The 115,343-nt window shown below is 45.8% G+C and carries 101 protein-coding genes, 4 tRNA genes, 2 rRNA genes, 1 other RNA gene and 1 riboswitch; of the genes, 23 read left to right on the top strand and 85 right to left on the bottom strand.

Annotated features, from left to right (window positions below):
- The first annotated feature begins 175 nt into the window (after window positions 1–175).
- Window positions 176–670 carry a M48 metallopeptidase family protein gene (locus EXY25_RS00540; RefSeq protein ID WP_114338478.1) on the top strand — a complete coding sequence of 165 codons (495 nt, stop codon included), beginning with the start codon at window positions 176–178 and terminating at the stop codon, window positions 668–670.
- Between the two features lie 12 nt (window positions 671–682).
- Here the strand turns inward: EXY25_RS00540 and EXY25_RS00535 are convergent, their stop codons facing one another.
- From EXY25_RS00535 to EXY25_RS00520, 4 genes are all read right to left on the bottom strand, one after another.
- A complete protein-coding gene (locus tag EXY25_RS00535) occupies window positions 683–2,896 on the bottom strand; it encodes an EAL domain-containing protein (RefSeq protein WP_165419207.1) in 2,214 nt (737 codons plus the stop codon).
- A 143-nt stretch (window positions 2,897–3,039) separates the two neighbouring features.
- Window positions 3,040–5,265 carry a cation:dicarboxylate symporter family transporter gene (locus EXY25_RS00530; RefSeq protein ID WP_130565334.1) on the bottom strand — a complete coding sequence of 742 codons (2,226 nt, stop codon included), beginning with the start codon at window positions 5,263–5,265 and terminating at the stop codon, window positions 3,040–3,042.
- Window positions 5,266–5,401: 136 nt separating this feature from the next.
- Window positions 5,402–8,488 (bottom strand): AAA family ATPase, encoded by a 3,087-nt coding sequence (locus EXY25_RS00525; protein ID WP_130565333.1) that lies wholly within the window; start codon window positions 8,486–8,488, stop codon window positions 5,402–5,404.
- Window positions 8,485–9,648 carry an exonuclease SbcCD subunit D gene (locus tag EXY25_RS00520; RefSeq protein WP_130565332.1) on the bottom strand — a complete coding sequence of 388 codons (1,164 nt, stop codon included), beginning with the start codon at window positions 9,646–9,648 and terminating at the stop codon, window positions 8,485–8,487. The genes EXY25_RS00525 and EXY25_RS00520 overlap by 4 nt, the downstream gene beginning before the upstream one ends.
- Window positions 9,649–9,903: 255 nt before the next feature.
- Between EXY25_RS00520 and EXY25_RS00515 the strand changes: the two genes are divergently transcribed.
- Window positions 9,904–10,761, top strand: a complete 858-nt coding sequence (locus EXY25_RS00515; RefSeq protein ID WP_130565331.1) for a PA4780 family RIO1-like protein kinase — start codon at window positions 9,904–9,906, stop codon at window positions 10,759–10,761.
- 67 nt (window positions 10,762–10,828) lie between these two features.
- Here EXY25_RS00515 and EXY25_RS00510 read toward each other — a convergent pair whose 3' ends face one another.
- The 21 genes from EXY25_RS00510 to EXY25_RS00410 form a co-directional block, all read right to left on the bottom strand.
- Complete coding sequence (locus EXY25_RS00510) at window positions 10,829–11,344, bottom strand: YehS family protein (protein WP_130565330.1); 516 nt, start codon at window positions 11,342–11,344, stop codon at window positions 10,829–10,831.
- A gap of 137 nt (window positions 11,345–11,481) precedes the next feature.
- A complete protein-coding gene (locus tag EXY25_RS00505; protein ID WP_130565329.1) occupies window positions 11,482–12,030 on the bottom strand; it encodes a PEP-CTERM sorting domain-containing protein in 549 nt (182 codons plus the stop codon).
- A 255-nt stretch (window positions 12,031–12,285) separates the two neighbouring features.
- Complete coding sequence (locus EXY25_RS00500; protein ID WP_130565328.1) at window positions 12,286–13,020, bottom strand: VpsP family polysaccharide biosynthesis protein; 735 nt, start codon at window positions 13,018–13,020, stop codon at window positions 12,286–12,288.
- Window positions 13,004–13,663 carry a tyrosine-protein phosphatase gene (locus EXY25_RS00495; protein ID WP_130565327.1) on the bottom strand — a complete coding sequence of 220 codons (660 nt, stop codon included), beginning with the start codon at window positions 13,661–13,663 and terminating at the stop codon, window positions 13,004–13,006. The genes EXY25_RS00500 and EXY25_RS00495 overlap by 17 nt, the downstream gene beginning before the upstream one ends.
- 50 nt (window positions 13,664–13,713) lie before the next feature.
- Complete coding sequence (locus EXY25_RS00490; RefSeq protein WP_130565326.1) at window positions 13,714–15,942, bottom strand: GumC family protein; 2,229 nt, start codon at window positions 15,940–15,942, stop codon at window positions 13,714–13,716.
- A gap of 27 nt (window positions 15,943–15,969) precedes the next feature.
- Window positions 15,970–16,518, bottom strand: a complete 549-nt coding sequence (locus EXY25_RS00485) for a polysaccharide biosynthesis/export family protein (RefSeq protein WP_246019465.1) — start codon at window positions 16,516–16,518, stop codon at window positions 15,970–15,972.
- A gap of 21 nt (window positions 16,519–16,539) precedes the next feature.
- Window positions 16,540–17,745, bottom strand: a complete 1,206-nt coding sequence (locus tag EXY25_RS00480) for an outer membrane beta-barrel protein (protein ID WP_130565324.1) — start codon at window positions 17,743–17,745, stop codon at window positions 16,540–16,542.
- Between the two features lie 11 nt (window positions 17,746–17,756).
- A complete protein-coding gene (locus tag EXY25_RS00475) occupies window positions 17,757–19,157 on the bottom strand; it encodes an undecaprenyl-phosphate glucose phosphotransferase (RefSeq protein ID WP_130565323.1) in 1,401 nt (466 codons plus the stop codon).
- A gap of 487 nt (window positions 19,158–19,644) precedes the next feature.
- The gene (locus EXY25_RS00470) at window positions 19,645–21,747 is read right to left on the bottom strand and encodes a sialidase family protein (RefSeq protein ID WP_130565322.1); all 2,103 of its coding nucleotides are present in this window, start codon (window positions 21,745–21,747) and stop codon (window positions 19,645–19,647) included.
- 66 nt (window positions 21,748–21,813) lie between these two features.
- Window positions 21,814–22,875: an acyltransferase family protein gene (locus EXY25_RS00465; RefSeq protein WP_281275280.1), complete on the bottom strand. Its 1,062-nt coding sequence runs from the start codon at window positions 22,873–22,875 to the stop codon at window positions 21,814–21,816.
- On the bottom strand, window positions 22,865–23,848 hold the full coding sequence (locus EXY25_RS00460; protein WP_130565320.1) for a hypothetical protein: 984 nt from the start codon (window positions 23,846–23,848) through the stop codon (window positions 22,865–22,867). Before EXY25_RS00460 ends, EXY25_RS00465 begins: the two co-directional genes overlap by 11 nt.
- A gap of 8 nt (window positions 23,849–23,856) precedes the next feature.
- Window positions 23,857–25,029: a glycosyltransferase family 2 protein gene (locus EXY25_RS00455; protein ID WP_130565319.1), complete on the bottom strand. Its 1,173-nt coding sequence runs from the start codon at window positions 25,027–25,029 to the stop codon at window positions 23,857–23,859.
- 20 nt (window positions 25,030–25,049) lie between these two features.
- Window positions 25,050–26,255, bottom strand: coding sequence for a glycosyltransferase family 4 protein (locus tag EXY25_RS00450; protein ID WP_130565318.1), 1,206 nt, complete (start codon window positions 26,253–26,255; stop codon window positions 25,050–25,052).
- Window positions 26,252–27,538 (bottom strand): O-antigen ligase family protein, encoded by a 1,287-nt coding sequence (locus EXY25_RS00445; protein ID WP_130565317.1) that lies wholly within the window; start codon window positions 27,536–27,538, stop codon window positions 26,252–26,254. Before EXY25_RS00445 ends, EXY25_RS00450 begins: the two co-directional genes overlap by 4 nt.
- Window positions 27,538–28,389, bottom strand: a complete 852-nt coding sequence (locus EXY25_RS00440) for a glycosyltransferase family 2 protein (protein ID WP_130565316.1) — start codon at window positions 28,387–28,389, stop codon at window positions 27,538–27,540. Before EXY25_RS00440 ends, EXY25_RS00445 begins: the two co-directional genes overlap by 1 nt.
- A gap of 35 nt (window positions 28,390–28,424) precedes the next feature.
- Entirely contained in the window at window positions 28,425–29,390 is a 966-nt protein-coding gene (locus EXY25_RS00435; protein WP_130565315.1) for a glycosyltransferase family 2 protein, read from the bottom strand.
- Window positions 29,387–30,403: a polysaccharide pyruvyl transferase family protein gene (locus EXY25_RS00430; RefSeq protein ID WP_130565314.1), complete on the bottom strand. Its 1,017-nt coding sequence runs from the start codon at window positions 30,401–30,403 to the stop codon at window positions 29,387–29,389. The genes EXY25_RS00435 and EXY25_RS00430 overlap by 4 nt, the downstream gene beginning before the upstream one ends.
- A gap of 39 nt (window positions 30,404–30,442) precedes the next feature.
- Window positions 30,443–31,987, bottom strand: a complete 1,545-nt coding sequence (locus EXY25_RS00425; protein ID WP_130565313.1) for an oligosaccharide flippase family protein — start codon at window positions 31,985–31,987, stop codon at window positions 30,443–30,445.
- Window positions 31,988–32,020: 33 nt separating this feature from the next.
- The gene (locus EXY25_RS00420) at window positions 32,021–32,830 is read right to left on the bottom strand and encodes a glycosyltransferase family A protein (RefSeq protein WP_165419206.1); all 810 of its coding nucleotides are present in this window, start codon (window positions 32,828–32,830) and stop codon (window positions 32,021–32,023) included.
- A 48-nt stretch (window positions 32,831–32,878) separates the two neighbouring features.
- Window positions 32,879–34,300, bottom strand: a complete 1,422-nt coding sequence (locus EXY25_RS00415; RefSeq protein WP_130565311.1) for a DUF2264 domain-containing protein — start codon at window positions 34,298–34,300, stop codon at window positions 32,879–32,881.
- Entirely contained in the window at window positions 34,297–35,058 is a 762-nt protein-coding gene (locus tag EXY25_RS00410) for a WecB/TagA/CpsF family glycosyltransferase (RefSeq protein WP_130565310.1), read from the bottom strand. Before EXY25_RS00410 ends, EXY25_RS00415 begins: the two co-directional genes overlap by 4 nt.
- 724 nt (window positions 35,059–35,782) lie before the next feature.
- Here EXY25_RS00410 and EXY25_RS00405 point away from each other — a divergent pair.
- Together EXY25_RS00405 and EXY25_RS00400 are read left to right on the top strand one after the other, a co-directional pair.
- Window positions 35,783–36,343 (top strand): hypothetical protein, encoded by a 561-nt coding sequence (locus EXY25_RS00405; protein WP_130565309.1) that lies wholly within the window; start codon window positions 35,783–35,785, stop codon window positions 36,341–36,343.
- 153 nt (window positions 36,344–36,496) lie between these two features.
- Complete coding sequence (locus tag EXY25_RS00400) at window positions 36,497–37,771, top strand: O-antigen ligase family protein (protein ID WP_165419205.1); 1,275 nt, start codon at window positions 36,497–36,499, stop codon at window positions 37,769–37,771.
- Window positions 37,772–37,972: 201 nt separating this feature from the next.
- Here EXY25_RS00400 and EXY25_RS00395 read toward each other — a convergent pair.
- From EXY25_RS00395 to EXY25_RS00290, 22 genes are all read right to left on the bottom strand, one after another.
- A tRNA-Ser gene (locus EXY25_RS00395) sits at window positions 37,973–38,060 on the bottom strand.
- Window positions 38,061–38,212: 152 nt separating this feature from the next.
- Complete coding sequence (locus EXY25_RS00390; protein WP_114338452.1) at window positions 38,213–39,034, bottom strand: hypothetical protein; 822 nt, start codon at window positions 39,032–39,034, stop codon at window positions 38,213–38,215.
- Window positions 39,034–40,281, bottom strand: coding sequence for a M48 family metallopeptidase (locus tag EXY25_RS00385; RefSeq protein WP_130565307.1), 1,248 nt, complete (start codon window positions 40,279–40,281; stop codon window positions 39,034–39,036). The genes EXY25_RS00390 and EXY25_RS00385 overlap by 1 nt, the downstream gene beginning before the upstream one ends.
- A gap of 101 nt (window positions 40,282–40,382) precedes the next feature.
- The gene (gene nadA / locus EXY25_RS00380; RefSeq protein WP_130565306.1) at window positions 40,383–41,435 is read right to left on the bottom strand and encodes a quinolinate synthase NadA; all 1,053 of its coding nucleotides are present in this window, start codon (window positions 41,433–41,435) and stop codon (window positions 40,383–40,385) included.
- A gap of 122 nt (window positions 41,436–41,557) precedes the next feature.
- Window positions 41,558–41,633, bottom strand: a tRNA-Lys gene (locus EXY25_RS00375).
- Window positions 41,634–41,662: 29 nt separating this feature from the next.
- A tRNA-Lys gene (locus EXY25_RS00370) sits at window positions 41,663–41,738 on the bottom strand.
- A 90-nt stretch (window positions 41,739–41,828) separates the two neighbouring features.
- Window positions 41,829–41,904, bottom strand: a tRNA-Lys gene (locus EXY25_RS00365).
- A gap of 120 nt (window positions 41,905–42,024) precedes the next feature.
- Window positions 42,025–42,762, bottom strand: coding sequence for a tol-pal system protein YbgF (ybgF, locus tag EXY25_RS00360; protein ID WP_114338449.1), 738 nt, complete (start codon window positions 42,760–42,762; stop codon window positions 42,025–42,027).
- Between the two features lie 12 nt (window positions 42,763–42,774).
- Entirely contained in the window at window positions 42,775–43,317 is a 543-nt protein-coding gene (gene pal, locus EXY25_RS00355) for a peptidoglycan-associated lipoprotein Pal (RefSeq protein ID WP_130565305.1), read from the bottom strand.
- 33 nt (window positions 43,318–43,350) lie between these two features.
- Window positions 43,351–44,700 (bottom strand): Tol-Pal system beta propeller repeat protein TolB, encoded by a 1,350-nt coding sequence (gene tolB / locus EXY25_RS00350; protein ID WP_130565304.1) that lies wholly within the window; start codon window positions 44,698–44,700, stop codon window positions 43,351–43,353.
- A 13-nt stretch (window positions 44,701–44,713) separates the two neighbouring features.
- Window positions 44,714–45,673: a cell envelope integrity protein TolA gene (gene tolA / locus EXY25_RS00345; RefSeq protein ID WP_130565303.1), complete on the bottom strand. Its 960-nt coding sequence runs from the start codon at window positions 45,671–45,673 to the stop codon at window positions 44,714–44,716.
- Window positions 45,674–45,679: 6 nt separating this feature from the next.
- Complete coding sequence (tolR, locus tag EXY25_RS00340; protein WP_114338445.1) at window positions 45,680–46,105, bottom strand: protein TolR; 426 nt, start codon at window positions 46,103–46,105, stop codon at window positions 45,680–45,682.
- A gap of 6 nt (window positions 46,106–46,111) precedes the next feature.
- On the bottom strand, window positions 46,112–46,804 hold the full coding sequence (gene tolQ, locus EXY25_RS00335) for a protein TolQ (RefSeq protein WP_114338444.1): 693 nt from the start codon (window positions 46,802–46,804) through the stop codon (window positions 46,112–46,114).
- A complete protein-coding gene (gene ybgC / locus EXY25_RS00330; protein WP_114338443.1) occupies window positions 46,794–47,204 on the bottom strand; it encodes a tol-pal system-associated acyl-CoA thioesterase in 411 nt (136 codons plus the stop codon). The genes tolQ and ybgC overlap by 11 nt, the downstream gene beginning before the upstream one ends.
- 718 nt (window positions 47,205–47,922) lie before the next feature.
- Window positions 47,923–48,930, bottom strand: a complete 1,008-nt coding sequence (gene ruvB / locus EXY25_RS00325; RefSeq protein ID WP_114338442.1) for a Holliday junction branch migration DNA helicase RuvB — start codon at window positions 48,928–48,930, stop codon at window positions 47,923–47,925.
- 9 nt (window positions 48,931–48,939) lie between these two features.
- The gene (gene ruvA, locus EXY25_RS00320; protein WP_130565302.1) at window positions 48,940–49,563 is read right to left on the bottom strand and encodes a Holliday junction branch migration protein RuvA; all 624 of its coding nucleotides are present in this window, start codon (window positions 49,561–49,563) and stop codon (window positions 48,940–48,942) included.
- 98 nt (window positions 49,564–49,661) lie between these two features.
- Window positions 49,662–50,183, bottom strand: coding sequence for a crossover junction endodeoxyribonuclease RuvC (ruvC, locus tag EXY25_RS00315; protein WP_114338440.1), 522 nt, complete (start codon window positions 50,181–50,183; stop codon window positions 49,662–49,664).
- 5 nt (window positions 50,184–50,188) lie between these two features.
- Window positions 50,189–50,935 (bottom strand): YebC/PmpR family DNA-binding transcriptional regulator, encoded by a 747-nt coding sequence (locus EXY25_RS00310; RefSeq protein WP_114338439.1) that lies wholly within the window; start codon window positions 50,933–50,935, stop codon window positions 50,189–50,191.
- Window positions 50,936–51,008: 73 nt separating this feature from the next.
- Window positions 51,009–51,458: a dihydroneopterin triphosphate diphosphatase gene (gene nudB, locus EXY25_RS00305; RefSeq protein WP_130565301.1), complete on the bottom strand. Its 450-nt coding sequence runs from the start codon at window positions 51,456–51,458 to the stop codon at window positions 51,009–51,011.
- A complete protein-coding gene (gene aspS, locus EXY25_RS00300; RefSeq protein ID WP_130565300.1) occupies window positions 51,458–53,227 on the bottom strand; it encodes an aspartate--tRNA ligase in 1,770 nt (589 codons plus the stop codon). Before aspS ends, nudB begins: the two co-directional genes overlap by 1 nt.
- 94 nt (window positions 53,228–53,321) lie before the next feature.
- Window positions 53,322–53,549, bottom strand: a complete 228-nt coding sequence (locus EXY25_RS00295) for an FmdB family zinc ribbon protein (RefSeq protein ID WP_114338436.1) — start codon at window positions 53,547–53,549, stop codon at window positions 53,322–53,324.
- A 104-nt stretch (window positions 53,550–53,653) separates the two neighbouring features.
- Window positions 53,654–56,458: a transporter substrate-binding domain-containing protein gene (locus EXY25_RS00290; protein WP_130565299.1), complete on the bottom strand. Its 2,805-nt coding sequence runs from the start codon at window positions 56,456–56,458 to the stop codon at window positions 53,654–53,656.
- A gap of 323 nt (window positions 56,459–56,781) precedes the next feature.
- On the opposite strand from EXY25_RS00290, the gene cmoA reads away from it, so the two are divergent.
- From cmoA to EXY25_RS00270, 4 genes are all read left to right on the top strand, one after another.
- Window positions 56,782–57,510 (top strand): carboxy-S-adenosyl-L-methionine synthase CmoA, encoded by a 729-nt coding sequence (gene cmoA / locus EXY25_RS00285; protein WP_130565298.1) that lies wholly within the window; start codon window positions 56,782–56,784, stop codon window positions 57,508–57,510.
- A gap of 2 nt (window positions 57,511–57,512) precedes the next feature.
- Window positions 57,513–58,505, top strand: coding sequence for a tRNA 5-methoxyuridine(34)/uridine 5-oxyacetic acid(34) synthase CmoB (gene cmoB, locus EXY25_RS00280; RefSeq protein WP_130565297.1), 993 nt, complete (start codon window positions 57,513–57,515; stop codon window positions 58,503–58,505).
- The gene (locus tag EXY25_RS00275) at window positions 58,502–60,313 is read left to right on the top strand and encodes a gluzincin family metallopeptidase (protein WP_130565296.1); all 1,812 of its coding nucleotides are present in this window, start codon (window positions 58,502–58,504) and stop codon (window positions 60,311–60,313) included. The genes cmoB and EXY25_RS00275 overlap by 4 nt, the downstream gene beginning before the upstream one ends.
- A 113-nt stretch (window positions 60,314–60,426) precedes the next feature.
- The gene (locus EXY25_RS00270) at window positions 60,427–61,320 is read left to right on the top strand and encodes a LysR family transcriptional regulator (protein ID WP_130565295.1); all 894 of its coding nucleotides are present in this window, start codon (window positions 60,427–60,429) and stop codon (window positions 61,318–61,320) included.
- A 68-nt stretch (window positions 61,321–61,388) separates the two neighbouring features.
- Here EXY25_RS00270 and EXY25_RS00265 read toward each other — a convergent pair whose 3' ends face one another.
- The 8 genes from EXY25_RS00265 to cysC all read right to left on the bottom strand — a co-directional run bounded on the left by EXY25_RS00265 (window position 61,389) and on the right by cysC (window position 70,184).
- The gene (locus tag EXY25_RS00265) at window positions 61,389–62,396 is read right to left on the bottom strand and encodes an NAD-dependent epimerase (protein ID WP_207232110.1); all 1,008 of its coding nucleotides are present in this window, start codon (window positions 62,394–62,396) and stop codon (window positions 61,389–61,391) included.
- Window positions 62,397–62,506: 110 nt separating this feature from the next.
- Window positions 62,507–63,523: a UDP-glucose 4-epimerase GalE gene (gene galE / locus EXY25_RS00260; RefSeq protein WP_130565293.1), complete on the bottom strand. Its 1,017-nt coding sequence runs from the start codon at window positions 63,521–63,523 to the stop codon at window positions 62,507–62,509.
- A gap of 73 nt (window positions 63,524–63,596) precedes the next feature.
- A complete protein-coding gene (galU, locus tag EXY25_RS00255) occupies window positions 63,597–64,490 on the bottom strand; it encodes a UTP--glucose-1-phosphate uridylyltransferase GalU (protein WP_114338428.1) in 894 nt (297 codons plus the stop codon).
- Window positions 64,491–64,635: 145 nt separating this feature from the next.
- Window positions 64,636–66,363: an SLC13 family permease gene (locus EXY25_RS00250; protein WP_130565292.1), complete on the bottom strand. Its 1,728-nt coding sequence runs from the start codon at window positions 66,361–66,363 to the stop codon at window positions 64,636–64,638.
- Between the two features lie 5 nt (window positions 66,364–66,368).
- A complete protein-coding gene (cysN, locus tag EXY25_RS00245) occupies window positions 66,369–67,787 on the bottom strand; it encodes a sulfate adenylyltransferase subunit CysN (RefSeq protein ID WP_130565291.1) in 1,419 nt (472 codons plus the stop codon).
- A 39-nt stretch (window positions 67,788–67,826) separates the two neighbouring features.
- Window positions 67,827–68,735 carry a sulfate adenylyltransferase subunit CysD gene (cysD, locus tag EXY25_RS00240; RefSeq protein ID WP_130565290.1) on the bottom strand — a complete coding sequence of 303 codons (909 nt, stop codon included), beginning with the start codon at window positions 68,733–68,735 and terminating at the stop codon, window positions 67,827–67,829.
- Window positions 68,736–68,759: 24 nt separating this feature from the next.
- Entirely contained in the window at window positions 68,760–69,563 is an 804-nt protein-coding gene (gene cysQ, locus EXY25_RS00235; protein WP_130565289.1) for a 3'(2'),5'-bisphosphate nucleotidase CysQ, read from the bottom strand.
- An 18-nt stretch (window positions 69,564–69,581) separates the two neighbouring features.
- The gene (cysC, locus tag EXY25_RS00230) at window positions 69,582–70,184 is read right to left on the bottom strand and encodes an adenylyl-sulfate kinase (RefSeq protein WP_114338423.1); all 603 of its coding nucleotides are present in this window, start codon (window positions 70,182–70,184) and stop codon (window positions 69,582–69,584) included.
- A gap of 358 nt (window positions 70,185–70,542) precedes the next feature.
- On the opposite strand from cysC, the gene gltX reads away from it, so the two are divergent.
- Together gltX and EXY25_RS18980 are read left to right on the top strand one after the other, a co-directional pair.
- Window positions 70,543–72,030, top strand: a complete 1,488-nt coding sequence (gene gltX / locus EXY25_RS00225; protein ID WP_130565288.1) for a glutamate--tRNA ligase — start codon at window positions 70,543–70,545, stop codon at window positions 72,028–72,030.
- Window positions 72,031–72,264: 234 nt separating this feature from the next.
- On the top strand, window positions 72,265–72,594 hold the full coding sequence (locus EXY25_RS18980) for a ComEA family DNA-binding protein (protein ID WP_130565287.1): 330 nt from the start codon (window positions 72,265–72,267) through the stop codon (window positions 72,592–72,594).
- A 73-nt stretch (window positions 72,595–72,667) separates the two neighbouring features.
- On the opposite strand, the gene recR is transcribed toward EXY25_RS18980, so the two are convergent.
- The gene (gene recR, locus EXY25_RS00215) at window positions 72,668–73,270 is read right to left on the bottom strand and encodes a recombination mediator RecR (RefSeq protein WP_114338420.1); all 603 of its coding nucleotides are present in this window, start codon (window positions 73,268–73,270) and stop codon (window positions 72,668–72,670) included.
- Window positions 73,271–73,415: 145 nt separating this feature from the next.
- Here recR and EXY25_RS00210 point away from each other — a divergent pair, with 145 nt between their 5' ends.
- Entirely contained in the window at window positions 73,416–73,952 is a 537-nt protein-coding gene (locus tag EXY25_RS00210; protein ID WP_130565286.1) for a glutathione peroxidase, read from the top strand.
- A gap of 47 nt (window positions 73,953–73,999) precedes the next feature.
- Here EXY25_RS00210 and EXY25_RS00205 read toward each other — a convergent pair whose 3' ends face one another.
- The 8 genes from EXY25_RS00205 to EXY25_RS00170 all read right to left on the bottom strand — a co-directional run bounded on the left by EXY25_RS00205 (window position 74,000) and on the right by EXY25_RS00170 (window position 84,201).
- Entirely contained in the window at window positions 74,000–77,605 is a 3,606-nt protein-coding gene (locus tag EXY25_RS00205; protein ID WP_130565285.1) for a putative Ig domain-containing protein, read from the bottom strand.
- Window positions 77,606–77,846: 241 nt separating this feature from the next.
- Window positions 77,847–78,173 carry a YbaB/EbfC family nucleoid-associated protein gene (locus tag EXY25_RS00200; protein ID WP_114338417.1) on the bottom strand — a complete coding sequence of 109 codons (327 nt, stop codon included), beginning with the start codon at window positions 78,171–78,173 and terminating at the stop codon, window positions 77,847–77,849.
- Window positions 78,174–78,248: 75 nt separating this feature from the next.
- Window positions 78,249–80,636: a DNA polymerase III subunit gamma/tau gene (gene dnaX / locus EXY25_RS00195; RefSeq protein ID WP_130565284.1), complete on the bottom strand. Its 2,388-nt coding sequence runs from the start codon at window positions 80,634–80,636 to the stop codon at window positions 78,249–78,251.
- A gap of 5 nt (window positions 80,637–80,641) precedes the next feature.
- Entirely contained in the window at window positions 80,642–81,187 is a 546-nt protein-coding gene (apt, locus tag EXY25_RS00190) for an adenine phosphoribosyltransferase (RefSeq protein ID WP_130565283.1), read from the bottom strand.
- 97 nt (window positions 81,188–81,284) lie between these two features.
- Window positions 81,285–81,650 carry a response regulator gene (locus EXY25_RS00185; RefSeq protein WP_114338414.1) on the bottom strand — a complete coding sequence of 122 codons (366 nt, stop codon included), beginning with the start codon at window positions 81,648–81,650 and terminating at the stop codon, window positions 81,285–81,287.
- A gap of 472 nt (window positions 81,651–82,122) precedes the next feature.
- Window positions 82,123–82,878, bottom strand: coding sequence for an HvfC family RiPP maturation protein (locus EXY25_RS00180; RefSeq protein WP_130565282.1), 756 nt, complete (start codon window positions 82,876–82,878; stop codon window positions 82,123–82,125).
- On the bottom strand, window positions 82,875–83,723 hold the full coding sequence (locus tag EXY25_RS00175; protein ID WP_130565281.1) for an HvfB family MNIO-type RiPP peptide maturase: 849 nt from the start codon (window positions 83,721–83,723) through the stop codon (window positions 82,875–82,877). Before EXY25_RS00175 ends, EXY25_RS00180 begins: the two co-directional genes overlap by 4 nt.
- Window positions 83,724–83,814: 91 nt before the next feature.
- On the bottom strand, window positions 83,815–84,201 hold the full coding sequence (locus tag EXY25_RS00170; protein WP_114338411.1) for an HvfA family oxazolone/thioamide-modified RiPP metallophore: 387 nt from the start codon (window positions 84,199–84,201) through the stop codon (window positions 83,815–83,817).
- Window positions 84,202–84,432: 231 nt separating this feature from the next.
- Between EXY25_RS00170 and EXY25_RS00165 the strand changes: the two genes are divergently transcribed.
- Window positions 84,433–85,392, top strand: coding sequence for a tRNA dihydrouridine synthase (locus tag EXY25_RS00165; RefSeq protein ID WP_130565280.1), 960 nt, complete (start codon window positions 84,433–84,435; stop codon window positions 85,390–85,392).
- An 80-nt stretch (window positions 85,393–85,472) separates the two neighbouring features.
- The gene (locus EXY25_RS00160; protein WP_130565279.1) at window positions 85,473–85,865 is read left to right on the top strand and encodes a TraR/DksA C4-type zinc finger protein; all 393 of its coding nucleotides are present in this window, start codon (window positions 85,473–85,475) and stop codon (window positions 85,863–85,865) included.
- Window positions 85,866–85,914: 49 nt separating this feature from the next.
- On the opposite strand, the gene EXY25_RS00155 is transcribed toward EXY25_RS00160, so the two are convergent.
- Window positions 85,915–87,699 carry a DUF885 domain-containing protein gene (locus tag EXY25_RS00155; RefSeq protein WP_130565278.1) on the bottom strand — a complete coding sequence of 595 codons (1,785 nt, stop codon included), beginning with the start codon at window positions 87,697–87,699 and terminating at the stop codon, window positions 85,915–85,917.
- A 77-nt stretch (window positions 87,700–87,776) separates the two neighbouring features.
- Here EXY25_RS00155 and EXY25_RS00150 point away from each other — a divergent pair, with 77 nt between their 5' ends.
- Entirely contained in the window at window positions 87,777–88,310 is a 534-nt protein-coding gene (locus tag EXY25_RS00150; protein WP_130565277.1) for a GGDEF domain-containing protein, read from the top strand.
- A gap of 37 nt (window positions 88,311–88,347) precedes the next feature.
- Here the strand turns inward: EXY25_RS00150 and EXY25_RS00145 are convergent, their stop codons facing one another.
- From EXY25_RS00145 to EXY25_RS00110, 8 genes are all read right to left on the bottom strand, one after another.
- The gene (locus EXY25_RS00145) at window positions 88,348–89,631 is read right to left on the bottom strand and encodes a tetratricopeptide repeat protein (protein WP_130565276.1); all 1,284 of its coding nucleotides are present in this window, start codon (window positions 89,629–89,631) and stop codon (window positions 88,348–88,350) included.
- Complete coding sequence (locus EXY25_RS00140; RefSeq protein WP_130565275.1) at window positions 89,631–90,248, bottom strand: energy transducer TonB; 618 nt, start codon at window positions 90,246–90,248, stop codon at window positions 89,631–89,633. The genes EXY25_RS00145 and EXY25_RS00140 overlap by 1 nt, the downstream gene beginning before the upstream one ends.
- A 2-nt stretch (window positions 90,249–90,250) precedes the next feature.
- Complete coding sequence (locus EXY25_RS00135) at window positions 90,251–90,652, bottom strand: ExbD/TolR family protein (RefSeq protein ID WP_114338404.1); 402 nt, start codon at window positions 90,650–90,652, stop codon at window positions 90,251–90,253.
- A gap of 14 nt (window positions 90,653–90,666) precedes the next feature.
- Window positions 90,667–91,191 (bottom strand): MotA/TolQ/ExbB proton channel family protein, encoded by a 525-nt coding sequence (locus tag EXY25_RS00130; RefSeq protein WP_114338621.1) that lies wholly within the window; start codon window positions 91,189–91,191, stop codon window positions 90,667–90,669.
- Window positions 91,192–91,193: 2 nt separating this feature from the next.
- Window positions 91,194–92,546, bottom strand: a complete 1,353-nt coding sequence (locus tag EXY25_RS00125; RefSeq protein ID WP_130565274.1) for a MotA/TolQ/ExbB proton channel family protein — start codon at window positions 92,544–92,546, stop codon at window positions 91,194–91,196.
- A complete protein-coding gene (locus EXY25_RS00120) occupies window positions 92,543–93,322 on the bottom strand; it encodes a DUF3450 domain-containing protein (RefSeq protein ID WP_130565273.1) in 780 nt (259 codons plus the stop codon). The genes EXY25_RS00125 and EXY25_RS00120 overlap by 4 nt, the downstream gene beginning before the upstream one ends.
- Before the next feature lie 238 nt (window positions 93,323–93,560).
- Entirely contained in the window at window positions 93,561–94,211 is a 651-nt protein-coding gene (locus tag EXY25_RS00115) for a TIGR02466 family protein (RefSeq protein ID WP_130565272.1), read from the bottom strand.
- A 108-nt stretch (window positions 94,212–94,319) separates the two neighbouring features.
- Entirely contained in the window at window positions 94,320–97,148 is a 2,829-nt protein-coding gene (locus tag EXY25_RS00110) for a TonB-dependent receptor (protein ID WP_130565271.1), read from the bottom strand.
- 479 nt (window positions 97,149–97,627) lie between these two features.
- Between EXY25_RS00110 and EXY25_RS00105 the strand changes: the two genes are divergently transcribed.
- The 6 genes from EXY25_RS00105 to EXY25_RS00080 all read left to right on the top strand — a co-directional run bounded on the left by EXY25_RS00105 (window position 97,628) and on the right by EXY25_RS00080 (window position 102,376).
- Window positions 97,628–98,401 carry a TSUP family transporter gene (locus tag EXY25_RS00105; RefSeq protein WP_130565270.1) on the top strand — a complete coding sequence of 258 codons (774 nt, stop codon included), beginning with the start codon at window positions 97,628–97,630 and terminating at the stop codon, window positions 98,399–98,401.
- A complete protein-coding gene (priC, locus tag EXY25_RS00100) occupies window positions 98,395–98,940 on the top strand; it encodes a primosomal replication protein PriC (protein WP_114338398.1) in 546 nt (181 codons plus the stop codon). The genes EXY25_RS00105 and priC overlap by 7 nt, the downstream gene beginning before the upstream one ends.
- 16 nt (window positions 98,941–98,956) lie before the next feature.
- A complete protein-coding gene (locus tag EXY25_RS00095; protein ID WP_130565269.1) occupies window positions 98,957–99,604 on the top strand; it encodes a DUF2057 family protein in 648 nt (215 codons plus the stop codon).
- A gap of 137 nt (window positions 99,605–99,741) precedes the next feature.
- Window positions 99,742–100,011 (top strand): late competence development ComFB family protein, encoded by a 270-nt coding sequence (locus EXY25_RS00090; protein ID WP_114338396.1) that lies wholly within the window; start codon window positions 99,742–99,744, stop codon window positions 100,009–100,011.
- 86 nt (window positions 100,012–100,097) lie between these two features.
- Window positions 100,098–100,916, top strand: coding sequence for a YccT family protein (locus tag EXY25_RS00085; RefSeq protein ID WP_130565268.1), 819 nt, complete (start codon window positions 100,098–100,100; stop codon window positions 100,914–100,916).
- 290 nt (window positions 100,917–101,206) lie between these two features.
- On the top strand, window positions 101,207–102,376 hold the full coding sequence (locus EXY25_RS00080) for a porin (RefSeq protein WP_130565267.1): 1,170 nt from the start codon (window positions 101,207–101,209) through the stop codon (window positions 102,374–102,376).
- Between the two features lie 135 nt (window positions 102,377–102,511).
- Here the strand turns inward: EXY25_RS00080 and EXY25_RS00075 are convergent, their stop codons facing one another.
- Both EXY25_RS00075 and EXY25_RS00070 read right to left on the bottom strand, forming a co-directional pair.
- A complete protein-coding gene (locus EXY25_RS00075) occupies window positions 102,512–103,162 on the bottom strand; it encodes a hypothetical protein (RefSeq protein ID WP_130565266.1) in 651 nt (216 codons plus the stop codon).
- 49 nt (window positions 103,163–103,211) lie between these two features.
- Window positions 103,212–105,092, bottom strand: coding sequence for an aspartate:alanine exchanger family transporter (locus EXY25_RS00070; protein ID WP_246019464.1), 1,881 nt, complete (start codon window positions 105,090–105,092; stop codon window positions 103,212–103,214).
- 429 nt (window positions 105,093–105,521) lie between these two features.
- Between EXY25_RS00070 and gad the strand changes: the two genes are divergently transcribed.
- Both gad and EXY25_RS00060 read left to right on the top strand, forming a co-directional pair.
- Entirely contained in the window at window positions 105,522–106,904 is a 1,383-nt protein-coding gene (gene gad, locus EXY25_RS00065) for a glutamate decarboxylase (protein WP_130565265.1), read from the top strand.
- A 180-nt stretch (window positions 106,905–107,084) separates the two neighbouring features.
- Window positions 107,085–107,657: a YtfJ family protein gene (locus EXY25_RS00060; RefSeq protein WP_130565264.1), complete on the top strand. Its 573-nt coding sequence runs from the start codon at window positions 107,085–107,087 to the stop codon at window positions 107,655–107,657.
- A 35-nt stretch (window positions 107,658–107,692) separates the two neighbouring features.
- Here the strand turns inward: EXY25_RS00060 and ffs are convergent.
- Both ffs and EXY25_RS00050 read right to left on the bottom strand, forming a co-directional pair.
- Window positions 107,693–107,789, bottom strand: an RNA gene (ffs, locus tag EXY25_RS00055) — signal recognition particle sRNA small type.
- 75 nt (window positions 107,790–107,864) lie between these two features.
- Entirely contained in the window at window positions 107,865–109,733 is a 1,869-nt protein-coding gene (locus EXY25_RS00050; RefSeq protein ID WP_130565263.1) for an AsmA family protein, read from the bottom strand.
- 167 nt (window positions 109,734–109,900) lie between these two features.
- On the opposite strand from EXY25_RS00050, the gene EXY25_RS00045 reads away from it, so the two are divergent.
- Entirely contained in the window at window positions 109,901–110,227 is a 327-nt protein-coding gene (locus tag EXY25_RS00045) for a hypothetical protein (protein ID WP_114338388.1), read from the top strand.
- A 52-nt stretch (window positions 110,228–110,279) separates the two neighbouring features.
- On the opposite strand, the gene bluB is transcribed toward EXY25_RS00045, so the two are convergent.
- From bluB to EXY25_RS00005, 8 genes are all read right to left on the bottom strand, one after another.
- Window positions 110,280–110,939, bottom strand: coding sequence for a 5,6-dimethylbenzimidazole synthase (gene bluB, locus EXY25_RS00040; protein WP_130565262.1), 660 nt, complete (start codon window positions 110,937–110,939; stop codon window positions 110,280–110,282).
- A gap of 5 nt (window positions 110,940–110,944) precedes the next feature.
- Window positions 110,945–111,550 (bottom strand): cob(I)yrinic acid a,c-diamide adenosyltransferase, encoded by a 606-nt coding sequence (gene cobO / locus EXY25_RS00035; protein WP_130565261.1) that lies wholly within the window; start codon window positions 111,548–111,550, stop codon window positions 110,945–110,947.
- A complete protein-coding gene (locus EXY25_RS00030) occupies window positions 111,551–112,192 on the bottom strand; it encodes a histidine phosphatase family protein (protein WP_130565260.1) in 642 nt (213 codons plus the stop codon). It abuts the gene before it with no gap.
- Window positions 112,189–112,707 carry a bifunctional adenosylcobinamide kinase/adenosylcobinamide-phosphate guanylyltransferase gene (gene cobU / locus EXY25_RS00025; RefSeq protein ID WP_130565259.1) on the bottom strand — a complete coding sequence of 173 codons (519 nt, stop codon included), beginning with the start codon at window positions 112,705–112,707 and terminating at the stop codon, window positions 112,189–112,191. The genes EXY25_RS00030 and cobU overlap by 4 nt, the downstream gene beginning before the upstream one ends.
- The gene (locus EXY25_RS00020; protein WP_130565258.1) at window positions 112,704–113,468 is read right to left on the bottom strand and encodes an adenosylcobinamide-GDP ribazoletransferase; all 765 of its coding nucleotides are present in this window, start codon (window positions 113,466–113,468) and stop codon (window positions 112,704–112,706) included. Before EXY25_RS00020 ends, cobU begins: the two co-directional genes overlap by 4 nt.
- A complete protein-coding gene (gene cobT / locus EXY25_RS00015; RefSeq protein ID WP_130565257.1) occupies window positions 113,468–114,493 on the bottom strand; it encodes a nicotinate-nucleotide--dimethylbenzimidazole phosphoribosyltransferase in 1,026 nt (341 codons plus the stop codon). The genes EXY25_RS00020 and cobT overlap by 1 nt, the downstream gene beginning before the upstream one ends.
- 88 nt (window positions 114,494–114,581) lie before the next feature.
- A riboswitch (cobalamin riboswitch) is annotated at window positions 114,582–114,729 on the bottom strand.
- A gap of 252 nt (window positions 114,730–114,981) precedes the next feature.
- A 5S ribosomal RNA gene (gene rrf, locus EXY25_RS00010) occupies window positions 114,982–115,097 on the bottom strand.
- A 142-nt stretch (window positions 115,098–115,239) separates the two neighbouring features.
- A 23S ribosomal RNA gene (locus tag EXY25_RS00005) occupies window positions 115,240–115,343 on the bottom strand; the annotation flags it as partial.

Genomic DNA, 115,343 nt, shown 5'->3' with positions numbered 1-115,343 from the left:
GCTAAACTCTGCAGCAAAACCAACTAAAGGCTTTAACGATTGGCTGAAACAGATGGGGCAAAAGTACAGTAACGCCATTGGAATGCACGATCTGTAATATGTACGTCAGCAAATTGGTGATATATTTAATTTATTCCTCGGTATCATAGCGTCAGGCTAAAACACCGGTTCTACCATGAACGAATTACGCTATCTAAACGGCTATCCGCCCGAAGTACTTGGGCAAGTCGAAAAATTGATTAAAAACGGTCAATTAGCTACGTGGATAGAAAACAAATATCCCACACTGCACGATCTAAAAACTGAAAAGTCGCTATACAACTATACGCTCGCGATTAAAAACCAGTTCCTGAAAAAATCCGCTCCACTAAGTAAAGTCATTTACGATCCCAAAATCCATCTGGTCAATCATGCTCTGGGCTTACACACGTTTGTTTCACGGCAACACGGCAAAAACCTGAAAGCCAAAAATGAGATACGGATCTCCAGCCTGTTTCGCAACGCACCGGAGCCACTGTTAAGAATGCTGGTGGTACATGAGCTAGCACATTTGAAAGAAAAGGAGCATAACAAAGCCTTTTACGCGCTTTGTTGTCATATGGAGCCCGATTACCATCAGCTGGAATTTGACGCCCGCTTATATCTGACTTATCGGGAATTTAATGAATAGAATAAATCGACGCTAACTACCCGTAACGTCCGCACTGTATTCGAACCAAAACTCCGGTTTATGATGATGATAGCCTTGGGCGTAATCCACCCCTATTGATGACAGGTAGTGCTGCGCGCTCTCAGTTTCTACAAACTCTGCCACGGTCTTCTTACCCATCTCTTTCGCCAAACGGTGCATCGTTTCCACAAACACTTGATTCAAGCGGTTGTCGCAGATGTTACGAATAAACACTCCATCAATTTTAAGGTTGTGCACCGGCAGTTGCTGTAGATAGCTGAACGATGATAGCCCGCTACCAAAGTCATCCAATGAAAACTCACAGCCAATCGCTGTCATCTGCTCAATAAAGGCGATAGCGGCGCTTAGGTGAGTGATCGCATAGGTTTCCGTTATCTCAAAGCCGATGCGTTGCGGTGCTACCTGATATTTTTCCAACATGGCATGAACAAAAGAGATGATCCCTTTATCGCCGAGGGTCACACCCGACAGGTTGATACTGTAATGACTACTACTATCGCCGATGTCCTTTGCTATCGCAGCAAATGTTGCTTCAATCACCCAGTGGTCAACCTGGCTGATTAAGCCGTATTTCTCAGCCGCAGGTATGAATTTATCAGGCGTCAGAAGAGAGCCGTGATGATCGATTAACCGCACTAGCACTTCGTAACGTGACGCTTGTGATGCATCGCTCAAAGCTCTTAGGCGCTGGCGATAAAGCTGCAAACGATTGTCATTAAGTGCTGCTCGCAGCTCGCGAACAACATTCATCTCTTGTGCATGCTGTGATAACGCGACATCGTCACTGTGGTAAAGCTGTACTCGATTACCGCCTTTCGATTTCGCAAGGCGAACAGCTTGTGCCAAGGCATTAAATACCTCCTCACTACCTAACTGTTGCCCATCTAAAACGAAAGCGCCAACGGAGGCTGACAAAGAAAGATCGGGTGCGATGTGGGTGAAGTCGAACTGTTCGATCTGCTGCCTAACCTTTTCGGCAAAGCCATGAGCCAGTTCATGATGCAATTCCGGCAACATCACAGCGAACTCATCGCTGCTAAGTCGACTTATTTTTGCCTGAGCTGGTAGCTGTCGCCGCAGGGCAAAAGAGAGCAAATTAAGGCAGCTATCTCCAGCGCTGTAACCAAAACTGTTATTCACCAATTGAAACTGGTCGATGTCGATGAGCAACACCACACCTTCCATCATCAGTTGGCCACTGTGCTGCGCAATAAACGCTGCTAACTGTCCCTCAAAAGTTGCACGATTCATGGTCCCTGTGAGCTCATCGTGGGAGGTCTTAAAGCTCAACTCTTTTTCCATAATCCGTTGTTTGTAGAGGCGCCGGCGCTGGGCCTGATAGAATAGATATACGAAACCGGTAGTCACTCCCCAAAGCAATAACGCTTGTAGAATGCTTTCCAAGTAAACTCGCGCGTTATATTCAGGAGCCAAACGAATAGCCAACTGCCAACGCGTCCCCGGAATGGGCTTGAGGAAATCAAATTGATGCACCTCTTCCCCACTCATATAGATCGACTGATCATGACTTTTTTCAAGCGAGATCTCTGTACCAAACTCAATCTTGCCGGACTGGTCACTACGCATCAAAAACAGCTGCTGATAGGGAAGTTGGTGCTGGGTTAATATCCTCTCTAATACCGCAGGGTCAAAAGCAACAAAAAGAAACAGACCGGCCTGTTTATCAACAAGTAAGGGTTGCAACAGGTCATAGTGAAAACCATTCGGGCTGCGATGCAGAAACAGGTTCTCCTGACTGCCTCGCAGCAAGGTATCATCAATCTCTTCTCTACAGTCAGGCAAAAATTCCCCTGTGAACTGTGACAACACCCCCTTTCCTGAACTGTCGACAATGGCAAATAAGCGCACATCATCGACCTCTTCACGCAGCTGCGTTAACAGCTCCATGTACTCATCTTTCGAGGTCTGATTACCGGATAGAACCAACTGGGCCAACGCTGATGCGTGGCGAAATTGAAACTGGTCAATCGTTAAGCGAAGTTGCGTGAGGTGTTCCTGATACTCAGCCAAGACACTTTTAGTGACCGAATCCATCAGGGATTTTTGATAATTATAATGAAGCTGAATGGAAGAAAGCGCGCCCCAGATAACCAATATCAATAACATGATACTGGTTAAAAAAACGATCCATTTAGACTCAGCCAGTGCTCGGCTGCGATCATTGTCCTTTATGACATTCGCCAATTTCATTGCTCCATCAACTCATTAGAAGCTAACAGAGGCAAAAGTTTTACGTCAAGCTCAATATTGAAAATCAACCACTTGCATGGCTAATAGCGTGGATAATAATGGTCTGAAATGCCAACTCAACTCCCACGCACGAAGCATTATTCATCTGGCTCGGACTTATCACCGACCCAGCCCAGAAGATCCTTAATCACCGACCAACGAGGTGGTCGATGTTTGGCACCGCCGCCAAGGATCCAAAACTCATACTGTTGGCCAATAAAATCATTAGATTGCTGGATATCCAACCAATCATCCAGATAACTCAACAAATCATTATTCGAACGATTGAGGGCATAGGCAACAGGCACCCTCTTCTTCGCGTTAGTCGGGATCCAGACGCCAAATTCTGGATAAAGCACGGTCCAGGCATAGCCAGCCTCAGCACTAACCAACAAAGCATCATAAGTGCCCTCTTTTGCTTCGAAAAATTGCTCGTAATCTTTCAGCATAACCACTTCAGCATTTGGGTAGGCTCTGTTGATATGCTTGACGATGTCCGAATGATCTAATGTGGCAATCACCAACTTGGTTTGTTTCTTCAATAATTCGGGATCGGAAAGAACACTTAACTCATGATCTCTTCCGACGACCGCCACATGAAGTTGTAGCACGGGATCTGTAAACGACATATCGGCAATACGCTCGGCTGTCATCGCCAATCCTGACATCGCAATATCATAAAATCCACGCCCTAATTCGATGGGCAGCTTATTGTAATCGAGTGGTACAAAACGGATCTCGACGCCAAGATCGCTGGCCAACTGATGCGCTAGCGAGATATCAAATCCCACCAACTCCCCATTAGCGTTGAAATAAGAGAACGGCACATTCTTCGGATGAAAACCAACACGAAGAATATTACGCTGCTTTATCTGCGCGACCGTTGTTTTAGAGAAACGACCGGTTTCATAAAGCTTTGGTAACTCTGCATACACTTTTTCAGGTACCTGCCCGACCATCTTCATCTCTGCAACTAATGAACTTTGGGTGTACTGGTCCTCAACAAATGGGGCGGTAATCAATCGATTTAACAGCAGTGTCGCAACAAAACCACCCGCAAGAATTCCTAAATAAAATAGCCCCCGCATCAAGGTGATCCGTAGCTGGTTCTGTACCATAGTGATGGTGATTAGAACCAACACGACCAAATTCAGCGCCGCTACCATGGAATTAAACCGCGAAGTAATAACATTACTGATCAAAAACAGTTGATACAGATCCGCAGGCACTTCCAGCAGATTAAGCATAAAGGGTACGGCAACCTGAACGCTGCCAAAGAGAGTAAACAGGCCAGAAATAGAGGTCATCGTCGCTAAAGAAAAGGGCGGCTCTTTATCAACAAACCAAGCAGCGAACAGAACAAACAAGATAACGGTCAACTTGCCCAAATTAGGAAAAGTAAACGCGACAGGCATGGTCACACCGATCAACTTATCGGTCTCTTCTGTCGCTAAGCCTCTGGCATGAAAAATATTTTTACACTGTTCGGTTAAGACTGGCAGTAAGATCAGGATATTACCGGTGGCAAAAGCGGTGATCAGTGAATCTCGACTGATAGTCATCACTTCTCTGTAGGTAAACGGCGTTAGCGCACTCAAGGTAAATGGTAGCAAGACAAAGGTCAGAAAAAGACACAGCACCATATAGGAGATAAGAAACACCTGTAGCGAACTGAACTCCTCCAATGTCATGGTACCGGCGGCCGCGGCAGTACTGGCAAAGACACCTATAGGCAGAATCTTCACTATCATGCCGGTCATTTTACTCAGCGCAGTCACGGAGGTTTCAGTCAGCGACATAAAGGCTTGCTTGTTTTGTATGCGAATAAGCGCCACACCAAACAGCATGCAGAAGATAACAACAGCAGGAACGTAGCCTTCCGCTAATGAATGAAAAGGATTTGAAGGTATATACAGCTTCATGTAGTCGGGGCTTGGAGGCACTTCCAGCACACTGGCCGAGAAAAACGAGGCATTTAGCTGTTCAGGGAAAGAAAGCGGCAATAATAAAATCACCAATAAACCCAGAACCCATAAAAGAACCAATACAATACTCGTTTTACTGAATAGTAGTTTGGCATGGCCAGTGGTTAACGAGCCAACCCCGTATAACAACGACATAACCATATAAGGCAACACAGTGGCTTGCAGTAGAAAAATAACAGCGCTCCCCAGCCACTGCATCCAACCCACCATTTCACCAAAAAACAATCCGGTAAACAGACCAGCAATTAGGCCAATAAAGATCCAACTGGAGCCACCTTTCAGCTTTATTTTTGGTTTCCGTAACTTGAAGTGAAACTTGGGTTTGCGGAGCCGCCCCATAAATCAGATCATCCTTAAATAGATAGATATCGCAGAGTAATTATACTGGCTACTCACTGCTGTGTGACTGAAACTATTGAAAAACATTAAGATCAGGTGTTACTCCCGTTAATCTTAACCGCTTCAGCGCATCTTTTTAGGCGATAAGTTGGACACTACTGCCTTTTGGCGTTGCAACTACATCAAGCCGCATCGCCATCTGCTCTTTCAGTTCACTGACATGACTGATGATACCAATCATACGTCCACTGTGTTGCAGATCCACCAAAGTACGTACAGCCAGATCCAATGACTCGGGATCAAGACTACCAAAGCCTTCGTCGATAAACAGGGTGTCTAACTTAATCCCCCCGGAATAGCTCTGTACCACATCAGACACACCCAAAGCTAAGGCAAGCGCAGCCAGAAAGCTCTCGCCGCCAGACAGTGTCGCTACCGAACGAGTCTTGCCCGAATAAGCATCTTCTACCTCCAACTCAAGTCCTGAGGCGCGATTGCCTTTACTACGGTCTTCTTTTCGCAGCAACAAATAGCGGCCTTTGCTCATCAGTTGCAGGCGGTGTGATGCCTGAATGAGCACATCATCCAATAAAACACTCAAAACAAAACGCTGCAGGCTGATCTTGTTACCTGTCTGACCATTAGCTACATCACTAAGCGTACCGTAAATCTCATATTGCGCTTCCAGCGCTTGGTTTGTCAGGTGAGCGGCCTGCAGGTTTTTCAGCGTATGATCGAGTGAAGTGAGGCGCGCATGCAGCGTACTTGCTCGCTGATCAGTTTCTCTGTACGTCTGCTGGCACAGGGCTAATTGTTGCGTTAATACCTCTAGTTGCGGTGTTGCCTGCCCATCTAACTCTTCCGCTAACTGCTTGACCTGTCCTTGAAGTTCACTGAAACGAAGTTGATATGTTTCGATCGTCAGCTTTATAGCTTGCAGCTCATCACTTGCTAAACGGGCTTGTTGAAAAGCGTTTTCATCTGCAAAACCTGAGTTGCTAAGCGCCGAATGCCATGCCTGCACACGCTGCTGCTGTTTCGCTCTGCTTTCATCTAGCTGTTGTTGCAAACGCTTATCTCCCTCACCGGCTTTGTCCAGCGCAGAGCGCGCCTGGTCACGTGCCAGTGTCGCTTGTTGCAGCGCCAGCTCTAATGCTTGCCATTGCTTTTCAAACCGGGTGATCTCAGCTTCCAAAGCACCGTTAGCCCGAAAATGCTCCGGTACCTCGGTTTCCAAGCGCCGCAGCTCAGCGACGGCCACGGCAACAGCTTTTTGTGCATCCGCGCTTTGTTGCTGGAGTTTAAGCTGCTCGCTTTCCAAGCCGGTCAATTGCTGATGCAATGCTTCAATCTGTCTCTGGCGCTGCGCTAATTGCTGTTGGCATTGTAGTAATCTATCAACATCAGCAGATAACTGAGCAAGCTCCTCGTCCAGCTGAACTAACGATTGCTCTGCAAATTCAGCTAGCTGCAATTCCACCGCCAGTACCTGTTGATTGAGCCCCTTCCAGACCTGCTGTAACTCGGTATATCTGTTTTCTGCCTGCTGTAACAGCCCCTGTTGGTCGTTCACCCGACGCCGCGCCTGTTCAACTTGCTCATGTGTCACTAACGCAGAACCATCATCCGTCATCGCCCGATGAGCGGGTAGCGGATGCTCTTTGCTACCACATACCGGACATGGTTCGCCAACCCCCAACTGCGCCGCTAAGAGGGCCGCCTGACCGCTGTGCCATTGCATTTCTATCGCGGCCATGTCGCGTGCTAAACGCGCTGACTCTTGTTGCAAAGTTTGCTTTTCCAGCAGCGCTTGCTTACCGCTCATCTCTGCCTGCGCTCGTTGCTGACGCAACTCATCTAATGCAACCCGGTGATCGCGCTGCTGCTTGAGCGTGGTTTGTCTGACCTGTAACTCCGGCATCCGCATGAGCTGCTGCTGCGCGGTTACATTCAGTTGTTCCAATTCGGAGAGTTGCCGTTTGCTGTCAACGAGCACCTGCTGAGCTTGAAGGTAAGTGTTTTCACTCGCTTCTGCAGCTTGCTGTGCAGAAGACCAACGCAAGCGTGCTTGACCTAAGTTAACCACTTGCGTTTGCAAACGAGCTAACTCATTTTGCTGGTTTTTCAGCTCATCAACCTGTTTGGCATTCTCTATCGCACGCTCGTAGCGAGTCGACGCCTGCTGATAAGTTGTCGTCGCCTGCGATAGGGAATGCTTTGCTTCTTCCCTAACCAGCAATAAGCTGTTTAATTCGCGTTCAGCCTCCACTACCGGCGTATAAATTGGATTGATCTGCTCCGCTTGCTCCGCCAGCAAGCATTGCTGCTTTAATCCTTCAATCTGCTCAGCCTGAACTTCGGCCTGAATAAGCTCTTGTTTTCTTTGCTGATAACGCTGAAAGCGTTCAGTTAGATTTTTACCCGCCTCAAGGGCATTCTGCGCCCCCAATTGTTGGTCAAATGCTCGCTTTTTCTTCTGTTCTGCTTCCTGCAACTGTGGTGCAAGCGCATTACGTTCAGCATTGAGAGCCTGTTCCGAGTCAACACCGGCGTTTTCCAAGATCCCTTTGATTTTATTTCGATGGGCTTCAGCATCACGGCGGATAGCACTGGCTTTGATCTTCAAGCTATCTTCTATCTTGCGATAGATCTGCGTCTGGAATAGCTGACTAAAAATAGCTTCCCGGCTCTTGGAGTCGGCGAGTAAGAGTTCACGAAATTTTCCTTGCGGCAATACCATCACCTGACGAAACTGCTCAACACTTAGTCCGGTAATGTCACGAATGGCATCATTAACTTCACCGACCTTCTTACTCACTAATAACGTCCAAGCTGTGCTTGCGTTTGCTGAGTCATCGGTACAGTGCAGCCATAAATTCGCTTCGGCCGCTTGCGTTGTCGTACCCTCGCCTCTGGCTTTTGGTCTCTCTTGTTGCGGCTTACGTTGCACCCGATACCGCTTTTCAGCCAGTTCGAACTCCAGCGTCAACTCTGTGGCTAGCTCAGGATCGGCATGGTCACAACGCATTTGCGCCGACTCACGTTCGGCGCCTGTGGTTTGCCCATAAAGCGCCACACAGATCGCATCCAAAATAGTGCTTTTACCGGCACCGGTGGGGCCATTTATCAAAAACAAAGCATTATCGCCAAACGCACTGAAATCAACGATTTCAGTGGCAGAAAACGGCCCGAACGCCTGCATCGTCAGCATTAATGGCTTCATCGGTTTGCCTCGTCTTGATGCAACTGCTTAATCACTGTTTGTAAGGCTTGATCCTGTTCGCCTGTCAGTTCGTTGCCGTGCACTTGCTGAAAGAAATCACGAAACATCGACAGCTCACTTTGCCGCAATTTTTCTCGCTGCAAGGCTTGCTCATTGTCACTGCGCGCCTGCAACATCCGTTTCTCTAAATGCAGCACATTTGGATAAACCGCACGTAGCTTACCCATGGGATCAAGAATGGCGTGGGTATCAGTCAACCGCACCATCAGATAGTCGTCACTATGGGGATCGGTTTTTCCTTGCGCAATTAACACGTTCAGCTCCCCTTCAATGATCCGCATATCACGCAAGGGCTGTAACGGTATAAGCTCAACGTGAGCAGCACCGGCCTCATCAATACTGACCAATGAAATGCTTTTATTCTGATTTTGCTCAGAAAAACTATATTTAAGTGGTGAGCCTGAATAGCGAATATGTTCAGCCCCCTGCTTTTGCGGACCATGCAGGTGACCCAGCGCGGTGTAATTGAAAGCAGAAAAGTGACTGGCTGAGACCTGTTCAGCCCCACCAATGGACAGAGGACGTTCAGATTCACACCCGGTGCCGCCAGCCACGAAACAGTGAGCAATCACAACTGATGGCAACTGTTTATCCCGTGCTGCATCAAGTTGCGCCATTAAATAGGCCATCGCTTGATCATGAGTTTTCAACTGAGCACTAGCCTCGTCGTTAAAAGCATCCCTCACCTGCTCAGGATCACAGTACGGCAAACCGAAAAACTGCACTGTGCCCGCCGTTGCGCTGTGCAGCAACACGGGTGTGGTTAACAAGCCAAGATCGCCCATGATGTGCAAACCAGACTGGCGTAACTGGTTAGCAGCAAAACGTAAACGCTGGGCACTGTCGTGATTGCCGGAAATCATCAGCACTGGCAGCTGCAATTCATGGCACAGTTTATCGAGTACCTCATCCAACAACGCCACGGCATTAGCAGGTGGTACTGAACGGTCATATATATCACCGGCCACAATCACTGCATCTACATGCTCTCGTTCGGCAATATCCACTATCTGTTGCAAAATATGACGCTGATCTTCCAACAGCGACGCATTATGAAACTGCCGCCCTAAATGCCAGTCTGAGGTATGAATAAACTTCAAAAGAGAATCGCTCCAGCAACCAAGGTTAACAACGGCGTAGGCGCATTATCTGTAGCGAGCACACAAAAACAGCACACCATCTGCATATAGAGTTTTCATTGTATTCAATAGCTAATAGCTATCCTACAGCCAATTAACGAAAGATGACTTAAAACGCCCAAAGTTAGCCGATAACATAGCAACAAATCCGCGGATACAGGCGGACACCGGCGGACAAGTTTTACATCACTTACGCAACTCCTGTATAAGGACGCTATGAAAATACCGAAACGCATACAGCCGCTGGTCGACGATGGCTTAGTCGACGAAGTGATCAGTCAGTTAATGAGCGGCAAAGAAGCCACCGTATACATTGTCCGTTGTGGCGATGAGATACGTTGTGCCAAGGTTTATAAAGAGGCGATGAAGCGCAGTTTTAAAAAAGCTGTGCAGTATCAAGAAGGCCGAAAAGTACGTAATAGCCGCCGTGCTAGAGCAATGGAAAAAGGCTCCAAATTTGGTCGCGATCAGCAAGAAGCCGCTTGGCAAAACGCCGAAGTGGATGCTTTGTATAAGCTCGCCGCTGCTGGGGTGCGTGTACCACAACCATTTGGCTGCTATGACGGCGTGTTACTCATGGAGCTGGTCACCGATGACGAGGGTGATGTGGCCCCTCGCCTGAACGATGTGGTGATGCCGGCAGAACACGCGATTGAGGATCACCGGATCGTCATGCAATACATCGTACGTATGCTTTGTGCCGGTGTCGTTCATGGTGATTTATCAGAGTTTAATGTACTGGTAGATGACTACGGTCCAGTCATCATCGACCTACCTCAAGCGGTTGACGCATCAGCAAACAATAATGCTCAGCGCATGTTTGCACGCGATGTCGACAATATGACAGCCTATTACGGTCAATTCGCACCAGAATTACTCAGCACTAAATACGCTAAAGAGATCTGGGCCCTGTATGAAAGTGGCGAGTTAACACCAGATGCTGAGCTTACTGGTGACTTCGTTGAAAGTGAAGAGATCACGGATGTGAGCTCTATCGTTGATGAAATTAAAGCAGCATTTGAAGAGATGCAGGAAAATCAGCAACGGATTAAAGACGCAGAAGAGTGCAACTAACCTACAGAAAAATGCAGTCGAGCTGTCGTCCCCGTCGTTACACCTTACACCTGCTCAGCAAAGGTGATTACTCTGCGGATTTGTCCTCTGCAACTGGCCACTCAAAGCCATTGGTCGCAGTCACCTTATCGTGATACTTCAAACGCATACCATTCAGAAAATTGCGCAAGACCTGATCTTTACATTCACGGTAATTTTTATGGCCTGGCTTGCGAAAAAACGCACTCAGCTCATGTTTGCCAATACTAAATTCAGACAGATCCATTAACGCAAGGATGTCATCATCTTTCAGATCCAGAGCAATCTTTAACTTACGAAAGATCAGATTGTTGGTTAATCGCTTTTCTGGCGCAATCTGCGCGCCTTCCCGCTTGCCACGGCGAAGATTAATAAACCCGTTGAGAAACGTCGCAAACTGCAGATCATTAAGCTTCTCGTAAGCCTTATCATCATCTTTCTTTAACCAGCTACTCACCTGTGCTCTGCTCACCTGCAACTCAGCCAACTGAAAAATCTTAATCATCTTCGAGTCGTTCAATTCAAAGGTGTAACGTAAGCGTCTAAGGATATCGTTATTGGTCAAAATCGTTCTCAAAATATGAAAAGCATAAGATAGTTATATCTTAACACTCTCGATGCCAGAAAGAGTTTTAGGAATAAGATAAACCAAAAAAAAACCAGTCAAATGACTGGTTTCATATCAGAACAAGCTAGGCGCAGTTAGCTCCTCTTGCGAAGACCTAACGCAAGACACACTAAACTCAGCATCACTAATGTTGCTGGCGCAGGAACGCTCACTACAGTGTCATATGCAAAAGTTGCGGCGTCTGTATTTTGTTCCACGCCCACAAACCCGCCCAAATACTTCTTACCGTTGTCGAAAGTAACTGATACGTCAGAACCAATAAGATTGGAACCAACCACATAAGACTCTCCGGTGCTAAAGAAGTCGACATCAAGAAACCACTTAAAGCTTTGAAAAACTTCGTTAAAGTCGATACTTAAGACTTTGTCAGAGACAGAAAAGTCTGCATCAACGTCACTCAACACTTCAAGCTTACCTGGATACTCAGGTCCGGCATCAAATACGAGGTCTGTGGCAGTAAGATCAATATCTATGTTAATGATATTAAACTCACCACCAGTCAAATTCTGTAAGACAAATGGCTTACTCCAAGTACTGCCATCGATGGTCAGATCTACCATGGGGGCGGCCTTGACACTGGCACTCAAAAAGATAAGTGCTACTACGGATAAAATTCTACGCATTATCTCTACTACTCCTTGCGAGCGTTTTCCAAACAATTATCAATATAGTATTAACTAATGGAACTATACCGGATTCCGTTGAGCTCGAATACTGTCATCATTTTTAACAGTTTAAAAAAACCAACAAAAAAAACGAGCAACATGTTGATTTAAAAAGTAAACCTGAAAACGCCCCCTTAGAAGAAGAGCATTTGCCACACAATATGGAGCAACAATTATGCAACAAGAAAGATTTTCATCTCACAACAATGACAGTTAGCTACATTCCGCAACCTGTGCAGGTAATGCCGAAGCACCTTCTAAACGACGGTGCACGATACATACGATACGTACATGACCATTCTCTTTGGCTAATTCCAGTACTTTCCATGCAGTATGTTCAGTTGCCAATCCTCGTTTAATCGCCTCAATCAGCTTTCCTTTCATAAATGCGCTCCGAACATACCAAGTCTCAAATCCTAAGCGAATCAATCCTAAGGTCACATCTTGCTTATATCCACCAAGATGCTCAGCCGTGATGATCGCTTGCTGAAAGCGATCATCATATCTAGAAAGCTTATGCTCTATCAAAGCTATCTCTAACCAGACATTCGGCCAGTTAGGTCTATAGTTAATCGACGCATCAAGCGAACTTGTCGCTTTTTTGAGGTAGGTATTGGCATGCTCCTTGTCAGAAAAAGCTTTCCATTCAAATAGCTTTGCTTGCAACAAATGGTAGTGAGCATTGTCAGGCTGAAGATTAAGCGCTCTTTTAATACTATTTTCAACAAGAACGAGTTCCTTTTGATTAATAGCGCTTTGCACGGCCCACTTATTTAACTTTCGCTCAGCATAAACACCACTCAAATTAGCAACGCCATGAAGTACCGCGACCCAACCGAGGAAAAAAAGAACCGCAATAGCTGAACCATAGAAAAGTCTCTGACGTAGTTTCTTAATCGCAGCTAATTTTTTGACCACTATATGTACTAGTTTAACTAATGATTGCACGCGGCAGTTCCTCTATCGCAGAGTGAACACCTTCGTCACCAATCCACTTCCTAGCTTCATCCAAACCGTTTGCCGTGACCGGCGGTCGACGTTTAATACTATGCGCATCAGTAGCCAATACATCAACATAACCCTTTTTACTCAAAGCGATAGCTGTTTCGTAGGGGCGTTCACCAAAATCTCCGGCGAATGAACCAAGTGTTAGCTGAAAAAAGACGTCACCTTTGGTTAGGCGAGATATCGCGTTGGGGTTCCTTATTATCTCTCGATTTCGCTCTGGGTGAGCAATCATCGGTATAACTCCGTGACGATTTAGCCACTTAAGCAAATTATCGGTTCCCGGCGGAATATGGCTATAGGGCAGTTCTAGCAACAAAACCTGGCTTCCCTTGTAATCTCCTAGCATTGGAATCTCACCTGCTGGTAACGCATGGAGAATCTGCTCCGTTAGACGAACCTCCCCAGCCAGGTGAATTTTTAGTGGTATATTTGCCTCCATCAATGCTTTAGAAAAAGCATCAAAAGTATTTTGGAGGGCACGAATAGAGTTATTGTATATTCCAGGATGGAAATGAGGAGTAAGCACTGAGGTATGTATCCCCTCAGCTACTGAGATTCTAGCCATCTCCAAAGATTCTGACATAGCGCTGGCGCCGTCATCGACGCCAGGTAACAGGTGGCAGTGGAGGTCAATCACGTGACACTTTCTTTCCTTGTCGAAACGACTTGCTCCTGATAATCAGTAGAGCCATAAACATCGCCATAATTATAATCGTAAATATCTTTACTATTTCGTTTATTAATGGCGTTTAATACCACGCCATCTACACGCACCTCTAACCTTTGTAACCGACCAATCGCTTCCAAAATCGTGGAACGCCTAACCTGATCTGCTCTAACTACATAAAGCGTTGAATCCGCTTGTTTGGCCACGACTAACGCATCAGAAACGACTCGCGAAGGCGGCGTATCAATAATGATTCGATCGTAAAGTCCACGTAACTTAGAAACGAGTTCTTCAAATCCATTTTTAGCGAGTAACTCTAGCGGATTGGGCATAGGAGAACCGGCTACCAAGATATCGATACCAGACACATCATCATGATATATGCACTGATCCAATGAATGGGTTCCCGTAAGAAGATTGGTGACGCCAGGCTGATAATTGGGAATACCAAATCGTCGGCATACACTAGGTTTGCGAATATCAGCATCAAGCAACAGAACCCTCTCGACTTGTCCCATAGCGAAAGCTGTATTGATTGCCGTGGTCGTTTTTCCCTCATTAGGCAACGTCGAGGTAACAGCAATCACCTTTGACGGTGCATCTAAGTGAGAAAGAACAAGCCCTGTACGCAGTGTTCTCCACGCTTCAGAGAAAGATTGCATATCGTTCTCAAAAAAACTATGAATGCGAACATTCCCTTTCTTTTTCACTTTGACCTTAGGAATAACACCAACAATTCTTTGGGATAGATATAGTTCAACATCCTCAGGCGAGGCTATCGTATCGCTTAGGCTATGTATCAAAAAAGCCATGATGACAGCTAAACCAAATGAAGCGATAAATGCTGCGACAATAATCAGTTTTTTATTCGGTTTGGCAGGCAATCCCGGTGGTACAGCACGATCAGTGAACCGAGCATAGGCCGTATTAAAATCACCGACAGCACTTGCTTCCTTAAGGCGGTTCATGAACGTGTTATGCAAGCGGCGATTACTTTCGACCTCGCGAGTCAGCTCACGATGCCTTGTTTCTGTCCGAGTTAATACTTGATAACGATGCTTAGCCTTGGCCAGTTCAGCTACCAATGCCACTTCATTGTCTTTAGTGGCTTGCACTTCCTGCTCAATACCCCGTATTAGCTTTTCGACCTGTCGGTGTAAGTTTGCTCTCGCCTCTTCCAACTGTGCTTGAGCAGCCTTCATCCGGCTATGCTTGGGCCCATAGCGTTTTGATAGCTCTGCGACTCGTTGTTCAGCAACACCTTCAGCACGTTTGGCTTCTTGAATCCAACGGTGTTCAGATATTTCGGGCAACGACTCCAACTCAGAGACATCATCTGGATTCCGGTTATCAAGCACCCGCATAAGCGTCTCAGTCTGCGAACGTGCTTGCCTAGCTTTGGTCAGTTGTGAAGTGATTTCGTTGAGTTCTCTAGACGCCAATGCAACAACGCCTTCCATATCAACCAAACCTTCCTCTTCACGAAAACGTTGCAGTTCACCTTCCGAAGCTCGTAGGCGAACGCTTAGGCTTTCTAGCCGCTCTCGGATCCAGTCGGACGCCTTAGTTGTAGCGATTACTTTGTCTTCCCGATGGCTGGCTATGTACTCTTCACCTAACGCGTTAGCCACCTTCGCCGCGAAATGCGGAGATTCAGCTTCAAAGCTGATATTGACTAACTGAGTCTTAGGCACCGCAGAAACAGTTAACCGACTCAGAAAAATAGCAATAGCTCTAGACTTAGCACGCCGAAGCTTTTCTGCCTCTGAAACTTCAACGACTTCTCTCTCAATTGGAAGCGCTTCCTTAATAGAATCAATGAATTGCTTAACTGCACTATCTTCTTTTGGGAGAAATTCTTTGTGGGTAAGTAATCCGAGTTCATCAATTACATTTTCAGCCAAACGACGAGATTTAAGAATTTGATATTGTGTCTGTAGATACTCTTTACGACTAGAATCAAATCCATAAACCTCCTCAATAGAAACAGCCTTAACATGTTCAGCTTCTAACAGCATCACTGCCGTTGCTTTGTATTTTGGAGTTAAAGCGAAAGTAACCGTACCGACGATTAAAGTGACCATGATAGAGAATGTGAAGATTCTCCATTTATACTGGTTAATGATTCTAAAATATGCTCTTAAATCAATTAACTCTTCATTTTGAAGCTTACCGTCAGCTGTGTTTAGCTGCATAACTGCTTAATCCTTTTTCAATCTCAATTAGAAGAAACTGTCCTTCACCAGGATGGTATCTCCCGGTTTGATCTCCGTAGAGAGATTGGCAATCTCCTTCTCTTGTCCCTGTGTATTTTCTTTCGAAAGCATGAACTTTGTCGTGGACGCTCGTTCAGTAAAACCACCAGCAATTGCAACTGCTCTTTCAAGAGTCAACCCTGGCTGATAGGGATAACCACCAGGACGTTTAACTTCCCCGTAAATATAGAAAGGACGATATGTGGTAATACTGACTAACACGCTAGGGTTGATCAGATAGTCCCCTTTCAACCCTGCGGTTATAAAAGCCTGCAGTTCAGCCGTCGTTTTGCCTACGGCCTTTAGTTCGCCTAAGTATGGGTATGTAACGACGCCCGATTTGCCCAGTGTTGTTTCAACTGATAAATCATCTTCACCAAAAACATGGATCCGAATTTCATCTCCGGCACCTAAACGGTAGCCACTTGGGTCACTGTTAGCTAGAACGTTTGACACAACGCTAAACATACTAAGCACCATCAAACACTTAGCACTGAGCAATAGGATTGACTTCATTACAGCTCTCATATGGCTTACTTAAAGTGACACTTGAACAGACATTAAGAATACATTCTTATCGTAAGTGACCGAATCAATATTCGAATCTTGATCGCTCCAAACATATTCAGCTTTGATACGTACCCACCGGCGGAAATCATAGATAGCAGCTAATGATGCCTCCCAATACTCGTCATCTCGATCCAGGCCAGTGTATGATTCATCGATGTACTGAAGCGCTACGTCAGTCGTAAAACGTTCAAGCCATTTGTGCCGCCAGCTGCCTTTCGCTGTCGTTTCCTTAACGTAGTCACCAAACGTGTCTGGATCCTTGGCGCTTCGTCCCGTCATTATAGTAAACAAAGAATATTGTTTAGGTTGCCAAGTCAGAGATACGTCCCAGGAGATACCATCAAAGTCTTCCCGACCGTCCTCATCAAAATCTTTATCCTGCCAACCAATCCGAGCCTGACCATCTGTTTTCCCGGTAATGTCCCATTTTACCCCCCCTAAAACAGTTAAAACATCACTATCTCGAGAGCTTGCACCGGGCTCTGTATTATCATATTCAATCGTTTCATATCCGACGTCAAAGAGTAAGTCTGTCTTCGGCATTATGGTCCAATAACTTGTCGCACCAAACTCAATAGAGTCAAAATCCCTATACTGAGTTACGTCATCAAAATTCCGGTATTCTTTTTTCTCATACAAGGAGCGCACATCAAATTTAAGCGTTGATGATTGTGCTCCAACGCCAATCACTCCGCCTGCTCGATAAATATCATACTTGGTGACATCATCGAAAAGCCCCTCATTCCCTTCCGATATCCCCGTACCTCGAGCATCGTGAGTACGCTGATAGCTTGCATCAAAGTCAACACGATACTTTGCTGTAAACTCATGATGAACTCCGCCTTTCAACGAGTGATCAACATAGTCATCGTCACTAGAATCTATATACCAGCCGGCATCAAAACCATACTCTAATACTGCATTGGAGACTTCTGACCCACCGGCAAGTGTGGCGCTAGGAGAAATGACGGTAAACATACTATCTTTTTCATCGGCATCGCTATTCGTCACATTGTCATCGTAGCCAACAGATGTTTCTAACACTGGAGTTAAAACTAGCCCGGACTCCATTTTATAAGGCGCGGGATCAAACTCAGCACTTTGAACGGATGGTATAAAACTGCTGATAACTGTGGCAGTTGCTAATGCAATTTTTGTTTTAGATTTCAACATACAAGGTTCCCTTAATAAGCATTACTGCCGACAAATCCTTTGAAAATGGTCAAAAATACTATTTTGATGTCCAACCAAACGGTCCATTGACGAATATAATTGAGGTCGAACTCAACTCGTTTCTCCATCTTTTCTAGAGTATCTGTCTCGCCTCTAAAACCGCTAATCTGGGCTAGTCCAGTGATACCAGGCTTAACTTTATGACGAAGCATGTAACCAGAAATTAGTGAACGATATTCTTCATTGTGAGCGACCGCATGAGGCCTCGGCCCAACAATCGACATCGAACCCTGCAACACATTGATGAATTGTGGTAACTCGTCCAAAGAAGTCCGGCGAAGAAAGGCACCGAACTTAGTAACACGTGGATCACCTTTCGTGGCTTGCTTTACATCACCGCCATTATCCATCACCCGCATAGAGCGGAACTTCCATACACGGATCTTAGAGCCGTCAATACCGTAACGATCCTGTTTGAAGAAAACCGGCCCTTTTGATGTGAACTTAATACCTAGGGCAATAAACATCATAGGAATAGCGATCAAAGTTAAAATCAACGAACCTAATACAAGATCTTCTACTCGCTTAAGCCAGGAGGAGAAACCGTTAAGAGGTGAATCAAATACACTGAGCGTCTGAACATCTCCCACGCTATGCCAGCGCGCATGTAGCATTTTATAAATGAACAGATTTGGGATGATATGAACATCAACGGTAGTATCCCCACAACGCTCCAATATCTGAAAAATCCGGTCTTCTGCTTTTAGTGGCATCGCAATGTATAACAAATCGATCTCATTGCGCCGCGCCATAGCAATTGCATCTTCGATGTTGCCGATAATTCGCGCTCGATCTTGAGATGAAAATCGGTCCATATCTCTATCATCAAAGATACCTTTCAGACGGATACCTTGTTGTGAGTTCCTCTCGATTTGGTTGGCAAGCTCCAAGCCAGATTCCGTCATACCAATAATTGCGACAGTACGAGTGTTGTGGCCTTGCTCTCGCATAAAGAAAAGAATTTGGCGATACCATAAACGCCACACACACAAAAGCACCCAGCAAAATATAATCCATGCAAAAAAGCTATTCCGCGGCATACCTATCTTGTCTTCGAAAAGAAAAAGACATAACAAACCTGCTATGGCAACAATTCCCCAACTAAAACTAACGGTACCAAGCAACTCTGAGCTCGTGGAAAAGCGCCAAGAGCGATAGAGCTCCATGCTTTCAGCGGTAAGCATAAAGCTAATAGCAGCAATAACAGCCATCAAAGTAAAAGTCGAACTTACTTCAAGTTTCAATGAATGGCATGTAAGTAAAAAGCTGCCGATAATGATGAACACATCAAAAAATCGGTACAGCGTCGAAAACTGATTTTGGTGAGATCGGATAAAACCTTCCCTAGCCATTGCCCTTCTCTCCTCTGCGAAACTTAAACAACACTATAAATTCGCTCTAAAAACAAACAACGTCCTATTTTCAGGATCTACGTCACATTTGCAACCTTTTTATAACAGTTTCTGCAAAATCGATGCCATTACTTGACTAAAAAAAACCACTTTAGAATCAAATAGATAAATAAATTAGACACTAATAAAGGCCATACATGCCATCGAAAAGAGGAAACTTAGCAAAATTGCACCAATTAGGTGCAACCAAAGTACTCAAGCACCTTCGTTAATTAGATACAGATGAAGATGAAGATATAAAAAGTAGTTATGGGAAAACAAGACTATTTGAGGGAAGTTACCGACGCATTACGACAGCAACCTAAATTTACAACCCTAAGGTTGGAGGAAGCTTAGAAAGAGACTCGTAATTAGATAAAAAAGAGCGACTACTTTGACGTAATCGCCCTTCAAAAGCCTTTACTTTCTGTCTAAAGGGAACAACTCATCACTCTGCTATGGATAGGTGAACGACGCCTCCGGCGTACTGCAGCACAGATAGAGTATCTGAGCATGGTGAAAAAGCCATATCTGCTGCACCAACTCCAAAATCACCCTCAAGTTCAGTCCATTGAATGCCACCATCTCTTGAAATAAAAACCTGACCCTTATTTTCATTTCCCCAGCCATTTGTTCCTATGGCTATCGTATTAGGATCATTAGGCGAGATAGCAATGGCCTCTGCCGTACCATAGGCATCAAAGCTTTTTAATAGCCGCCACTGCTTACCTAAGCCATCTTTTACAAATAACTCAGGCTTGGCACCTTGCGTTGCAGCAAATAGCCGACCATCAGTGTTCATTTCTAAGTCATAAATAGCTTTACCTCTGAGACCAGTAAAAATCCATGACCGACCGGCATCTTTAGTAACGTAAACACCTACACCAGGGGCGCCCCAGTAGAGATAGCCTTGATGATTAGGATCAGCAACTAACCCATTATATATTTTTACACTATCTGGTTGAGCTGATGATTCAGACCATTGATAGCCACCATTCTCAGATACAAATAGCCCTGCACCATCAATAGCAAGGTAAAGCTTTTCAGGGTTATAAGGGTCCTTGACCAGTGCCCTAGCATAACCTTTTTCCCATACTGTACCTTCTTTCACATATTCTAATGGCAGCCCTGACGTAACAACCTCCCAGGAAGCTCCGAAGTCCTCGCTTATAACAACTTGATTTTGATTTGCAGACCAAGGGCTAATACTCGCAACAATCTTCTGACCATGACTGACAACACTCCATGCATGACCTGCTATATCCCACGTATCGATAAAGCTATTTTTAATGTAAGAACGCCCAGCTTTCGGGAAAAGAGAAAGCGCCGATCGGTTAGGAGCATAGCTGACCAGTCCAATATCCATAGAGGCAGTAATCAGTTCGCCATTGTCAGTATAGATTAAGGATGAACCAGCGGTATTTGGAGCCCCGTTAATAAAATTTTCAGTCCACGTTTTACCATCATCTTGACTGCGCCAGTAACCCCAATATGTAGACAAGTAAGCTGTTCCGGAATCTGATGGGTCAATATGCACAGACATAACTCGATCAAAAGAGCCTTTTTTCCAAGTGCGTGTTGGATTTGAGCTATCAAAGTTTCTCTTCTGAACAGGATCGTTCCAATTCACACCTGCGTCATTACTTTGAAGTATGCCTGAGCGCCAACCAGCAAACCACGCGACTAAGAATTTGGTGTTGCCGCTCTGCTCGTTGAACATAGATACTCGATGAACAATTGCTCCAGAAGGTAATGCATTATCTAGAGATATCGTCTGCCAGGAATCACCGCCATCACGAGTTAACTTTAATCGCCGCTCACCAGCAATAACCATATTAGCTGGTGCCAAAAGATTTCGATCCCAATCAGCATCATAAGCATTTTCAGTTAAGCTACTTTCAACCCTCCACCCCTGATCATTTCTTATAAAAATTGTCGTAGATTCAGCAGTACCGACCAACAATTTGTTCCCCATATCTAACGGGACAACTACAGTAACCGCTTTGGCCCTTGGAGAAGTGCCGATTACGATAGACTCTTCATTATCAATAAGATAAACGTTGCCTCTAGCATCCCCCGCAAAAATTTTACTATCGTCGGCAGGATGGATCGCCATTGGACGTACACTGTTCCAACGCCAAAATTTAACCCCCGCCCCCAAACTATCTAATAACGACCAGTTAGCACCAGCATCTAATGTTTGATAGATACCTTTCGATGTCGCAGCGTAGAAATGACTAGCATCATTTGGATGAGCTAATAGAGCAGCGACTCGAAGAATATCTAGTCCATTAGTGATATGCCGCCAATTCGATTCATCTTTACCCGCCTTCCATATTCCGGCCACATCAGAAACAAGATAAATATCATCACCTTCGGCTAGTACTTGAGGGTAAGCCCCTCCTCCGGACCAAGCCTCAAAACCGTTCCATTTTGGGCATGACATTTCATTAGCATGCAATCCAGACTGTTCATTAAGACGGCTAAGACTCAAGACTGTGATAGAAACTACAGCAAATAATAATATTGAAAATATATACTTCCTATTCATAAGGGTATCCTAAATATATGAATTCAGTTTAGCCACCCAAAGAAGGTCGCGACCCCGAGAGAAATGTTATCCCCGGACTTTACCAAAAATTAGAACCTGTCCGAATGCGGGAAGAAATTTAAATATTCTTAATAAATGCTTAACAACAAAGAACCAACTTAATGGTACTAGAAAGAAAAACAAAAGATAAACTGGCGTTATATCTTTTCCGACAAAGATATTCCAAACACCCCATAAAATCATAAATGCAATATCATGACTCAAATAAATAAGATATGTTGCGCCAGAAAACGAATCAACCATTCTAATTTTTAGAACAGTCATCAAGTAAAAAGATAAATCTAGAAAAAATAGGCCAATTGCTGCTCGTTTCAGCAGATCGTACATATAGAATTCACTAAACAGGCCAAATTCAATAGCGAAAACAACGCAAATTACGACAACGTAAATACATCTTAATAACGTACTCACCTTTAAATGACCTATCTCTTGAGCTACTACCATACCCAAAGCAAAAAAGATAAAAATAGAGCCTCTAAAAACAATAGGCTCAAACGAAATCGTCAAATAGATAATAAGTAAAGCAGCAATAACAAACCAAGAAAACCTTTTAATAAGAAAGGCTAACGGAGTAGAAATGACGGAACAAACAAAGAGATCTCGAATAAAGGACAAGGTACCAGAAGCAGCTAAGTTGTTGAGTGAAAAAATGCTATTAAATAATATTTCATGTAAATTGAGCGCTCTAACATTCTCATAAGCGGGAAGAGTTCTTCCTAAAAACAAAAAAACAATGATACTGAAAACTATCATTGCAAAATTCCAAAATGCCATTGGAATAATCAATTTTTTAAAACGACGAACTACAATTTTATTCCAGCTTAACTCCAACAAAGAAAAATAAATCAAAAAGCCGCTAACAAAACTCATCGCTGTGACACTAGCACGACCAAACACATCATAAAAAACTATTTTTATTGGAAAAAAAAACGCCGGAATATGTGCATCAGAAATGTAAGGAGGAAGATGCACTATTATCATGAAATATACACATAGAATGCGGCAATATTTTATTTGACTGGATGTTGTATCATTTATAGCTATATTACAAACATATTTAGTAGCCAAACCTTAGCCTCTTAATTAAAAATGGCCATGTTTTATCAATAAATAGTTTTCGATTCTTCCAAATCAGGCTCAGTAATATCCCAACAAAAATCGCAAAGAAAGTATTCATAAGAGGCGTAGGATCGGAGACAATTTTCTGTAACAAACTTCTTGCCTGGAAATGAGATAGATATATAAAAAGCGATGCCATCGCCACTTTATTTACTATCGGTATTAAAATATTTGGCATATAAATATATGGAATCCAAATTGTTAATACCACCCCAAAAAACAAGAGTGATTCATAACCTAACATGTTGTTAAGTATGGCTTCAAAACAAACTAAACCAACTACAACCGTTGTTAACGATTTTTTTAATAGAGTATCACTAACCGCTGCTGATCCTCCGATAAAAAATATGTATATCATTAAATGAGGTAACCTATTCATTAGATTTTCAGTATCAAAGGCTGATAAAGACAACTCTCGAATAAGAAAAGATACCAAAATACCAATCAGAAAAAATATGTATGTCGTATTAAATAGGTATTCACGAATTGGTTTTATAATCAATGCAAAGGAAAAAGCTATATATATTTGAATTAAAACATCAAGAAACCAGTAGCTAAAGCCACCAGCATAATTTGGCCCAGAGAAGTTGCTTAAGAAGAAGAACCCCAACCAATGAAACTCGCCAAAATAGGTATAGAGAACAATTAAATATAGAAGTGTTGGAAGAATAATCCGAAACACAAACCTAAAATAGGGCTTCAGGTAATTTATAGTTTTAGCGGAATGGTTTTCTGAAGACGTTCTATTCAGTTTTGGTAAGGTGAACTTCACGAAATTATATCCAGACAGAGCGATCAGAAAAAAAGCCCCTCCCCCTAAGGACATAAACTTAAAGTGTCCTGCAACGATAGCAAATATAGAAAATGCTCGAAGTAAAAGAGTTATATCATATCTAGACAGCATACTATTTTTCAATTCCATATGACAAATCACCCTCTATCCGTTTTTACCCATTTCTTTTCTTTAGTCTTAGATATCTTTTTATAAAGCGTTATTTTTTTAAGAATAAAACTAAGCACACCAAACAAATCTTTGCCACTCACTAGACTCCGACCATGTATCCACCAGACTAAAACCAAAGAGAAAACCATTAGAAGATAAGGGACAAAGTTTAGTGTAAATAACAGAGAATATCCGAACAAAAATAAGACAAATGCAACACATATGTTAAGTGTTGAAATCATTAGCCACAGCACCGTCGGCGGTATCATGGCGTCGAGCATCATCAGTCCCGCCCTTAGCCTTCCTTTAACTAACGCACCAAGAAATCTTGGTATCAACTCTTTAATGGAGGCCAAATGACCATGTTCCCAACGCGTACGCTGTGTTTCGAGCGCTTCATCTGACATGGGGAAATAACTGTCTACGCCTGCTAACGGTAAATAGTCCACCATCTCTCCGCGTTCAGACAACTTGAGACCAAGCTCCAAGTCTTCAACGATGCTACCACTCGCCAATGATTGAGCAGTAATGATCGTCCACGGAAACGCCATTCCTGCGCCCTGTAACTGACAACTCAATCCAAGCATTTTCTGGCCTTCTGGACGGATTTGATTTTTCACTTTCCATGCGAATTCAGCCAGTCTAATTTTTAGAGGTGCGTTTTTGGGGGCCTTCATTAAATATAACGACTGTACAACACGCATCCTTCTCTGGCTTGCTCGAACAAGCACATCAAGAGACCCTTCTAGAAACTCACAATCAGCATCAAAGATAACAACCGTGGCCGCCGGAGATTTAGCAATATGCTGCAAGCCGAAATCAAGGGCATATCCTTTCCCTCTTTCTGTATCAGATGACCTTTCTAACACCTCAAAGCCAAAATCTCGGCCAATGTCAGCCGTATTATCCGAGCAATTATCAGCAACAATGACGATACGATCATCTATTTGAAGTTGAGACTTAAGAGACGTCAATGTATCAGCAATAATCGACGATTCATTATGAGCAGGAATAAGCACAACACATGGGTTTCGGCTACCCTCGCTATCATCACGACCAAACGAAGATCTCAGCCCAAACAGATACTGTAGCGCTAAGAATATCGACGGCACGCCAACGACGACAAAGATAACAAGCGCAAGAACTAATTCAAGATTCATATAAAGACCTCAACTCGCTATTACTGTTCCGAGAAATGTGAAACGAGCTTACGCGACTCACAATCGATATGGTGACGAGCTTGAACCGCCTGATAGCCTCTATCAGTAATCGCAACCACTTCATCACTTGACGTGCGAGAAAATTCTATAATTGTGTCAGCAATAGCATCAGGATCACCGGCATGGCATAGCCACCCCGTCTCTTTATGCTTAATGAGCTCTGGTATACCGGCGATATAAGTAGTAATAACAGGCGTTCTTGTTGCTAGAGCTTCCATAATTGCGACTGGTAGCCCTTCTGCAAAACTGGGCAGAATCATGGCAGCTGATTGTTGCAACAACGACTGGACTTTTCCAGAACTAACCCACCCCGTGATTTCAACATGCGCTGAAAGCTTAAGCTCTTCAATCAATGCTTCAACCTGTTCGCGCATCTCCCCATCACCAGCAAGTGTCAGACGAACATCTGCACCGGCATCGAGCGCTTTACGCAGTGCTTGAACCAACAATAGCTGCCCCTTCTGTTCACAGATGCGACCAATGCAAAGCAACTGTTTTGTTGATCCAGCCTGAGACTTCGTATCTTCGTCAGAAAAGAAACCTGCATCCAGGCCGCAATGGACGACCTTAATTTTTTTCCAATCAGAATAATCACACCAGCGATACAGCTGCGAACGACCAAAACTACTTATCGCCGCAACAAATTTTGAATGGGCGACCTTTTCCCGCAAATGGAGGCCAAGCGGTTTATCAAACTCCTCAGGGCCATGCACAGTGAAACTGTACGTTGGGCCACCCAATAGGTGACACAACATCGCAATCTCTGTCGAATTAGTGCCAAAATGAGCATGCACATGTTCACTTCCTTCACTTTCGCACAGCTGCTTTAACTTACATGCCTCTAAGAAGTACATAACATGGTAAAGCGCATGGCGTTCAGACATGCGGCTCATTTTCAATGCGGAAATTAGCGCACTGAAAAACGATTTAGGGCTACTAATGAACGTTGAAAAAGCCAAGGTCAGAAGGCTTTTAACTCCGTCTTGCAGCAAATAGGATGTCTTTGTCTTTTCTTCTTTGTCTAAAGGATCGACAACGTCAGCATCCCACCCACGTATCGAGACTCGCTGTATACTCACACCAGCCTCTTCTAATGCGAGAATTTCGCGGCGAATGAAGCTATGGCTAACCTTCGGATATTGGTTGACAAAATACGTTATTTTCATTCTAAATGACCAGTTTGATTGGTTGTCTTAAGAGTGTTTTCAGAAGAATCGGTAAATAATTCAGGACGATTTGCCAATGCGCAAAAAATGCCGCAAACCAACCAAAAATACCAATTAAACGACAGATAAAAGAGCATGTTGTCAGAATAACCAACGAGCATATATGAACACACTAGCCCAATAAGGACTGCCCCACCTTTGGGATCATATCTCCGATACTTGAAGAGACGGTATAGAACACAACTAAATATACAAAAATACCCTAGCACCCCCAGAAAGCCCATATCAAAGACTATCTGTACGTAAACATTATGGGCATCAAATATTTTTTCACCCTCCAGAGGAAAAAAACCTAGAAAATAGTATTTAAAAGTATCATAACCATGACCTAAAAATGGTTTATTCTCTATGTAACTCCACGATGACTCCCATACCACTTTCCTCCATGCATAGGAGTTTAAAGCTTCCCCTGACGACAATGAATCAGCATCATTACCGGAAAATATATCAACGATTCGCTCTTGAATTGATGGGATAAGCATCGCTAACCCCCCAGCAACAGCTAAATATAAGAGATATTTTTTTTCCGACATAATACCGTATACAAGTACAACCATCACAAACGCTGCCCATGCACTTCTAGTTTTTGTGAGCACCAGTAAAACCAAACCGAAAATCGCGGCATTAAGCATCCACTTGCGAAACCTTATAGACATTTTAAACTGGGTGCTTTTCAAGAAAAATAAAGACAAAGACAGCACCAGAACAAGATAAAAAGCAAAAATATTTGGATGAGAGAACGTCGAAAATATCCGCTTACCTTGAACAGAGTTTGTTCCGCCGAACACTACAAACTCGAACAGGCCGTAAAAAATTGGGATAATGGAAGACAACATAATTAACCGAAGTAAAAATTTCGCGTCATCACGACTTCTAACAAGAAAGAAAGGCAGAGAAAAAATAACAAAATAGGTGACAACAGATGCAAATGAGCGAACCGATTGCATCATGACCGGCGAAAGGATAATAGAAATAATTCCAGAGGCTAAAAATATTCCCCACGTTTTAACCAAAAACAAAGGGATCTCTCTTCGGTATTTACTAAATGCGACAACACCATAGGCAATCACTGCCAAATTCAATAGCGCCCCGATGCCAATACCACCCACCTTTGTCATATTTAGTATTGGGTCGAGCGAGCACCGTGTTATCAGCATCAAAAGCAAAAAATGCGCACTGATGAGCACTCTAGACAAATTAGCTTGTTGCATGAAGCTGGCCACTATCGAGCTCTCGCCGAAAGCATTCTTTTAACACAGCTCATAAACAGCCATACATCCCCAACAAATAGCGTTGTCAGCGTTTCAGATGCCTTAGGGATAACTTGGCGATAATCGACAAGCGTTTTGTTTAAAAGCAACTTTTCCCTAAATGTAATGCACCCCAATTTTCCACATAACCGAGAATGAGCTGTTCGAATCTTCTTCGGATCTTTTGCAGTAATACGCTCAGAATCATGACTCGCATCTTGCAAATAAGTCATCGCTCCGCAGTTCAAAAAATCACCCGATTTTTCTGCCATGCGCAACCAACAGTCCCAGTCTTGCCATGCAGGCATCTCAGGATCAAAACCTTCGATAGCAACGAATCGATTCTTCGGAGCGAAGACTTGATTTCCCACACCATTACTTTTCCGCAGGTCTTCATATGAAACCCTAGAAGCTCTTTGCTTTTGAAGCTCTTCTCCCTCAGGGTAGAATTCAATACTATCGGCATAAAGCCCAGAAATATTGGCCTGTTCATCGCTAGATAGCTGTGCCCAAAACTTCACAAACTTCTCAATACGATCCTCTGTAAACCAATCGTCATCATCCATGCCGGTAATAAATTCGCCAGTCGCGATGGCAATGGCAGCATTTCGTGCAACACAAGCGCCTTGAGACTCCTTCTGCAAAATACAGCGTAAACGGCCTTGATCTTGCTGTTCCTGCAAAAACTCCCTGGTACCATCTGTTGAGCCATCATCGACAACAATCAGCTCAACCTCTGGATGAGTTTGCGAAAAAACCGATTCAACCGCCCTATTGAGCAGCTGAAGTCTGTTTTTAGTCGTAATATAAACGGTCACTAGCACGGAACACCTCTCTTAACAAAGCCGGCAATAAAGGGCTACGTTCTGTTCTTCACCAGACCAAAACTTAACGTACGAATCAGTTTCTTTAAAAAACCAATAAAGTGATTTGCGAAGCCACTGAATGAATTCATAGAAAAAAAACTCTTTATGTAAATATGAACACCGCGGAACGAGCTAAGCTCATACACTTCATTACAGTACCCAGTTACAAATCTATCAGCATCCACTCTCATTAGTTTTTTGATTTCGTCATTAAAACCAGAGCGACTATATTGTTTCTCGTACTTTAAATTTCTCAAACAAGAAAATGCATGGCTATAAAAATAGAGCTCCTTATTGTTACTAAGGTTGTCTCCATGGTGACGCTTGATCGCTAGCGGCTCAGACAAGACTAAAACGTCATACTCACATGTGAATCTAAGCATGAAATCAAACTCTTCGGAATGCTTCATGAAGTAGTCAAACCCTCCGGCGCGTAGTGCGTCAATTCGACTAAACATCATGACTGTAGCGGTGCCAATAAAATTCTCCTCAATAAAGAATCGTTGAAATTCAGGCCCCTTCAACAGACGATCATGAACTTTACTCACCACCGTCGATTCATTGTGTTTTTTAGCCGCCTCGGTTTGCTCATCCACATAATAGTTGCAGCAAATAAGGCCAGAGGTCATACCGACACGCTTAGCAAAACTAACTTTGGTCGCCAACATTTCTGGTAGCCAGATATCATCAACGTCCAAGAATGCGATCCAGTCTCCTGATGCAGCACCTATACCTACGTTTCTAGCTGCAGAAACCCCATGGTTAACTTGAGAAACAACAACGATTGGAACGTCACTCGATGCTGTGAGTTCTTCCAAGATAGCTAGACTACTATCCGTAGAACCATCATTCACAATAACCAGTTCACTAGGAAGGTACGTTTGTGAATTGATTGATGCAACAGCTTCTCGAAGAAATTTTTCCCCGTTATAGCAAGGGATCACAGCACTAATATTCACGCCAAGCTCTCCATAGACTTAAACATATTCGAAGCAAATTCAGTATCTTTGGCGTCAAACCCTGTAGAAACAGGCGTTTTCTTTGACGCATCGCCGCATATTTGATACACATTAAAGCCGTATCGCTCGGCGAAATTTGCTGTTTTTTGACTGTACTGATAGATAATTTGAGATTTATTAAGTAAGGCGGACAACACCATACAGTGAAAACGTGTTGAAACCACGACATCCGCAGAAGCGATTGATTTCAATACGTTATCATCTATATTTTTGACCAGTTCAACACTACCACTGGAAGTCACCTTTTGCTTAATTCGCTCCATCACAGTGAGATCTTTGGAATCTTCAAAACTCACCAGCTCTGCGGAATAGCCTTGCAGATGATACCTTTCTATTAGTTCGACAACTTCTTTCTCAAACAAATCTTGTTTAAGAAGCTTATTACCGTCCTTGTTAACATCCGTAACCGAGATAGATATCAACTTCTTAGGCTCAATTTCATAATAGTCAGACAGGTCAAATCCCATAACAATATCAGGAATAAACTCAACATTTTTAGCCCCTACCTTCAATAGCAATTCATAGGAATATCGGTCTCTAACCTTCCAATGATCGACTAGCTTAACTACTTTTTTCAGAGCATAAACATATTCATCGTAATCCCTATAAGGTCCAAGATTTGAACCTAGAACAAAGTTCTTTCCACCGAGAAGCTTATTCAAACGAAGTAATTTTAGTTTCCATTTAAACATCTCCATATGGGTATCATTCTCACCCATAAATAGGCTTCCGCCAATCAAAGCGAAATCAGCTCCTAGTTTCCAACGTATTGGAACCCCACGCCCATACTTAATGAAGCCTATATCCTTTTCTATAAACGCAGGCTTTAACTGCGGACCGTAAAAATAACAATTAGAATAGTTAGCGCTATTAACTACCGTCGCAAACATCAGGTCATCACCAAGGTTGGCATTATTATAACCAGCAACAATAAGGCGTTTACTAAAAAACATTATAAAACCCCGTTCAAAAAAGGAATCAAAAAGTATAGATTACAGCCGCCATAACAGCTTTAAAACGCCATGGAACCTAACAGGAAATTTATCAAACAAATATTTCCTAAGTTCAAGCTCCGCCAAAAAATAAAAATAGATGAAACAGTAAATAGCAGAAGAAAAAAACACGTATATAACAAGCTCTAGGTAACTATCTATTTCACAATAAAAATTACAAATCAAAAATACTGAACAAAAATATACAAAAGAAACCAAAAGCCTATAAAAGAAAGGGATATAGAAACTACGCAAAGACATATTGGAAAGTCTAAATGCGTATGGAACTATGAATAAAGACTTAGATATTAAAACAGATATTGCAGTGCCAAGAGCAACACCAAGAATACCTAAGCTGGGAGCAAGTAGAATACTCAAAGCAATATTAAGCACTGATTCTGCTAGAGTTATATACGCATATTTTTTATGCTGAGCCAAGGCGTTTAAATATGGGAGCAAAGGATATGTACAAAGCGCAAACATAGAACTAGCAGAAAGAGCAGCTAATGGGTAGTATGCATCTAAATAGTCTTCTCCCATCCACAACAATATAAATGACTTACCAAAGACTATTGGCAGTGAACAAAGAAGAAATGCTAAGAATGAAGATATCCCTAAAACTAATCGTAGCCTGCTTGCTAAGTGTTCAGTTCGACCTAAGCTGTGCATCTTTGTAAAAACAGGCATGAAGATCCCCATGATGCTATCAAAGAGTTGCCCCTTATACTGTATTAACCTAGAAGCGACACCAAAATGCGTAACCATCGATACAGAGATCATACCAGCGATAACTAAACTATCTAATTGAAACCTGAATAAGTTAGCAATATTTATTACAAAAGAGTGCTTACCAAAGTCAAAGAATTCTTTTAAACATTTAGTTGAGTAAAACCTAAAAGAAACACTATTATCAGGATCTAGTGACTTGGCGCCAAAGAAAAGAAGAAATGCACCAATGACTTCAATAACTGTCGTACATACAGCAATAGAAATTATTCCATAACCACTATCTAATAAAAAATAGAATCCAAATGCTCTTGCTAAAGTCTTAACTAATTCTATCTTACTGACGATATCATATCGAAAATGAGCATTTATAACTCCTACATAACAGTTATATGGCATGGTTATAAGTAACTTAGCGCCCAACAAAAGCATCAGAAGAGAAAAAACACTGGCATCATCCACTTCATCAAAAAATAAATCTGACATACCGGAAAGGGCAAGAGTAACAATAAAGAATAAAAATGAAACTAATATAAATGAAAAGAATCCGGTACTTAAGTAGGAATTAATTTCTGTTCTAGATCCTGTTGCATAAGCTTTACTTAAAAACCTTTGACATGCAGAACTCAGACCCATATCAAGCATACCGTAGTAGCCGATAACGGTAGCGACGATCACCCAAATCCCATACCAATAATCACCTAAATTTTGAATTAGGTAAGGCATCATAAAGAATGCGACGGCCACGTTGAGAAATAGAGATATAGTTCTAAACGCTGCACCGCCCATCAACGATCTAAACATATTCTTTTCAGTCATTTGAGAACACCCTATTTGCCCAAGTTATATAAATCAATATGAAGTTCCGAAATAATCAATCCTCGTTCTTTTATTAACAAACCTAAGTCGCAATAAATTTTTGAAGATTTGCTTGGGATGTTCCCATACCTTCTTCGTAAAGAAGTAATTTTTAATAATTCCGTTTGACTTACTATGTGAGTCACTGTGGCCGATACGATATATCGCACCATCAAATGGGAGGTTTTCTAAAGGGTGACCAGAAATATCTAGTTCATTTTTAATTTTTATATGACTTCCAAACATATTTTTTACATATTCAACATCTGCATCCTCTATATTAGTTGGCAGCATCAAAAGTTCCGCTCTGATTATATGAGACGTTCCGCAATAAAGGTGAAAGTTGGAATGTTTTATTAACTCTCTTCCACCATCACTCCAGACCAAACCATCACCGATATACCAACCATTTCCACCTTGATTATCATAAACATATTGAGTTAAGTCTCGATGAATAAAGTCATCATCATCAACAAACATAAAATATTTACTATCGCCAGCATGAAGTAGCCCTGATAAGATCCGCATCCCTTTATCAAATCGAATAGCATCATAGAACTTTTCTTTATCTATCGTTCCTTTAAGATGAAATTCATTTTTTGGAAAATCAACCCAACAAACATCGAAACGCTGTGGAAGCTCCGGAAGACGAGCTCCATGATTCGCGACAAGAACGCACTTCCAATCATCTGAAGTTTGAGCTGATATAGACTTTATCGTCTGTTTTAAATTAGAAATGAGCATATCCCAATTACTTGCATTCTCTTGATGTCGAATAGGAATAATGAATGTAAGGCATGTCATAAGATGTCTCTAATTAATAGTTGATATAATTTCTATGCAATTAAATATTCACGAAAATCCAATAGGTTTTGAACATATATACTTATAAAGTTTGTTCTTAACATATTCATTCTTTGGTCGTTGAGGTCGTTGACTTAAGATCTCTTTGATACGTTCAGCTATTCCATAATTATCAGGAGACTTTGATAATGGAACTCTATCCCGAAAAATCCATGTCGCTGTGATATCGTGCGACTCGTAGTCACCAGAAAGTTGAAGCTGAATACTGTCAATGCTAAATTCAAAATCAAACCTTTCTACGGGCAATTTTTCATCTTTAGCTAAAAAGAGCTCACTATCATGATCCGCCCTTAACAGTAAAATAAGGCTTCTCAAGCCCCATAAAGAGCTACCAGTGCCGGAGTATTCATCTAAAAATCTTAAATCAGAACCAAAATAACCTTGGGTTGGTAAGCCACTTTTAATACCTTTTTTATCGATAAATAGTCGCCAAATCTGGTCGAATGCCCGCTTAGCGAGGCCTGGAGAGATTTCGTCATTATTCAGTAAAACAGAGGCGACCAATGGTGCCGGAGCTGCAGTTCGATAGCAGAGGCTACGGCCAAAGAATGGGACGCCTAAAGGAGAAAAAAAGTGTTTATACCCTTTGCAGAATTTCTTGCTACTTAACTTGATGAAGTGAGGATCAAGCTCAGGCTGTATTTCATTTAGCCAATACAGAGTGTAGTGAAATGCCCAAGCATTGTAGTAGTCAAAGTGCTGCCCTTCACCATCAGTGAACCAGCCGTCGCCAACATAAAACGACTTAATTCTTTCGTAGCTTGAGGTATCTGCTTTCCTATCAGGATCAAGCGCTTCAATCACGACCAGTATCGTGAAGCGGAACAAATGCCAATTGTTATCTACAATCTGACTCCGACTCGCAGTATCTAACCATTGCAGTATATTACTTCGCTGCTTAGGTTCGAGTCTGTCCCAGACACTCTTTCTAGAGATCCAAATAGCCAAAGCCACATCAGCGGCTTCACATATCAGTTGACCATAATCAACTGTATTACCCCAATAACCGTTGGACTCAGGATCTGTACCATTCGAAAAAGCGGTGGTAAGAACCTCATCGATGTTGATTAAGCGACCGTCTAGTCCTTCTACGATCTGACCATAATGCTCAGACACTGAAGCTAAAAAAGGTAGCATCCGAGTACAGCCTTCAATCGCATCTAGATCACGGTCATTGTAACTAAACGCCCCTTCAAAATAACATCGCGTCATAGTTTCATTTGCATGCATAAAAAATGACGTGACGAAATATCGACAAAGAAAGCTAACTCTTTCAGTGAAAGGTTGCTCGGAGCAATATACATCCTGGAGCGTTTTGTCGTAGGCGCCATTGTTCTGAGGGATATACTGCCTATACGCCTTTGCGTCTCGCCAACGCTGCAGCGAACGCATTATTCGAGCAGTAATCATTTACTATCCCCAATATCGTAATGAGAGTCATAACGAGAATATATAAATGCGCGAGATAAAAATGACACGTTACCGACAACGTAACGTTTAAACATACGCTTTGGCTCATTGACTAGGCGATACAACCATTCAAGCCCGTTATCCCTGTAAAATTTTGGTGCACGATTCACTTTACCAGCCATAAAATCGACAACCGCCCCCCCATTAATAATAGAGAGTGCTGCATTTTCTGATTTAAGAGCAACGGCTACTTTTTCTTGCTTTGGCATACCCATGGCTAACAGAACCACATCAACCTCTAGCCCTTCAAGTAAAGCTAGATAGTCAGCCTCAGGCAAAAATCCATGCTGGGTCAGCACCACATCTAACCCCATCGCTTCAATTTTGTCCTTAGCAATCACAAGTTCTTTATCTGTAGAACCCAGCATCGCAACTTTTTTCCCTTTAAAGCTGTTAGCGAGGAGCTTAGGAATAAGATCTGTACCGTTAAGGTTGTAACCGGGGTCCTTCCCGAGCATTCGATATAGCAGTTTGACACCGATGCCATCTCTCATCACTAAATCACTAGAACTTAAGGCAGATAAAAACTCTTTGTCGTGACTGCACATATTGAAAGCATGGGCATTTACGAAGCTAATCACCATGCCAACGCCTTCACCAGTTCGTTCTGAAATCAAACTTTCAGCAGCCTCACTTGACGGAAACACCGTAATGCATTCGATCAATGTCTGGTAAGTAGTTTTCAGATTCTTAAACATTATTAGTTCCAATAAAAACGCGAGTTATAAACACCAACACAACCGACAGCCGAGCTTCTCTTCCATCACTGCGCTTAGTAAAAAAGCGTACTTGTATCACTCAGGACCAAATCATGCACAAAACAGCTATTTTCGATAGCTACCAGCAATTTTCATACACAAACATAGATAACCGCTAAAATGTTTAAGTTTAGTTACAACTAAATCGCAAGAGAAAATACTACTGGGGAGGTAACTGAAGAGAAATACGGCAACAAATATTATGTGACAATCCCGTGGAAATCGACTAGACATCTGTTGCGCCCCCATAAAACTCCATGTATTCAATCTTCCCTGCAAATGACAGTCCCTAAATTCAAAGGGTTAGCGGCATCATCGCAACATTTTATTAACAGCAAGCAAACTGTGCCACCGATCACAATATTTGTCAAATTATGCCCACCATCAACCTGCAACACTCTATCATTATTAAGCAGAAAAGATCCGATACAAACCTAATTATCACACTGTTTTTATTGATAAAAACAAGAGCAAAAGCTAAAACATAAACAGATTGATTAACGCAAACGCTCCGTCATGGTGCAAAAAGCGTCTTTTTGACCATTTGAGGCGCATTTGCTTTCGTAGCGTTACTTTGTTTCGTTTTTGCTGATTCAATGTTATTGTATTAGCAGTTATGCATGGGAAGCCCCATGCAATGATGTCTTATATTGAGGAGCAGGACATGCGGAAGTCTGTCATATCGACCTGTTTAACAGTCGTACTGATGAGCACGTCTATTAGTGCTTGGGCAGTGGAAACTGCGCCGTTGGAACCCAGCGTGGCCGACACTTTAAACTTGGAACGACTTTTCTATGCAAACGATCAGGAAGAAATTTGCACAGAGGATGCTGTAGCTGTTCTAACCGCGCAGCTAAAAGCTGAGCTATTTTCGGCCAGCGACCTTCTAACGGCTGCAATCAACGTCTGCGGCTCACTCGCCAATGAGTTGGCACTTACCGCCATAAAGCATTCAAGCATGGAAGAACTAGATAGTGTGTTAGCGACCGCTTTCGATATGGCCACTCCCGATGCTTATCAGACACTCTACGATACAGCCTACAACCGAGGGCTAGACGAAGCATCATTAATTACGGCAGCAATTCTTGGCGGCGTTGACCCGACAGCACTTGCGCCTGTCACCGCGGCAGGTGACGCCTCCGATAACCTAACCCCACTATCCACCCCAGCAAATCTCGGGGTCGGTGGCGGTGGCGGTGGCGGTGGTTCTATCTCTGCCAATTAGGTTTTAAATCTAATACAATAAAGAGCTCACCAGTGAGCTCTTTATTTTTGTCAGGTCGATAACGCTGTGGTTAGCAATTACCTTGATCGTTTTGCATTTTCAACAATGCTATTCCTACTTATATGGCTACCTTTACCACTAGGGAGCAACAGGTTGTGGGCATGGTCGATCATTGAAATTCTCACTTTCTCCATTTTATTATCTGCCATTGTACTCTGTTACTTTAACTACCATCATTACGCTCAACGCTTAAAAAAATTCTATCCTCTGTGGCTTAGTCTGAGTGCACTTCCTGTTGTCGCTATCATACAAATAGTACTTAACCCCTCTGCAGCATTGCCTGTGAATGCTAGTTCATCAGCCGCTCTTTATACCGAAGATATTGCTAGGACGAAGTCAGTCGCTTTACTAGGCATCAGCTATATAGCTTTCAGTTTTTGTATTGCTTTTTTTACTCATTCACCTCGCAGACTTAGACTCATTGCCACGGCGCTAGTCTGTTCTGCAGTGTTGCAAGTCCTTTATGCTGCAACATTACTTTTTTCAGGTTTAGAGAAAACGCCTATTTTCGCTGTCGACATTACAAACAGAGCTAGCGGCTCCTTTATCTATCACAATCATTTAGCGAATTATCTACTGCTTTGCGGATCGTTTGGAATAGGCCTCATGATCAGCCAGTTCAAAAATAAGCACTATCATTCAACCAAAGCAAAAGTATACGAACTTCTACGAGCAATGACCGGTCGAAAGATGGTGCTTCGCAGCGGGCTAATTTTGATTGTTATTGGTATCGTCCTGACCCGCTCCCGCATGGGAAATGTCGCTTTCTTCACCAGTCTTCTGTTCACCAGTCTTATTGCTCTAACCACATACAAATCAAGGCCTAAGGCATTGGTATATTTCATTATATCTCTCCTTATTGTTGATATTTTAGTTGTTGGGTCATTGGTCGGACTAAAAAATGTTGAGGAGAGAATTAAACAAACCAGCATCACAGCCGAGTCACGAGATGAAGTTATCCAACAAGCACTTCCTATGATCAGTGAGAATCCACTACTTGGTTTTGGCGGGGGAAGCTTTTACACCGCTTTCAACCGTTTTCAACAGACTGACGTTGGAGGGTTTTATGATCACGCCCACAATGACTACCTCCAAATAGCTGTTGAGTATGGTTTACCAGCTTTGGGAATTGTATCCATCAGCGTCCTTTTTGCGCTAATTTTATGCGTACAGACTATGAGGACGAGACAAAGTCAAACGATGAAAGGTCTAGCTTTTGGAATATGTATGGCAATCATAGGGATGCTCATTCATTCTTTTGTCGATTTTAATCTTCAAGCACCAGCAAATGCCCTTACATTTATCACCCTACTAACTCTTGCTGTGACTGTAAGATACATGCCTCAAAAAGGATGGTCAAAGCAGTAGCCTGGACAGCAATTCCTAACAGCCTACATCTTATTCTCAGGCTTGTTTTACTTGTTGGTACTTTCCGGAACGAGTCACTGACCATCTGAAATACCAGATTGACGGGAATAAACAAGGTAAGACATAGACTGTGCCACCAGCAGGCAATTTTTTAGGGCACTAAAACGGAAAAACCGCTGAATAATCAGCGGTCTTGAATAATGGCGGTGAGGGAGGGATTCGAACCCTCGATACGTTGCCGTATACACACTTTCCAGGCGTGCTCCTTCAGCCACTCGGACACCTCACCAATTTACAAATTGTCTGCTGTTTAGCGTGTCAGCTCACTATGCGTTGCGGAATAAAAAACCATTAATCTACAACAAAACCAGCCCTTAAGGCGCGGCGTATATTAAGTAAATGCATCGACGGCGTCAACGCGGTCGATGCATAAAGTAGGGGTTAAAGGCTGATTTCTTTCGTTTCTGATGATTCTTCAACCAAGTCAACATCAGCTTCTGTCAATTCGGCATTAACCGATACAGGTGCCTCGCCCGGTAGAGGGTCAATATCATCTTGTAACGCGGCAAACGCTTCGGGTAGTGCTGAATTATTTGCCTGGGCTTTACTCGCCGCATTCACCCACAATACGTTCCCAGTAATGCCATCAAGTACGGCGACTTCGATAAACTCCCCTTCCGCTTCTTGAACTGGGACATACCCCGTTAGCAACCCCACAAGTACGCTCACAGCGACATCTTTAGCCAATGCGCCGCCAGTTTTCTCAAAGCCACTGTAACGCATTAACAATACTGCATCAGCATCGGCATAGCTGGCCACAATCGAGGCAGCCTCGCCGACTGACTCTTGAAAAGACACCGACTCTTCAAAGCTCACATGGTGCTGCTTGTACAAACGCTCACTCGCTTGCTGATACTGCTCCCGCAGCTTTCCTAAATCGACATTGAAGTTAGCCAGCTCATGACTAACCTCTTCCCTATCGACTACCACGGGTGTGTAGCCGCGATTTTGCAATGCTAATACTGCTCGCTCAATAAGCAACTTTTCAAACCTTGCTTCCTGCTCTAAGTTCCTCACCCCTTCACCGGAAAATTCCACCGTATGAAATTCAACGATAGGAGGTACTACTGCAACGCGCTCAATATTGACTTTATTATTCGCAAAATCAGGATGCGCCCTGACAGAGGTTTGCTGTTGCGCGCAGCCAGCAGCAAATAACAGTGTTAAAAGAGCAACTAAACAATGCTTTGGCACCCACTTCATTACAACACTTCCTTCGTTTTCATCAATTTTTCAATTTGATAGCGCACATACTTGGCATCACGTGACTTGGGTTTTAGCGCTAAGTAGTTTTGAAAAGCAGCGATGGCTTCCACCGGTTCGCTATAGTAAGTTACCGTCCCCAGCGTCTTATAAAGCTGCGCTTCGTTAGGATTTAGGGCGAGCGCCGCCTTGGCCTCTGTGATAGCAATCACTGAGTTCTCTTCCACAGCCGATTGATAAGGCGCAGCATCCTCATCGGTAAAATCGCGTCCTTGCCATGCAGCCCTTTCTTTACCAGCAGCTATGGGCTGTTGTGCCAACTGATAATGCAATAGTGCTGCCAATTGGTGAGCTTTCCAGCCGGGCAGCAAATCCGGTGCATAAGAGAGTGTTCTCTGCGCCATTAAGGGCAGATCACTATGCAGCATTGATTCAATCGCTAAAGCGAAAATCTTCTGCCGTATCTTCTTAAACTCTTTTTGATTTTTATCATTCGAACAGTCCGTTCGGTAATATGCCGACAGCTCCTCAATACGAAGGTCTATATGCGGGTGGGATGCAAACGTCGAATCAGCATTATTACTAGCTGGCATCACCTCTTTAATTCGCATTAGCGCCGATGGCCCGAGGCACGTTGCATATCCTGCGCGCTGCAATCTAGCTAACGCTTGCGTATCAGCGTCCAGTTCAAACTCCCGGCTGGTAGAAGCAAGAGAGCTATAGGCTCCTAGATAGCTAAGCTTGGTACCCAGTAAAAGAATATCCAGCGCACTTGCTAGCTCCAAGGACTGTTTGCTGTCGTAATACGTTTTATAAGAATGGCGCCGATTGATATGCTCAATTTCATGAGCCATCACAAACGCGAGTTGTTCCGGGCTCTTTAAGCCGGCAGCCAAACCTATATTTAGATAGATATTGCCGTTAGCGATAGCGAATGCGTTGAAGTCGGGTAAACGAGTCAAATAGATGTGATAAATATTCGCCTGCCTTTCTTCGGCAGAAAGCAGGCTAACAAGTAGCGTATCAAGGTAGGTTTGTAGCTCATTATCTGCAGCAAGCAGCACGCCGTTTTCAGAAAGTTCCTTGTGCATACCATCGGAACGTGAAATAACTTCATGCTCACCAGGTAATAAACCAAAATTATTCGGACTGCTCTGCACATCACTGACGTGATGTGCAGTTGATGTACACCCGTTAACGAATAAGGCTATTACAGCCACTGCTAGAAAAAAACGAGGGACTTCCATGTTAACACTGCTTTGTTATTTTTTTGTTAAATACTAATTAAGCAGAATATCTAGACCCAATCCGATTTACAACCACCAGCCGAACAAAAATAAGACAGAGATCAAAGCGTGCTTTGAAAATTTACCATGCGATTAAGCGGCACCAGCGCTTGCTCACGGAGCTCGTCGTCAACAAACACCTCGTGCCCTTCAGTATCACCGATAAGAGCCTCTTCGACCGCCTTAAGTCCATTCATCGCCATCCACGGACAATGAGCACAGCTGCGACAGGTTGCGCCATTACCACCGGTAGGTGCTTCAATGAACTCCTTCTCAGGTGACAGTTGCTGCATCTTGTAAAAGATCCCTTTATCTGTCGCGACAATAAATCGTGTGTTTGGTAGCGCTTGACTGGCCTTAATCAACTGCGTGGTCGAGCCAACAGCATCCGCAATATCAACCACACTCGCCGGCGATTCAGGATGCACTAGCACAGCTGCATCTGGGTACTGTTTTTTCAAATCCAACAGAGCCCGACTCTTAAATTCATCATGAACAATACAGGCCCCCTGCCACATCACCATCTCGGCACCGGTTTGTTTGGCAATATATGAGCCCAGATGGCGATCTGGTGCCCATAGTATTTTTTGCCCGTCACTATCAAGATGCTCAACCACATCTAATGCAATGCTTGATGTCACTACCCAATCAGCCTTAGCTTTAACGGCTGCAGATGTATTAGCATAAACAACCACGGTGTGATCAGGATACTGCGCTTTAAAAGCTTCAAACTCATTCTCTTCACAACCAAGATCTAAAGAGCAGGTGGCTTCAAGCGTCGGCATCAAAATACGCTTTTCTGGGCTGAGAATTTTGGCTGTTTCCCCCATAAAGCGCACACCGGCAACAATCACAGTGTCTGCGGGATGATTAGCACCAAACTTAGCCATTTCCAAAGAGTCGCCGATAAACCCACCTGACTCCTCAGCCAACGCCTGGATCTCATGATCGGTGTAGTAATGGGCTATCAGGACAGCATTCTTCTCTTTGAGCAACTGCTTAATACGTTCTTTATAGGCCAATTGCTCAGACTCACTTAACGGAACGGGCTTTGGCGGGAACGGATAGCTAGACTGCTCGAGAATATCGATCTGGCTCATTACGGAATTACTCATGGTCACTTCAATAGCTGAGATTATACGCGAAGCAACTACACGAACGCCAATGGCTCTAACGATTAAAGATATAAACAGCAGCGGTTTTAAACGAGGTATTGTGTGGAGAAGATTATCTAGAATGGTGGGTCGTGCTGGATTCGAACCAGCGACCAATTGATTAAAAGTCAACTGCTCTACCAACTGAGCTAACGACCCATTCTAAAGGCTAAAACGGTAATTTGAGATGGTGGGTCGTGCTGGATTCGAACCAGCGACCAATTGATTAAAAGTCAACTGCTCTACCAACTGAGCTAACGACCCAACTCAAATTCTCGCGATACCTTGCGGTATGTTAACAGGCAAGAGGTTGGTGTATCTGGCCTGTTCTTTTCTCAGCAGACTGAGAAATGATGGTGGGTCGTGCTGGATTCGAACCAGCGACCAATTGATTAAAAGTCAACTGCTCTACCAACTGAGCTAACGACCCATCATGCGTCTCGAGGATTAAGCTTAGCCCCCCTCGGCGACGGCGGCTAATAATACTTATTTGGCAGCCGGTTGCAATAGCTTATTTGCTGTTTTTCACACTTTTCAACGCGTTCGCTTGTTATTTGAGCGAAGAAACCTTAGTTCGAGCAATTTGTGCACTAGGAGAATCTGGATATTCCTTGATCACGCGGTTATACCAATTCTTCGCACCGGTATTATCACCGTCCAGTTGCGAGATCATTGCCATTTTCAACATCGCATCGGCACGCTTAGGTGAATTAGGATATTGGTTTACCACGGCTTCAAACTGCGCATTAGCGTCTTTACGTTGACCTTTATTAAACAACAACTGACCTAACCAATAACGTGCATTGGGGGTTAAGTCCGATGCCGGATACTGATTAATAAAATCATAAAACGCAGGTATCGCCTGATCATACTGCTTATCTTTTAAAACCAAATTAACGGCTTTTTCATACGCAGCAGTTTCAGTCAAACCCTCCGCCGGACTAACTCCACCCGCGGTGCTGTCAGGCACAGTAGGCGTTGTCACCGGGCTATTCGCCAATCGCCGGTCCAACTCTTGATACAATTCACGCTGACGTTGCAAGATCTGCTGCATCTGATGATTCTGTGTTTCCAGCATACCTCTTAGCTCATCCACCTCGGACTGCAAAGCTTGGAGGCTCTGTTGCGTCTGGAGTTGCAAACGATTACTTTGCACCAACTGCTGTTCTAACGCGGCGACCTTCTGCTCCGAAGCACCCCCCAGATCCTTAACCGGCGCAGGCTCTGCGAGAGACTGCGCCGGGATCAAGGAAACACTGAGCAGTACGCCAATAACTGCGTACTTCATAGTATTTACTTCTTAGTAGACCAGAACTGCACGGCGGTTCTTGTCGAATGCGGCTTCAGTGCGGCTGGTATCAACAGGCTTCTCTTCACCGTAAGAGACGATAGAGATTTGTGAATCAAGCACACCCAAGCCCTGCAGGTACATAGCCACGGCTTTAGCACGACGCTCGCCTAGGGCGATGTTGTACTCTGGCGTACCACGCTCATCTGCATGACCTTCGATCAATACTTTCACCTGAGTGTTAGCACGCAAGTAGGCGGCGTGTGCATCCAGGATCTGAGCAAAACGGTTTTGCACCGTTGCCTGATCAAATTCAAAGTAGATGATGTGCTGCTTACGCAGTTCTGCCTGCTGCATTTCACGCTCTTGTTCAGGCGTCAATACTGGCTCAACTACGTTGGTTTCAGTCGTAGTATCTTCAACCACCGGAGTTGTCTGCTCAGTGGTCGCAGTTTCTGACGTTGTATCTACTTCATCAGAAGTAGAAGAACAAGCCATCAAAGCAAACAGTGGCAGCGCAACAACAACACCCTTAAGCAGATCTTTGAGACGCATTCTTACGTTCCTTTCGATTAATTATTGTTAGACCTAGTACAAATATGGAGACCACGCAGGAGCTCGAACCTCACCATTCGCCGCTGGCAGCCTAGCCTTAAATCGCCCGTCGATAGAGACCATTCCTAACACTTGCCGTTCACCGTGCAACGTGCTGTAAATAATCATACTTCCATTCGGGGCAAGACTAGGTGATTCATCCAACCGGGTTTGTGTCAGTACTTGCAACGTTCCTGAAGTCAAATCCTGTTTGGCAATATGATAACGACCGTTAGTTCGATTAACCACGATCAGCTCATCACCGTTTGGCGAGATAGAACCTCCTAGGTTCATCTCACCGTCAAAAGTCAGACGCGTGACCTTGCCAGTTGCTAAATGTACGCGATAAATCTGAGGTTTACCACCCCGCTCTGAGCTAAACACTAACGATTCTCCGTCAGGTGTCCATGAAGGCTCGGTATCAATGGTTCTATGACTGGTTACTTGAGTTAACGCTTTGGTTTCAATATCCATTACATAAATGTCGGGGCTACCATCTTTCGACAAAACCATCGCCATTTTTTTTCCATCTGGCGACCAGTTAGGCGCACCATTGATGCCCGGGAAGGAGGTTAATTTAGTGCGTTTTGCGGTATAGATATCCTGGATAAATATTTCAGACTTACGTTTCTCAAAAGTGACATATGCCAACTTTTTGCCATCAGGAGACCAACTAGGAGACATAATCGGTTCTTTGCTACGAACCAAAGGCGTTTCATTGTAACCGTCATAGTCGGCGACCATTAGTTGAAACGGTACCTTGGCGTCGTGATTCACCACCACATAGGCAATACGGGTTAAAAATGCACCTCGCTCCCCAGTCAAACTCAAATAGATCCGGTCCGAAATCAAGTGAGCGTATTGCCGCATCTGTCTAGATTTCACGACTCGCTGACCTTGAGTCAAAATAAATTCTTTACTTTCAACCAGCTGCCGATCTTTCAGCATCGGCTTACCACCATTGAGTTCTTTCCCCTCAATGACATCCACCAGTTCGTAGTTAACGACAAAATTGCCATCGGCTTGCTGTTTCACACTACCAACCAGAACCGCCTCGACGCCCAATATCGCCCAAGCATTAAAATCTACTTGATTAGCTAAATAAGGTTGTTGCGGCATTTGTTGAATAGCAACAGGATTAAAACGGCCACTGCGGCGCAAATCATTAGCGACCACATCAGCGATGTCTGTTGGCGGCACCTTGCCGTCCAAACTCTTAAAAGGCACCACCGCTATCGGTCTGGCCTCAGACATTCCTTCGGTGATCACTATCTCCAAGGCAGCATAGGCACTGTTTACATAGCCAAACAACAAGAATACAGAGGCTGTGAGAAATCGATTCATTGTGAGTCCTGTATTAATTATCAATATCTAGTGAAAGGTTAATCTCTTTCAACTGTGAAAATACTTCGGGATCTTTAGAGACAGGAAGAGGCTCAGCCTTACGCACCGCGCGTATGGTTTCACTGCAAGCCACTTGCTCCCCTTCAAGACGTCGCACATCAAGTACTAAGCCGCCTGGTGCCAGTTTCAAGTAAATTCGGCAGGTCTTGCCTTGCAGACCGTCAGCGTTAAGGTTGCGCTGGATCTTCTGTCGGATCATCGCTTCATATTTCGCTCGCTCAGACAAAATCATCTGCTGCCGTTGTTCGGATATCTGAGCTTGCTCTGCGGCCATTTCAGCCATCATCATCTGCTCAAGCTCGGCGCGTTGGCGCTCTTCCTCTTTACGCTTACGTTCAGCTTCAGCTTTGCGTTTCTTCTCCGCTTCAGCCGCCTTCTGCTTTCGCTCTTCCTCTAGCTTTTTCTTCTTTGCTGCTTCTTCAGCTTTGCGACGAGCAACTTCCTGTTTTTTCCGCTCTTCTTCAACTTTCTTGGCGGCCTCTTCCGCTTTCTTGCGCTCTTGCTCTTTTGCCTTACGATCCTTCTCTTTCTTTATCGCCAATGCTTTGGCCTTTTTTGCTTCCTGCTCAGCCTTTTTGCGTTCAGCTTGTTTACGCTTTTTCTCTTCAGCCTGCTTCTTCCGCTTCGCATCTTCGGCTTTCCGCTTATCCTCTGCTGCTTTTTCCTTACGCTTTTTCTCATCTAACTTGCGTTGCTCAGCTCGCTCAGCCGCTTTCTTCTGATCATCTAATTTCTGCAGCTGCCGCTCAACTAACTTGCGATCAACGGTCACCGCTTGGATCGGCGCAGTGTTAACCTGCTGCGCCTGCTTATCGGGCTTGGTAAATTGAACACTAACAAATAGCACTAACCCCAATACCACGTGGGCAAGAACAGAAATGATGACGAAATGGTGTAGTGGACGCTCAGACACTCCGTCTTATCCCCCGCTCGGATCTGTCATTAAACCGACGGTTTCGATACCTGCGTTTTCCAAATCGGCCATCAGTGAAACGACATAGCCGTACGGTACTTTCGCGTCGCCTTTCACAACCACATGGGTAGCTGGTGCAAGTTCAACGATAGCGGCAATCCGAGCCACCAAATCATCTTTCGGTAACTCTTCTGAAGAGCCTTTATCATCAGTAAACCAATAGGTGCCATCCGACTCAATAGTGGCAATGATTGGCGGTTTAGCATCTTCAAGTAGCGGATTGGCATCCTGCTTAGGCAGGTTTACCTTCACCCCTTGCGTAATTAACGGTGCAGTTACCATAAAGATGACCAGTAATACCAACATGACATCGATATATGGCACTACGTTAATCTCAGCTTTGGGCTTCCGCCGTTTACGCTGATAACTCATGTCCTGTTACTCCTGCTCGCGGGCAACGGATTGCCGATGCAGGATACTTGAAAACTCTTCCATAAAGTTGCCATAGCTATTTTCTAAGCGTTCAACTTGGTGACTGAACTTGTTATAGGCGATGACCGCAGGGATCGCAGCAAATAATCCCATCGCTGTCGCAATCAAGGCTTCAGCAATCGCTGGAGCGACCAGTGACAAGGTCAATTGCGCTTGATTCATGCTACCTAAGGCAACAAAAGCATTCATAATTCCCCACACCGTACCGAAAAGACCGATATAAGGACTAATTGAGCCAACCGTAGCCATAAAAGGCAGGTGTTGCTCAAGTTCATCAACCTCTCTGGAGAGTGCCACACGCATCGCCCTATCCGTACCTTCTACCGCACTGACACCGGTATAAGAGCCTCCTTGGTGATAGCGCGCAAACTCCTTAAAACCAGATTTAAAGATCTGCTCCATGCCCTTCGCCTCAGCACTTCTCGCACTCACTTCCTGATAGAGCTTATTTAAGTCGACACCTGACCAAAAACGATCTTCAAAACGGTCGGCATTATCCTGAGCTTCTTTCAAAGCTTTAGCGCGTTGGAAAATCATCCCCCAGGAGAGCACGGACATCGCTAAAAGGATTAGCATGACCAATTGCACCAGTAAGCTGGCATCAAAGATCAGTTCAAGAAACGATATTTCAGTGGACACGGGGCAAAACTCCTGCGACTTGTTTTGGAATAGCGATTGGTTTGGCGCGGTTCAGGTCCACGCAAGCAACTTTAATCTCTGCCGTAGCAATTAGCCGATTGCTCTGATCAACGATGGCTTGCTTAAAAATCAAGCTCGCTCTCTTTTGTTCAGATATCTCGGCAGAAACGCTAAGCTGATCATTGAATTTGGCTGAAGACAAATTTTCCATCTGTACCGAACGAACAACAAAAGCAACACCCTCAGCCAACAGACCATCCTGTTCAATGCCGAGGGAGCGTAACCACTCAGTACGAGCTCGCTCAAAGAACTTAAGATAATTGGCGTAGAAAACCACGCCACCAGCATCAGTGTCTTCATAATAAACACGTACCGGCCAATTGAAGATCGTATCGCTCAAGGCAGCCCTGCCAAAGTCCAATCAGACAAAATAATTTTTATTTGTATTGATGGCAGCTAACTATACAGAAAGTTCCCCACGGATGATAAGCCCAAAACGTTCTGAGGAGATAATGTGATCGGACTCGACTAAAAAACAACCAAAGCAAGCAAAAAACCATCACTTTAATAAAAACAAAAGGTTACCCACAACATCATCTAAAACAGTTAAATAGAGTGTAGTAAATTGATCTCAATCAATTTACTACACTACGCTGGCACGATGCAGCGTCATGACCAACCACCCATCTTTTAACGCAAATATAAGTAACTGCATAAATATGCCTTACACCTGAATACATAACACACAGATGAAAACAAAATACAATAAAAACAAAAAGATAAAGATAAAAAAGAGAGTGCGCCGCCGCCTAAAAAACAACTTTGACATTAGTTTTTTTCATGACTAACGCTAAAATAACTCGTTTGTTTAGCTGCGCGCTCGCACCTAAAATGGTCGGCAGTTGAAGGCAACTACTTGTAGTTTTTTGATCATCATATTCTGATGATTGCGGTGAGTGTCTTCTCTCCCTGGAATCGAGGCTTTGCCTCTTTTGTATCAGTTCTGGATTTTGCCATTTTGGCGCTTCCCCGTGAATGATATAGTTCATTTAACCCGCGAGTTTCGCGGGTTTTTTTTGTCTGGATTTTATAGCCATATTCGATAGTAGTAGGCGTACTTAGCTAGCTGGACGATCCAAGCCAAAATGCAAATATGCTCTCTGGGTAGCTAACCGCCCACGCGGGGTTCGTTGCAAAAAACCTTGCTGTATCAGGTAGGGCTCCAACACATCTTCAATGGTTTCTTTTACTTCTCCGATAGCGGCGGCCAAGTTGTCCAGTCCGACGGGGCCGCCATCAAATTTGTCGATCAGTGCTAGAAGTAGTTTTCGATCCATAAAATCAAAACCGGCATCATCGACATCCAACATATCCAAAGCTTTGGCGGCAACGGCATCATCTATATTCCCCGCAGCTTTCACCTCTGCATAATCCCTTACCCGACGCAGCAAGCGATTAGATATCCTAGGTGTACCGCGGCTCCGACGTGCTATCTCCTTTGCGCCAGTCGGCACCAATTCCATTCCTAAATGAGCCGCAGAGCGCTGCACAATTTTAGTTAATTCATCCACGGTGTAGAATTCTAGACGTTGGACGATACCAAAACGATCACGCAGTGGAGAGGTCAATGAACCAGCTCGGGTTGTTGCGCCGATCAGTGTAAACGGCGGCAAATCAAGTTTAATTGAGCGTGCGGCAGGGCCTTCACCAATCATGATATCCAGTTGATAATCTTCCATTGCTGGATACAAGACCTCTTCAACGACAGGGCTTAAACGATGTATCTCATCAATAAACAACACATCATTGGGCTCTAAGTTGGTCAACAGTGCCGCGAGGTCCCCTGCTTTTTCCAACACAGGCCCAGAAGTGGTCTTTATGCTCACATTCATCTCATTGGCAACAATGTTAGCCAGTGTCGTTTTACCTAAACCGGGCGGGCCGAAAATAAGCAGGTGATCTAGGGCTTCGCCGCGTCTACGAGCAGCCTCAAGGAAAATGTTCATTTGCCCCACAACATGGGGCTGCCCTGTATAGTCGGACAAAAGCTTAGGGCGGATCGCGCGATCTACAGCTTCTTCTTCGTGAAGCGTTGTACCTTGTATCAGTCGATCAGCTTCTATCATTATTAACCCTTACAGCATGTTTCGTAATGCATCGCGGATCAGCGCTTCGCTACTCATCCCCTCAACCGCTACCTTGCCAACGGCACGGCTAGCTTGCGCCGGTTTATAGCCCAGTGCGATAAGCGCGGCAACGGCATCTTCCGTCGCGTCCACAGGACGCACGAAAGTATCTTCAACTTGTCCACTCAATGCGAATCCGTCTGCGGCAGAATCAACAGGCTGTGCATTCCAATCCTTAAGCCTGTCTTTCATTTCCACTAACAAGCGTTCTGCGGTCTTCTTGCCAACACCAGGTAACTTCATCAATGATGTGATATCGCCGTGGTGTACAACTTGGGCAAACTGTTCTGCGGACATTCCAGATAGAATGGCGAGGGCGAGTTTCGGCCCAACACCATTCGTTTTAATCAGCTCACGAAACATCGCTCTTTCATGCAAAGCACAAAAGCCAAATAGCAGCTGAGCATCTTCCCTAACCACAAAATGGGTCACCACTGTAGCTTCGGCTCCCACCTCCGGCAATTGGTAAAAGCTGGTCATAGGTAACTGGACCTCATACCCTACCCCACCAACATCTAACAGAAGATCTGGGGGTTGCTTAGAGATAATGGTTCCGCGAAGCTGTCCTATCAAAGTGATTCCTTAATTCTATAGCGAGAAGAGCAAGACAATCAGTTAACGTGAAATTAACTGAAGATACAGGCTAACTGAGCGTTAGCGATACAACAAGTCTAACGCCAACGCCCTCGCGCCTGCCCCGACACCTTGCCCGACATGGCGATTAAACTTTGTCGCGTATGGCTATGGCAAAGGGCGATAGCTAAAGCATCAGCCGCATCCGCTTGTGGGGTCGCTGGTAATGACAAGATTTGCTTCACCATGTGCTGGACTTGAGTTTTATCCGCCCCACCAGTACCAACCACAGCCTGCTTAACCTCTCTGGCAGAGTACTCGTATACAGGAATATCACGACAAGCGGCCGCCACAATGGCCGCGCCACGTGCTTGACCAAGCTTTAATGCGGAGTCAGCATTGCGAGCCATAAACACTCTCTCGATGGCAAACTCGTCAGGTTGGAACTGTTGAATCAACTCACTGACACCATCATGGATAATACGTAATCGTTCAGGCAACTCTGGCGCAGTGATGCGGATACAGCCACTCCCCAAATAACTAAACTTGGCACCCAACTGCTTAATCACACCATAACCGGTGATCCGCGAGCCGGGATCGATACCAAGAATAATACTCAAAAGGGTTAACCTAGCTGTTCCATAACATCGTCGGTAATATCAGCATTGTGATATACCTCCTGCACATCATCATCATCTTCAAGTCCATCGACCAGACGGAAAAATTTCTCAGCAGTGGCTAAATCTAGCTCAGCTTTGGTCGACGGAATCATAGTGACCTCCGCGTTAACCGCTGCTAAACCTGACGCATCCAGTGCATCTTTCACGCCACCAAAATCTTCCGGCAAAGTGTAGACATCTATCGAACCATCATCATTAGTTTCGACATCTTCTGCACCGGCATCAAGAGCTGCTTCCATCACCACATCTTCGTCGAGACCTTCAGAATAAGAGATAACCCCTTTCTTACTGAATAGATAGGCGACGGAGCCATCGGTGCCTAAATTACCGCCGGCTTTGGTAAACAGGTGGCGGATATTTGAAACCGTACGATTACGATTATCCGTCATCGTTTCCACCATCACTGCTGTGCCACCGGGGCCATACCCTTCGTAGATGATAGTTTCCAACTCTTGGCCATCGAGCTCGCCGGCACCGCGTTTAACCGCTCTCTCAACCGTATCACGGGTCATATTATTGGACAGTGCTTTGTCGATAGCGGCACGCAAACGAGGATTGCTGTCGGCGTCAGAACCACCTTCCCGCGAAGCAACGGTGATCTCACGGATCAGCTTGGTAAAAATCTTTCCCCGCTTGGCATCCTGAGCTGCCTTACGGTGTTTGATGTTCGCCCATTTACTATGACCAGCCATATCTATTCTCCACGCTTACTGCACCGTCTTGTGGCGATGCTTTTCTATACCTAACTAAGAAGCTCTGCAGACATTACTTAGTGAGCCGTTTTTGCAAAGTGATCAAGGCATCGCGGTTACTCGAAGAGCTAACTTTGCGTATCGCATGCTCGAAGTCCAGCCATACATACTCAAGATGTTCTGTCGCCGACAGCTGGATCTCAGTGGTGACCGGTACTCGAAGATAAAACCAATGCTCAAGATTGTGGGTGGTGCCCGGCGCATATCGATGACGCCATTCAGGGTGCAAAAGATAGCGAACCTGAACGTCCGCATCCTCTAACACTGAAGGCAACATCGCCACATCAATACCGGTTTCCTCTTTTAACTCTCTCGCCGCCGCACGAATCGGTAGCTCGCCCACTTCCAATGAGCCGGTAACAGATTGCCAGAAGGTTGGCAGGTCCAACCTTCGCATAAGCAGCACTCTGAAATCCTCACGGTAGATCACTACCAGGACAGATTCAGGGCGCTTGTAACTCACTATTTAGCATCTTCCTTCGCTACCAACGCAATACCCAGCTCAACCAACTGCTCCGGATTTGCTTTTCCAGGTGCATCGGTCAGTGGACATGCTGCGGTAGTAGTTTTTGGAAATGCCATCACGTCTCGGATAGTGTCGGCACCACACATCAACATGACCAAACGATCTAAACCAAACGCTAAACCCGCATGTGGTGGCGCACCATACTGCAGCGCATCCAACAAGAAACCAAACTTCTCACGGGCTTCTTCATCACTGATCCCAAGAATACGGAAAACAGTGGCCTGCATAGTTTGGTCGTGAATACGTACCGAGCCACCGCCAACTTCGCAACCATTTAATACCATGTCATACGCATCGGATAACGCACCGTAAGGGTTAGCTTCCAGTTCCGCTGCGGTTGCATTTGATGGTGCGGTGAACGGATGATGCAGCGCATGAGCACGGCCATCAGCCTCCTCGAACATTGGGAAATCAACAACCCACAACGGACGCCATTCATCGGCAACCAACCCAAGGTCTTCACCTAGTTTGATTCGCAACGCGCCCATTGCTTCGGTAACAACCACTTTATTATCTGCACCAAAGAACAGGATATCGCCACTTTCAGCGTTAGTTTGAGCAAGCAATGCTTCCATCTGTTCAGCAGAGAAGAACTTAGCAACAGGGGATTGCACCCCTTCCAGCCCTGCGGCACGATCATTAATTTTCATCCATGCCAGACCTTTGGCACCGTATATACCAACAAATTTACCCAGCTCGTCAATCTGTTTCCGGCTGAACTTATCGGCACCTGCAGGAACACGAATTGCTGCAACGCGGCCATTGTCATCATTCGCCGGGCCAGCGAACACCTTAAAATCGACCGCTTTAACCTGCTCAGCGACATCGACCAACTCTAACGGAATACGCAGATCGGGTTTATCACTACCGAAACGACGCATCGCCTCTTCGTAGGTCATCCGCGGGAAATCACCTAAATCAATATTCATCAATTTCGTGAACAACTGACGGATCATCTGCTCCGTTACCGCCATCACTTGATCCGCAGACATAAATGAGGTTTCGATATCAATCTGAGTAAACTCAGGCTGACGATCAGCACGAAGATCTTCATCACGGAAACATTTAACGATCTGATAGTAACGATCAACGCCGGACATCATCAGCAGCTGCTTAAACAACTGTGGTGACTGTGGTAAAGCGAAGAATTTGCCTTTGTGAGTGCGACTAGGCACTAAGTAATCTCGTGCGCCTTCAGGCGTTGCCGCCGTTAAGATGGGAGTTTCTACATCCATAAAGCCCGCCTCTTCCATAAAGCGGCGAACTTCATTAGTCACTTTGGCACGGAACTTAAGCTTTTCGCTCATTTCTGGCCGGCGTAGATCCAAATAGCGGAAGCGTAAGCGCTGTTCTTCACTATTCTGTTGGTTAAAGTCCAACGGCAGCGGTGCGGCGGCGTTAAGGATCTCAAGTTGCAAACCCAGTAATTCAATGCCACCACTGGCCATCTCTTTATTGATCTGCCCTTCAGGGCGTGGACGGACTTTGCCCGTCACTTTGACACAAAATTCGTTACGCAGGGTATTTGCTAGAGCGAATACATCTTCGATATCCGGATCGTAAACAACTTGAACGATACCTTCTCGATCACGCAGATCCAGAAAGATCACTCCCCCCAAATCACGACGACGATTAACCCAGCCACACAAGGTGACCTCTTGGCCAATCAGTGATTCGTTAACCTCTCCACAATAATGGCTGCGCATGTGTACTTTCCTGTTGTTCAGAATAAAGATGCGCCGCCTTGGAGGCAGCGCATAAATTGATTAAATATCATTCAAACTAAAATGTTGGCTCAAATCAGTTCGATTTCGAATGACTGTCCGAAGCCACGTTTTTCTTACTGCCACTCTTAAAGTCAGTCTCATACCAGCCACTACCTTTAAGCCGGAAACCAGCTGCAGAAATCAACTTCTTCAGCGCAGGGGCCGCACAATCGGGGCAATCCACCAAAGGCGCATCACTAATACGTTGGAGTTTCTCTAACTGATGGCCGCACGACCCACATTGGTACTCATAAATAGGCATTGCCGTTGTTCCCCCGCTTCGCCAGATAAAGATTGACGGACAGTGAGGCATTATATGCAAACGGCATCAGTTGTCACGCGACCGGCTGCTACATAACAGATAATTTAACTCAATAGGTAACCGTTCTTGTCTTGCTGCTTAATCTTATACATCAAGCTATCCGCCACCCGTAACAAGACATCAGGCGTTTCACCATCCTCCGGATAGACTGCCACACCAATACTGGCACTTAATGAACACTTGGCATCCCCTACCTTGAATGGCTTTTCAAGGGCAAAAATGAGCTTCTTCGCCAATTCAGCTGCGTGCAGACGGTGATGCAAGTTAGTTGCTAAAACAACAAACTCATCGCCACCAAAACGCGCTAACGTATCAGAGCGCCTTACTACTCCCTGAAAACGCTTTGCTACCTCTTTGAGTACCTGATCGCCAGCACCATGACCATGTTGGTCATTAATCTCTTTAAACCCATCCAGATCAATAAACATCAAAGCCATAAGATTCTTAGTTCGCGCATGGTTCTCTAGCGCCCCTAGAATCTGTTCCTCAAACTGCCGCCGATTAGCTAAGCCAGTTAGTTCATCATGGCGAGCCAAATGGCGGATCGTTTCTTCTGCGGCTCGACGACGTTCAATCTCTTTATTTAAGCGACGGTTCCACAAGACCATCAATGTCATCACCACGATAACCAAGGCACCAATCTGGACACTGATGCGCCAGACTTTCTCACTAGAAACCCCTTGTTCAATGGTCAAATCTAACCATTTAGATAGAATTTTGCGGCGCTCGTCTTCCGTCAACATCAGTAATGCTTTATTCAATATACTATTGAGCTCAGGCCAATCTTTTCTAATACCGAATTGAGAGGACTCTTGCTTTATATCGTGCAAAGTAGACAGTTTCAGATTACTCAGGCTCAATTCCCTCACCATGGAAACGGCAACAGTAAGGTTATCTAACGCTCCAAACACTTCACCGGAAGATACAGCCTGCAGCGCTTCAGCCCCCGATTCATATACTTTCAATTCGATTTCTGGATGATTTCGCCTGATCCAGGGGATCACTTGATAGCCAGCGATGACCGCCAGCGTGCGACCTCGCAACTGGCTGAGTTGAGAAACTAAAAGTTCCTCTTCACGTATCGCTATCGCCCATGGGGTTGGCCAATACCCATCTGAAAAAATCAGTGATTGTCGACGCTCCGGTGTATCGCTGATAGCGGCGACAAAGTCGACTTTATGCCGCATAGCAGCCTCAAGCACTTGCTGCCAATGCTCGAAAAGCACCACCTCAATTCGCAATCCTGTACGGCTTTCCAACCACTCAACCAGATCTGCATTAACCCCAGCGAACTCGCCAACTTCGTTAACGAACTCAAATGGCGAGTAGTCCTTAACGGCCCCCATACGGATCACAGGGTGACTAGATAACCAGCGGTTCTCCACGTCACTGAGTTCGACCGACAGTGGCAGATTCTCAAAATAGCGATCCTGAGGAGCAAGTATCCAACGTTGCTCAATCTCTGCTAAATCTGAGAGTTCAACAGCTTCAAAACCTAGCTGCACTCTTTGTTTAAGATTCTCATTGCCCTTGCCGACCAAGGCGAGCACTTCGGCGGCAAAGGTGGGGTTGTCCAAACGCCGAAATTGATTAAGTTGATTGCGTTGAATAAGGACATATTCCGTCAAGTTAGATAAGCCGAAAAAGCCAGCGATCTCACCACTAATTGCCGCTTGTATTAACTCGAAATGGTCTGAAAAATAACTAAAGCTTAACTTGGGATATTGGCTGGTAAGCTGCGGTAAATAGCTCGCTTGCTCTAAAACTCCAATGGGTAATTCGCTGACCTGGCTTAATGCATTAACACCTGAATTTTCAGGTGTATAGAACTGCACTTTGAGCGTCATTAATTGATTTGCTGGCTCTAAAGCCTGGCTATCATTCTCGGCGCTGGGTAATGCAGAAACAATATCCACCAGCTGCATGTCCATCTGGCTATCCAGCGTGTGTTTTTCCTGCACCATAAAGTTAACTTCATAACCATTACGCTCACCCCAAAGCTTCCATATATCGACCAACATGCCGCTAGGCACACCGTCCTCATCCAGCATCATGTAAGGTGGTGCGTCCGGTAAAATGGCGATCATGATGCCAGCTTGCTCACCGGATGTTCCGAACCAGCGGCGATTGATTGCTGCTCTCTCCTCGTCGGAAATCAGCTTAAAGCCATCATTGATTTTAGCCAGTAAAGCATCATTGTCTGACTGAACAGAGGGGTGAAGAGACGTGGTGTGATAAGTCAGTTTACGGTGGTTGGGAAATCGCTGCTCTAACTCTAATACCTGTTCATATTGCGATGAAACCCGATCCAAGCCCGTAAAAGCTAGTACTTCCCCACGCATCGCAGCATCATAAACACTGAACTGGCGGTCATACTCTGCGATAGCGAGGTGTGGGTAAAGACGATTCAACATCGTCACATGGTTGGCTTCTTTTACCGCACCGACTAAGTAGGGACGCAGTTGTTCCGGCTGCTTAATATCTGGCAGTGAACGGTGAACAAAAATATTGGAGTGTACGGTCGCCAGAGAATCTGCAAAGGCCAAGTAGGTCGCGCGCTGTTCATTAACAGCCATACCTGCATGGATATCTGCCGTTCCGCTACGGATCATCTCGAGGCTATCAACCCAGGACGCAGAAACGAGCACGATCTTAGTATGGGTCTTCTCGGACCATAGCCGCCAAAGATCAACCAACATCCCCCGTGGCTGACCATCTATAGCAAAGTGATAAGGATAGGTCTCTGCACTGGTCACAATAACCAGCGGCTTATCCTGTGCGGCCACAAAGGGCTGTGCCATAAAACAGAATAAGTAGATTAAAACAGCTAATAGAGTTCGCGCAAACATCGCATTCCTTTGACTTCTCAGTACGACTACCTAATGCACCGACCAACGCGTTGAATTATAAACCTTTGAATTTCTTAAGTGCCGACCACAAACATGCAGCAATAAATACGGCTATTTGCTCCCTACAAGCAGAAAATACAAAGCAACAACAAAAAGGCTATTGGCTCAGTATAACTGGAAGCGGATAATATATCTAAATAGTAAAAAGGTTAGTGCAACCAGAAGGCTGAGACACACGGGTTAGTGATAAGTGGCTCGCCGCGAAGTCGAAGAATGAGTTACAATAGCTGCTCCATACTGCTAACTCGATCGCTTTGTAATCCATGGAAAATAAAGACACTATTTTTTCTCATCCCTTAAGTAACATTGGTGACTTTCGTTTCGATGAAGGGGTTGCAGATGTCTTTTCTGACATGATCCAGCGCTCAGTGCCTGGTTATACCAACATCATCTCCACAATCGGCGAACTGGCCAAGCACTACATTCAGGAACAATCACAGGTTTACGATCTAGGCTGCTCTTTAGGGGCTGCCACCTTGGCAATGCGGCGCAATATCAGCCATCAAGGAGTCAACATGATCGCTGTTGATAACTCGCAAGCGATGATTGAGCGCTGTCAGCGTAACCTCGGCGCCTATCGTTCAGACGTGCCGGTAACCGTGGTACTTGACGATATCAGAGAGGTCGCGATCGAGAATGCTTCGATGGTGGTGATAAACTTCACGCTACAATTTTTGCCACCAGATGAAAGAGAGGCTCTGTTAACCAAGGTCTACCAGGGGCTAAAGCCCGGAGGGCTATTGGTGTTATCAGAAAAAATACGTTTTGATGACCAATCGGTCGACAACCTGCTGACCGAACTACACCACAATTTCAAGCGTGCCCATGGCTACAGCGAATTGGAAATCAGCCAAAAGCGCACAGCCTTAGAAAACGTGATGCGAACCGACACCGCTCAGTTACATACGGAACGCTTAAATGAAATCGGCTTCAAACATGTAGCCACGTGGTTTCAATGCTTTAATTTCACCTCATTACTGGCGATCAAATAGCAATGCATGCTTCTCAAGATCAACAACTGTTTGAAGATTTCTACGCTGACATTATCGGCTCACCGCTTAGCCATTGGTTACAAACCGCGCCGGCACAATTAGCCCGTTGGCAAAAAGAACAACGTCACGGCGAATTAGACAGTTGGTTACGGGTGGTCAGCAAACTGCCTGAGCTAAGTAGTGCTTCCAACGACCTCAAACACAGTGTCACCTTTGGTAGTGAAGCCGAGGCTAGCAACTCAGATAGAGCCCGTATGACCGGCTTGCTAAAGCAACTGATGCCCTGGCGCAAGGGGCCTTTCCAACTATATGGTATGGATATCGATACGGAATGGCGCTCAGATTGGAAGTGGGAGCGGCTACTTCCGCATATCAGCTCACTGACAGATCGCAACGTGTTAGATGTCGGTTGTGGCAGTGGTTATCACATGTGGCGTATGTTGGGCGAAGGTGCAGCACGGGTTATCGGCGTCGATCCCACGCAGCTATTTTTAGTACAATTTCTGGCAATTAAACACTTTGCGCCAAAAACTAACCCGATCCACCTGCTGCCATTAGGGATCCAAGAGCTGCCAGAGCTGAAAGCATTTGATACGGTGTTTAGCATGGGCGTGCTCTATCATCGCCGCTCGCCAATTGACCATCTGTTTCAGCTGAAATCACAACTCCGTCCGGGCGGTGAATTGGTGCTGGAAACATTAGTCATCGATGGCGATAAAGATCAGGTACTGGTACCGGGTGAGCGCTACGCACAAATGCCCAATGTCTGGTTTGTACCCAGCAGTGAGGCCTTAGAGCACTGGCTGGAGCGCTGCGGCATGGTAAATATTCGTACCGTTGATATAAATGTCACCACCGTTGACGAACAACGCAGTACAGATTGGATGGACCGGTTGTCGCTAAACAACTATTTAGACCGGAATGACCAAAGCAAAACAGTAGAAGGTCATCCTGCGCCAAAAAGATCAATCATCATCGCTAATCGACCGGAATGAGCTTAAGGCGCCTCTTCCCGAGCTGTCCTGCCCCCTTCCTATGGGCATTGCTACTGTTTTTCGTTTGGAGCTGTTTATCCGCATCAGCTTCGAGCGCGCAGCGTCCAGCACTGGCGGCGGAGTGGCAAAGTGCAGATCTATTGCGCCAGCGTTGCAGCCAAGCGGTCGACCTAATGATGAATGGGCCAAGGTTTACAGCCGATCACGGCGCAGATGCAGGGCGCAAGTTAGGGATCTGGATGACGCCTTTTTTCGATCTATTGGCTCAAGTCGAGCAATTGCAGCGCACACATCCCGATCCTCATTGGCGAGAAACCGCTGGTTATTGCCGCCTATCTATCAACCTAGCCATAACAGAATGGCACAATGGCAACAGTGATCATTGGTTTGCTCCATTTCTCCAGTCGAAACATGAAAGCCCGGCTGCGTCATGGCAACAGCATCAATGGCGAAAGGAGTACCCTGGGCTGTGGCAGAAAAATTACCCAGCAGCAACCAAAGAGGAGATAAACGCGGCGCGACTAAGCTTTAAACGCGCGCTCCAACAAGACTTGCCAATAACACTGCCTAAAAAATGTCTTGAAAAAACGCCCTTACGAACACAGCAGTTAAGTGAACAGCTCGCAATAACGGTCGATTTTTCCGAACCCAGTCGTTATCTCAGTTTTATGCGCTCAGCCTATCGCAGCGAATGTCGAGCCTTCGTTTATCGAGCCTATCAACAACGTGGCGGCAAAGCCGCGAGAAAACAGCTTAACCGTTTGTTGGCTGCTCGACTCTCATTGGCGACGCAAATGGGCTACGCCAGCTGGTCACACTATAGGCAACGGGATGCGCTCCTAGAACGTAAACAGGTCAGGGATTTTCTCACCACCCTAGAACGAGCCCTCACTGTCGAAGTATCCACGAAAACTAAGCAACAGTTTAAACCATGGGATCACTGGCGGCATCAAGCAATAGCAGCCAAAGAATCACCGACAAAAGAGATAATCCCAAGCGGAACTATATTTAATAAACAGATTCTGTACTGGTCCAAAGCGCTAGGGATCAGAGGCAAAAAAGTAAATCTGCCGATCTGGCAAAGTCATATGGCGGTGTGGCAACTCACCGATGAAGAGGGGCTGATCTTTGGCGAAATTTACCTTGATCTATCGAGCCCTGATCCGGGCTTAGCGACGAGTCGTTTACGTTACCCTGTAGCCGGATTTCAGTCAGGTGCCATGCTCATCAGTACCAATAGATCCCAGCCGGTTACTACGTCAAAAGTAGATAGCAGCATATTAAAAGCGATCTACGGCATACTGTTTCACCCGACACACCCTGACTTTTCTTCATCTCCCTACCCGGATCTGGAAGGGTTTGAAGAGCGATTACTTAACCAGATAACCAAGCCAAACAGTTTTACCTCCCCTCCTCCGGTGAAATTACTCAAACGTGTGCTAATCGCCAAATTGGCTTATGTATACCATCAGCATAATCTGAGCATGACCGACCTAACGTCCTTAAACATGCGCCTGCTCGGAGATAACCGCCATCTTGTTGATGCCCCGTTAACATCCTTGCCATACGCTATGTTGACGCTTGCTACAGCAGATAGCTTGAGCTATCGCGCGCTGTGGCAATATGCGTTAGCTAAACGCATCGCAAACCGCTACCAGCGAGGAGAAATCACCATTAGCGATATTATGCTGGCGTTGCATCAACTCAGAGGGGCTACGGCACAACAATCCCTAATTGATTTAGCAGCGCTCGACCAGATCGATGATCCACTCGCAAGTGGCCTCGCCAAATCCTTATTGCGCCACTGACACGGTTGCCCTTGTGCAACAAAATTGAATAGTTACAATATGATCAGCTCACATGGATGTAGGTAAAGGCATGTCACGCCCTTTTGTCTCATTGCAAAAATGGAAGTAGAGAAATGACACAATACCGTCCCCGCACTACTTTGGAACAGTGGCGTATCTTGCAAGCCGTCGTTGATGCTGGCAGTTACGCCAAAGCAGCCGAACGACTCAGCAAGAGTCAATCATCGTTAAACCACGCTGTCGCCAAGATGCAGACGCTATTAGGTGTCCAGCTATTAGAGGTCAGAGGCCGCAAGGCTTTCCTTACTAAGGCTGGAGAAGTGATGCTCCGGCGCTCGCGACAGCTGACCGAAAATATCGAATCACTCGAAAACCTGGCTGAAAACATTGATATGGGCTGGGAGCCGGAGATCCGACTCGCTGTTGAATTAATCTATCCAACAGAAGCCCTCAATCAGGTGCTGGCTTTTTTCGAGCCTGAAAGTCGCGGCTCAAGGATCAATATTCAACGCGTCGTCCTATCTGGTGGTCAAGAGGCGATTGTCTCGGGAGAGGTCGACCTAGCCATCGTCAATCATGTACCCAAAGGCTATCTTGGCCAGCCGCTCTGCAGTGGAGAGCTTTGGCTGGTCTGCCACCCAGATAATCCCCTCAACAATGAGGTGCCACTGGAATCGCAGCACCTGGAAAAATCATTGCAACTGGTGATCCGAGACACCGGAAAGCAACCAAAAGAAGAACAGGGTTGGCTGAAATCCGAACAGCGATGGACGGTCGACAATTTCTATGAGGCACTGGATCTTTTGCTACAAGGGATTGGATTTGCTTGGCTACCACCACATATTGTCACTGAGCAGGTGCAACAGGGTAAGCTCTCGCGCCTGTCTCTCTCTGGGAGCAAAAAAAAATCCGTCGTCCTTAGTCTGGTACAACCCACCCCCGACAACGTTGGTCCAGGCACACAACGACTCACGGAATTGTTTCTCAATCACCACCGCGAGAACTAACAAATTCTAAATAAAAAAAGCGGCTTACCTTGAGGAAGCCGCTCATCTTATATGCGAACAGTCATCGTTTATACTTGGTAGTAATCACGATACCAATCGACGAAATTCTGGATCCCCGTTTCAATCGGCGTCGACGGATGAAAACCTACCGATTTGTTTAAATCTTCGATATCAGCATAAGTAGCAGGCACATCGCCCGGTTGGATCGGCATATAGTTACGCTCAGCTTCCTTACCCAGCGCTTTCTCAATACAAGTAATAAAATGCTCTAACTCTACCGGTTGATGATTACCGATATTAAAGACTTTATATGGGGCACTTGAACAATGAGGCTGCGGCGCGGCGCCAGACCAGCTCGAGTTCGGTGCTGCGGGCTGATCCTGAATACGGACGATCCCTTCAACAATATCATCAACATAAGTGAAATCACGCTGCATTTTTCCGTGATTGTATACGTCGATAGGTTTCCCTTCCAAAATCGCCTTGGTGAACAAGAACAGCGCCATATCTGGACGCCCCCATGGGCCGTATACAGTAAAGAACCTCAAACCCGTGGTTGGCATACCGTAAAGGTGGCTATAGGTATGTGCCATCAATTCATTAGCTTTTTTGGTTGCTGCATACAAAGACACCGGATGATCAACATTGTTATGCGTTGCAAACGGCATGGTGGTGTTCAGCCCATAAACAGAGCTGGAAGAGGCATATACCAGATGTTCAACATCGTTATGGCGGCACCCTTCCAGAATGGTCAGTGTACCTGTGACATTGGCATCCGTATAAGCAAACGGATGCTCTAAGGAATAACGCACCCCTGCTTGGGCTGCCAAATGAATAACACGATCAAACTTCTCATTAGCAAACAGCTTGGCAATACCATCTCGATCTTCCAGTGCCACTCGGACATGACGAAAGTTCACCAACTTGTCTAACATGCGCAGACGATCAAGCTTTAAGTTCACATCGTAATAATCGTTAACGATATCTAAACCAACAACCTCGTGTCCTTCATTACATAGACGCATCGATGTATGAAAACCGATAAAGCCTGCCGCACCTGTCACAAGAAATTTCATCATTCTTTCCCATTATAAATCAGCAAAAAGCTCGGAAAACCCGAGCTATTTAATCTCAATTGTTACGACACCAAACTACACTTTCATGCGAATTCAGCAATGCCACGCGCCTATGCTTTAGCATATCCATGGGGGTTGGCTGATTGCCAGCGCCACGTGTCTACGGTCATATCCTCAACCGTTCTCGTCGCTTGCCACCCGAGTTCCGTACTGGCTAACGCAGGATCCGCCCAACACTCAGCGATATCTCCAGCCCGCCTTGGCGCCAAAGTATATGGCACCGATTTACCACTGGCAGTTTCAAACGCTTTCACCATCTGTAGTACTGAATAACCACAGCCAGTACCAAGATTATATGTAACGACGCCTGGTGACTTAGTCAGCTTATCCAAGGCACGTAAGTGCCCAACCGCCAGATCCACCACATGAATGTAATCTCTTACGCCTGTTCCGTCCTGCGTTGGGTAGTCATCACCAAACACATTCAACCGCTCAAGCTTACCAACTGCGACTTGCGAAATATAAGGCATCAGGTTGTTTGGTAAACCATTAGGATCTTCACCAATCAAGCCACTTTCGTGAGCGCCGACCGGGTTGAAGTAACGTAACAAAGCAATATTCCAACTATTATCGGAGACATATAGATCTCGCAATATTTCCTCGACCATCAGCTTACTGCGGCCATAAGGATTAGTGGCACTGGTAGGAAAGTTTTCTCGGATAGGCACCGATACCGGATCACCATAAACCGTGGCCGATGAACTGAATACCAGGTTCTTAACGCCGAACTCTGCCATCACTTCACAAAGCACTATCGTACCAGTGACGTTATTCATGTAGTAGCTGAGCGGCTTCTGAACGGACTCCCCAACAGCCTTCAATCCAGCAAAATGCACCACTGCGGAGATATCGTGTAATTGGAACACTTTTCGCAAAGCTTCACGATCCAAAATATCGACCTGATAGAAAGGCACTTTCTTACCAGTGATCTGTTCAACTCTTGCCAGAGAAACATCTGACGAATTTGATAAATTATCAACAACGACCAGATCTTGGCCTTCATTCAACAGTTCAACCACTGTGTGACTGCCAATATACCCAGCACCACCAGTTACTAATATCGTCATGGGAGATCCACTTATTTGATAGAAAAGCCGATTAGTGCGTAACGCACTAATCGAACCAACCTAAAGGGAGTTTTTACAGCTTAGCTGTAACCTCTTTCAGGTACTCGGCAAACTCTTTACCCAGCCCCTTATGACGCAGTGCGTACTCGACATTGGCTTTCATATAGCCAAGCTTACTACCGCAATCGTGGCTTTGCCCTTTCATATAATAAGCATTAACTTGCTGCTGCTTCATCAGTACAGCAATCGCATCTGTTAACTGGATTTCGTCGCCTGCACCTGCCGGGGTAAACTCAAGAATGTCCCAAATATCAGAACTTAAAACATAACGACCAACGACGGCGAGATTCGAAGGAGCATCTTCCTTAGCAGGCTTCTCAACGATAGCTGTCATCGGCGCTGATTCGCCAGGCTGCAACTCGTGCCCTTTCACGTCGGCAATACCAAACTTAGAAACATCTTCGTCAGGTACCGCCTCCATCATCACCTGGCTACAACCGGTGTCCTTGAACATACGCACCATTTCAGCCATGTTGTCGCGAGTAAGATCACTCTTAACATCATCAATAATGACATCTGGCAGCACTACGGCGAAAGGCGCATCACCAACCATAGGACGGGCGCACAAAATAGCATGGCCAAGTCCTTTAGCCGTCCCCTGACGCACGTGCATAATGGTGACATCTTTCGGACAAATACTTTGCACTTCGTCGAGCAACTGGCGCTTAACACGCTTTTCCAGCGTCGCTTCAAGTTCAAAGGAGGTATCAAAGTGGTTCTCAATTGAGTTCTTACTGCCGTGAGTCACCAAAACGATCTCTTTGATTCCTGCAGCAACACATTCATTTACAACGTATTGGATCAAAGGCTTATCGACGATCGGCAGCATCTCTTTCGGGATGGCTTTGGTGGCGGGAAGCATTCTGGTCCCCAGACCGGCAACCGGAATCACTGCTTTCCTTATCATTTACGTGTCCTTACTTACTATTAGGTGAAGTTGAGAAGATTATACGCCGAATGTGACAGATTCGTTAAGCTAAAATGTGACTTAAGTCTCATCAAATTTTAATAGTCTTCGCTAATGCGCCATATCAGTGCATCGAAGTATCAATTCAGAATGGGAACAGGCGTGGAACAAGAAAAATAACGACAAGACTGTAAACAACGGAAATAGGCAGCCCTACCCTAATAAAATCAATAAGCTGATAGCGGCCCGTATTAAAAACCATTAAGTTAGTTTGATAGCCATAAGGGCTGACAAAGCTGGCGCTAGCGCCAAATGCCACAGCTAAGGCAAAGGGCATCAAATTCACATCGAACCCCATAGACAGGCCATAGGCTAGCGGAAAGGTCAATGCAGCTGCGGCATTGTTCGTGACTAACTCGGTCATCACCAAAGTCATCAAATACACACCAACAAATGCCAACCACACCTCTTGTCCAGCAAACACACGCTCAGCATAAAGCGCCAGTAACTCAGCCAAGCCACTATTTTCAACAGCCTTGGCTAGCGTCAGCGCAGCTGTCACGATTAACCAAAGCTCAAAAGGAAAACGTCGCTTAATTTCATTGGTGTTTAACACTTTGATGGCCAACATGCCCGCTAACAAAAAGATCAATCCAGAGAGCAGCGATAGGAGATTGAGCGCAGCCAGACCAATGACAGTAACAAAGCCGGCCAAAATAGCCCACTCCTGCAACCGGGTAAGCGCCTTTGGTAACCGAATGCCACTGACGATAAAGAAGTTCTTAGCGATATTACGATGTTGAGTAAAATCAGGGCCGACAGCCAACACTAAGTTGTCACCCGCTCGTATTTTCACATCACCCAACTTACCGCTAATCTGCTCACCACCGCGACGCATCGCCACAACGGCAGCATCGAAACGGGCTCGAAAACCAGCGCGCTTAAGGGTGCGTCCAATTACCGATGCCGTTGGTGTCACCACCACTTCAATTAAGTTTTCCGAAGGGAGACCGTTACTCTCAGCAAACATATTCAAGCCATCATACTGCTTGAGTTGATAGAGTTTGCTGACGTCACCGGAAAACACCAAACGATCACCCGCTTCAATCAACACTTGGGGTGTCACAGGGCTAATCAGGTGCTCATCACGAACGATCTCCACTAGGAAAAGTGACTCCATATTACGCAAGCCATTTTCGAGCACACTCTTACCGATCAGTGGTGAGTCAGCAGCCACTTTGGCATCAATGAAATAGCGCTTGAACTCCCCCTCTTTCTGTTCATGCAAGGGGAGCCAATGACTAACACACAGGAGGGTGGCTCCACCAGCAACAACCAGAGAAAGGCCGACCCAGAAAAAATCAAAAAATTCGAATCCTGGCGCACCAGCATCGATGATTAAGCTATCGACGATCAGATTGGTTGATGTGCCAATCAAGGTCATGGTGCCACCCAGTATGGCGGCATAAGACAAAGGGATAAGCAGCTTAGAAGGCGCGTGAATGCCATTATTGCGCAGTGAAGGAATGAGTGAAGCCACTACCGCAGTGTTATTAAGAAACGCTGAAGTAATCGCGGTAAAACCTATTAAGCGCAGTAAGGTAACAAAATAGCTCGTGGAGATTAGCTTATGGGAAAGCCGTTTTAACCAACTGGTCTTTTCCAAACCCAGTGACACACTCATTAATAACAACAGAGTGACGAGGCCTGGATTAACCGCGTTATTAATGAGTTCCGCTTGATCAACAAGCGACAAACCTAACGCGGCAATCAATACGATGCCAAATAACGAAGCAGGACGGACACGGGTAAATAGCAATCCGGCAAGCAGAAAGCCAAACAAACCGAGCACCGTCCACTGCGTTAGCGTCATCGGATCTACTTCACGATGTCGAGCAGATCTTTCGCTTCCCAATGGGGGAAGTGCTTACGTACGAGCGCATTAAGCTCCAATTCAAAATCACTGAAATCAGAACGACTCTTTTCCGCACGTTTACCGGCACCAACCACCATACCAGCACCGACCGTCACATTGGTCAATCGGTCAATAATGACAAAGTTGCCACAACCTTTGACCTTCTGATAACTATCAAATGCCACCGGCTGATTCAGGTTAACCTGACACCGGCCAATCTCGTTCAAGTTGAGGCGCACGGCGTCATTGTGCTCCATGGTGTTCACGTCAATCTGATAGTCGATCTCTGAAACACTGCCCGCTGTCGTCTTAGTCGCTAACTTAAAATCATACTGTTTACGCGGCAACATCGGCTCTTCCGCCATCCAAACAATGGTGACATCAAGGGCATCTGTTACCTGTGGACGATTATTGGCATGAACCAGCATATCGCCACGACTCACGTCAATTTCATCTTCCAATGTCAGGGTAATCGCCTGACTAGCAAACGCTTCTTCCAATTCACCATCAAACGTGGTGATCGTTTTCACGCGAGACTGCTTACCAGACGGTAACGCGACCACCTCGTCACCGACACGAACAACACCACCGGCGATAGTGCCAGCAAAGCCTCTGAAATCCAGGTTGGGGCGATTGACATACTGAACTGGCAGGCGGAAATCATCGAAATTACGTGCCGCCGTAATTTCAGCACTTTCCAGCATCCCCATGAGAGTTTCACCATGATACCAAGGCGTCTGCTCACTTCGTTCGACAACATTATCGCCTTTAAGGGCCGACAGTGGCACAAACTTAATATGAGGGATCTCTAGCTTCTCTGCGAACTTAAGGTACTCGCTACGGATCTCTTCAAACACAGTCTCAGAGAATTCCATCAAATCCATCTTATTAACAGCCACGACCACCTGTTTGATCCCCAACAGAGAGACGATGAAGCTGTGACGTTTAGTTTGCGTTTGCACACCATAACGAGCATCAATCAGGATCACGGCTAAATCACAGGTCGACGCACCCGTCGCCATATTACGTGTGTACTGCTCATGACCCGGTGTGTCAGCGATAATAAACTTACGCTTATCCGTGGAGAAATAACGATACGCCACATCAATAGTGATGCCCTGCTCTCGCTCTGACTGCAAACCATCGACCAAAAGGGCTAGATCGAACTCTTCGTCAGTGGTGTTAAATTTCTTCGAATCTTTCTTAATTGACGCCATCTGATCTTCAAAGATCATCTTGGAATCGTGCAGCAAACGACCAATGAGGGTACTTTTACCATCATCGACGTTACCGCAAGTCAGAAAGCGCATTAGCTCTTTCTGTTCATGCTGTTTTAAATACCCCTGAATATCCGAGGCGATCAAATCTGATTGATGAGACATATTCTACTGTTCCGTTTTCGTCGCTATCGTTCGATCTATTTAGAAGTAACCTTCACGTTTCTTCTGTTCCATCGAAGCCGCCTGATCGTGATCGATCACCCGTCCCTGACGTTCTGACGTCTTAGTCAGCAACATCTCTTGGATGATTTCCGGCAACGTCGTAGCAGTCGATTCAACTGCCCCCGTCAACGGATAACATCCGAGGGTACGGAACCTCACCATCTTCATCTCGGGAACCTCGCCCTCTTTCAACGGCATGCGCTCGTCGTCAACCATGATCAAGGTACCATCACGTTCAACGACTGGACGTTTCTCGGCGAAGTACAAAGGCACGATCTCTATATTTTCCAAATAGATATATTGCCAGATATCTAGTTCCGTCCAGTTAGATAGGGGGAATACACGGATACTTTCGCCCTTATTAACCTTGCCGTTATAGATATCCCACAGCTCTGGTCGCTGATTTTTAGGATCCCAGCGATGATGATTATCACGGAATGAGTAAACCCGCTCTTTGGCCCGAGATTTCTCTTCATCACGTCTGGCACCGCCAAAGGCCGCATCAAACTTATAGTGATTCAAGGCTTGCTTCAGGCCTTGTGTTTTCATCACATCAGTATGCTTAGCGCTGCCATGGGTAAATGGCCCCATGCCCATATCCACGCCTTCCTGATTGATATGCACTAACAGATCCATATCGTGCTTATCCGTGAAGCGATCACGAAACTCAATCATCTCCTTAAACTTCCAGGTGGTGTCCACATGGAGTAATGGAAATGGCAATTTACCAGGATAAAACGCTTTACGAGCAAGGTGCAGCATCACCGCCGAGTCTTTGCCTACAGAATAAAGCATTACTGGGTTATCGAATTCAGCCGCCACTTCGCGGATGATATGTATACTCTCAGCTTCTAATGCCTTGAGGTGGGTCATATTGAACGGTTTCATGGTTCAGTCACTACTTTGCTAGCGTTAAAAAGCATCTGCAGAGAGCAAGGCGCTGCTCGCTGCTATGAAAAATGGATTGAGTATCGATTCTTTGTGGTTATAGCGAAGTGGCTCTCTGCTATCTGCATCAACCATCTCACCACCCGCAGCCACCAATACCGCATGTGCCGCAGCCGTATCCCATTCAGAAGTCAAACCCAAGCGAGGATAAAGGTGCGCACGTCCTTCGGCGACCAAACAGATCTTTAAAGAGCTGCCCATCGCCACCATCTCATGACTCGGCAGCTTGGTGAGAAACTCTGCGACCTCCTTGGACTGGTGACTACGAGAGCCCACCACAGCCCATGTATCACTCGGCCGTGGTGCCAATGCAGAAATGGCGGTTTCTTTACCTGACTCAATTTTGTAAGCACCGAGCTCAATACCGCCAATGTAGGCGGTACCAAGTACAGGAGCGACAACCACGCCTAACACCGGCTTACCCTGATCGATAAGGGCAATATTGACCGTGAACTCACCGTTTCGCTTGATAAACTCCTTGGTGCCATCAAGAGGATCAATTAGCCAATAGGTATTCCACTGCTGACGGGTCGGCCAATCGATATCATCAGACTCTTCAGATAACACAGGGATGTCAGGGGTAAGTAGGGACAAGCCTTGCATAATGGCTTGGTGTGATGCCAAATCTGCCGCAGTTAAAGGGCTATCATCGCCTTTAATCTGTACATCGAAGTCATCGCTTTCATAGACCTCCATGATGGCATCACCAGCAGCCTCAGCCACAGTGAGCACATCAAGCAGGAGTTCTTTATCTTGAGCTAAAGACATACTCTCTTCCTTAAGGGATTAGCGTTTTGCAGGCAGGTAGCCTTCGCTTTCCAAATAACTGAGCAGTTGTTGCGCACACTCTTCGACACTCAGCTGCGCCGTTTTAACAATCACTTCCGCTTGCTCAGGTGTCTCATATTCACTATCGATACCAGTGAAATTAGGAATATCGCCTTTGCGCGCTTTCTTATACAGACCCTTTGGATCGCGTTGTTCGCAAACATCCAGAGGTGTATCGACGAACACCTCAATAAATTCACCTACTTCAAGTAGCTGACGAACCATTTGCCGATCAGCGCGGAACGGTGAGATAAACGCTGTTAACACCATCACGCCAGCATCAACAAACAGCTTTGCCACTTCTCCGATACGGCGGATGTTTTCTACTCTATCTTTATCACTGAATCCCAGATCACCACACAGACCGTGACGAATATTGTCACCATCTAGCAGGTAGGTATGCACACCATTGTGATGGAGCAGTTCTTCCAGACAACCAGCCACTGTCGACTTACCCGAGCCACTCAACCCGGTAAACCAAAGAACCGCAGGTTTATGCGACTTGAGCTCTGCACGCTCCGCCTTGGTGACCTTGTGATGATGCCAAACGATATTATTCATTAAGAAATCCCTCTCGCCAGCCGAAAATGCTGACTTAACATAGCGCTAAATTAACCCAGCTCACATATTCCAAAAAAGACTTTTTATTTAGTTTTTATTCCATTTTGGAATATAAGACTTTTTAACCTAGTCGCCAACACAACTCGACTAGCAAATCTTACATTATTGAAGCATCAGCACCTAACAAGCCAGCCCGATAGCAAATTATATGAACTAGGTTACAGCAAGCTACAGAGAGATAAATCCGCCTTTGCGGCAACAGACTCTCGCACGCTCGCAGCCCTTGGCATACAATAGCGCCCCATATAAGTGCCTGCCGCGAGCAGGTTATCTATTTGGAAAACAATCGAGGCCTTAAATGACTCAGGTTCGCACACGCGTCGCCCCCTCACCTACTGGAGACCCCCACGTAGGTACTGCATATATCGCTCTGTTCAACTACGCCTTTGCTAAGCAGCACGGCGGCAAATTTATTCTACGAATAGAAGATACGGATCAAGCACGCAGTACCCCAGAATCTGAACAGATGATTGTTAAGGCACTTCGCTGGCTCGGACTGGACTGGGATGAAGGCCCTGACGCTGGCGGTGACTGTGGCCCTTACAGACAAAGTGAACGTGGCGATATTTACCAGCAGTATGCCCAGCAACTCATTGCTGATGGCCATGCTTTTTACTGCTTTGCCACCCCAGAAGAACTTGACCAGATGCGCAAAGAACAGCAGGAAGCAGGGTTGCGCCCCAAGTATGATGGCCGCGGACTCAATCACACCCAGCAAGAGATCGAACAGAGGCTGGCAGCCGGTGATCCCTACGTCATACGTATGAAGATCCCTGAACAAGGCAGCTTCAAGTTTAATGACCACCTACGGGGTGAAGTTGAGATCCCTTGGGAACAGATCGACATGCAAGTGCTGATGAAACAGGATGGCTTACCCACCTATTTTCTCGCCAACGTGGTTGATGATCACTTGATGGGGATCACCCATGTATTTCGCGGCGAAGAGTGGCTACCCTCGGCGCCGAAGTTACTCCAGCTGTACGCCTATCTAGGATGGGAAGCACCGGTTCTGGGTCACATGCCGTTACTGCGTAACCCGGATAAAAGTAAGCTTTCTAAACGTAAGAACCCTACCAGCATCCTCTATTACCAACGAATGGGTTATCTACCACAAGCGCTGCTCAACTATTTAGCTCGCATGGGTTGGTCAATGCCAGATGAAAGCGAAAAATTCACTCTGGAGCAGATGATTGCAAACTTCGATATCAAACGCGTTTCATTAGGTGGTCCGGTGTTTGATCCTGAGAAACTCGATTGGCTGAATGGCCTTTGGATCCGCGAAGACCTCAGTGATGATGACTTTATCAGCGAAATCCACAAATGGGCCTATAACGAAAGCTACCTCCGCCAGATGTTGCCTCATATTAAGAGCCGCGTAGAACGCTTCTCTCAAGTCGCGCCTCTCACCAATTTTATGTACAGCGGCCTGCTTGATCTGCCGGCCTCAGCTTTCGATGGCTTAGCCTTGGATGAAGAGCAATTGCGTAAGGTACTGCAATTTGTTGCTTGGAAGATGGACCAACTCAACCAATGGGATAAAGAGCATATTTTTCCGGCATTAAAGTCCTTGGCTACAGCCATGGATATAAAGATGAAAGAGTTTATGGCACCCATTTTCATCTCTATTGCCGGTACAACGGCAACCTTCTCGGTGGTTGATGCCATGGCAATACTCGGCCCCGATCTGAGCCGCGCCCGTCTTCGTCAAGCGTCACAAACGGTGGGCAGTCCGTCAAAGAAAGAAGCGAAGCGCTGGCAAAAAGAGTTTGATGCTCTAGCAATCTAAAGCTGTTTTAGAAACGGCATACTAGCACTTGAAAGGCGCATTCATTTTTGAACGCGCCTTTTATTTACAACTAATAAATCAAAGACTTAATCACATATCGTTTTGTGAGGCACTTCATGTTTTCATCTTTAAGCTTGTCGAAAAATTCTGCATTTATCGCCACTTGAGCTAGATATTGATCCTGTGCAACCGATGCACAATATTCAACTAACCAATACTCAAGGAGGAGTTATTATGCGTACTCGCATATTCCACGCTATTGCATTTTCCGCCGCTCTATTAACCACCACGAGTCTGAGTGTTATCGCAAAAGATGCTGATATCGATAGCTCTACGGCTAGCAGCAGTCAGCAAACCGTTCAGATAAACCAAGCCAGCGCCGAAGAGATCGCTGATGCTTTGGAGGGGGTGGGGATGAACAAAGCCCAAGCGATAGTCGACTATCGAAACATGTATGGCCCATTTACCTCGTTAGCGACGCTAGAAGCGGTTAAAGGGATAGGAGTAAAAACGGTCGAGGCGAACAGTGCAAAGATCGCCTTTGATGTTCCAATAAAAAAGTAACCCCAGACAAAAATAGAAAAAGGCCGCTACGCGGCCTTTTTACTCTCATAAAACATCATGAAATTGCAAATCATTACTCAACCCGCTTACGACCAGCAAATGAATGGGCTAACGTCGTGCCATCAATACTCTCTAGCTCACCACCAACCGGCACACCATGAGCAATTCGGCTCGCATGTAAACCACAGCTGTTAGCCATATCAGCAATATAGTGCGCAGTAGCCTCGCCTTCTACTGTCGGATTTGTTGCTAAAATGACCTCTTTCAGATCGCCTGCGGAAAATGCCCGCTGTAACTGATCCAGTCCGATATCAGCAGGCCCGATCCCGTCGAGGGGAGACAGGTGCCCCATTAGCACGAAATAGCGTCCATGAAACTGGCCGCTTTGCTCAACCGCAACAATATCCGCGGGGCTTTCCACAACACACAGCACACCACTGGCTTGACGCTTAGGGCTGGCACAGATATCACAAACATCTTGCTCAGTATAAGTACGACAGCGCTGACAATGGCCCACTTTATCTAACGCTTGTTGCAGAGCGTCAGCAAGTACAGCTCCGCCACGCCGGTTTCGCTCCAAAAGATGAAACGCCATACGCTGTGCACTTTTTGGCCCCACACCAGGTAAACAGCGCAGAGCTTCAATTAATTCTGTTAATAGCGGTGAAAACTTCATAAAACCAACCGTTGTAAGCAAGGAGGCTAATCTATCAGTGGCAGCTTGTTGCTGTCGAGATCCTTACAACATTCCTTTTCAGTTGATCACTGTCGTCGATAGCCACGTATACTGCAGCTATAACAAACACTCAACGAGTGCCGCAATGACAAAATGGATGGTTCTACCTTTTCTGATCAGCTCAGTAGAGCTTTATGCTGCAACCTGTGACAGCCTGTTTGACGGACAAGAACGCCGGAAGTTACATAGCAGCGCTTCTATTGAGCTATGCCCCCTCACCAGTAATAAGCCGGTACTGATCATAAATACCGCTAGCCATTGCGGTTTTACTCCTCATTTCAAAACACTAGAGGCGATACACGAGCAATATCAAGCACAGGGTCTGGTCGTCATCGGAGTACCCTCAGACGATTTTTGGCAGGAAGAAGATAAAGAAAAAGACACGGCCGAAGTATGCTACATCAATTATGGCGTTACATTTACCATGCTGGCCACCAGCAGCGTGCGAGGCGACGATGCCGATCCTATTTTTAAACAACTAGCACAACGCAGCGGCAGCGCACCAAAGTGGAATTTCTACAAATACCTGGTTGATACAGATGGAACAGTTCAGGTCTTCCCGCCAACCACTGCACCGGAGTCAGAAGAGTTTCAACAAGCTATTATCAAGCTGCTGAAATAGAAAAGGCCGCTATTCATAGCGGCCTTTTTAACGACAACGGCTAAAATTTAGTTGCAGGTCGCAACTAAAAGATTACCTTCATCCAGATTGTCATTCACTTCAAACAAGTAAACATAATCACCTGCCGCAGGAATGCTTATTTCACTCTCACTTTGTGCACCAGACGCCACTTCAAGATACGTCACTTGATCGACCGTCACACTACCGCCTGCTGCATACTCAAAGGCCCAATCAGCACTGGCAAACTTAAAGGTAAAGTCCGTAGCCATAGGCTCAGCAACTTTTACTTGATAACGGTTATCACCAACATACTCAAACTTATGAGTGTCTGGTGTGGCAGCAAAGTTATCACCGGTCACATAACTCCCCCGGATCCACATATCCTGTCCGATAGGTCCAACTTCACCGGTTGCTGCCGCGTTGCAATCAACGGGCTCGGCCAGCGGCGGAGCCTCTGGTGCAGGCGGGTCATTAGGCTCAAAAACCAATGGCGGCGCTTCATACGCAATAACGTTTTCACCATAGTTTACATATCCGGCAGCACCTTCCGTGGTATCAAACACTAAGTCACCGGCAATGGCATTTTCGTAGTTGTCATGAACAAGGAACTTAAAGCAGTCAGAGCTATCAGTGTACGCAGACACTTCATACACGCCACCGTAGTCACCCACTGTCGCAGCACGAACACCGCTGTCCATAGAAATAGTCTTCTCAAATACTTCCGTCACCGCATCACAACTATCGTCATTCCAAGCATACAGCTCATAGTCTTGGTAAAGTTCGAACACCTCGGCATCCGTTAAGTCATATGTCATCGACAATGGCAATGCAAAGTGTACGGTAACCGTTTGACGAGGTCTCGCCGCCTCTTCCGCGATAATAATCTGTTCAAGTTTGCTCTCTGCATCAGCTTCATTCAGGAAACCATGGAATACATTATCTTGGTTCCAGTCCATGCGAGAACTAAATGTACCTAACTCAGTATCAACACTATCAAGAGGAATACTTGAGTAATACAACCCTTTTTGAACAACGACCCCACCAGGCACAAGTCTGAGTTTCCAACCATTAGGCAGCTCATTTAGAGCTGTCTCAGTCACGACCCATTCATCTTCAAATCTGTTAACCAAAAACCAAGTACGCGTTTGTCCATCGGCGTCAACAAAGAAGCTTTCGCTAAAACGAAGTACGTTATAGTCGCTAAGCCCCGGGATCTGAGACTCATCTATTTCTGCGAAGGAAAAACCATCTGCCAACGCTTGAAGGACTTGAGACTCTAGTTCAACAACATCTTGAGTACCCCACTCTGGATATTCGTGTCCAACCCAAAGGCCGTTTTCACCACGCTCCCAGACACGTAAAACTTGGCCGATGTCGTCTTCAGCTTTAGTAAACGGATAGGAAGGTAACGCATAGTGATGGTACGTCGTAAAGTCAGTGGTTCGTTCGTCACTTAATGTGCGAAGAACAGTTGTCCAATCCTGGAACTTGATCTTATTCCCATCAAGGTCAAGTACCGGTGTTAAAGACTCTGGATCTAACACATAACGTGCCCCAGACAATTCCGTGATACGTTTGCCATCAACCAAACGGGTAGTTTCAGAACGTTCATCCCAGAAACTGGTGAGCTCACCACCATCCCAACGGAAATCGGCATACTCTTCCAGTTCTCTATCACCGCTTTTGGCAAATATAGGTTTGGCATTGGTCTCGACACGTGTCCCATCGGGAGATACAACTTCGGTAATAACTTCGTTGACGGAGCCATCAGCACTCCAATCTTTCTCGATGACGTGAGTCACAATGCCCGCTTGACTGGTAGTGCGAGTGCGACTTTCACTATATGTGGCTGTTTCAAGATCAGTGGGTTCGAACTCATCAAACTGAGTTAATTGAACCAAACCATCTTCACTAAACTGCTTCGATTCAACTCGATGCTGAACCATATCTAGCGCAGAAAAATCCTGCTCAGCGACTGCAGCAACTAAATCAACATCATCAAATATTCGGCCATTGTCGCGTGCGCCTTCAACGGAAGGTGAGCTCTCGTCAAAGTACTCTATGTAATCTTTAGATTGCGCGGCGTCATCATAGTTACCAACACGGTAACTTTGCCCCTTGAAATTCATTACACCATCACGGTCTTTATCGACCTGCCATGAAGAAATGCTTACAAAAGTACCATCGCTAGAGAAAGTTTCCTTCCATTGCGCCGTTTCATACGCAACTGGTTCGCCATCTTCGAGTATCAAATTGTAATGAGCATCTGCGAAGTACTTAACCGCCTCGCCCTCTACAATTCGAGCCTCACCCTTTGTGATGATCTCTGAGTACTCTTCAACCAGGTAAAGAAGCTCCGACGTATGCCAATCGACAAAACTATAACGGCGTTTTCCAGCTTTAACCGTTTGGTTATCTTCTAGTTGTTGAGCTATTTCGTCGGCCTTGGCTTTAGCCGCCTGCAGATCGTCGGTTCTCTCAATCGCAGCTTTTGCCAATTCAGATTTGAACTCATCAGCAACGGCATCATCAAGAAAGTCACCAAACAACAGCGCATCATCCGCACTTTGAGCCAACGAAGTGGAAACTGTCGCTTTCGCCGCTAGCAGTTCTTGTTTGAGCTGTTCGCTAGTCACTGTACCAGTCAAAGCAAGGTGCAGGGTATCTTCCAGTTCATCAACAGCTAAGGTAGTAAATGGCGTGACAACACCCGCTTCCGCTTGAGCCTGTGCAAAATCTAACTCAGGTAACGGAAGTCCGGATAAAACGACGGGGTTAGACGAGAAATCTTCACCAGTATCAACATCAACCGCACCGTCACCCAGCAATGCTCGTAACGGAACTTGCGTTGCTAACATCACATCATCACTGGTCAATACGAGTGAATAGCTCCCCGTATTGTCGGTCACAGCACGAGGCTCCCCCTCATCCAATTGACCATTGAGATTCCTATCAAGGAAAACCACGGCACCAGACACATAGCCATCAATAACTTTGCCGTCTAACGTAATTAAGTCTGTGACTGTAATATCAAAAGGAGGTAACGACGAAGATACCACTCCGTCAGAGGCTGAAATGACAACCGACGTAACAACACCGCTGTCGTCACTTTCAGGGACGCCAGTAATAGCCCCTGTGTTCGTATCGAACTCAGCCCAATCAGGCTTATTTTCAATAGAGAATGTTAGCGGCGCACCACCAGCATCCATCGCTACAGGTGTAAAAGAGTAATCCACTCCTTCATCGACCTGAACCACAGGTGCACCTGAAATAGCCGGAGCAACATTGTTAACCGTAATTTCAAAAGCCAGCAAGTTAGCGCTAAGCGAACCGTCAGTAACAGAGATAACAATAGAAGAGGTTGTACCAAGATCTGTGGCCGTGGGCGTGCCTGTCAAGCGACCCGTTTGCTCATCAAAAACAGCCCACGCTGGCATTCCTGTAATAGAGAATGTAAGTGGTGATGATTCTGCATCAGCAGCTGTAGGCAGAAAGCTATAACTGCTGCCCTCATCGATCGTCGTTATTGGAGAGCCTGAGATTGTCGGCGCTTGATTAACGGTAGTAGAGCCACCGCCACCTCCGCCACCACACGCAGAAAGTACAACAGCCATACCTATAGCTGCAGCCAGTTTACTCTTTGTTAGCATCATTACTGCTGATCCTTTGCACTGTTCAATGGAAATGTAAAAACCCTTAGAGCGAAATACGGAGCGTCCAACTCACTCGCAGAGGCGGGAAATTCAGCAGTAGGGTATCAAATCAACAACACTAATTTAACCATTACTTAACAAAAATTAATCAGGATCAAAAGTGAAAATAACAATCTGTGAGGCAAATCAAACAGACAAAAAAGCCGCAATGAAGCGGCTGATTTATAAAGAGCGTATTTTACTAAAAAGGCATCTTCATACCTGGAGGTAATTTCATACCACCAGTGGCTTCCGCCATCTTGCTCTTATTGGTTTCCTCGATACGACGAACGGCGTCATTGACGGCTGCAGCCACCAGATCTTCCACCATCTCTTTGTCATCTTCCATCAGGCTAGGATCAATCTCAACACGACGTACGCTATGACTACCAGTCATGGTGACCTTAACAAGACCAGCACCGGCTTCACCGGTGACTTCCATATTGGCGATCTCTTCCTGCAGCTTCTGCATTTTATCCTGCATCTGCTGCGCCTGTTTCATCAGGTTGCCTAAGCCACCTTTCATCATCGTTCTTTCCTCATTTTTATCATCATTACAGATGAACTTTTGATGCCGCCAACATACTCAGGGCGACTCAATATTTCAAGTTAATGGCTTGATAGAATCATCATCAACGCTGGCATCGAACTGCTCAACGAAAAACTGAACATTCAGATCGGCGTTGATGATCTGTTTCGTTCGCTCCAACAACTCGTTTTTTAAACGCTGCTGTATCTGCCGAGGAGTTTCATCTGCGTCCTCTTGAGCCAGGTCGATGACTAAAGAGATACGCTGCCCAGACAGATCACTTAATGCTTCGACCAACTGTGCCTGTAAGCGTTCCGTTGCCAGGTGCTTTTGTTCTGCCACTAACCCCAGACGCCAAACATCTCCCTGCTCAATTAGTACCGAGTTGATAGCAAGTTGTCGCACGATCCCACCGAGTTCGCAAAGCTCAATCAACTTGCTCCACACATCATCGGTAGGCAGTAATTTGCGTTTTGATGGCGCTTTTTTGCTTACCGAATCAGCCGTAACTGGCACTGAAGCGGCTTGATTAACAGAGTTTGTCGGTATTGAGCTTTGTCCGCCGCTATCAGCATCCGCGGTATTCTCATTCACTGCTTGCTGTTGTGACGTTATCTCTTGCTGACTTGTTTCGCTAGGCTGTGCCCTGTTTAACATCACCGGGTTGGGTGATGTTGCGCCCAACCCTTTAGGCTTTTTTCCGCTTCGCTCCAAATTCAGTTTATGGCTACGCAGAATATTTCTTGCGGCAATAGCCTTACCCGCCCCGCTCTGAACGTCGGAATGAGGTGCTGGGGCATCTTGAATTGCCACATCCTGAACAGCGGTTTGCTGTGCTGAAGTTTGCTGACTGCCCGAATAACCATGCTCAGTAGCAGTCAACATAATATGCTCCTGCTCCCTAACCAGTGCGTCTTGCATACTTAATGCGGCGGAGTCACTTGATGACCACTGTTCCTCATCACCACTCTGGTTATCTGTCTCAGCATGATTATCGGTGGCGGAATGCTCGATGACCGCAGGCGCTACCACAAGCGGCACAGTTACGCTCGCGGGTGACGCCTCTACCTCATCATGACTAACGCCAACACTTGAGCCTGCCTCAGCAGAGGTTACCGCTGGAACACTGCTACCATGGGGCTGCTGCGGAGGCTTTTCCGGCTCATCGGCAACCGCTTGCGGTTGTGGATCCAAGACAGGGAGATCTGACGGCCTGTTCAAAGGCTCTACCGGTTTCGGCGTGGTCTTGTTGGCACTAGATTCGACGATTGCTACCGGGGTTTCCCCTCCTGGCTCTGCACTGCTTGTTACCACACTATCAGCATGAGCACTCAAAGTGCTGACACTCTTGTTGGGTTCAACGCCCTGCTCAGTTCCCTTTGGGCGAAAGCTAAGGCAACGTAACAGCGTCATTTCCAAAGCCACCCGCGGATCAGGAGAAAGTGGCAACTCTCTACGTCCCTCGACCATAAAACGGTAGTAAAGCTGAACCATCTCAGGGGCTATACCACCGGCTAATTCAGGTAGTCCCTGCCATAGGGCAGACTGTGCGATGGAATCATCCATACCTATCTGTTGCAACATCGCAATACGATGCAACGCATCAGACAACTCGGAAAGCAGTTTATCGAAATCAGGAGAGTATTGAGCCAAGTGGTCAACTTGCGCCATCGCGGCGGAACCATCGCCCTTGACTATGGCGGCTAATAATTGCGTCAGCTGTTCACGTTGCACCGTACCCAACATCTGACATACCGTCAGGTAAGCCGCAGAGCCATTGCCGTGAGCAACCGCTTGGTCGGTCAAACTAAGCGCATCCCGCATGCTACCTCGAGCAGCACGGGCGATCTCAATCAGCGCATCATTGTCGAACGGGATCTGCTCAGCACTGAGTACCGAGCGTAAATGATTTGATATCTCATCCACCGACAGACTACGAAGATTAAACTGCAAGCAGCGGGATAAAATAGTGATAGGCAATTTTTGCGGATCAGTGGTGGCCAGCAAAAATTTCACATGGGGCGGCGGCTCTTCCAGAGTTTTTAACAGCGCATTGAAACTGTGTTTAGACAGCATATGCACTTCATCAATCAAGTAAACCTTGTAACGTCCCCGAGTCGGCCGATACTGCACGTTTTCCAATAACTCTCGTGTATCTTCGACTTTGGTACGCGACGCCGCATCAATTTCAATCAAGTCAACAAAGTTGCCCTGCTTTACCTCTATACAGGCGCTGCATACACCGCAAGGTGTCGGTGTCGGTCCCTGCTCACAATTCAAACTCTTTGCGAGTAGCCTTGCGATGGTGGTTTTTCCCACCCCTCGCGTACCACTAAAAAGAAAAGCATGATGCAGTCTCTGTTGTGCAATACCGTTACTTATCGCCTGAACAACATGAGGTTGGCCAACAACTTCAGCAAAGGTTTGAGGCCGCCATGTACGTGCTAACGCCTGATAGCTCATCTGTGTTAATCACCCTCAAACTGACATAGATAGTGACACTCAATTCCGTGCTCGACTAAACGTTGCTCGCCACCGATATCAGGCAAAGAGATAACAAAACTCGCACCAACAACCTCTCCCCCCATACGACGAACCAGCTTAGCCGTGGCCTCAATGGTGCCGCCTGTCGCCAGTAAGTCGTCAACTAACAGCACTTTGTCACCTGGCTCAATGGCATCAACGTGTAATTCCAACGTGTCCATACCGTATTCGAGCTCATAGGTCTCATCAATCGTCTCGCGAGGTAGCTTATTTGGTTTTCTTACCGGCACAAAGCCAACACCTAGCGCAAGAGCGACAGGAGCACCAAAGATAAAACCTCTAGCCTCGGTACCGACAACTTTGGTGATACCCGCATTTTTAAAGGGCTCAGTTAACAGAGAGATGGCAAGAGAAAACGCCTCTCCGTGCTCGATCAGTGAGGTGACATCCCTAAACTGGATCCCTGGCTTGGGGTAATCTGGAATGGTTTTAATATTGTTACGAATAGTGGCGAGGTTCTGCGGATCCATGGAAATCTGTTGTTAGGAAAACATTGGAACAAAGATTACCATAGAACGTCACTATGCAGAAAAAGTCACACGCCGGCTTGCATCACAGAAGGGAGATTTAGGCAGCCATCGAGCGGTGGCACTGCTTTATTGTTTCCAGCAATAGGTCACCGTTTATCGGTTTGGATAGGACGCCATCAACTATCTGGCGATCATATTCGCAATGGCTATCCGTGCTCAACAACAGAATAGGGGTATTACTGTAGGCAGGAAGCCGACGAATGTTTTTCGCCAACGTCATACCATCCATAATAGGCATACGTTGATCGATAACCACAGCCGCAAAGCTACGTTTTCGTGCATAAGTTAATGCACTCAAGCCATCACCGGCTTGTTCAATATAGACACCGAGCATTTGAAGCTGCAAGGCTAAGGCCTTACGCACTTTAATGTTGTCATCCACTAACAATACTGTTTGTTCCATTTGCCTCACGTCCTTATCTGGTGACTACGAGCGGCGATCGCGGGGCATTATAGAGAAAACACCTCTAATCGCTAGCCTCTATGCCGCAACAACGTAAAACAGCCATCACAAAATCGATAAATTACGTCAATACATCGGTACAGATCGACATTGACTACTTGGTATGACCTATCCCTGAACAGATAAGTTTCATCAAAAAGAAGCTAAAAATAACTAGCAAGAGGAATATAGGAAGGCACAGCAAAGGGAAAGGCTAACACCGTTGTGAAAGCCTCGACAGTGTTTAACCTACGAGCTTAAACCACGTCAAAGTGGCAGGTAAGGTAGGGATTAACAGGACAGCTAAAAAGCCCAAAAAATAGGCAAAATTAAAGGGTTCTTTAAACGGTTGCTCAGACATACGACACCATCAAATTGATCTAGATCAAAACAAAGCGCGCATGCTACTGAAAAAGCCACTCGGTCACAAGCATTAGTCAGAATGAAAATGACGAATAATTCCACGCTGCGATAACTGAGCAACTATCTGCGCAACTCCACCTGTTAACTGCTCAATATTGAACTGAGGAGCAACAGCAATTAGCTGTTCAGCTAACGTCGTAATAGTGCCACCTGGTGTTTCACTCAACATTTGCAATAACTGAGCAGTCATCGCATTAAGTTCTAGAAAACACACCTCATCCTGACGATCGCGATACACCGCTAAATAGGTTGGCTGTTCCCCCACAGCTGCAGGCTGGAACTCAACACTAATATGGTGCACAGGGTACTGGTAGCTGACCACCATTGCGGTATTAGCCAACATTAGTCGCTCAGAGGTTTCAGGGGCTGTAGCAACAAATCCGTCCGACTCAGTATCTAATGCAGCAGACACAGCAAGCTCAACCCATTCGTAATGGGCCAACTCGCGCATAAATGTCGGGTCGGCATCTCCAAGCTGATATTCATCAGCAAGAAAGGTCACGAATTCATTGGAGATATCGAGAAAAATGGGAGATCGGCAATCATGGCAAGCAAAAAACTGACGCACCAATAAGAGCCACTCATCCTCATGATAAAGCGAATGAAGCACAGGGAATGCTGAATCAATGAAGCCTTTGACATTATTAAAAAAAAGTTCCCGGTATACCTTCAGTCGACGCTCTTCGATACCGCTAGGAGGCTTGTTATCAAGTGGCTGACGAATATGCTCAGTCAACTCATATTGAATAACCTGAAATGATCTCATGCTATCAACACCTCGGGCTCAACAGTCATGCTCTGCTGGATCTGGCGGATTTTATCAACCTCTAGCAGCAACTCTTTCATCGGCGGTAAGTTAAAATCCCTTTCTAATAAAGTCGGAAGTACCCCATGAAATCGATACGCCTCCTTTAATAAATTCCAGACCGGGTCAATCACGTCCGCCCCATGGGTATCAACGATTAAATCATCGGCTTCGTTATAGTGCCCTGCGACATGGATATAGCGGATCCGTTTGCTCGGCAGTCCGCGCAAAAAAGTGACTGGATCATAGCCATGATTAACTGAATTCACATAGATGTTATTAACATCTAACAGTAACTCACAGTCCGCTTCTTCCAATACTCGATTGATAAAATCGAGCTCATTAATCTCCTGGCCGGGCGCGGCATAATAAGAGACATTTTCGAGAACCAATGGGCGCTCTAATATCTCTTGCACCTGTTTTACACGATCCGCGACATAGAGTGCGGCTTCTTCTGTGAACGGTATTGGAAGCAAGTCATAAAGATGACCGTAACCGGAGCAGTAGCTGAGATGTTCTGAATACAAAGAAATTTGGTGTGCATCCAAAAAAGCTTTGACCTGGCGAACAAACTCCAAATCCAACGGCTGAGGCGCACCAATCGACAAACTCAATCCATGACATAAAAACTGATGACGCTCAGTTAACTGACGAAATTGCTTGCCGAATTTACCACCCAATCGCATCCAGTTTTCTGGAGCGACTTCCCAAAAATCGACCTCATTGGCTGACTTAGCGAGTGCATCATCCAGCATTTCTCTGCGCAGCCCTAGGCCGGCGCCTTTAATTTCGTCAACAGGCTTCATCTTACTACCCCGAACTTCTCAATGCCCAGAAACAACTACAGCCAGCAGCTGCTGGCTGTATGCCATGGCGTTTCCACCTGCAAATTAGTAGTTACTTAGCACCACCACATTTGCCTTCGCCGCATTTACCCTCTTTGGCAGCTTTCTTTTCGCCACCACATTTACCTTCGCCGCATTTACCTTCTTTAGCGGCTTTCTTTTCGCCACCGCATTTACCTTCGCCGCACTTACCTTCTTTAGCGGCTTTCTTTTCGCCACCGCATTTACCTTCGCCACACTTACCTTCTTTGGCTGATTTCTTACCTTCACCACACTTGCCTTCGCCGCACTTACCTTCAGCGCCATCAAGTTGATAACCAGCGACCAGATCCTGCACCGCAAATGGATTTGCTTCAGCATGTGCCGGCAGAGCGGCTAATGAACCAATAACAACCGCACCCAGAGCTGCTGCAACGCTAGTCTTCTTAATCTTGTTCATAACGATTTCCTTTTTACGTATTTAACAATTTTGTTGTGGTTAATATCGAGTCGTTGCTTCAGCCACAGCCCCGATGTATTTGATAAGACCTTACCGGTCAGATTTTTATTTCACTTTTTTTCAATGATTTTGATCAACATAGTTTAGAACAAGAAAGGTAGAACCGCGTGACGCCTCTAAAACAAGCGATTAAACTGCTGCGAATTGAACAACAGAAGCCGGCTTCTACCCATGCAAATATATTTGGCCCCAATGGAAGGCGTGATGGATGACGTCATGCGCGATCTCTTGACCAGGCGGGGTAATTTCGATCTTTGCATGACGGAGTTTGTTCGGGTTTCTGATGGTCTATTACCGAATAGAGTCTTTCGCCGTTACTGCCCTGAGCTCGCATTAGGGGGCAAGACACCGAACGGTACTCCGGTGAGAATACAGCTCTTGGGTCAAGATCCCGAGCTGTTAGCAGAAAACGCCGCCAGAGCGATTTCACTAGGGTCGCAAGGGATCGACCTGAATTTTGGTTGCCCGGCCAAAACCGTGAATAAAAGCCGCGGAGGCGCAATACTTTTACAATCCACAGCACAGATTGAACGTATCGTTGCCAGCGTGAGAGCGGCTATCCCCTCCAGTAGTCAACTGTCGGTAAAAATTCGCTTAGGGTGGGAAGATTGCCAGCTAGCGGAAGATAATGCGCTGGCGATAGAAGGCGCAGGCGCTAACAGTCTCATCATTCACGGCCGAACCAAAGCACAAGGCTACCTGCCGCCTGCCGACTGGCGACGCATAGGAAAAATCCGCTCGCACCTTAAAATACCGGTAATAGCCAACGGTGACATTTGGAGCCCTGATGATTACCGCCAGTGTCGAGACGAAAGTGGTTGTGATGACATCATGTTAGGTCGTGGAGCCCTGCGTATGCCCAATTTGGCAGCACAAATAAAGGGAGCCAATAGAGGCGTTAAGATCCCCCCTGATGATTGGGAAGCAATAAAAATTGAACTGGGTTACTTCTACCGTTTGACAATGCGTTCACGCAATAGAGCCTATTTTGCCAATCGAACTAAGCAATGGTTGGCGCAATTAGGCCTCCATCACCCCAAAGCAAAAGAAGCCTTTAACAGGATCCGCAAATTGACGTCAGATCAAGAAATAGTCAGAGTTCTTTGGCAGCATTCAAGCGATTTGATTTAGGTCATCCGAAATAGCCAAGCCGTTACCTATGATAGCTACATCACATTTTGTATTTTTATTAGGTCAAAACGGTAGCTTACATGTGTAGCCCTTTGAGCAAACAGCACCAAGAGAAGTTTGAAGATATGCTATCGCAACAAGCTGATGCCCTGTGTAAACAAGCACAGGCGTTGCACGTTTCATCACAAGCATTGGCAGCCAATGGCGATATCAAACAGCCCAACAGCATCGACCACTGGATAGACTTTCTCTATCAGTGCAATGACGATGCCTCTTTCCAGATAAGAAGAAAACTTGAAGGCATTGCGGCCGCACAGCAGCAAATTGAGCTGGGTCTGTATGGGCTCTGCTCTGATTGCGAAAGCCCAATTACCCTAGAACGCTTACTCCAGGAGCCTTCCCAGCAGCGTTGTGGCATCTGCGAAGCTAAATTCAACCAATTATCAGCCAGTAGCAAACGAGTCTGGCTCTAAGTGAACCTCAGATAAATGGCCGCACTTGAACCAGTGCGGCCACTTCAACTCAAGAAAAAGAGTTAATCCAATTATCCACCTTCTCTTCAAGTACTGCCAACGGCAAACTGCCATCGAGCAATACTTGGTTGTGGAATTCACGCAGCTCGAATCGCTCACCCAAAGCAGCTTCAGCCTTCTCCCTTAGCTCAATGATTTTCAGCTGGCCAATCTTATAAGATAAGGCTTGGCCTGGGATCGCCATATAGCGTTCAACTTCAGCGACGACGTCAGACTTCGCCATGGCGGAATTATCCAGCATATATTGGATGGCTTGCTCTCGACTCCAGCCTTTGGCATGTAGACCTGTGTCGACAACCAAGCGCATCGCGCGCAACATTTCATCGCTCAACTTTCCAAAGTATTGATAGGGATCTTTAAACAGGCCCATCTCCATTCCAAGATATTCCGCATAGAGCGCCCACCCCTCAACAAAGGCTGTCGCACTACTAAACCTCTGATAGGCAGGCAGATCGTCCAACTCTTGCTGAATAGTGATTTGAAAATGGTGCCCAGGGGCAGCTTCGTGTAACGATAAGGTGGTCATCCCCCACTTAGGTTGCGCTTGCAAATTGTATGTATTGATATAAAAAACACCCGGACGAGAACCGTCAGGAGAGCCAGGCTCGTAAGAGGCTCCCGCTGCAGACTGCTCTCTGAATGCCTCAACGGGCCGAACTTCATAGTCGGTCTTAGGCATCACGTCAAAATAGGCAGGGAGTACAGCATTGATTTGCGCTTTTAAGCCACTATAGCCTGCGATCAGCTGACTTTTGTCACTAAAAAAATAACTTGGGTCAGATGCCAGGTGCTGCAAGAATGCTGAAAGATCACCAGTAAACCCTACTCGTTGACGCACTGCTTCCATCTCATTCCGGATCCGAGCAACTTCCCCTAAACCAATATGGTGGATCTTTTCCACTGGCATCTCGGTTGTTGTATGACGATTGGCCAGATGTTGATACCAGGTCGCGCCGTTCGGCAGATCCCACATCCCATCAGAGCCTCTCGCTAACATAAGATATTCATCGTTCAAAAAGCGGTAGAGCTTAGTAAATGAAGGGATCACGAGTTCAGAAATTGCTTTGCGATAATCCGCCAGGAGCTGTTGCTGTTGTTCTTCGCTCAACGATGAAGGAAGCTGCTTAAGTGGCTGTACAAAAGTACTGGTGTCTATATCGGTAACCAGTTGTGACGATATCTGCTCAAGCATTCGCTCAACTAATATCTTCGGCAACACAACGCGACTCTCGGCCCCTTCTCGCATCCTGACGATGACATCATCAACCCAAAGTTCGAAGCCGGCCATGCGCGCCATAAAATCACGATAGTCTTTTTCTGTAGTAAAGGGTTGTGCGCTCTCCCCACTGCCAAGTTGCACAAATGTGCTGTAGCGAGAATAGAATTGATTAATCGGCATAAAACGCTGTGGAAACGTTTCATCTGCGAGATCGACTTGGCGATCATACAGAAATATATCCAAGGTTAACTTTCGTGCCGCAGATAACTTATCCCTAGGGATCGCTTCGGCCTTTTCTTCATAGCTGGCATTCAACTCATGCCTAGCATGTAAATAAGCGTCGGTAAGATCGTTGCCCAGCACACCGTTATACTGATACTCCCCCATGAATGGCGCATACAAAGGGTCTAACGCTAGCGCTTCATCTAAGTAACCATCAACCAAAGTTGTGACGGCTTGATCAGCTGATTTAGCGGACTGAACAGTTATGTCAGATTTGGGTTCACAACCTGATAAAAAAAGTACAAAGATTATGGTAAAGAAAATTCGTTGCATCACTTACTTCCAACCTATCCATCGACTGCGTTCTATACTTGGACTAACTACGATAATAAAACTCAGAGCCGATTGTTATGATTTTTTCCTATCGAAATAGTGCATTTAGGGACGTTATTACAGGTTTATACAACCAAGCGTACTTCTTAGAGGTGTTTCAACGGGAATGGCAACGACAGCTTCGAGAGCAGCAATCGCTTTCGCTTTTACTCATTGACCCACATCTACCGCACACGCCACAAGCACAACAAAAGCTTTTACTAAACAAGCTTGCCAGATTACTTGAAGACAGCACTTATCGGGCTACCGACATTGTTTCCCGAATCGATCCTATGCTATTTACACTATGCCTTTTCAATCTCAATGAATCCGGTACAGAGACCGTACTGAACCGACTATTTGCTATGTTAGAACAATTGCAGATCAGCCAAAGCGAGGAAAACGGCAGTCCAGTAAACATTGCCATCGGGGCTTTGAACGTCCTGCCATCGCCAGATATTGAGATCGACTCTTTATTCGCTGAACTACAAAGATTAACGAACGCCGCAGAACAAAAAGGGCAAAACCAGTTTGAACTGGAACGTTTATCGATACACGCGATGAGACACTAAATAGAAACAAAAACGGCTTCCGAAGAAGCCGTTCAATTTATAGCTTAACGCCGTTACGTCCAGCTTTCTCCCTAATATAAGCAGTCCAACTCGTAGCAGACTTCTTAGTATTTGGGTACTCCTTAGCCTTCAACACGCTAGCATATGCATCACGGTACTTGTTCTGGTAAAGGAACGCCTCGACTAAAGACATGTAGATACGACCGGGATCTTTCGCTCCCAACTCCAATGCCTTATTGTACGCTTCGACAGCAGCTGAATAGTTTTGATTTTGCAGCTGAAGATTCGCTAGCTTACGCCAGTAATCTGGTTTATCTGTCATCTCAGCTACAGCTTTATAGTACTCAGCAGCACGACCGATCTCTTTTGCTGAATGCCAAGTGTTAGCCAACACCGAGAGACTCTGCTCATTACGTTCAAGCAGACCAGACTTAAGATATTTATCCTGAATCACGGCCGACTTATAGGGCATACCATTAGTAGCATACAACTGGGCTAACGCCTTTATTTCATTGGGTTTTTCCAGAATATCCTGCTTATAGGCAAGTTCCATCGTTGCCAGAGCCTTTGTATATTCATCAACCATCATGTAGAACATACCAAGCTGAGGCCACCATCGTTTATCTTCAGGAAATAAACTCACTAGCTGCTCAAGCACTTTCACACTTTTGTTAAAGTCTTTTTGCTCATAGTAAGAGGAAAGCTTCAACACATAAGCGTTTTTCTCTGGCTTATCGGCAATGGCTATAGCCTGATCAATCGGCGCTATCATTTCGGCATAACGACCTATCTGGTAATAACCCTGAGCCTTACGAAGAAAAACAGATACTTCTTGTTTTCCAGTAAAGTCCATCCATGCATCATAGGAAGATATCGCATCGGCGTATTTTTCATCTTGCATTTGCAAGTCAGCTAACAAACGAAGTGATTGGGCCTGCTCAGCGGTATTCAAAACATCGAGCTTCACAGCCGCCGCCAAATGCTTCACAGCTTTCGCTGTGCCACCTTCCTGCAACGCATACATATTGCCTAAAAAACGATCAACATAAGCAACATCATAAGGTTGTCTTGCCTTTTCAGCTACTTCATTAAGAATCGCAATTGCAGCATCAACATTATTATTGGTTGAGTATTCCTCAAATGCTTTAGTGACCTTTTTCCCTATTTTCGGAGACAAAAGATAAGTTTTACGCTTCTTATGTTTCTCGGCAACAGGATCGCTTTTCTTTTCTGCAGCGTAGACAGTTCCGCTGACAGGTAACAAAGAGGAAAAAGCCACGGCCAATATGCAGGCGCAAAGTAATGCTTTACATCTAATCATCACTGCCCTCCATCAAGGCTAAAGTCCAGCTGAACAATTATACCCGGCTGCTCAACGGCTTTACCATCTTCAAACTTAGGGTCATAAACCCATTTACGCAAAGCACGCTTAGCGTTCTTATCAAAGACCCGCTTTGGGTTACCCTCAAGAACTTTGATATCCTTCGGGCGCCCGTCGGTACCGATAGTAAACTGCAGTTTAACCCAGCCCTCAATACCATCTCGGGCCGCCTTAGGCGGATAATCAGGCGGAATACGCACTTTAGGTGTCGCATCACCCTCTTTGTTAAGCATACCCGGCGTTCCCATACCGCCCGAATCCGATGATATATCAACAGCTGGTACATCTAGCGATATACCCGGTGCAGAATCATCGACTGGATCAGGCTCAACTGGCGGCGCTTTAGGCGGCTGTTTAGGTGGCGGTGGTGGCGGTGGCGGAACACGACGACGTTCCTGCACCGACGATTTGGGTTTATCCATCACGATATCGATCACGGGTGTTGGAGCACCCGCTTCGTGCCGTTTAGGCCCCCCTCCAATGAGAGCAGCCATAAATACGAACAGACCGAAGGTGACGGCTACGCCCAACAATAGGGAAATCAGTAACCGTACCATAGTTAGTTATTCTCCGCGGCAACCGATATCTTGTCGATACCTGCCTGCTTAACTTGGTCCATCACTTTAACAACGACACCATGTTTGGCTTCGACGTCAGCTTGAATAACCACAGTATCAGTCGGCTGTTCTGCCAGCATACGTTCGATATTAGCGCCAACACGCTCTACATCAACCATACGCTTGTCCATCCAAATTTCACCATTCTCACGAACTGCGATAAAAATGTTAGCATTCTTCTGCTTAGTTGCAGTTGATGCTTTTGGACGAAGAACTTCAATACCCGCTTCCTTAACGAAGGAGGTCGTCACAATAAAGAAGATCAGCATGATAAATACGATGTCGAGCATCGGCGTCATATCAATGCCGGCTTCCTCTTCTTGGCTTCTATGTTTACGTGCCATCTCAAAATCTCTCTTTAATGATGCGGCAAGCTGTCGATCAGACTCTCGCGGGCCACTTTAACTTTGGCCTCAAGGCGTGAACTAAAAAATACGCCTGATAATGCAGCAACCATTCCTGCCATTGTAGGGACAGTTGCCATCGAGATACCTGATGCCATCAAACGTGGGTTACCCGTACCTTGAACAGCCATGATCTCAAATACCGCGATCATACCTGTAACGGTGCCAAGCAAACCGATCAGTGGACAAATAGCCACCAGCGTTTTGATAAACAGCATGCGTGCATTCAGCTTTTCAGCCGCTTCGGAAATCCAGGCCTCACGGATCCTGTGTGCGTACCATGAAGTGGTATCTGCGCGAGCATCCCAATTCGCAACGATAGCGTTGCGAACACGAGGAAACTCAACGTAGAGGAACCAATATCTTTCGATCATTAGTACCCACATTAGGAAAAGCGCGGCCGCAACGATCCAGAGGACGTCACCGCCAGTAGCGATGAAGTTCCTGACAGATTCCCAAAGCTCCATCAGGTAAATCATCATTAGGCTTTCTCCTGCTCCGCATGAGCGGCCACAATTCCAGCGCTCTGCTCGTCAAGTACTTGAACAATGCTCTTGCTGCGAGCAGCAACCAAGCTATGCACAAGGATCAATGGCAATGCAGCAATTAGGCCCTGGGCCGTTGTTACCAATGCCATAGAGATAGAGCCAGCCATCACTTTAGGATCACCGGTACCAAACAGTGTGATTGATTCAAACGTTTTAATCATACCTGTTACAGTACCTAACAGACCCAATAGTGGGGCAATTGCGGCTAAGATTTTGATAATGGCTACACCACGTTCGATTCTAGGTGTCTCACGTAGCACAGCTTCATCAAGTTTGAGTTCAAGATTTTCGGTATCCGAAGCCTTGTTCTCTTGATATACCTTAAGAATACGACCCAGAGGGTTGCCTTCATTAGGCACATCAGTATTTTTCAATTGACGACGGATCTTGGCACCAATCAAACCCAAGGTAATAAAGCGTTCAATGGCGATCAAGAAACCAAGCGCTAGCACGCCGGTAATGATGTAACCAACCAAACCACCTTGATGATAACGCTCTGTAATCGTCGCTTTCGCTGTCTGTAAACCTAAAATCAATCCCTGTGATGGATCGATGTACAAAGGTTCGAAGCCTGCCGTTGCTTGATTGAACGTAGAAACTGCGCCAACGATGTAGCCGTCAGGCTGACGACCTAGTGGCTGCACTGTTCCTGTATCAGAACCAAACAACAGGTACTTATCTTCACCTAGTAGGTTAAAAGTACCGACACGAGTAACAGTTTGCTCGGTGCTACCACCTTCAAGTTCGACAACCTCGGCGTTAAATTTAACCACTTTGCCTGATTCTGTCATTTCGGTCTGAAGAGCAAACCAAAGATCTTCCAACTCTTTCAGGGTTGGTAGCTCTTTAGCTTCAGCCAATTTAGACAGCAACTCGCCTCGGCCTTTATATTGAGCACTAACGATAGAAGTAGAAATACGACCAACGGTATCACCGGCGGCTTGGCGAACCACACCAAACATCTCACCCAAGGTACCCTTGGCATTCTCCAACTCAGTCTCTTTTTCGACTAAAGCTAATTCATTCGCGTTAAACTGCTTTTGCAGTTTAACTTGGCGAGCTTCTTCTGCTGCCTGCGCTCTTTTAGCTTTTTTCAATAGAGAGAGTTTGTCTGCTCGCTCATCAAGGAATTCTTGCTCGCGTTCCTTATTCAGCTTGCGTTCGCTGATGCGATCTTGCTTCACCTGTTTGAGCAGTTGGTCAAGGCTCGCGACGTTTGCAGATGCTGGTAAGGCTGTGAAAAGTACAGCGGCAGCAACTGAGATACTTACTAGAACTTTTCTCATTTTCCACTCTCCGCTGCTTTAACAGGTAGTTTGATCAAATCGACCGCAGCCTGCTTGCGTGCCATACGAATCGCTTGAGTAATCGGATTCAGATATTCATCACCAAGCACTTGCCAAGCTCGGGCGTCGTTATCCCAAACCCAAGCATTTTTCTGATCTAGTGACTGAGCAACAAAAACCACACGACCCAAGTGGAAAAGATCAACTGTGACAACAGAGCCATCAAGCTCTAGTTCACCTTGATAGGATGCAATCTTGTTACCGTAATCGTTTTCGATCTGGTAAGCCTCTAGCACCTGACGATACTTCTCAGAAGTGGTAACGTCAGAACGCCCCATCAGCTCACGTAGGCGCTCAACACGTTCAGTACGATCTTTGATCAGAATAGGCACATCGAGAGCAATAAACTGTTCCAGCGTATCGATCATGCGATACATCAGTGGAACAACACCTTGGCGGGTCTCTTCGATACCATCTATTTGCGTTTGAAGCGAAGAAAGAACGGCATTTTGATCATTCACAAGGCGCTGTAAATGATCATTGTAAACTTTCAAATTTTCTGTCTGGTCGACGACTTCACGATACTCAACAAGCAGATCTTGGCTCTGCTCGTACAGGCTATCGATCTTATCCTGTGACTTTGCAGCTTCTTTATGAATACGGACCGATTCTGCCTGGACATCAGTAAGCGGTTCCGCTGTAACGCTCACGGTAGCGAAGGCAAAAGCCCCGGCCAACGCAGAAGCGATAAGGCTTTTCTTTAATACTCTGGACATAGTTCCCAACCAACTATTGGCGTTAGAATTTCCATGACGGATCATGGGATTTTTTTGGCTATTGTCTTTCTTATTATTAGCGTGTGCAAACAGCGCACAACAACTGACAAATCCTCTTAGATCTGCGCGCAAATGTCAATAAATCATGCCAAACGTTACATAGACCAATTAAGGAATAGTAAACTAAATGTGCCACATAAAGACTCGAAGAAATAGCAGTGCCCCATTAGTCCCTCGACTACGAGTTATGGCTAAACCAACAATTCATCGCAACGCAAATTCGCTCGCCCTCTCCCATATAAGGGGCTACATCATGCATCAAATACGAAGGAAAAATGATTAAATCCCCCGCTTTAGGTTCTACTGCAAGCGTACCTTGGTGAAACGGTGCAATAAAGTTAGTGTTACCTGCATCACCAAACATATGATTACCAGAATTTGGATTAAAAAAACGAATTCTTCCGCTCTCAGAATAAGATGCGGCTTCGCCTCCAACATCAACATAATAAACAGCAGACCAACTAGCATTCGGGTGGTTATGATAACCAATGTACCCCCCTTTACTGGTGATATGGAACCAAGCATGGTTGGAGATGGTCAATTTCTGTAATTCGTCATTTGACTTACCAGTGGTTGCCCCAACCATCAGCATTATGTTCGTCAAACAAAATTTTTTAAGGTGTTGAATTGATTCTTCTTTTCTCCTGAAAAGGTCGAAACTACTCTCAAATATATTCACTCGTGTTGTCGCCACTCCGGACTCTTCAAAGCCCTCGGATTTAAGCCGCTTAAATATTGTAATTAAATCCGAGTTGATCTCATTCGCCCTCTCCCAATGAGCAGATCCCATAGGTACAGCAAACGCGGGGGTAATGCTTAATTTAGACAAATTCCCTCCAAAGACATAAGCAGTTGCTAACAAAGAACAGCTTAACTATCTCGCATTATAAAAAAGGCAAGCCAGATGGCTTGCCTTTTTGTTCGTTCAATTGACAAATTAGAACTTAGCTACTGCGCGGATATAATAACGGCGACCAAGTACATCATAGGTGTACGGGTCAGTATTCGCATCATTGTAGTTAGTATAATACTCAGGCTCTTCATCCAACAGGTTATCGATACCTGCGATGAGGGTAATACTATCTGTTACGAAGTAAGTACCAGCGACGTCATGATAGAAAATATCATCAGTCTCTTTACCCAAAGCGTGTTCCCAACCTGTTAGACCTGAAACTGGATCAGGAGTAGCCTCATCAATAGTCTCGTCTTTCATACCCTTGATAAAGCGCATCTGCCAGTTCAACGACCAGTCGTCACCACTCAAATCAGTACCTAAAGTCCACTTGAACTCAGGAATACCGCCTGCGTTGGCAAAAATTTGACCTTCATCATGATTGCCGTCAATCACATATTCGTCAACATAAGTACCTTCCCAAGTAAAACCGAGATCAAGGTTGCTAACCTGCGTTTGATAACGCATTGCAATGTCATAACCTTTAGTCTCAATCTTTTGAAGGTTTTCGTTAATTACCGCTACACCGTCTAGCGCACCAGTCTGGTCACGTCCAACGTTAGCACAATTCCCTTCGCCGAGAATCGCTCCTGCAGTGCTGTAACAGTCATTAATCACATCATTGACACCACGTGTGGAGATAGCGTCGTCAATTTCAATATCATAATAATCAACAGTCGCAGAGAAGCCTTCTAAAAATTCGGACTCGTATACCACACCTAAAGTTAAGGTATCAGCAGTCTCAGCCTCAAGCTCTTGGTTACCCCCCACAATCGCACGAGTTTGATCGTTTTGCTGGGTGAAGTCATTACCACCAAGGTGTGCTAAACAGTTTTGGTAGATAACGCTACTAGGATCTAGAGATGTGTAATCACTACAAGGATCGTTATGATCCAAATAGGAATCAGACTGCCCTGAATATAACTCATCTACACTAGGTGCACGGAAAGAAGTTGACTTAACAGAACGGAACATTAATCCGTCCATCACCTGCCATGTCAGTCCCAACTTATAGTTGGTATCGTCGCCGTAAGTGTTGTAATCGGAATAACGTACTGCAGCTTCAAGATCCAACTGCTTGACTGCGGTCATATCAGACAACAACGGAATGATGGTTTCCAAGTACACTTCATCTACCGTGTACCCGCCGCGAGTTGGCTGCGTTGCATTACCGGCTCCTTGACCTGATACAGTTAGAGCGTCAGGCTGATTTCCACCCTCTTCATCACGATGTTCGAAACCAAAAGAGAAACCAAGTGTTCCCGCAGGCAGTTCAAACGCATCACCACCGATGCTAGCACCCCATACGTTTTGTTCATTAAAGCCTGTAGCCTGATCTGTGTAACGAATATAATCGGCATCCGCACTAGAAAGTGCGTCAGCACCAGTATAATTAATACACGGTACATCACTAGCAGGATCAAAACCGGCATCAGCCGTAGAACCAGAGCATACATCAGGGTTTGAAGACTGCTCAACACGATACATGTTCACGTAATTAGCAGAAATATCGGTAGCGTCATTGCGCCCATACTGATAATAAGTCTGCCAAGAGAATGAACGATCAGCCCAATCAAAGTCACCTTCAAAGCCGCCAACAACCCTGAATGTACTAATGTCCTGACGGAATTTACGTGGACCGACATCAGCCATACGACGCCAAAGAGTGACATCGAGAGGGTTACCGTTTTCATCCACAATGTCATTTGCGGGGTTTAAATTACCTTCAGAATCATAGGCTGGAATAAACCATGCCCCAATAGGCTGTGGTGCCATCTGCTGATCTGATTCACGCTTGGTGTACATCCCCTCACCAAACACGCGAATGTCTTCAGCGATTTCATATTCTGAAATAGTGTTAATAGTGTAACGTTCAGCTGGCGTAGAAAGGTAAGACGCTGCTGCATAGTTGTAGCGGTCCGTGTTATCTCCACTGTTAACCCAGTCATGGTACTGACCACCAGTAGCGTTAGCTGGATTTCCACCCGGCTCAAACTGTACGTTTTCAAAGAAATCAGGGTCATTCGGATTTCCTAGATAACCGTGACCACCAATTGAATACCAAGAACCAGCACAGAACTTCGCATTATCAGGGCTAGACTCATCTTCTTCAGCGATTGGACAATCAGAGAATCCACGGTTAGCTTGTCCCACAGCCTTGCGTTTGTAGTAGCCAAGGTTCATAACAAAGTTACCTTTGTCATTTGCCCCACCCAAAGTCAATGACAAATCATATTCTTCGCCATCGCCTTTAGTAGTCGCACCGTGTTGTGCTGAGATCTCGGCACCTTCGAAATCATCTTTCAAAATAACGTTTACAACACCGGCAATAGCATCCGAGCCGTAAACAGCTGAAGCACCATCTTTCAGTACTTCAATACGCTTAACCATAGCGATTGGAATGGTGTTCAAGTCAACAGAAGCGTCAGCACCTGTTCCTGAGTTCACCATACGGCGACCATTCACTAGTACAAGAGTTCGCTCGGTTCCCAAACCGCGTAAATCAACACTGGCTTTACCACCACCGCCATTGTTGATGGCAGGAGTCAAACCAGAACCGGCTGAAGCACTCATCTGCTGTAATACATCAGAAACATTGGTTACACCTTGCTTCATGATGTCATCAGCAGTAATAACACTAACCGGACTAGCATTCTCTAAGTCAGTACGCTTAATACGCGAACCGGTGACTTCAATACGTTCAACTTCTTCTTCGTCCGCCGCATAGGCCGGAACTGCGGTAGCTGCGCTCGCAAACGCGCCACCAATCATAGCTAGGCGCACAGCCTTAGCCAGTTTGCTGGATGTATACATCTGTTTTTCTCCCTGGACCACTTATTTTTAAAAGTGTTTTTTTTATGCATCGGCTGAATCAAGTCAGTCCGAATATTGAACAAGTCAGCTAAGCAAACCTGTTCTGTCGCACCTCGGATATAAGCACAAGATTCCCTAATTGGTCAACACCAATTTTACAATTGGTTAATATCCGTTTACTTAGCTTTACAAAAACCACAAAAAGCCTATCACTTTAGAATCAAGGTGTTAGCGGAGAGCAATTGCTTGACTTTAGTGCGAAAGGAGCTACCGGCGCGCCAAATTGATGCAATTACTAAGCAAGTGTTGAAGGGATGTAACGAAACGTTACAGTACATTATTTACACTAAAATTCGATACTTAGCCGCCACCGAACCGCCCGTAAGGCGAATCAACATTACACGGCGGCTAGCTAGAGCAATATGGAGGGCTGTGTTAACCTCCTTGGATCTCTCCTAGCGATAGAATACTGCGGTAAAATGTTTGAACTAGGCTTAGACCTACATGTATGGGCATTGCTCTGCGGAGCCGCGCTCCTTGCAGGTTTTGTTGACGCCATCGCTGGCGGAGGAGGTCTACTCACCGTACCTGCACTGATGTCTGCCGGACTCCCGCCCCATATCGTATTAGGCACCAACAAGCTGGCCGCCACGTTCGGCTCGTTCGCAGCTAGCCTTACTTATTATCGCAAACGTCTGTTCCAACCAATGTTTTGGATCTATTCAATATGCTGCACAGCGGTCGGTGCCATCATAGGCACAGTGGTCGTGGATCTAATAAGTGCTGACTGGCTGGAGCGTATACTGCCTTTAGTCATCATATTTATTGCGCTTTATACACTGTTTCAACGTACCCCCCCTTTATATCAAAACCGTTTACCCAAGCGCTCATCACGCCTTGTTAAAGCACAATCTGCACAAGGCGTAGTTTTAGGTTTCTACGACGGTTTTGCAGGTCCTGGCACGGGTGCATTTTGGATGGTTTCAAATATGGCGATCTACAAAATGGATATTTTACGCTCCAGTGGTGTTGCCAAAGCGATGAACTTCGTCAGCAATGCTTGCTCACTGGCTGCGTTTATTTGGTTAAGTCATGTGAATTGGGGAATTGGCTTAGCCATGGGAATATGCATCATGTTAGGTTCCTTTATCGGTGCTCACACCGCGATCCGTTTTGGTGCAAGTTTTATCAAACCTGTTTTTATTACTGTCGTCGTGTTGATGGCACTTAAATTGGCATATCAAGCATGGTGAATTCGGCAAATCAGTGGTTACAAGGTATCGGCACAAAAATTGATGCACTAGATAGACAAATAAAAGAGGGGCACCTCAAGAGCAGTATTCGTCACGAACAGCTGTTTGGCACCTACCCTGTTAACCTGAAACAAGCCTGCCAGCAATGCAGAGAAACACTAGCCCGGGTTCGCGAAGCCTCACAGCGTCATAAAAGTGAAGCATTACTGCAATATTATTGCGAACAGCTTAATGACCAGCTTGCCGCCTTGTTCAATGCCGTCAAGCAGGCGTCACAAACTAAAACTGAACAACACACAAACTACTCTGCAGAAGTACTTAAGCTGAAAGAGCAGTTGGACAAGCATAGAGAATATGAACGCAGATTGCTTAGACGAGTGCAACAGTGTCAGCACTCCGTGGACAACGCCAGAAGTGAGCAATTCCGCCAGCAATGGTTAAATTGGTTACAAACCGAAAAAAGCCGACTACAGAAGTGTCGACAGGCATCTGCTGAGATCGAAGATCAGTTAGAGCTTGCGCAACGCCAGCATCAATAGTGAGGAGAATCCAAGGATGCGTCACCTAATCATTATCTTGTTATCAGTAGTAGCTATAACATTGCCGCAACAAGCTACAGCTAATACCACACTAGCCATTCCAGAAGAGATAGAAGTAATCAGTGTTGATGGCAAAGATCTTGGATTTCGTTTGCTAAATCAGCCTGATAAGCTGAACTTCGCAAAAGGCGAGCATGTTCTGGAACTGCGCTATAAAGACTTATTCGAAGACGATGAAGGTGCGCACGCGGTCATCAAATCTGTGCCCTTGTATGTCCGTTTTGCCGCTATCGAAAATGGCGAATTTAAGATGCTGCTGGAAACCCCGGAAGATGAAGAAAGTGCAGAGATCTTTGCGGCAGCGCCTAGTGTGCAGATAATCAATACACAAGATAACTCTGTAGTAATGACTCGACAGGTAACAGAAACCAAGCAACAGCAAAACTGGCTTGCCAGTTTATTAGCTCTGCCAGATGCTGACGAGGTACATTCTGCCCCCGCAGTTCCAACTTCTGACGACTTAGCGACGCCACAAACAGCTTCCTCGGTGGCAACCGGAGCTAAGCCTGTTACGCCTAAAACACTTGAGATGCTCAGATACTGGTGGCAGGAGGCCGATGTTGCAACCCGCCAACAGTTCATGAAAGAAGTACTCAGCCAATAGTCTTCATCACCCTCCCCTCAAAGACAGGCATCAAACCATGAGCTATAGCTCATAGTTTGATGCCACCGATTGTATAACTGCCCATCGCTTAGCTAGGCTATTGATTGTTAAATCTGAAACGAGATTGAGAGTCAGCTATGAAATTGGATTTAGATATTCGCAATTATTTTGAGCAATTGGTTGCAGAGCGGATTGCAAAACTAAACATCGATGAATCTGACGATGTAGAGTTTCAATCTGACCTCATGTGTTTAGCATTAAATCAGCTGCCCCCTCGCTATATTCGCCACGAAGTAGATATGGCCTTTTATCTCCCCGCCAATGAACGTTTACAAATGGAGATGCAGGCCAACGAGGCCGTCGAAAAGTCACTCCATTTTCTCAGAGAGCGAGCATCAGAAGCTTAGTAAAGACTTATCTGCATAAATAGAGTCGAAGTTTCAGTGTCAACTAAACTTCCGTACCTATCTAAATCCAGGAAGGACAGTAAATAATGTGGGCCAAATACTTCGCACACTCGCTATTCTTTTTCCGCTCAGGATACAACTATTGGATTGTGATTGGTGGCGTTTTAGTATCAGCTGCAGTTCCGGCTGCAGCTGATAGCTTTCGCGCAGATATCGCTTTCAAAGTGCTGTATGTTGACGATCAAGAGATAGGCTCATTCCAGTCTCAAGGAAAACCCTTTCCACTAGACGCCGGTGACCATCAAGTTTTACTGCGCTACTCGAAGGATTTTGGGCGCCCCACCTCGCCAGATGTCATTAGCTCTGAGCCAATCGTCGTCCTATTCAGTAGTCAGCCAGGGCAGACGATTTCAATTCAAGCAGCACTCCCTAGTAACAAGCGCGAGGCGCGGAAATATGTCAATCAGCCTAGCTTCGAGCTGATTGATGAAAATGGTGTTCAGCTTCCAATCCAGAGGTTCATGTTGCCTCCTCAAGATGGCTTCCAACTCAACAGAGATCTACTCGCAGAAGCTGAAGCCTATAAGAAACAGCATCAAATCTCTCTTGCTACCACATCAAATGAACCCGCACTAGCGCAACCCGCCGCCGAAAAACTTCAACCAGCCAAAATACAAACACCTCCAACACCATCTGCACCAGTAGCATCAACGGGCCTAGATAACTCCTTATCAACTGCGACAACGGGCACAGAGTCAGTCAGTGTGATGCCCCCCCCAGACCAAACCACACCAGCAGCTCCCCGAGTCAATAGTGATAAGTTAGAAGCACTGCAGCAGCTATATAGACAAGCAGATGAAGAAACAAAAAAACGTTTCCAGATTTGGATAATCAATCAACAGTAAGAAGCCAAAACCAAAAAGCTGAAAAGCGGCGCGATTGCATACACTTTTGCGCCCAATAACACCGCCCGACGAGCCTCACTTTTCAATAAAGTAAAGGTAAAAAAAGCTCAAAACCTATTTACCGCTTTCTTTCAATCCCCCGCACTGTTTTTCAAAGCTGATTTTTACGTTTTAGCTTACTTTTACCATATATAAAGCCGATACGGTGCTACGCTTAGTCTAACGCCAAATATCTCTATATATAAAAGAGTTAAGTGCGTATTTGAAAGGATGAATACGGAGACTTCGCAATGCAAAAATCAATAATTGCGCTGGCTATCAGTACACTGATACTGCCAGCGACGGCCCATGCGGCTGATGTTTACAAAAGCGGAAAAACAACGGCGGCCATTGGCGGTTACCTCGAGATGAATCTTACCCAGTCCGACGGTGATACCGATATGGACGACATTAATTCAAGGATCAACTTCTCCTATACTCAAGAGCTGACCGAAGGCTGGGATGCATTTGGCTTTGTAGAATGGCGTATAAACCTGGTAGATAACACAGATCGGATAGGCTTTAATCAAGGTGGCGATAGCTTTGCCAGCTCTGCAGATGACTTCAACAACACCGTTAATTTACGCCATGGCCAAATTGGTGTTAAACATGACAAATGGGGCACGATCAAGGCAGGCAAACAGTGGTCAGCCTACTATGACGTCACAGCGGCCACTGACGTGCTTCTCGTTTGGGGCGGTAACGCCTCCGGAACATACAACTATGGTACGGACGGTGGCCAATCAGGTACCGGTCGTGCCGAAAAAGCGATTACCTACCGCAATAGCTGGGGCGATTTTGACCTCGCACTGCAGTATCAGGCGAAGTCGGGTTCTGAAACCGACATTTACGCCTGCCAACAGGATCCAAACGTACCTTGCGATCCCGATGACTTGGGGCCAGTAGTCACCAGCATTGAATACGATTACGGTGCAGGCGGCTCAGTTACCTATCATACGCCCTGGGACATCGCTTTAGGAGTGGCTTATAACCGTTCTGAACTCAGCAATGCCCCCAATGTTGCTGGCTTTAACGATGATTACGAAGACGTTGTCGCTGTAGGAGCGGTTTATGGTGCCTATAGCGATCCCATCAATATCGCCATCAACTACAACTGGGGAGAAAACCACGAATTTGATGATGCCGGTACGGTATTTGATAGCGAAGGGTTAGAGATTTATGGCCACTATATGCCGGTGTCAGACTGGCGCTTATTCGCTGCATACAATTACCTGAAAGAAGCAGGCGATGACGCCGGCTATGATGGTGATTTCGAACTGAAATACTTTGCTTTTGGTGCCCAATATATCTGGACAGAAACCTTCATTCTATACACAGAAAACAAGATTGAAGACAGCAGCTTCACCAGCGACAAGGATCCTGACAACATCTACTCGCTCGGTGTCAGATACTATTACTAAGTCGTCAAGCGCTATCTCCCAAAAAGGATCACCTCGGTGATCCTTTTTTATAACAGCATGACATTATTAACTTCGATAGTTGCAAAACACACTCGGGCGGCATCACCAACAAAACTGAACTTATAATTTGGCAAGTTACCAACGAAATGGCTGTATTAATTCAAACAAAAACAGCGCAAGTGAAAACTCAGGATTTGACACATCATCGATGAGCGTAGCATGTGCATGCAACCAGGATAAAAAAAGCATCACAGCAGCATAAGCGAGCAGTAAACGAAAATTAACCTGAGAGGAAAACGGCGATCTTAATATAGAAACAGACGGGCCAACGTAAGCTGCAAAAAACCAGCCTAATCCACCAACAGCAAGTAAACCTGTATGTAATATTGCTATCTGCGCGGCCTTCTGCGGCCAATTGGCAGCGAGAATATCGATAGATAAACCAAGCGGTGCAAAAAAACCTGATACCGTGCTGGCTAACGCCAAATACATCAGCAGATCGCCAGCGACGAGAGACCAGTGATTACAAACTCCCACCGGATCCATGCTGCCGGACAAGAGGTAAACCACCATGGCGATAATCGAGAGAGCCATCGCCAATAGCAAAGCGGTCATAACACCGGCATGTACTAGGTGATCTACACCTGAAACCGGTTGGCCACCCGGTAATTCATTGATACGCGCCAGTTGAAACGATGCCACTGCGATATTAAAACCAATGACAGTCAAACGTGAACGCATCACGTTGACCGCCACTTTGACTTGTTGTGTACCCGATTCAGCCATTTATAAACCCCATCGTAACTTCATCGGGCATAAACACCACACGCCGGAGCTAAGACATCACCATCGCCAGATAACCAAATATCAACACCAGCATCGAGGTCAATGCGTAGGGCACTGGATAACCAACGGCAGGAATAGAGCTACCACACGCATCCTGCGCCCCCTTCATTGCGGGAGTACTGTTTCGACCGCCTGCACACGCTCCAGCGAGGATCATTGGGTTCATCTTGCGTACGTATAAGCCATAGAGCCAAGCCAGCAATGGTGGTACTAACGCACCAAGCAAACCCAGGATGGCGATTTTAATAACCACAGTTCCCTGAAACGAGTTGAGGATCTTTGGTCCTACATTGGCAGCTAGTACCGCAATGAACAGACTCAAGCCAATATCCTGCAAAAAGCTCCTTGCTCCTTCGGCCATGGGACCACCAAAAGCTGGATTCCGCGTTCTTAAAAATGAGAACATAATCCCCGTTAACATACACCCTGCCGATGTACCCAACGCGAACGGGATCCCCCCCATGGTCACGCTGAAATGACCAACAACAAAGCCAATCACTAAAGAGACCGCCAAATAAAATGTCTCTGTGACGGTACTTTCTACTATTGGTTTGCCGCCTAATTTTTTTGCAGCTTCGTCAACACACCATTTAGGTCCAGCTAAGCGAACCACGTCGCCGACTTCAACGATTGTTTGCGGCAGATGAGGGATAGCCTGACCTTGCCGAAAAATTGCTTTGCAATAAAGACCAAAACCGATCTCCTTGCCGAGCTCTTCTATCGTCTTACCTGCATATTCAGTTTTACCTACATGTATGTCGGCAACTTCGATCTCGATATCACGGGCGCGGATCTCATCTACCTCAGTGCCAACTTTATCTTCGCCTTTGGCAATTAGATTAGCGTAACGTCCCCGAACTCCGATCACATCACCCATTTGAATAGTGGGATTAGTTGATGCATCAAAAACGTCATCACCGCGCACTACCTTAAGTACCGCGGCATTTGGATAGAGCGCAAATAGTTCACGAATACTCTTACCTACTAATTCCTCATGCTCAACTTTATAGCTGCGGATCTCAACAGGCAGTGTTCCGGGGCTGGAAAAACCCGCCGTACCAGGGAGCGCTTCCGTACCCTCTCCGCCACCAAAGTCGGCCTCCGCTTCTTTCCCCGCCTTTACCGGATCGATGCCGAACATAGCTGGCAAATATTTAATAAATAGAATAATAAAAACTGTAGAGAGCACATAACTGACAGCATAGCCTGCAGCCATATTTGCCCCAATAGTATCGGCAGTAAGCCCCTCAGGTATATGATAGGCACCACTGGAAACAGCGGACTGTGCAACGCCCATCACCGCCGTTACCGTATAGCTACCAGAAATAATTCCCGCAGCATAACCTGGCGCTAAATCAAGCAGTTTTGCCCCGAAAAATACGATAGCAAAATTAGCACAAACAACAATCAAGCCAATGACGATGAAATCAATACCGCCTCTCGCTAATCCGGAGAAAAATTGCGGCCCGACTTTCATACCAATGGCGTACATAAACATCATCAAAAAGATGTCAGACACTAAGCCTGGAGCCGTTATGCTGATGTCATACAAAACGTATGAACTTAAAGAGATCGCTATACCAACGACCAGCGTACCTGCGGTAGAACCTAGCCCCACTCCTTTAATGGTGACAGCTCCCAATGGATAACCAATGGCAAGGGCAACAAACAGGAAGACAAACGGGTTTTCACTTAAATAGTTAAATAGGTAGGCAATAGGGCCAGACGCTGTGGCCACTTCACTACTCGCAGCGTTAGCTCCCAAAGAGATAAAACAAAGTATAACCAATAGTGAAGGGCACAATTTGGGCTTAAGTCGTTCCCCTGCTTTCGCTAGCCGCTTCATAGTGTTCTGTCGAGAAAAGGTCATAGGGAAAAATTCCTTGTTACCACAATAGTCGGAGTGTCTGGTTTATTAAATTAGATCTGGCCGTCAGCTCTATTACGTTGCTTTACCTCCTCCGCTGATGAAGCCGGAGCATTCGCTATAACGCAAAAAATAAAAGTCAACCCCAACAAATGTAGGCTAAAAAACAAACAACTGGCAGGCTATCTTCTATTTTTTGATCTAGATTTAATTTCAAACAAACAACTGGTTAAGCATTCTTGCTTGCCTAGTTAAGTTGTCTATGTTTTGTCAATGGTGATGTCTGTTCTGACGTTGGACATTGGCAGAGGTTGGTCACTAGAGATGGTAAAACATCACAAGCTATGCGCATTGTAATCATGAAGGTATATCGGACTTATACCCTGAGATTGCTATGACCGCTGATTACTATAAGTAAGGAAGGCAGACACAATGAGCAATAAAGACGAACATAACGATCCAAACATTTCAATGTATGAAGAGTTCCAGTTGGAGATTGGTGATAACGAATTTCCAAAAACTGGCGTTTCCGCTCGTTCAGCAAAGGCGCGCTTAGAAGCACACATGTGGACAGACGCCAATCCGATGCTCAACCTGTCCAGCTTTGTGACCACTTTTATTGAGCCTGAATTAAAAGAGCTTGAGGGAGCCCATGCTCATGTCAACTATGTTGACCATGACATGTACCCTAAGACATATGACCTTGAAACCAGAATGGTCAACATGATCCATCAACTCTGGAATGGCCCGGCAGATGTTGAACCTTATGGTGCGGCTACCGTAGGTAGCTCTGAAGCGTGTATGTTGGCGGGATTAGCTCACAAGTGGAATTGGCGCGAAGCGAGAAAAGCAGCAGGAAAAGATGCCAGCAAACCCAATATGGTCACTGGTGGGAACGTCCAGATTGTCTGGAAAAAGTTCATGAAGTACTTCGATGTTGAAGCGAAGATTGTGCCGCTGGAAGTCGGTAACTACCGTCTAACAGCCGAACACCTCGATGAATACGTTGATGAAAATACAATCTGTGTCGTTGCAATTGCAGGTCAAACCTTCACTGGTGAGGATGACGAAATTCAGGAGATACATGATTGGTTAGATGCTTATGAAAAGAAAACTGGCATCTCAATTCCGTTGCATATTGATGGCGCGTCAGGTGGTTTTGTAAATCCTTTCCTTTATCCCGACTACGAATGGGACTTCCGCTTGCCTCGGGTGCAATCGATTAATGCATCTGGGCATAAATTTGGCTTGGTTAACCCTGGACTTGGCTGGATCGTGTTTCGGGACAAAAAAGTTTTTAATGAAGACCTTATATTCTATGTGAACTACCTTGGTGGAGAATCACCGACAGCAACACTCAATTTCAGTCGCAATGCGGCACCCATTATTGCGCAGGCATATCAGTTTATGCGTTATGGCTTTGAAGGCTATAAACGTATTATGGAACTGACTATGGATAATACAGTTCACCTCCGTGATCTACTGCTGGAAAGCGGTTATTTCGAAGTGATGAACAAAACCCAACGTATTCCTGTGGTGGCGTTAACGCTGAAAGATCACGTTAAGAACTTTAATGAGTTTGATGTATCAGCCAAAGTACGAGAAAAAGGTTGGGTGCTGTCAGCTTATACCATGCCACCCAAAGCAGAAACGGTCGTTTCATTACGGATCGTTGTACGAGCCCACCTAAACAAACACGTTATTGGTCAATTGGCCGAGGATATAATCAACGCATGTAAGTATCTGGAAGAGCATGGCGGTACAGCCACGCCACCAGCCTTACACAGTCACGATAAGTCCTCACCTAAGTGCTAATGTATCCATAGTACTTGAAACAAAGTAAGCCAGTGCTGGGCGTTGTCGCCTAGCACTGGCTTCTTTGTTTAGACTGACGCAACAAACAAGTAAATAAAGAACACACATCAATACTCTCGAGAGCTTTACGATAGATCACTTTTAGATCTATCTGATTAACGACTAACGGGGACGTGACAAATGGCGACAAAAACTGACCTGCGACTACTCATTTTTATCATCGTATACGGATTTTTCACCTGTTTCACAGTATCGGCTCATAACCTTTCCGTCGGTGGGACAGCACCAACCGTCGCGGTAGATAAACTCGGTGAAATAGTCCTCACCAAAGAAGAGATAAGCTATCAACCATGGGATACCAGCAAGTTGGCAGGTAAAGTTCGAGTGATTCAAGCGATGGCCGGCCGAACCAGTGCCAAGCAGATGAATGCACCATTAATGACGATGATTAGCGAACAACATTTTCCTGAGCAGAGCTATCAAACCACAACCATTATCAACCAAGATGATGCTATGTGGGGAACCAGCGGCATCGTTAAGTCCTCGGCGGAAAGTAGCAAAAAAGAGTTCCCATGGTCATCTTTGGTCGTCGATCAAGAGGGAGACATTGCTAAAGCTTGGGGGTTGAAAGAGGAAAGTTCAGCGATCATTGTACAAAATCAGATGGGCGAAATTCTATTCGTTAAAGAGGGCAAACTAAGCGATAAAGAGATGCAACAAGTAATTGAATTAATAAATAAAACGATTCAATAACTTGATATTTTATAGAGAAGAAGTTTGGGTGGCGACCCCACCAGCCACACCCCGGCACACGAGTCATACGCTGCGGTTGCTCCCTTCCGGGCCTGGCCGAGTTCACATATTATCGTTGCGAGGGGACCAATAGGGCCACCATAACTGCACCTCGAAAGGCGCGGCGACTATATCCTAAAGCCGCCGCACTTTGCAAGTACCCTCAGACTAAAGAAAGTCGCCTAATTTATCTTTCAACGATTTAAGCTTTTCGTTATCGTCCAATTTTTCATCAAGCTTCTGTTGTAAGTCACCTCTAACCTTATTACCCATCGCCGATTCTAGATCGAGTGAGATATCTGGCGCAGCCATAGCGCCACTAATATGTAAAGGTATCTCGACATCTTTAAGGTCATCGGTCCCCTTCCCGCCCTGACCTTCCAAACTCGCCACTAGAGCCACTAACAAACGATAATCCAATTGCTCCGTCACTAAACCCGCACTACCACGGCCGTTAAGCCTTAATAGTGGTGACATCATCAGTAAGTCTGGATTAGTTACTTGACCATCAGCGAGATTAAATGAGCCCGTTAATGCCGTAAAATCAGTTTTCTGAGGCGCGTCAGTCGCTTTATCTCCTTTACCAGTCAGAGTCGCATAAGTTGAGCGGATGAGATGTGGAACATTAATGCCATTGACAGCACCGTCTTTGAATTCAAAGTTACCACGACCATTCGCCCCCTTTTTAATCGCATCAGGAGTCAACCCCACGCCTTTAAGTCTAAAACTTACGCTACCCTTGCCTGAAACCAACTCTTTGTCGGCAAGTGCTTTGACCAATGGCAATGCTTCAACCTCCCTTACCTGGGTACTGAGCTGATAGCCCGCAGGATAAATAGTGCCATCTAAAATAGCTGATAGCGCCAAATCGCCGCCATATAGCTTAGCTAATACCGGGGCAGCACTGAGCTTGCCGTCTACAATTTTCAATGTCAGCAATAGATCTTGAATAGAAAGATTAGAAGCATTTAGTTGCGCAACCTTGACGGTTCCAGCCAAATCAACCCCATTAAGCCCACTCAGGTCTGGCTCAGTTGCAGGCTCTTGAGGTGCGCTCGGCGCTGGCTTGGCATTTTCAGCCGATGCAGGCTGACTTGCGGGCAATAGCTTATCAATATCAATCAGATCTGAAGCTAATTCGAATCGAATAACAGGAACATCTTGATGGGCAAGCGAGAAATAGCCGTCCATAGCTTGACCGTCAAATGACAAACCAAGCGGATTAAGAGATAGCAATTTATCCTGTTTTAGATAGCTAAGCTGAGCTTTCACTAAGGCACTCATTTTACCATTTGGAATGCTGCTTCCAGTGGCTAAAAGTGCTATCTGTAAATCTCTTACCTCCACGACTGAAGTCGCTGAGACAATACTTAGTGAGCCTGAGACATCAACAGCTGCACTGATCTCCGGTGTTGACGCTTCTATATGACAAGACAACTCACCCACAGTATCTGCAGCAACAGGTCCCAAATTACAAGCTTCAATGGTGACGGTTTGTTTAGTCTGCGCATCTAAATCTTCAGAGATAAGTTCAACGTCGGTTAAGGCCACTGAGCCTAAATAGAAGCCTGAGGGCAGTATGGGTTGAACAGCGTCACTCGGCTCCGCCTCAACGATCACTTCATCTTCATGCTGCGCAGGCGTGCCTTGTGCAGCCAAATCATCGAGATTAGATACACCGTCTCTCTTCTGCAGGCGAACAGCGACTCCGTTTAGGCTGACACCATGGACCTCTACCTGACCGCTAAACAGAGGCAATAGAGCCACAGAGACACTCACATCAGCCACTTCAATCATTGGCTCAACCGGAAAACCGACGGCATTGCTTAACTTTACGCCGTCAACTGAAAAGCCGATAGATGGAAAGAGTTGTAATCCGATGTCGCCATCGATGGTTAGAACTCTGCCAGTGGCTTTTTCAACCTGCGATGTCACTTCAGGTTTGTACTTGTTTGGATCCAAGGTGACAACAACCACTATCACCACCAAGAGCAAGAGAGCCAACACAGCGGCCAAAACTTTAAGTATTTTTCCCATCACGTTCACCTGATCACAGTTCCTTTCGTTAAGTGTAGGCAGAATTTAGGGTAGAATATTCTGCTGACGTGGAATAATAGAAACATGTTAACCTTTTGAATTAAAAATAAACCATAACCAATTCAATATATTTGGTCTGGTGTGTTGTACAGTCTCAGGATGTGACGATGTTAAAAAAAGCAGGTTTAGTAGTTTTAGCGATGTTAAGCACCCATGCATGGGCTGAAATTCCCGATGGCGTTTCACCAATGGAACAGGAGTGCTATCAACAGCTAGAAGGATTTATTGTCCTTAACAACGCGCCAGAGCAAGGCGAAGTGGACGGTGTTCCACAGGTTGGTATGAGCAATGAAGAGCTTCAAGTGATTATAGATCAAGAAGGCTACTGCACGGCTTGGCAAGCACTGGTCGAATCATTTATTCGCCAACACGGTGAAGTATTAGATTCCGTAGAAAGAACAACAGGTATGCCCACCCCCGGCAAATCTCACTAACTTATGTTAGTGCTGAGTGAGGAGCTTCTGCTCCTCACTCCCCCTCTTCCCTTTAACCATTGCTCGGGCAAACCTCATCAAATAGCACTTCGGAAAGTTCACGCTGTTTATCCCAACCTAAAGCTTTTAGCTCTGGGATTTCAGGAAAGTCATCGGTATACCCTAAACAGAGATACCCAACCAGCTCCCAAGTATCAGGCGCTTTAACAGCGGCTTTAACCACCTTCGGATCCAAAATACTCACCCAACCAATACCCACATTTAGCGCCCTCGCCATCAGCCACATGTTTTCGATAGCGCAAACCACGCTAAAGCGCCCCATATCAGGCATCGCTGTTTGGCCAAGTACAGGGCCATCATTCGGCGCATAAAACACCGCCAAGTTGATTGGTGACTCTTTTATACCTTCAAGTTTAAGACGGCGATAAAGCGATTGCTTCTCATCAGTGAAGCAAGCTTCACCTTCACGGTTCTTCTGTTCAAATGAGTCTGATATTTGCTCTTTTGTTGCCTGTTCCTTGATCGTAACAAAGCGCCAAGGTTGCGAAAAACCGACGGAAGGGGCATGTAGACCAGCATTCAATATCCGCTGGTAAACAGCATCAGGAATAGGTTTAGAGATAAAGTGATTACCCCGAATATCGCGACGCTGCTGGATAACGGATTCAACAGCATCAGCAAACTCTGCACTGAAACGCCCCCGAGGTGCCATGGAGCTCACCAATCCACCCCTTTACGCGCTTTAATACCAGCATCAAAAGCATGCTTTAATGGCTGTACTTCAGAAACCGTATCAGCAATTTCCGTTAGCCGACGATGAGCTCCCCGCCCGGTCAATACCACGCTTTGCTCCTCAGGTCTGGCATTAAGAGCATCGATAACTTCATCTAAGTCGAGGTAACCGTACTGAACCATATAGGTAATTTCATCCAGTAACACCAAATGCAGGCTAGCATCCGCTAACATCCGCTTTGCCGCTTGCCAAACTTTCTGCGCAGCCGCAGTATCGGCTTCCTTATTTTGTGTTTCCCAGGTAAACCCCGTATTCATCACCTGAAACTCTACGCCGGCACCTTCAAGAAGGTTACGCTCACCACAATCCCACGTCCCTTTGATAAATTGCACCACAGCAGCCTTATAGCCGTGTCCAACACAACGTGCCACGGTACCAAATCCAGAGGTACTCTTGCCCTTACCGTTCCCAGTGATCACTATCAATACGCCACGCTCGGTTTGCGCCGCATCAACACGCTTATCAACGTTTTCTTTCAGTTTCTGTTGACGCGCTTTGTGGCGTTCATCCTTTACCGCTTTATCGACCATTTAACTCTCCATCAAAAATTTGGGCTGCCATCCGATATGGCGAACACTGTACTGTGCATCTTGGCCAAGCGCATGATAACGCTGGATAGAGGTCACAGAAGCATAGGGAATATTTAGAGATAACAGAGATTGCATACCGCCACACCCGAAACCCATTACCTCAGCTAATAGCATTCGGATCACTCCACCATGAGTAAAAGCGATAGCCTGTGAATCAAAACGTTGCCATAGCGATGACAATGCCTCAACTGTGCGACGATGAAACACTTGTAATGGCTCAGCACCAGGCAATGTATCACTCATAGGAGCCCCCCAGAACTTGCCAAGTAGCTGCCGTTCATCTTCCGAATACACGGCAAAAGGCTTGCCATCTAACTCGCCAAAGTCACATTCACTAAATCCTGTTTCAGTTTGCACTTCAAGCGAACAGCGCTTGGCGATGATATCAGCGGTGCGGCGACATCTAATACGGGGGGAGGTAAACAGCGCATCGTACGCCATCAGATCTCCCATTTGCTCAACGAGTTCAACGGCAGCTTGATGCCCGCGATCTGAAACTGCGGTGTCGGTTCGCCCCAACAGGCATGGCGGACCGGCGACGGCACCGTGACGAATAAGAAAAAGCTCTTGAAGCGTACTCACAAATTCTGCCCTTTAAGCACAAGCGGCATACCTGCGGTTACCAAGGTCACCTTATCTGCAATCTGAGCGACGCGTTGGTTCAACCAGCCCGCTTCATCTCGAAAACGTCGCGCCAACCGATTTTCTGGCACAATCCCCATACCAACTTCATTACTCACCAGGAGCACCCGACACGAGACCCGCGCTAATACTGCAAGCAAACGGTCAATTTCAGCAGCCAATGAAGACTCATCAGCAAGCAAGTGGTTACTAAGCCATAACGTCAGGCAATCAACCAGCAAGTAATGTTCGCTGTTGGACAGGGAATCCAGCGTTTCGGCCAGCACCAACGGCGACTCGATCAGCTGCCATTCTGCTGGGCGTTGTAATTGGTGATGTAAAATACGCTCACTCATCTCCTGATCAAAAGCTTGTGCGGTAGCAATGTATACGACGTTGCTATCACTGCGCTTCAGTAGAGATTCAGCGTAAGCACTCTTCCCCGAACGAGCACCACCAAGCACTAATTCAATCACAACAATGTTCCTGTAACAGCAATGCAAGAAAGATAAATAATAAGTTCTGACAGCTGCTGCGCAGCCCCTAAGGTATCACCGGTATAACCGCCTATTTGACGAATATAGAACTGTTGTAAAATCACTCTCAGAATAACTAAACAAATCAGACTGGCGACGGCCATTTGCCACGGAATAAATGCCAACATTAATGCCGCCCAACTCATAGTAAATAACAAACCTAAAGCAGACAGGCGTGTCGCCAGCGGTTTACTCTTACTACTTTCAGCGTCGGCAACATATTTAAGATTAAAAATAAAACTTACCGAGAAGGATCTACTCACAGCATGTGCAACAACGATAATAAGCGCCGATTGCAACTGCGTTAAGCTGGCCGCCTTGAGCATCAACACCATAAACAGCCCGATTGCACCATAAGTACCTATACGAGAATCTTTCATGATCCTCAACTTATGCGCGCAATCTAAACCGCCACCAAGCCCGTCACAGGTATCCGCTAGGCCATCTTCATGGAACGCTCCGGTAATAAGAACTGATGCAGCCATAGACAACATAACGCCAATCGTCGTGCCCAGCGCATCAACACAAAGCAAATATACAGCAGCGGCAGCCAAGCCAATAAGGGAACCAACCACGGGAAAATACACGCAGCACCGACTTAACCAGCGAGGATCAAACTCCCCCGGGATCACAACCGGGACACGAGTAAGAAATTGCACGGCTACAAGAAACAGACGCCACTGTAATTGAAACCAATTCATTATTGACTGACGCCCGCATCACCAAAAGAAGCCATCTCATTAAGAAATCCAACGGCACTTTGGCACAAAGGATACGCAAGCGCTGCCCCAGTGCCTTCACCGAGTCTCATTCCTAAATCTAGTAGGGGTCTAGCATTCATCTCTGCCAGTAAACGTTGGTGCCCACGTTCATCTGATGCATGACAAAAGACGAAATAGTCGCGTGCCGCAGGGGCAATTTTATAAGCCAACAAAGCGGCCACTGAAGCAATAAAGCCATCGACAAGAACCACCATTTTACTTTCGGCTGCAGCAAGCATAGCCCCCGTCATCATCGCTATTTCAAAACCGCCTGCCGCTGCCAGGGCTGAGACCGGATCAAGCCGGCCGTTAACGCGAGCTAGCAACTTGCTGACGACAGCAGCTTTCAGCGAAACGCCAGCATCATCCACACCGGTTCCTCTCCCTACGCATAGATCAGCTTGGATCCCCGTCACTAACGCCATCAACGCAGCGGCAGACGTTGTATTCCCTATTCCCATTTCACCAAAGCCAACAATATTTGTGCCAGTACGCTGCGCGCCAGCAATCAGCTCCTTCGCGTGCGAAAAGGCAAACTGTACTTGTTCTGAGGTCATAGCGTTTTGCAGCAAGAAATTCTTCGTACCCTTACCCAAAGAGCAATTCAGCAGCTTATCAGAGTATTCAATCGTGGAGCTGATGCCTGCATCGACGACGTAAAGCTGAATATCGTGTTGCCGACAAAACACATTAATTGCAGCACCACCGTTGACGAAGTTCATCACCATCTGCGAAGTCACCTCTTTTGGATAGGCACTAACCCCTTCATCGGTGATCCCATGATCGCCAGCGAATACCCAAAACACAGGCTTTGTAAGCGCAGGCGTCGCTGAGTCCTGAATTTGAGCGATCTGCAATGCCAGCGTTTCTAAAGCACCCAATGCGCCCAACGGCTTGGTTTTGTTATCAATGGTAGTTCGAATTAATTGAGTTCTATCGTCACTAATATGGCTAATTGACCACATCTGCTCACCTGCTTAATAAAGAGATAATCAGCTAAAAATGGAGGGAGCATTACTGATAATGCCCAGCCCTCCGAGTTACCCGCTCGGCTGCTGTGCTAGGAGTAAAGCTGGTCATCTGACTTACACAAAACTCTTATCAAACAAATCGTTGAACCAGGTAGTGATCACAGTTGCGGGTACAGTTGTGGATTCTCACCACATTCCCATTTGGAAAGACTTTATTCCCAGAATGACAGGAGAGATGAGTATACGGGTAAACACGCCATGGTCACAACGCTAGGCTTTAATCAATAACGGAGAGAGATTGAAAGTTGTATCGTTTCACTGAACAAACTAAATGAAGAACGATACGCTACTTCATAGTAGCCACGGCGCTAAAGGCTGCTCCAACAAAAAAGCCCTTCGCTTGGGCGAAGGGCTTTACTGTTTTCAATGGCCTTAAACGCAAAAAGGCTACCCTATCGGGTAGCCTCTTCACTGTATTAGGTGTCTGGCGGTGACCTACTCTCACATGGGGAAGCCCCACACTACCATCGGCGCAATTGCGTTTCACTGCTGAGTTCGGAATGGGATCAGGTGGTGCCACAACGCTATGGCCGCCAGACAAAAACTTAATTAGGAAAATGCCGACTGTCACTCTATCGATTTTGGCGTGTCTTGCACGTCACTTAACTCACGCCCTCCACGGATGGAGGAAGTGCTGAAAAATGTCTGGAACATTTTCAGTAAAACTTCTTAGGGGTTGTATGGTTAAGCCTCACGGGCAATTAGTACAGGTTAGCTCAACGCCTCACAACGCTTCCACACCCTGCCTATCAACGTCGTAGTCTTCAACAACCCTTTAGGGGAC

The organism is Corallincola spongiicola (assembly GCF_004284785.1).
GTDB lineage: Bacteria > Pseudomonadota > Gammaproteobacteria > Enterobacterales > Neiellaceae > Corallincola > Corallincola holothuriorum.
Note: the sequence above shows the minus strand (reverse complement) of the source record. Positions and strands in the feature narration are given on the sequence as shown.

What these genes read in the sequence shown, in the direction of transcription:
- tolR (WP_114338445.1), bottom strand. Translation starts at nt 46,105, where the DNA reads ATGAGTTATCAGCGTAAACGGCGGAAGCCCAAAGCTGAGATTAACGTA.
- EXY25_RS00415 (WP_130565311.1), bottom strand. Translation starts at nt 34,300, where the DNA reads ATGATTACTGCTCGAATAATGCGTTCGCTGCAGCGTTGGCGAGACGCA.
- EXY25_RS00045 (WP_114338388.1), top strand. Translation starts at nt 109,901, where the DNA reads ATGTTAAAAAAAGCAGGTTTAGTAGTTTTAGCGATGTTAAGCACCCAT.
- EXY25_RS00135 (WP_114338404.1), bottom strand. Translation starts at nt 90,652, where the DNA reads ATGGCACGTAAACATAGAAGCCAAGAAGAGGAAGCCGGCATTGATATG.
- EXY25_RS00275 (WP_130565296.1), top strand. Translation starts at nt 58,502, where the DNA reads ATGAGCTTAAGGCGCCTCTTCCCGAGCTGTCCTGCCCCCTTCCTATGG.
- EXY25_RS00105 (WP_130565270.1), top strand. Translation starts at nt 97,628, where the DNA reads ATGTTTGAACTAGGCTTAGACCTACATGTATGGGCATTGCTCTGCGGA.
- EXY25_RS00460 (WP_130565320.1), bottom strand. Translation starts at nt 23,848, where the DNA reads ATGGAATTGAAAAATAGTATGCTGTCTAGATATGATATAACTCTTTTA.
- EXY25_RS00200 (WP_114338417.1), bottom strand. Translation starts at nt 78,173, where the DNA reads ATGATGAAAGGTGGCTTAGGCAACCTGATGAAACAGGCGCAGCAGATG.
- EXY25_RS00425 (WP_130565313.1), bottom strand. Translation starts at nt 31,987, where the DNA reads ATGACTGAAAAGAATATGTTTAGATCGTTGATGGGCGGTGCAGCGTTT.
- EXY25_RS00210 (WP_130565286.1), top strand. Translation starts at nt 73,416, where the DNA reads ATGACAAAATGGATGGTTCTACCTTTTCTGATCAGCTCAGTAGAGCTT.
- EXY25_RS00430 (WP_130565314.1), bottom strand. Translation starts at nt 30,403, where the DNA reads ATGTTTTTTAGTAAACGCCTTATTGTTGCTGGTTATAATAATGCCAAC.
- EXY25_RS00090 (WP_114338396.1), top strand. Translation starts at nt 99,742, where the DNA reads ATGAAATTGGATTTAGATATTCGCAATTATTTTGAGCAATTGGTTGCA.
- EXY25_RS00290 (WP_130565299.1), bottom strand. Translation starts at nt 56,458, where the DNA reads ATGTTTGCGCGAACTCTATTAGCTGTTTTAATCTACTTATTCTGTTTT.
- EXY25_RS00130 (WP_114338621.1), bottom strand. Translation starts at nt 91,191, where the DNA reads ATGATTTACCTGATGGAGCTTTGGGAATCTGTCAGGAACTTCATCGCT.
- EXY25_RS00175 (WP_130565281.1), bottom strand. Translation starts at nt 83,723, where the DNA reads ATGAAGCCTGTTGACGAAATTAAAGGCGCCGGCCTAGGGCTGCGCAGA.
- EXY25_RS00110 (WP_130565271.1), bottom strand. Translation starts at nt 97,148, where the DNA reads ATGTATACATCCAGCAAACTGGCTAAGGCTGTGCGCCTAGCTATGATT.
- EXY25_RS00295 (WP_114338436.1), bottom strand. Translation starts at nt 53,549, where the DNA reads ATGCCTATTTATGAGTACCAATGTGGGTCGTGCGGCCATCAGTTAGAG.
- EXY25_RS00310 (WP_114338439.1), bottom strand. Translation starts at nt 50,935, where the DNA reads ATGGCTGGTCATAGTAAATGGGCGAACATCAAACACCGTAAGGCAGCT.
- recR (WP_114338420.1), bottom strand. Translation starts at nt 73,270, where the DNA reads ATGAAGTTTTCACCGCTATTAACAGAATTAATTGAAGCTCTGCGCTGT.
- ybgF (WP_114338449.1), bottom strand. Translation starts at nt 42,762, where the DNA reads ATGAAGTACGCAGTTATTGGCGTACTGCTCAGTGTTTCCTTGATCCCG.
- EXY25_RS00530 (WP_130565334.1), bottom strand. Translation starts at nt 5,265, where the DNA reads ATGGGGCGGCTCCGCAAACCCAAGTTTCACTTCAAGTTACGGAAACCA.
- EXY25_RS00080 (WP_130565267.1), top strand. Translation starts at nt 101,207, where the DNA reads ATGCAAAAATCAATAATTGCGCTGGCTATCAGTACACTGATACTGCCA.
- EXY25_RS00070 (WP_246019464.1), bottom strand. Translation starts at nt 105,092, where the DNA reads ATGACCTTTTCTCGACAGAACACTATGAAGCGGCTAGCGAAAGCAGGG.
- cobT (WP_130565257.1), bottom strand. Translation starts at nt 114,493, where the DNA reads ATGTGGTCAATTAGCCATATTAGTGACGATAGAACTCAATTAATTCGA.
- EXY25_RS00060 (WP_130565264.1), top strand. Translation starts at nt 107,085, where the DNA reads ATGGCGACAAAAACTGACCTGCGACTACTCATTTTTATCATCGTATAC.
- EXY25_RS00020 (WP_130565258.1), bottom strand. Translation starts at nt 113,468, where the DNA reads ATGAATTGGTTTCAATTACAGTGGCGTCTGTTTCTTGTAGCCGTGCAA.
- cysQ (WP_130565289.1), bottom strand. Translation starts at nt 69,563, where the DNA reads ATGTCTTTAGCTCAAGATAAAGAACTCCTGCTTGATGTGCTCACTGTG.
- priC (WP_114338398.1), top strand. Translation starts at nt 98,395, where the DNA reads ATGGTGAATTCGGCAAATCAGTGGTTACAAGGTATCGGCACAAAAATT.
- EXY25_RS00145 (WP_130565276.1), bottom strand. Translation starts at nt 89,631, where the DNA reads ATGATTAGATGTAAAGCATTACTTTGCGCCTGCATATTGGCCGTGGCT.
- EXY25_RS00490 (WP_130565326.1), bottom strand. Translation starts at nt 15,942, where the DNA reads ATGCAGCTAAACACAGCTGACGGTAAGCTTCAAAATGAAGAGTTAATT.
- cobO (WP_130565261.1), bottom strand. Translation starts at nt 111,550, where the DNA reads ATGGTCGATAAAGCGGTAAAGGATGAACGCCACAAAGCGCGTCAACAG.
- EXY25_RS00085 (WP_130565268.1), top strand. Translation starts at nt 100,098, where the DNA reads ATGTGGGCCAAATACTTCGCACACTCGCTATTCTTTTTCCGCTCAGGA.
- EXY25_RS00505 (WP_130565329.1), bottom strand. Translation starts at nt 12,030, where the DNA reads ATGCGTAGAATTTTATCCGTAGTAGCACTTATCTTTTTGAGTGCCAGT.
- EXY25_RS00125 (WP_130565274.1), bottom strand. Translation starts at nt 92,546, where the DNA reads ATGAGAAAAGTTCTAGTAAGTATCTCAGTTGCTGCCGCTGTACTTTTC.
- EXY25_RS00155 (WP_130565278.1), bottom strand. Translation starts at nt 87,699, where the DNA reads ATGCAACGAATTTTCTTTACCATAATCTTTGTACTTTTTTTATCAGGT.
- ruvB (WP_114338442.1), bottom strand. Translation starts at nt 48,930, where the DNA reads ATGATAGAAGCTGATCGACTGATACAAGGTACAACGCTTCACGAAGAA.
- EXY25_RS00140 (WP_130565275.1), bottom strand. Translation starts at nt 90,248, where the DNA reads ATGGTACGGTTACTGATTTCCCTATTGTTGGGCGTAGCCGTCACCTTC.
- nadA (WP_130565306.1), bottom strand. Translation starts at nt 41,435, where the DNA reads ATGAGTAATTCCGTAATGAGCCAGATCGATATTCTCGAGCAGTCTAGC.
- EXY25_RS00515 (WP_130565331.1), top strand. Translation starts at nt 9,904, where the DNA reads ATGAAAATACCGAAACGCATACAGCCGCTGGTCGACGATGGCTTAGTC.
- EXY25_RS00480 (WP_130565324.1), bottom strand. Translation starts at nt 17,745, where the DNA reads ATGTTGAAATCTAAAACAAAAATTGCATTAGCAACTGCCACAGTTATC.
- gad (WP_130565265.1), top strand. Translation starts at nt 105,522, where the DNA reads ATGAGCAATAAAGACGAACATAACGATCCAAACATTTCAATGTATGAA.
- EXY25_RS00525 (WP_130565333.1), bottom strand. Translation starts at nt 8,488, where the DNA reads ATGAAGCCATTAATGCTGACGATGCAGGCGTTCGGGCCGTTTTCTGCC.
- EXY25_RS00160 (WP_130565279.1), top strand. Translation starts at nt 85,473, where the DNA reads ATGTGTAGCCCTTTGAGCAAACAGCACCAAGAGAAGTTTGAAGATATG.
- EXY25_RS18980 (WP_130565287.1), top strand. Translation starts at nt 72,265, where the DNA reads ATGCGTACTCGCATATTCCACGCTATTGCATTTTCCGCCGCTCTATTA.
- EXY25_RS00470 (WP_130565322.1), bottom strand. Translation starts at nt 21,747, where the DNA reads ATGAATAGGAAGTATATATTTTCAATATTATTATTTGCTGTAGTTTCT.
- galU (WP_114338428.1), bottom strand. Translation starts at nt 64,490, where the DNA reads ATGATAAGGAAAGCAGTGATTCCGGTTGCCGGTCTGGGGACCAGAATG.
- EXY25_RS00455 (WP_130565319.1), bottom strand. Translation starts at nt 25,029, where the DNA reads ATGAATCTTGAATTAGTTCTTGCGCTTGTTATCTTTGTCGTCGTTGGC.
- dnaX (WP_130565284.1), bottom strand. Translation starts at nt 80,636, where the DNA reads ATGAGCTATCAGGCGTTAGCACGTACATGGCGGCCTCAAACCTTTGCT.
- EXY25_RS00075 (WP_130565266.1), bottom strand. Translation starts at nt 103,162, where the DNA reads ATGGCTGAATCGGGTACACAACAAGTCAAAGTGGCGGTCAACGTGATG.
- apt (WP_130565283.1), bottom strand. Translation starts at nt 81,187, where the DNA reads ATGGATCCGCAGAACCTCGCCACTATTCGTAACAATATTAAAACCATT.
- EXY25_RS00250 (WP_130565292.1), bottom strand. Translation starts at nt 66,363, where the DNA reads ATGACGCTAACGCAGTGGACGGTGCTCGGTTTGTTTGGCTTTCTGCTT.
- EXY25_RS00410 (WP_130565310.1), bottom strand. Translation starts at nt 35,058, where the DNA reads ATGTTTAAGAATCTGAAAACTACTTACCAGACATTGATCGAATGCATT.
- EXY25_RS00485 (WP_246019465.1), bottom strand. Translation starts at nt 16,518, where the DNA reads ATGAAGTCAATCCTATTGCTCAGTGCTAAGTGTTTGATGGTGCTTAGT.
- bluB (WP_130565262.1), bottom strand. Translation starts at nt 110,939, where the DNA reads ATGGCACCTCGGGGGCGTTTCAGTGCAGAGTTTGCTGATGCTGTTGAA.
- galE (WP_130565293.1), bottom strand. Translation starts at nt 63,523, where the DNA reads ATGACGATATTAGTAACTGGTGGTGCTGGGTATATTGGCAGTCACACA.
- EXY25_RS00165 (WP_130565280.1), top strand. Translation starts at nt 84,433, where the DNA reads ATGCAAATATATTTGGCCCCAATGGAAGGCGTGATGGATGACGTCATG.
- cmoB (WP_130565297.1), top strand. Translation starts at nt 57,513, where the DNA reads ATGCATGCTTCTCAAGATCAACAACTGTTTGAAGATTTCTACGCTGAC.
- EXY25_RS00420 (WP_165419206.1), bottom strand. Translation starts at nt 32,830, where the DNA reads ATGACATGCCTTACATTCATTATTCCTATTCGACATCAAGAGAATGCA.
- EXY25_RS00475 (WP_130565323.1), bottom strand. Translation starts at nt 19,157, where the DNA reads ATGGCTAGGGAAGGTTTTATCCGATCTCACCAAAATCAGTTTTCGACG.
- EXY25_RS00270 (WP_130565295.1), top strand. Translation starts at nt 60,427, where the DNA reads ATGACACAATACCGTCCCCGCACTACTTTGGAACAGTGGCGTATCTTG.
- EXY25_RS00385 (WP_130565307.1), bottom strand. Translation starts at nt 40,281, where the DNA reads ATGGAAGTCCCTCGTTTTTTTCTAGCAGTGGCTGTAATAGCCTTATTC.
- EXY25_RS00150 (WP_130565277.1), top strand. Translation starts at nt 87,777, where the DNA reads ATGATTTTTTCCTATCGAAATAGTGCATTTAGGGACGTTATTACAGGT.
- EXY25_RS00170 (WP_114338411.1), bottom strand. Translation starts at nt 84,201, where the DNA reads ATGAACAAGATTAAGAAGACTAGCGTTGCAGCAGCTCTGGGTGCGGTT.
- EXY25_RS00265 (WP_207232110.1), bottom strand. Translation starts at nt 62,396, where the DNA reads ATGAAATTTCTTGTGACAGGTGCGGCAGGCTTTATCGGTTTTCATACA.
- EXY25_RS00390 (WP_114338452.1), bottom strand. Translation starts at nt 39,034, where the DNA reads ATGAAGTGGGTGCCAAAGCATTGTTTAGTTGCTCTTTTAACACTGTTA.
- EXY25_RS00495 (WP_130565327.1), bottom strand. Translation starts at nt 13,663, where the DNA reads ATGTCAGAATCTTTGGAGATGGCTAGAATCTCAGTAGCTGAGGGGATA.
- pal (WP_130565305.1), bottom strand. Translation starts at nt 43,317, where the DNA reads ATGCGTCTCAAAGATCTGCTTAAGGGTGTTGTTGTTGCGCTGCCACTG.
- gltX (WP_130565288.1), top strand. Translation starts at nt 70,543, where the DNA reads ATGACTCAGGTTCGCACACGCGTCGCCCCCTCACCTACTGGAGACCCC.
- EXY25_RS00185 (WP_114338414.1), bottom strand. Translation starts at nt 81,650, where the DNA reads ATGGAACAAACAGTATTGTTAGTGGATGACAACATTAAAGTGCGTAAG.
- cmoA (WP_130565298.1), top strand. Translation starts at nt 56,782, where the DNA reads ATGGAAAATAAAGACACTATTTTTTCTCATCCCTTAAGTAACATTGGT.
- cysN (WP_130565291.1), bottom strand. Translation starts at nt 67,787, where the DNA reads ATGTCTCATCAATCAGATTTGATCGCCTCGGATATTCAGGGGTATTTA.
- EXY25_RS00050 (WP_130565263.1), bottom strand. Translation starts at nt 109,733, where the DNA reads ATGGGAAAAATACTTAAAGTTTTGGCCGCTGTGTTGGCTCTCTTGCTC.
- EXY25_RS00120 (WP_130565273.1), bottom strand. Translation starts at nt 93,322, where the DNA reads ATGTCCAGAGTATTAAAGAAAAGCCTTATCGCTTCTGCGTTGGCCGGG.
- cysC (WP_114338423.1), bottom strand. Translation starts at nt 70,184, where the DNA reads ATGAATAATATCGTTTGGCATCATCACAAGGTCACCAAGGCGGAGCGT.
- aspS (WP_130565300.1), bottom strand. Translation starts at nt 53,227, where the DNA reads ATGCGCAGCCATTATTGTGGAGAGGTTAACGAATCACTGATTGGCCAA.
- cysD (WP_130565290.1), bottom strand. Translation starts at nt 68,735, where the DNA reads ATGAAACCGTTCAATATGACCCACCTCAAGGCATTAGAAGCTGAGAGT.
- EXY25_RS00095 (WP_130565269.1), top strand. Translation starts at nt 98,957, where the DNA reads ATGCGTCACCTAATCATTATCTTGTTATCAGTAGTAGCTATAACATTG.
- EXY25_RS00450 (WP_130565318.1), bottom strand. Translation starts at nt 26,255, where the DNA reads ATGAAAATAACGTATTTTGTCAACCAATATCCGAAGGTTAGCCATAGC.
- EXY25_RS00540 (WP_114338478.1), top strand. Translation starts at nt 176, where the DNA reads ATGAACGAATTACGCTATCTAAACGGCTATCCGCCCGAAGTACTTGGG.
- EXY25_RS00405 (WP_130565309.1), top strand. Translation starts at nt 35,783, where the DNA reads ATGCGGAAGTCTGTCATATCGACCTGTTTAACAGTCGTACTGATGAGC.
- tolB (WP_130565304.1), bottom strand. Translation starts at nt 44,700, where the DNA reads ATGAATCGATTTCTCACAGCCTCTGTATTCTTGTTGTTTGGCTATGTA.
- EXY25_RS00180 (WP_130565282.1), bottom strand. Translation starts at nt 82,878, where the DNA reads ATGAGATCATTTCAGGTTATTCAATATGAGTTGACTGAGCATATTCGT.
- EXY25_RS00205 (WP_130565285.1), bottom strand. Translation starts at nt 77,605, where the DNA reads ATGATGCTAACAAAGAGTAAACTGGCTGCAGCTATAGGTATGGCTGTT.